The organism is Streptomyces sp. NPDC001493 (assembly GCF_053597235.1).
This window is the reverse complement of sequence record NZ_JBSFHV010000001.1, coordinates 461,122-576,464: the sequence shown is the minus strand read 5'-3', so window position 1 is coordinate 576,464 and position 115,343 is coordinate 461,122. Positions and strand designations below refer to the sequence as shown.

Below are 115,343 nucleotides of genomic sequence, written 5' to 3'. Positions count from 1 at the left end.
CGACGTGCAGTCCGCTGTCGGGCCCGGCCTCGGCCAGCAGATCGGCCACCAGCGGGAGTCGTGCCCACTCCGCTCCGGGCCGGAACCCGTCGAGGACCACCACCAGACGGCGCGTCGCCCGGGTCCAACGACGCGGGCCCAGGGAAGTGCCGCGTTCCGCGCGTTCCTCGCGTGCGCGGTCCACGTGCGCCTGGAGCAGGTCGGCGAGGCCTGCCATGCTCGCGGCCACCATGGGGGCCAGCTCCTCCCCGCCCGGCCGTCGGACGTGGGGCAGCCATTTCACCCAGGACCAGGTGTGGTCCTCGCCGGGGGTGAGTGCCGCGATCCTGACGTCGTCGGGGGCGTGCAGGACGGCCAGCTGTGCGAGGAGCGATCCGGCGAGTTCGGCGGTGCGTTCCGGCGGGCCGAGCAGGCTCAGGACGCCGGTGTTCGCCAGGTCCACCCAGGCGGGCTGGAGGCTGACCGACTCGAAGTCGTGGGCGAGCTTCCGCGCGCGGCGGTGCGCCTCGGGGTCGTGCTCCGTCGTGGGGTCGCCGTGTCCGGCCGGCACGATGTGCAGGGCCGGCGCGCCACGGCCGATGCCCAGCCGGAGCTTCATGAAGTCCGCGTCCGAGGGCCGGCGTTCCCACACCCGGCGGGGGCCGGTGGTGGCGATGGCCCACAAGCGGTGCGGGCCGGGATGCGTGAAGGCGCCGGCCGCGCGCTGCGCGGCGGCCGATGCGCGGGCCTGGCGGCGGATGTCGGCGAGGTATTCGAGGTAGCGGTCACGTTGGCGGTGCTGGGTGCGCCGGTTCGCGTTCCGGGTCTGGGTCCTCACCAGAAAGGTGACCCCGACGGAGACGACCACGAAGCCGACGCCGAGCATCATCAGCCACGGCCGCCCGAAGGTGAACATGTAGGCGGCCATGCTGATGCTGCTGAGCAGCGGCAGCAGCATGTAGAGGAGGCTCTGGGCCTGGTTCGGCGCGGCCTTCTGCGGCGGGGCGGCCAGCGCGACGCGGGTCTCCGGCACGGACGGCGGGAATGTCCTGGCCGGGCGGTGGAAATCTGTCCTGGTCATTTAGTTCGGGTAGTCCTGAGTGATGGGGAAATCGGGTCCGGTGTGGTCGGACGGCTGACCGCCGTCACTGCTGGTGTCGGCCAGTCCGCTGGAGAATTTGAGAAAGGCCGATTCCAATTCCTTTTCCAGGTGGCTGTACGCGATTCCCGTTCCGAGAATTCCGCCGGCCATGGCGGGGAGCACTCCCGTGTCACCGTCCTTTTCGCCGAACATCTGCTTCATCACGCTGTTCCAGCGGTCGTTGAACGCCTGGGCCTCGTCGGCGCTTTTGGAGACCCATCCCAGTTTCAGGTCGGCGGCCGTGTCGCTGATCCTCTTGATCGAATCGCCGACCTGGCCGGCGAGGGCCAGCAGCCTGTCGCTGTCCGAGGCGAGCGCCTGCGGGTCGATCCGTATCGGGCTGATGTCGTAGTCGGCGTTGTCCGGCATGGTCGGCCTCCGGAGTCGTGGGTGTCGGTGGGCACGGTCGGCCTCCGGAGTCGTGGATGGTGCCGGGCATGGTCAGCCTCCGGAGTTGTGGGTGTTGGCGGTCTCGGCGGCGGCGTAGTTGTCGTAGGCGGTCTGCATGCGCCGGGCCATGTCCTGGAGCAGGTCCGCCAGCCCGTGCGAGGCATCCGTGAACCACGTCGACATCGTCTCGAAGCTGACGGCGGAAGGGCTCTGCCAGGAGCTCTGGGCCGATTCGAAGCAGCTGCGGATCTGACCGAGCAGGTCGGCGATGTGCCCGCCCTCCGCTCGCACGACCCCGATCGCACCGCTGAGCCGGGCCAGGGCGACCCGGAACTCCTCGGCGGACATGGTTCCGTGGGAGCCGCCGGAGGATCCGTGCCCGGTCTCGGTCTTGGTCTCCGTCTTGCTCCCGGTCTTGCTCTGCGTCCCGGCCCCGTTCGGGCCGGTCGCGTGACGGTCGTTCAGGGAGGCGTGTGCTCCGTCCGGGTGGCCGGTCCCCGACGCGTCCGCCCCGCGTACGCGATCGGTCGCCGAGACGGCTTCCGACGGGTCCGCGGCGGGCGCCTGTCCGGTCGCCCGCACCCGGTCGAGTGCGGGCACGGCCCCGTCGGTGAACGGTTCGCGGGGTGTCGCGATCATGTCGGGATTTCCCGTGGACGGTGTCGTCATGGGGTGGGTCTGCTCCTTTCTTCCGTCAAGCGGGATGTGATTCTCGATCGGGCATCCAGAATTCCGGATCGACCTTTCGCCACCGGACCCGCATATGCCAGACTGACGCCGGCCGAATTCATCCGGCCAAAACTTCCGGACGGCCCTGCCGTCAATGAAGCGCATGGGAGAAAATCATGGCCGAGGGCCAGCAGAACGACGACCCGGATGCCGGAAAGGATTTCAGTAATCTCGTCCCGCACATGGCTGTCGGCTGGGACGCACCGCCCAGCTTCAACACCGACCCGGGCGGACAGTCGAGCGGGCAGTCGTCGAACGAGGTGGCCGACAGCGGCCGGATCGCCTTCGACGCCGCCGCGGTGCGGGCGACCGAGAACACCCTGCTGGCCCAGGGGCGCAGCGCGGTCTCCGGTTACGAGACGCTGCGCGGGCACGTCGACGCCGCCGTGCACGGCCAGTTCTGGGGCCCCTCCCACACCAGCCAGCCGGTCTCCGCGACGCCCGGGCTGAACCCGAACCCGTCCGCCGGCTACACCCCGCCCCTGGACACCATGGACAAGGAGGACCAGAACACCCTCGCCGAGATCGGCGAGAACTTCGCGCAGCACATCAACCCGGCGATGCAGAAGGCCCTGGCGCTGCAGAGCAACGCGCTCGAACTGCTCGGCAACTACGTCGCCATGATCAACAGCGCCGGCCAGTCGTACGCCCACGTCGACCGGGCCGCGCGGTTCCCGGACCCTCCGGGCCCGGTCACCGCGCAGGCGTAGGGCCTGGTGACCGCGGAGGCGCAGGACCCCGTACGCGCGGGTGGCGTCGGCGCGGCGGACGTGCTCGGGGCGGGGCATCAGGCCACCGCCGCGGGCACGTCGGCCGGTGTCAGCACGGTCAGGTCCTCGTCGCGGGGGTCGGCCAGGTCGGCGACGCGCACGGCGTGCTGTTCGGTCATCCGCTGGAAGGACTGCCGGGCGGTGCGTCCGTTGCCGAAGCGTCCGGTCCGTTCGATGGAGTCGAAGTGGGCCAGCAGCGCCGCCGACGTGTCCTGGAGGATGCGGTAGTCGTGCTGGGAGGCCTGGTACTCGACGATCCGTACGAGGTCCGCCGACGAGTAGTCGTCGAAGCGGAGGGTGCGGGTGAACCGCGACGCCAGGCCGGGGTTGGAGTCGATGAGGCGCTCCATGTCCTGCGGATAGCCCGCCGCGATCACCACGACCTCGTCCCGGTGGTCCTCCATCAGCTTGACCAGGGTGGAGACGGCCTCCTGCCCGAAGTCGTTGCCCTGCCCCTCGGGGACCAGGGCGTACGCCTCGTCGATGAAGAGCACGCCGCCCAGCGCCTGCCGGAAGACCGCGGTGGTCCTCGGCGCGGTGTGGCCCACGTACTCGCCCACCAGGGCGCTCCGGTCGGCCTCCACCAGGTGACCCCGGGCCAGCAGCCCGAGGGCGGCGAGGAGCCGGCCGTACAGCCGGGCCACCGTGGTCTTGCCGGTCCCCGGGTTGCCCGCGAAGATCAGGTGGCGGCTCAGCGGCGGGGGCTGCAGTCCGGCCTCCTGACGCCGCTTCACCATCCGCATCAGCTTCGCCATGGCGGCCACTTCGCGCTTGACGCCGTCCAGGCCCACCAGCCGCTCCAGTTCGGCCAGCAGCTCGGGCAGCTGGTCCTCGCCGACCTCCTCCCGCCCGTCCGGCGCGGTGCCTGCCCCGTTTACGGATGCGCCGGCCGGAACGCCCGCGGCGGTGAGCCCGGCGGCCACCGCCGGGCTCTCGGCCTCCGTCGGCAGGGTGGCCGCCTTGACGTCGTGGCTGCGGCACTGTTCGAAGCAGGCCGCGGCGCCGTCGGCCTGCGACAGGTCCTCGTCCACGTCGTGCACCAGACAGCGCCGCAGCACCGGGGACGCCTCCGCGCCCACGTACACGGCCGGATAGCCGGTCGCGGAGACGGTGCAGTCCTCCAGCAGCCCTCGGGCGCCGTCGCCGATGTACAGACCGTTCTTCGCGGCGCCGGTGACGGTCACCGACCGCACCCGGGGGTCGGCCCCGGACCAGATCACGAGCCCGCTTCCCCCGGCGTCCGAGATGGTCAGGTCCTCGATCCAGGCCTCGCTGCGCTCGTCGAGGAAGACACCCGCCGATCCCGGCGCCTCGATCCGCCCGCCGCGCACCACCGCACCGGTGGCCGCGGCGATCTCGATGCCGGTTCCGGTCGGCCGCAGCACCTCGCAGTGGTCGAGCAGGGGTCGGTGGCCGGTGTCGAGCCGGACGCCGGTGCCGGTCCCGCTGATCACGCAGCGGCGGAGCACCACGTCCGCCCCCTGGACGTCGACGCCCGTCATGCGGGCCCGCTCCACCCGGCTGTCCTCGGCGACGAGGACCGCCGCGCCCTCCACCCGTATCGCGTGCTGTGCGCTGTCCCGCACGGTGCAGTCGCGCAGGACGGCCCGGGCGCCGTCGGCGATGTTCAGCGCCGTGTACGTGGTGGTGGAGATCTCGCAGTCGGTGAGCCGGACGGTGCAACGGTCCGAGGCGTGCACGCCGTTGGCGCCGGTACGGGCCACGGTGGTGGCGTGCGCGTGCAGTTCGGCGTCGTCCAGGGCGGCGAGGCCGGTCCCGGGCACGTCGACCACCCGGGTGCGCTCCAGCTCCACGCGGCCCGTGCCCGAGGCGATCACTCCCGCCCCGCCCGTCTCGCGGACGTGGCAGTCCCGCAGCCGCAGGCCTGCCGCCGCCGCCAGGACGCCTTCCTTCCCGGTGCGGAAGATCTCGCACTTCTCCAGCCGGATGCCCAGCCCTTCCCGTCCTGCCTCGGCGGCGTCGGCGTCCGCCGGGAGCGGGGCCGCGGTGGCGGTCGTGGCCGCCGCAGTGGCGGGGTCGGCGACCCGCAGCCCCTGGGCCGTGGTGTCGTGCAGCCGGGAGCCGCGCAGCAGGGGGCGGGCGAGGGGATGCACCAGGACCGCCGCGTCGCCGGTGTGCCGGACGGTGCAGTCGTCGAAGGTGCCCGCCGACTCTCCGGCCATCACGATGCCCGCCCCGGTCACCCGTTCCACGGTGAGCCGGCGGACGTCCGCCCGGGCGGCGTCGCTCAGTGTCAGTCCGTGTCCCCGAGTCGCCCTGATCACGCAGTCCTCGACGACCGCCCGGGCCGTGCCGGTCACATGGACGCCGGTGCCGGTGGCGTCCTCGACGGTGCACCGACGCAGCTCGGCGACGGCGGTCCGGACGACTTCGATCCGGCCCCCGGCCACCGCGCACCGGTCCAGGAGCGGGCCGCCGCCGGAAAGGACGACCGCGGGTCCGCGGTCCGGGGCGCCCTCGACCGTCATATCCCGCAGTACGGGCGAGCCGCCGTTCACGCGGACCGCCGGTCCGTGCACGGCCGCGATCCGCACGGTTCCCGGCCCCTTCTCCGCGACCACGGTGATGTCCTGGTCCAGGACCAGCGACTCCCGGTACTCCCCCGGCTGGACACGGATCTCCGCGCCCTCGTCGGCCGCCCTGAGCGCGGCGGTGACGGTGCGGTAGGTGCCCCAGCCCCGGTCGGCGACCCGCAGTACATGGCGTTTCACGGGCGGCCCGCCCCGTCCGGTGAGCCGGTCACGAGGTCCGTCCCGAGTCCATCAGGGTGCTGTAGACACCGAAGACGCCCACGGCGAGCGGTACGCAGGTCACCATCAGGAACCCGGCGAGCGGATCGATCCAGGAGGGACGCTCGTCGGCTCCGTCGACACGGAAGGCCCGGCCCAGTCCGACGGCGAGGGCGAGTACCGCGACGAACAGCAGCGCGGCCGGGCCCGTCCAGCCGGGCGCGCCGAAGGTGGCCGGGGCCCGGACGAGTGTGACCCCCAGACCGGCCGTCCCCGCGGCCACCACCGGTACGACCGCCGGCGCCATCGTCAGCCGTCCCGCCCGCAGGACGAGTGCCAGTCCGAGGCAGCCGGCCAGCGCGACCGCGAACGGCCGGCTCGACGAGCCCAGCACGACCATGCAGCCGGCCGCGACCGCGGAGGCCAGCAGGTTGATGCCGGTCAGCAGCCGCCGACCGCGCTCGACCAAGTTCAGCACGGCGGCCTCGTCGTCGGCGTCCGCTCCGGTCTCCGGTCCCGCGACGTCCGGTCCGGCGAGCACGGCGAAGTGGCCCGAGAGCCTGGGCGCCGCGCCCAGTACCGCCGGCACGACCACTCCCACCACGGCGGACGCCTCCAGCGACGTGGCCCCTCCGGCGGTGAGACACACCGTCAGCAGCAGGGCGAGTCCGGTGATCGCCACCGCCGCCAGGGTCGTCGCGTGGCGGACGGCGAACAGTCCGGCGAGCGCTCCGAGCACGGCGCCCGCGCTGAGGGCGACCAGTACCGAACCCGTGCTCGACGTCGAGGGCAGTGTCGCCCCGGCCACGGCCAGCAGCGGAACGGCGGAGAGCGCCATGATCAGCCGCAACCCGGCGGGCAGGGACCATCCCTGACGGGTGGCCTGCCGTACCAGCGCGACCAGACCGAGGGCGACGAGGACCGCGGCCGCTCCGGTGACCGGCGCGGCCCCGCCCCGGCCCCCCGGCCACGCCAGCGTGAAGAAGCCCGCGATCAGAGCCAGGACGCCGAGGACCAGGGTGGTGTACGCCCGCGAGCGGCGGTCCCACGCGCTGCTGTCCCTGCCCGCCTGCTCGACGGTCTCCTCCAGGTCGGTGACGACGGGCTCGTCGGACTCCCCGGCGGCCGCGTCCCGCAGGTACAGCGTCGTCCCGTCGACGACACCGCATTCCCTGAGCGAGGTCTCCGGTGCGAACGGCGCCGCACCGGGCAGCGCGAGCGACCAGACCGGAGGGAAGGTCTCGTCGAACTCCACCTGTCCCACGAGCCCGAGCAGGGCCGGGGTGTATTCGGCGATGGCCGACTCCGCGGGCACCGCGAGGTCGACCCGTCGCCGCGCTCCCACCACCGTCACATGGCAGCGTTCATTCTCCACTGGGTGTTGTCCTTGTCGCCTTGTCGGCCGGAGGCCGGTTCTGTCGTGCCGGGGTCGGTCGCGCGGGGGTCGGTTGCGCGGGAGTCGGTTGTGCCGGGTCCGTCGCCCGGGAGCCGGTTGCGCCGGGTCCGTCGCCCGGGAGCCGGTTACGCCGGGGTCGGTCGCCCGGGGTCGGACGCGCGGGATCCGGTTGTGCCGGGTCGGTCGCCGGGGCTCGATCGCGCGGGATGCGGTCGCCCGCGAGTCAGTGCGTGGAGGCCCAGGTCTTGATGTTCGCTTCCTCGGCTCCTACGTAGTTGCCCCAGTTCACGTGCATCGCGGCAGCGATCTCGCCGAGCACTCCGCCCTCGCCCTCGCTGCCGAAGAGACCGACGGCGGCCAGGTCCCACTCGTGCATGCGTTCCTGGTACTCCGTCGCGGACTGGGCGTTCCACGTGTCGATCAGCGACTGGATGCGGCCCCTCAGCGCGTGCAGTTCGTCCATGATGTGGGACGCCTGTCCGTTGAGGTGGTCACGGGCCCCCTCCAGTTCCTTGCCGACGATGATGGGTGTGCTCTCGATGTCGGGCATCTCGACTCCTCAGACGGGGAAGTGTGCGTTCGATGTGTGGGTGTGCCCGTCGCCGTCAGCCGAGGCGCGCGGGCGGGAGGTTCACCTTGTTGAGGTTGGTGACATTCGCCTGCTCGCCCTGGAGGTAGTTGTGGGCGGTGTTGGAGAGGCCGTTGGCGATGCCGAGCAGGGCGTTCTGCATCCGCCCCGCGTACGCGTCCCATTCGGCCATGAGTTCCTGGAACGTGGCGGAGGCGATGCCTCCCCATACGGCCTCCAGACTCCGGACGTAGCCCTTCAGTGCGTCGAGTTCACCCTGCACGGTGTGCTGGGTGGTGCTGATGTCGCCGGACTTCTCCAGCAGTTCCGAGGGTGTCGTGTGGTAGAGCACCCCGTCCGAGCCCGTGAACCCGGTATTCCCGCCGTCCGTCGCCGCCATGTCGGCCGCCTTCCTGAACTGGTCACCGAGGCCGGCGCAACGGAGCACCGACCACCCCGGAGAAACTTGATGACGATCACCACTCGCCCGCCGGCACAGGGCCGGACGGACCGTCCGCACGCGCTCACACCTTCCGGCGGGCACGGGCCACAACATACACACGTATCTTAACGTGTGTCGGGCCAGGCTCTGACGCAGAGAAACATGTGTGCACGGCGAACCCGGAAGCCCACCCCACCCGCACCCCGACCCGCCCCTCGCCTCCGGCCGCCCCGCACGGTCCCACCGAACCCCGCGTCGCGCGGGAGCGGGCAGGGCACGCACCCTGTGACGCAGGCCACATGACGGAGGTGCATAGCGAGGCGGGCACCAGTGTCTTTGTCAGTGGTGGAGGACGTGTCCGCGGTCGTGCGGTGGTGTACGGGTCGTCGACGTGTGCCGCCCGCTGCCGACTGACGTCGTGGCGGAGCCGGTGAGCCGGCGTGGAGGTGAGGGGGGCGGGACCGATGGGGCGATCGAGGGCCGAGGAGTTCGACCGGTTCGTCACGGCTCGCTGGCCTGCCCTGCTCCATCTGGCGCGGCTGCTCACCGGCGGGGACCGGCACCGGGCGGAGGACCTGCTCCAGGAGGCGCTGGTCAAGCTCTGGTTCGCCTGGCCGAGGGTGGCCGACGAGGCGCCCGAGGCGTACGTGCGCCGGATTCTCGTCCGTGCCGCGGCCCGTTCGGCGCGGCGGCGGTGGTGGGGCGAGCAGCCCGTGGACACGCTGCCCGATCCGCCCGGGGCTCGGGACGAGACGGCAACCGTGGACGAACGGACCAGGTTGGAGGCCGTGTTGGCGTTGCTCCCCGCACGACAGCGGGCCGCCGTGGTGCTGCGCTACTACCAGGACCTGCCCGAGGGCTCCGTCGCCCAGGCCCTGGGATGTCCGGTGGGGACCGCCCGTTCGCTGACAGCACGCGGCGTCGCACGGCTGCGGCGACTTCTGGCGGAAGCGGCCGGAGCAGCCGAAGCCGCGGAAACGGTCCAACCATCCGGACCGGTCGGACCGGTCCGATCGCTCGGACCGGTCGAGTGAAGGAGGAGGAAAAATGGACCACTTCGAGCAGGAACTGGCGCGGATGATGCGTGACGGCCGGGAGGACGCGCCCTTCGAGGACCGTCATCGGCACCGGCTCCGGGTTGCCGTGCGCGCCCGGCAGCGGACCCGGACCGCCTGGATGGCCACCGGGTCGGTGCTGACCGTCGCCGGACTCGGAGTCGCGCTGACGGTCCTGTCGAACTCCCTGGCGGGCGGCGGCCCGACCGGTCCCCTGCCCCGCCCGGTCACGTCCGCCGAGTCGGTCCCCGCACCGTCGACGGCCCGCCTCGCTCCCACGGCACCCACGGAGACCTCGACCGCCCGGGCGGCACCCTTCGGGCTCCGGGCTCCCGGCAGCGGCGGCGTGCAGTGAGCGCCGGGCCCGCGGACGTGCGCCCGGCCGGAGTACGAGCGGTGGATTCCGTCTCCTGGGAGCAGCGGCTGCGGCGGTTCGGGTACGTCGCGCGCCCGGCGCCGTCCGTGCGCGACCGCCTGGTCGTGCCGTTTCCCGAGCCCGCGTCGTGGCCGTGGCGCGCGCTCGGACTGTCCGGGGTGGCGTCGCGCCGTCCCGGCTGGAGCGGGCCGCTGCTCGTGGCGCTCCTTGCCGGGCTGACGCGTTTCTGGCATCTGGGCAGCCCGCGGGCGGTCGTGTTCGACGAGACGTACTACGCCAAGGACGCCTGGTCCCTGCTGCGGCACGGCTACGAGAGCGGCTGGCCGGACCGTACGGTCTCCGACCCCCAGATCCTGGGCCACCCCCAGGTGATCCCCCTCTCCGACACCGGGGTCTTCGTCGCGCATCCGCCGGCGGGAAAGTGGGTGATCGCCCTCGGCGAGTGGATGTTCGGGCTGAACCCGTTCGGCTGGCGCTTCATGATGGCGGTCCTCGGCACTCTGTCGGTGCTGATGCTCTGCCGGATCGGCCGCCGCCTGCTCCGTTCGACGTGGCTGGGCTGCCTGGCCGGAGCGCTGCTGGCCGTGGACGGGCTGCACTTCGTGATGAGCCGCAACGCCCTGCTGGACCTCGTCGTCATGTTCTTCGTGCTGGCGGCGTTCGGGTGCCTGCTCGTCGACCGGGACCGTGCGCGGGCCCGGCTCGCGGCAGCCCTGCCGGTCGACGCGGAGGGCCGGACGCGCCCCGACGGGCCGACCGGCGAACGGGCCGGGACGGGTGTGCGTCCCTGGCGGGTCGCGGCCGGCGTCTTCCTGGGGCTCGCGGCGTCGGCCAAGTGGAACGGCCTGTACTTCCTCGCCTTCTTCGTGGTCCTCACCCTGCTGTGGGACGTCGGCGCCCGCCGTGTCGCAGGCGCGTACCGCCCCTGGCGCGCGGTGCTGCGCAAGGATCTCGGCCGGTCGGTGCTCTCCCTCGTGCCGGTCGCCCTCGTGACGTATCTGGTGACCTGGACGGGCTGGTTCGTGTCCGACGACGGTTACGGACGCCATTGGGCGGACGGCCGCGGCGGCACCTGGTCGTGGATTCCGGCCCCGCTCCGCAGCCTGTGGCACTACGAGTACGGGGTGTACCGGTTCAACGTGGGACTGCACGCCCCTCACCCCTACGAGTCGAATCCGTGGAGCTGGCTGGTCCTCGGCCGTCCCGTGCTGTTCTCCTACGTGTCGCCGGAGGCCGGGACGAACGGCTGTCCCCCGGCGGGGAGTTGCTCACAGGTGGTCCTCGCCCTGGGGACGCCGCTCCTGTGGTGGTCGGCGTGCTGCGCGCTCGGGTACCTGCTGTACCGGTGGGCGCTGCGGCGGGACTGGCGCTGCGGAGCCGTGCTGTGTGCGGTGGGTGCCGGGTACCTGCCCTGGTTCCTGTACCAGGACCGGACGGTCTTCTCCTTCTACGCGGTCGTCTTCGTGCCGTACCTGTGCCTGGCCGTGACGGTGATGCTGGCAGCTCTGGCGGGTCCGCCGGGAGCGGCTCGCGGGCGGCGGCTGCGGGGAACGGTGGCCGCCGGTCTGGTGGTCCTGCTCGTCGTCTGGAACTTCGTCTACTTCTTCCCGGTGTACACGGGGCAGACGATCCCGTACGACGGCTGGCGGGCCAGGATGTGGCTCGACACCTGGATATGAACGTGGCCCGGACCCGAAGGGCCGGGCTCGGAGGTGGGACGCCGTCGGCCGTGGTGTGGCCGCCACCGTCCAGCCGCCCGAGGGCTGTCCCGTAATTCCTGGTGGATCAGCCCCGATCGGACCGCGGCCTCAGCCCGTCCATCACCAAGCGGAAGAGGTGTTCCCGGCGCTCCGTGAGCGTCGGGGCCTGGTCAGCGATCCAGCTGAGGGCGTTGGCCAGCGCGAACAGGTCGATGGGTGCCACGTCCGGCCTGACCCTCCCTGATTCCTGAGCGGCCTCCAGCAACCGGCCGCCGGCCTGACGCATGGACAGGCAGCACGCGTGCAGCGGTGACTGCGGATCGTTCAGAGTGGCCATCAGGGTTGCGGGCAAGCCCTGGTAGGCGCCCGCGCCGAGGGTGAACTCGTAGAGCCATTCAGTCAGCGCGCGCTCGGGCGGGGCTGTGGCGGCAAGTTCGTCCGCCCGTTCCGCGAGGTGGGTGAAGCGCTGGCTCAGCAGGGCCTCCAGCAGGGCGTCCCGGTTCGGGAAGTGCCGGTACAGCGTGCCGAGGCCGACGCCGGCGCGTCGGGCGATGTCCCGCAGGGAGGCCGGGGTTCCCTGTTCCGCGACGGCCAGCGCGGCTGTTTCCAGGATCCGTTCACGGTTGCGCTGCGCGTCGGTGCGCGCTGCGCGCGGTTTGTCGGGGTGTGACTCGATGGACATGACGGACCTGCCTTTGACAAGCGGAGCACTGCTCCGGTTACCTGTTCCGGAGCACTGCTCCGGACTCTATCCGGGGTGCCCGCAGTGGAACTTGGGGAGGGACCCAATGGGTACGGCATCGATGCGAGCTGTCAGACTGCACGCCTTCGGCGAGCCCGAGGAACTGGTCTACGAGGAGGTGGCCCGGCCCGAGCCCGGGCCGGGTGAGGTGCTTGTGCGGGTCCACGCGGCGGGTGTCAACCCGCCGGACTGGTACGCACGGCGCGGGTTCGAGAACTTCCCGGTCGAGGTGCGGCCGAACTGGACGCCGCCGTTCATCCTGGGCAGTGACATTTCCGGCGTGGTCACAGCTCTCGGTGCCGGTGTCACCGAGTGGCAGCCCGGCGACGAGGTCTTCGGCCTCGTCAACTTCCCTGGCCGCCCGTCCGGGTACGCGGAGTACGCGATTTCACCCGCCGCCCACCTGGCCCCCAAGCCGGCCGCCCTCAGTCATACCGAGGCCGCCGCCGTGCCGATGGCCGGGCTGACGGCCTACCAGTACACCTTCACCCACCTGCACGGCCGCGTCGGCTCCACCGTCCTGGTCAACGGAGCGGCGGGCGGAGTCGGTCACGTCGCCGCGCAACTCGTCCGGATTGCCGGCGCGAAGGAGGTGATCGGCGTGGCCTCCGGGCGACACGAGGCTTTTCTGCTGGGCCTGGGCGTGGACCGGTTCGTCGACTACACCCGGGCGCCCGCCGAGGAGGTTGTCCGCGATGTGGACCTGCTGATCGACACGGTCGGCGGCTCCGACGCGCACCGCCTGCTTCCCACGGTCCGGCGCGGCGGCCGGATCGCACCCGTCTTCCTGGGCGACTACCACCGTGAGCGCGCGGCCGGACTCGGGGTCGTCGTCGAGACCATGTGGCAGGTGCGCTCCAGCGGTTCGGATCTCGCCGAGCTGGCCACTCTCATCGACGCCGGGCAGGTGCGCGTCGCCATCGACAGCGTCTTCCCCCTGCGCGACGCGGCCGCCGCCCACACACGCGCCGAGCGCGGACACCTCCAAGGCAAGATCGTCCTGAACGTCGAGGAATAGGGTTCTCTCCAAGCCGCCGCCGAGATGCCACCACCGAGGATCCGGGGAACGACGTGTCCGTTCACAGAACTGAACGAGCAGCTCAACACCTCGAATCGGCGGGCGGCTTGGACGACCTGGACGTCGGATTCCGCGCGATCGTGGACGCTCCGGCCGAACGCGCGGAATCCCGGCAGGCGGATCCGCTCGACGCCGTCGTGCTCTCGCCTCGGCGCACACCTTGGACGGCGGGCCGACCGTCCGTCCGGACATCGGTGACCCGGGGCGGAACGGCCGGGGCAGGAACGGCCGTGCCGACCCCGGCCGACCGGACGTGATCGCACAGGTCCGCGGCGTCCGCCACGAGCACGCGGACACAGGGCTCCTCCGAAGGGTCGTAGCGGCCCTCGCACGCCCACCAGGCGTCCCGGGAGAGCCCGTAGAATGATCCGGCACCGATGGAGGAACGCCGATGGTCCGCTTCGCGAGGACACGCACCACGTCCGCGCCGAGCCCGCGTCACTCCCCCGTGCCGGTGGCCACGGACGCGGAGCCCGTTCCCGGGGCACGGGCCGCCGGGTCCCCCTGGTGTTGTCCGGCGGTGGCGGCCGGTCTCGGAGGGAAGGTGGCCCGTGGGGTCGGCTGAGTCACCGCACGGCTCCTCGGCCGGCCCGTTGGTGGGCCGCGAGCACGATCTGGACCGTATCGCCGCGGCGCTGGACGGACGCGCGAGCGGCGCCCTGCTGCTGTCGGGGGACCCCGGCGTCGGCAAGTCCGCGGTGCTGGACGCCGTGGTCCGGGAGGCTCTCCGGGACGGGACCCGCGTGCTGCGGGCGGCCGGCGCGGAGTTCGAGGCGAACGTCGGCTACTCGGCGTTGAACCAGGTCCTGATGCCTTTGCACGGCCTGTTCGAGCGGCTCGACGCCACCGGCGAAGAGGCGCTGAGTGTCGCACTCGGGTTCGGGTCCGGTCCGGCTCCCGAGCGGCTGGTCGTCTGCAACGCGGCGCTGGCCCTGCTGCGGGAAGCGGCGGAGGACGCGCCGGTGCTGCTGGCCGTGGACGACCTGCCCTGGGTGGACCGGGCGAGCGCCGCGGTCTTCGGTTTCGTGGCGCGGCGGCTGACCGGGGGTCGCGTCCGGTTCCTCGCCGCGTCGCGCACGGGTGTGGACAGCTTCTTCGACGGCAGCGGTCTGCCCGCGTACGAGCTGTCCGCCCTGGACGCCGACTCGTCCGCCCGCCTCGTCGACCTGCGCTTCCCCGACCTGGCCCTTCCGGTGCGTCGACGTCTGCTGGATGCCGCGCAGGGCAATCCGCTGGCCCTGCTCGAACTCCCCGGCGCGCTCCGCGCGGACCAGCGCGGGGCCCGGGAGGTGCTGCCCGCGGTCCTGCCGCTCGGCGAGCGCCTCCGGTCCCTGTTCGCCTCCCGTGTCCGGTCCCTGCCCGCCGCCACCCGTGACCTGCTGCTGCTCGCCACCCTCGACGGCACCGGCGACCTCGGGGTGCTGTCCTCGGCCACGCGGGAGGCGGGCGGCGAGGCGGATCTGCGGGACCTGGACGCCGCCGAGGAGGACGGGCTCGTACGGGTGGAGGAGTCGCCGCGCCGTCTGGTGTTCCGGCACCCGCTGATCATGTCGGCGGTCGTCGGCGCGGCCACCAGCAGCGGACGGCGTGCGGCGCACCGGACGCTGGCACGGGTTCTGGGCGACAAGCCGGAGCAGCTGGCCTGGCACTTGGGCGAGGCGACCCTCCAGCCCGACGAGGAGGTCGCGCTCCTGCTGGAGCGGGCCGCGCGCCGCATCCTGAGCCGCGGTGACGCGGTGGCCGCGATCGCGGCGCTCGCCCGTGCGGCCGACCTCAGCCCGCTCGACGCCGATCGCGCGCGCCGGCTGTCGGAGGCGGCCTACGTGGGCGCGGAGGCGATCGGCGCGCTGCACAGCGCGTCGGCCCTGCTGGAGGACGCGTCGCGGGCGGATCCCGGGCACGGGGCGTCCCTGCGTTCGGCGACCGCCGCGGTACAGCTCGTGCTGAACAGCGACGGGGACCTGGCGACGGCCCACCGGTTGCTGGTCGGCGCCATCGAGGGCGGCGACCACGGCTACGACGCCGACGACCCGGCCCTCGTCGACGCGCTGCACTTCCTGATCCTGCTGTGCAACTACGGTGCCCGCGAGGAACTCTGGAAGCCCTTCCACGCGGCCGTCCAGCGGCTGCGGCCGGCTCCCCCGCCGCTGCTGCTGGTGGCCGCGCAGACCTGGGGGAACCCGGCCCACACCGACGGGGCGACCCTGCGTCTGCTGGACGAGATCATCGACGGCACGACGAAGGAGACCGACCCCGCCCGGGTCGTCCGGGTGGGTACGGCCGCGGTGTACACCGACCGCTTGTCGGTGGTGCGCGAGGCGGCCTGGCGGCTGGTACGGCAGGGGCGTGAGGGCGGCCCGGTACGGCGGCACATCGGCGCCCTGCTGCACCTGTGCCTGGACGACTACCAGCGGGGCGGGTGGGCCGAGGTGCTGGAACTGTCGGAGGAGGGGCTGACCCTCTGCGCGAGGTCCGGGTACACCGTCTGCACCTGGTTCTTCCAGTACACCAAGGGCCTCGTCACCGCGTCCCGGGGCGACACCGGGACCGCGCACGCGCTCGCCGACGCGATGACGCGCTGGGCGGCGCCCCGGGGTATCCGGGAGGCCGTGCACTGCGCGCAGGAGGTGCACGCCCTCGCGGACATCGCCGACGGCGACTTCGACGCGGCGTTCGGCCGCGTGGACGCCATCAGCCCCGCGGGCGGCTTCACCCCGTACGTCGCCCACGCGGCGTGGGTCTTCTTCGATCTGGTGGAGTCCGCAGTACGCACCGGCCGGCGGGCGCAGGCGGTCGCGCACGTGGCCGCGCTGCGGGAGACGAACGTCGCCGGGCTCTCGCCGAGGCTGGGCATGCTGGCCGCCGGCGCCGAGGCGCTCGTGGCGGCGGACGACGCGGAGGCGGCCCGCCTGTTCGCGCGGGCGCTGGCCACGCCGGACGCGGACCGGTGGCCGTTCGCCCTGGCCCGGGTGCGCCTGGCCCAGGGCGAACGGCTGCGCCGGTCCCGGGCCCTGTCCGAGTCCAAGGCTCCCCTGACGGCAGCCCTGCACGCCTTCGAGCGGCTGGGGTCCACGGCCTGGGCCGAGCGGGCCCGCAAGGAACTCCGGGCGGCCGGGCGGGTCGTGGCGCATCCGGACGATCCGGGCGGGCCGGGGCTGACCGCGCAGGAGCGCGAGATCGCGGAACTGGCGGCGGGCGGCCTGACGAACAAGCAGATCGCCGAGCGCCTGTTCATCTCGCACCGCACGGTGGGCGCGCACCTGTACCAGATCTACCCGAAGCTCGGCATCGCTTCCCGGGTGGCGCTGCGGGACGCCCTGGGGCGGACGAGGTTTCCGGGAGTCTGACGCCTCGGATCGCGTCTCGGGGCCCAGTCGTGTCCGGCAAGCGGACGTGGCGTACCAACGCCCGGCAACAGGAGCCGAAAGGGCGTCACTTGGCCCGGAGGGGCTTCGCGAAGGACTTGCGCAGGGACGCGGGGGCAGCCAGGGGGAGCAGGGACGCGAGGACCTTTCCCTTGAACGTGCCCGGTTCCCGGGTCAGTTCGACGTCGACGCGGGTGCCGTCGGCCTCGGGGGTCATCCGGAAGACCCAGCCACCACCGGCCCCGAAGAGCTTGGAGTCGAGCGTGGTGATGGTGACCGTGTCGCCGTCCGGCTGCCACTCGTAGCGGGCACGCTCCCAGGCGGCGGCGGTGCCCTCGGTGACCTCGGCCCAGGTGTCGCCGAGGCCGTGGACCTCGAAGTGTTCGGCGTCGATGGTGGGCCACGCCTCGGCGCGGGAGGGGCCGAAGTCGGTCAGAACCCCCAGCACGTCCTCGGGGCTGAGCGTGGAAACGAGGTGGAACCGTACGACTGCCATGGATTTCCTCACCGAGAAGTAACCGTCTTGACCAGTGACGAAAGATTCCCACGCACCACCGTCACCCGTCAAGGCGGTTATTTCTGCGGCGGGTTCGGACTCCGGAGATGTCCTGCCGAACGGCCGGGTGAAGCTGAACGTGGAGAAGCTCGGCGCGCTCGGCGAGCCGACCTTGGCGGCTCCCCGGGAGCCGGATTGCCGCCCGGCGCGAGAGGTCGGCGGGCGAGGATCTCGCCGGAGCGAAACTGAGGCCTCGGGGGTCGCTGGTAAGGGTGCCTTTCGGGCCCTCGACGGGGCTGCGGCCGCACTTCGGGTCCGGTTCGCGACCGCGGGGCCGACCGCCTTCGGACAGCCGCTCACGCGTCCGCCGGCGGTATCGGAGAAACGCCTCTGACCTGGCGTTTTCCTGGGATCTATCTAACCTGGGAGGTACTGTTCGACACCATCGGAGGGGACATCGTGAGCGAGGAAGACACCAGGTACGACGCCGACCACATCCAGGTGTTGCAGGGGTGGGAAGCGGTTCGGAAGTGGCCCGGGGTGTATGTCGGCTCGACGAGTGAACGGGGCCTGCGTCAGACGGTGTTCGAAGTCGCGGACCGGGCGGTGAACGAGGTGCTGGCCGGCCGTGCCGCCTCCGTGGACATCACTCTGATGCCCGACGGCGGCGTGTGTGTCGCCGACGACGGGCCGGGCATCCCCCTCGACGAGACGGAGGGCACCAGCGGTCCCGGGCTCGAAGCCCTGCTCACCCGTGTGCAGGCCGGGGTGGGTGCCGGAGACCGCCACAACGTGACGATCGGCCTCTGTGGCGTGGGTCCCGCCGTCGTCAATGCCCTGTCGAGCCGGATGAGGGCCGAGGTGCGGCGCGATGGAGTTCGATGGGTCCAGGAGTACGCGCGCGGCGTGGCCACCACCCCGCTCACCGAGGTGGGAACGGCGACCGGAAGCGGGACCACCATTGTCTTCTGGCCCGACGCCGACATCTTTGGAGCCACGGAGTTCTCGTTCGACGAACTGGAGGAGCGGTTCAGGGAACTGGCCTTCCTGAACCAGGGCCTGGAGATCTCACTCACCGACCTGCGCCGCCCGGACGAGTCCCGTTCGGTGCGGCTCCGCTTCCCGGGCGGGACGCGGGACTTCGTCGACTTTCTCAGCGGCCACACAGCGGCGTCCACCCCCGTGGACACCATCGCCTTCGAGTACGAGGACCCTCGCATGGGAGGCGTGCTGGAGGTGGCCTTCCGCTGGGGCGGCTGCCCTGACGAGCGGGTGCGGAGCTTCGCCAACAGCCGGCCCACCGTCGGCGGTACGCACGCGGTGGGCTTCCGCGACGGGATGACGACCGCGGCCACCGCGTACGCCCGGGAGCAGGGACTGCTGACACCTACGGACCCCGACTTCAGCCCCGATCAGATCGGCGAGTGCCTGACCGCGGTCGTGTCGGTGAAGCTCGACCGTCCCGAGTTCGAGGGCTCCACGCTCGGCGTCCTGGGCAACCCCGAAGTGCGCGACTGTGTCGGTCAGGCCGTCCAGGACCACCTCGGCAGGTGGCTGAAGGAAGACCCGGCGCGGGCCGTAGCCGTCATCGACCGGATCGTCCAAAACGCCCGCCGGGACTGACCGACAACGAACCGCCCTGCTGGTCCGAGACAGCTAGGCCGTGTGCCGGCAGGATGCGGACGCTCGATCGGAGTTCAGGACGGCCGTCCAACCGCGCGTGCGGACTTGGGACCCCTCTCACACATGTTCATCGGTGAGAGTTCCGCGAGAGCCCCCGCAGTGATCGCGTGTCCGCGGGTCGCCGATTGCAATGCGAGACCGTACGAAGGGCTCCGGCGGTCGGTTTCGCCGGAGCCCTTCACATCAAGACCGTACCGTTGTCGCCGACAACCGCTGTACCGATGTTCCTCGAAAAAACCGGAATCAGACCGGCCTTCGGTTCCACCGCTGTACCGCCGCCCCAAGGCCGCTGTAGTACAACCCCCGCGCGCGCTCAGAGAGTGCGGGCGAAGAGCTCGTGCAGCGCCGACCAGTGCCGCTCGGTGGCCGCGGGGTCGTAAGCCGACGTGTCGGACTGCGTGTAGCCGTGGTGCGCGTCCGCGTAGACCTCGCACTGGTGCTTGACGCCCGCGTCCGTGAACGCCCGCTCCAGCCGGGCGGCCTGCTCCTCGGGCATCGAGGGGTCGTCGTCGGCGTGCGCGAAGTACAGCTCGGCGGTGATCCGGTCGGCGAGCAGGTGGGGGCTGTCGGGCGCGTCGGTCGCCAGCGAGCCTCCGTGGAAACCCGCGGCGGCCGCGACCCGGTCGGGATGGGTGGCGGCCGTGAGCAGCGCGAGCCGGGCCCCCATGCAGTAGCCGGTGATGCCCACCGGTCCGTCCGTGGTCAGCGGTGAGTCGGCGAGCCATCCCAGGTAGGCGCCGGAGTCGCGTTCCGTCAGTTCGGGGGTGAGCGCCTCCATCAGCGGCACGATCGCCCCGATGATGTCCGGGCGGGCCCGGGTGTCGATGAACTCGGGCAGCTCCACGACCGGGGCGCGCCCGTGCCGGTAGAAGACGTTCGGGACGAGCACCGTGTAGCCGCGGGCGGCGAGCCGGTCGGCCATCGCCTTCAGGTGCGGCCTCACGCCGAAGGCGTCCTGGTACATGAGCACGGCCGGGTGGGCCCGTCCGTCGTCCGGGTGGACGAGGTAGGCGTCGGCGATGCCGTCGGCGGTGACGATGTCCACGAGCGTTCCGGTCACTGCGGTCATGGCGGGGGTACCTCTCTGCGAAGGGGGTCCTGAGCGAGCGTGCCGATGCGGCCCACGCTCGCACGGGGTGAACGACCCTCCCGTGCGTCGGATTCCCGGACCGGCCGTCAAACGCGCGTACGTGTGAACTTCCCGTCACCCCGGGCGGGTGTCGGCGCGGGCCCGGGGCAGTCGCTTCGCCGACGAGCCGGCGGCCCCGTCACGTCACCGGATGTGGCGCGAAGTCGGTGTGCGTGCGCGGGCGTTCCTCAGCATCCGGCTCCGACGGGTTCCAGGAGGATCCGGCAGCCGACCGGCTGACTTACGTCACGCCTTCCGGGCCCGTACGAAACGTCCTCTCCGCCACCGCTCTTCCTCCCGGAAGGTCCGACCGCCCGCCGCCGGACGGTGCTCAGCGGCCCGGGGCCTCCGTCAACCGCGCGGCCCTGGACTGCGCTTCGACCGTCAAGTGACCGATGCGCGGTTGTCGCCACGGCAGGAGGCTTGCGCTGCAGACTTCGTCCCACGGAGGAGAACCCCTGTCATGCACCGTGACCAGTCATCACTGCGGGCACACCCGGCACCCGATCAGGTGCCTTCGCTGTCGCTCGGCCTCGACCAGATGCTCGACGAGTTCACCCGGCTTCCGATGCGGGCGGAGTTCCGTTTCGACCCGGACACCCCCGCGGTGATCACGGTCGAGTTCCTGGCCGAACGGGGCCCGAACCTCGTGTGGCGTTTCGGCCGCGAGCTGCTCCACCGCGGGCTGACGTCGATGAGCGGCTGCGGCGACGTGCGGATGTGGCCCACGCTGGCCGGCGAACCGTCCTCGTCGTGGCTGCTCCTCGAATCGCAGGAGATGGAGGCTCTGTTCGAGGTACCCACGGGGCCGCTGTCGGAGTGGCTCGACGCCACCTACCTGATCACCTCGGCCGAGGCGGAGTGGGACGGCCTGGACTGGGACGGGTTCCTCCTGGAGCTGGCCGGCGGCCCCGGGATGCCGCCGGAGTGACCGGAGTCGGGCGGGTGGGACGGTCGACGAGGATCGCTTGCCTCCCCACGCGTCACCTGTCAGAGTGGTGACGAACAAGGTTGCCGCTGACGCCCGGCAGTTGCCCGACGTCACACGTATGCCCGATGACGGGCTCGGGGATGCGGCCCCTTCCCGCAGGCCGCACAGGTGCGGCGGACGAGGAGAACTGACGTGAAGACCAGCAACCCGATCCTCTCCCGCTGGGATGCCCACCGGGACGCCGGTCAGGTGGACGCCGCCGTGCGCCACCCGGTGGGTGTCACGAGCCGGGACCGGCCGGCGGACGACCTCACGACCGATCCCTTTGCCAGCGGCCCCGCCACCACCGGCCCCGGGGCCGACCCGGGCGCGTGGGCCGGGCGGCCCGCTCTGACCATCGACGACGTCGTCGTGCGGACCGCGACGACGCTCGGCGCCGTGGCCCTGACGGCCGTGCTGTCGTGGCTCGTGGTACCCGTCGACGAGGCGAACATCGGCCGCTCCTACGGGCTCGCCGTGGGAGCGGCCCTCGTCGCCTTCGTCCTCGCGATGGTCCAGACGTTCAAGCGGACACCCGTTCCGGCGCTGATCCTCGGATACGCGGCGTTCGAGGGCTTCTTCCTCGGAGTGCTCTCCAGCGCGACCTCCACCTACCTCGCGCCCGGCGTGGTCGTCCAGGCGGTGCTCGGTACGTTCGCGGTGTTCGCCGGTGTGCTCGTCGCGTACCGGATGCGCTGGATCCGTGTCACCCGGAGGTTCACCGGTTTCGTCGCCGCCGCCGCGACCGGTTTCGTCCTGCTGCTCTTCGCCGACCTCCTGTTCTCCGCCTTCGGGGCGGGCAACGGTCTCGGCTTCGCCGGCGGCGCCCCCGGCATCGCCTTCGGCGTCCTCGGCATCCTGCTCGGCGCCGCCTTCCTCGCGCTGGACTTCAAGCAGGTCGAGGACGCCGTCGCCCACGGCGCACCGCGCGAGGATGCCTGGCTGTCCGCCTTCGGCCTCACCATGACGCTGGTGTGGATCTATCTGGAGGCGCTGCGCGTACTGACCATCTTCACCAGCGACGACTGAGTTCCCCGGCACCGGAGGGGGCATGCACGATACGCATGCCCCCTCCGGCATGTCCGCGGTGCGGCCGGCCCGGCCCTCCACGCGAGCGGGCTCGTTCCCAGGAGGGCGACCGGGCCCTGCCGTCCGCCGACGTCCAGGAGTTGCCCGGACTCCGTACGACGACTCCGCACGATCACCAGGAGAGACATATGAGTTCGCGCGAGCAGTGCCCGTACCACGACGACGGCAGGGTGGTCATCGGTCCCGAGTTCAAGGCGGACGCCCCGGCCCGGTACGCCCGGCTGCGGCCCTCGGACCCATCCACCCGGCCGAGTTCCACCGGGGCCTCAAGGGCTGGGTGGTCGTCGGGCACGACCTGGCCCGGCAGGCGCTGAACCACCCGGCCCTGCTGAAGGACGCCACGCCGGCCGCCGATGCCCTGGCCGCCGCCGGTTACGTACTCCATCAGCCCTCGGTCGGACTCGGCGCGCAGATGATGGAGGCCGATCCGCCCGAGCACGGCCGCCTGCGCCGGCTGGCCTCGGCCGCGTTCACTCCCCGGCGTACGGCCGAACTGGCGCCGCGTATCGAGCGGATCGCCCACGACCTGATCGACGCGATGCCGCCGTCGGGCGAGTTCGACCTCGTGGAGGCGTTCAACAACCCGCTGCCCGCCGCGGTCATCGCCGAACTCCTCGGTATTCCGGCGGAGCACCACGCGGATTTCCGCCGTTGGTCGGGGCTGGCGCTCCAGGTGGCCTCGCCCGGGCACCGGCCGGCGCTGGCCGGACTGCACGGGCTGCTGGCCGGGCTGGTCGCGGAGAAGCGACGCGCCCCCGGGGACGACCTGCTGTCCGCGCTGGTCGCCGTCCGCGACGAGGAGGACGGCCGGCTGTCGGAGGAGGAACTCGTGGGCACGGCCATGATGCTGGTCGTCGCGGGCCACGAGAGCACCGTGAATCTGCTGGGCAACGCCGTCCTGGCGTTGATGCGGCACCCGGAACAGCTCCGGTTGTTGCGCGAGAACCCTGGGCTCATTCCGGGTGCGGTGGAGGAGTTCCTGCGGTACGACACCTCCGTCGAGCGGTCCACCAGCCGCTACGCCTCCGAGGATCTCGAACTGGGCGGGGTCAGGATCCCCCGGGGCGGCATGATCACCGTCGCGCTCGGGTCCGCCGGGCACGACCTCCCGCAGGCCGGGGGCGGCGACCCCACCGTTCTCGACGTGACCCGGCCCGCCGCACGCCATCTGGCCTTCGGCCACGGCATCCACTACTGCCTGGGCGCCCCGCTCGCCCGGCTGGAGGCGGGCGTGGCCCTGCGCGTCCTGCTCTCCCGCGTCCCCGGCCTGGAGCTCGCCGCCCCCCTGGAATCGCTCGACTGGATCGGCTCCGGCATCATCCGCGGCGTGCTGTCCCTGCCGGTACGCCGTCGCGCCTGCTGACTGCCGCATGCCCGCCGTCCCACAGCCGTCCAGGCGTGGGGCGGCGGGCATCACGCGTTCCAGGGGCCGGCCGTGGTGGGCGAGCCGGGCGGCGGCAGCGGCGGGGCAGGAGGTGACCGCCCATCACCGTCCGGCCCGCGGCCGCCCGGCGTATGCCCGCTACCCCGAGACGGAGCCTGTCTCCGCCTCGCGGCGCAGGTGGCGGCTGACATCGCCGACCAGATGGATCCGGACCCGGCGCTCCGTGAACCGCCAGCGCCCGTTCCTGCGCTCGAAGCGGTCGTCGTAGCGTCCTGCCGCCACCGGCTGGAGCGGGAAGCCGGGCAGCGACTGGAACACGGTGACGTAGGAGCGCGCGGTCGCGGTTCCCGCCTCCGCGTCGACTTCGACGGCGATGTTGGTCGTGGCGTGGTGCGTCCGGGGTGTCCCGTCCTCGTAGAGGATGACGCTGCTCCGGAGCATCCTCTCCACTCCCCCGTCGCGGCCGTCGACCGGGGCACCACTGCCGATGAACACGGCGTCGGCGAACAGTTCGCCGACGCCCTCGAAGTTCCCGGTGTCGACCAGCTCCGCGTACTCGGCGATCAGGTTCGTCACGGCGGTCGTGTCCGCGAGGGTACTCATACGGCCGAGCATACATATCGGCTACGGAGACACGTGTGACACCCGCGCGGCCCCCGGGACATCTGCCGGCTCCGGAACGGACGACTCGACCCGCGGCCACGAGGGCCGCGGGTCGAGAGCTGGTTCTGCCGAGGTCGGGTCAGTGACCGGCGGGAGAGACGCACCGGAAGCTCGATGCCTCGGCCGGGTCGCCCTGACCGGTGGAGCGGGCCACCTGGGGGTAGCCGCACAGGTTGCGGGAGACCTCCGCACCGGAGGCGTTGATCAGCGTGGCGGGCAGCGTCCGGGGGGCCTTGCCGTGCTCGACCCAGGCGGTCAGCGCGCCCAGGGCGTCGGTCGTACCGTCACCCTGGTTGAGACCGCAGTGGACGGTGCCGGGGGCGAGGAAGAGGCGGTAGAAGTCGTCGACCCGCCGGGAGCCGCCCATCTTCTGCTCGACCTGCTTGCGGTAGTCCACGGTTCCCCCGGCGGGGATGAACTGGTCGGCCTGTCCGTGCCAGGTCAGGAGCTTGCCGCCGGACTCGCGGAAGGCGGACAGGTCCGAATCGTCGGTGCCGATGATCTTGTCGTACTCGGCCTGGGACTGCTGGAAGAGCTGGGTGAACTGGCCGTAGGTGATGGTCGAGACGTCGAAGGACGGCTGCTTCTTCAGCCAGACCTTGACCCACGCCTCGGGCACCGGGAAGGGCGCTCCCGCGACGTTGCCGTCGGCGTCGGGCTCGGTGGTGCCCGCCAGACCGGAGAGGTCGGCTCCCACGGGGACGCCGGACCAGAGCTTCTTGCCGGAGGCGGTACGCGGCCCGTCCCAGATCTTGCGCACCACGGCCGCGTCGGCCGCCGTGATGGTCAGCTCCCTGCCCTCGCACAGGACCTTGGTGCCGACGAGCCGGCGGGGGTCGAAATCGCACCGGTCCGGGTCGTCGACCAGACCGTCCGCGACGCCGTCGAGCGTGTCGCACGCCGTGACCGCCGCTGCGGTGAAGGCGCCGAACTCGCACTTCGAGGGGAAGGTCTTCTCGTTGTTCATGACGACCTGGGGCCACAGGGTGGCGACCTCGAACTCGTCCCAGTTGATGGCGGGTGCGTCGGCGAGGATGCCGTCGTAGTCGTCGGGGTAGCGCTGGGCCTCCATGTAGCCCTGACGCCCGCCGGTGGAACAGCCGGTGAAGTACGCGTAGGAGGCGGCCTTGCCGTAGACGGAGTCCACGACCTCCTTGCCGACGACCGCCGTCTCGTGCTGGGAGCGGGAGGCGAAGTTCTTCAGCAGCGCGGTGTTGGTCCGCCCCTCGCCGTCCAGGGCCCAGCCGACGTCGAGGGCGTCGCCGACGCCGGCGTCGGTGGTGCTCGCCGCGTAACCGCTCTTCACCGCGTTGGCCAGACCGACACCGTTGTCCCCGGCGAGGAAGGCGCTGCCGCCGAGCGCCTGGAAGCGGCCGTTCCAGCCCTCCTCGGGCAGCCAGGTCCGCACCTTGGCGTGGTCGCCGTCGCCGGGGTGGGTGAGGGTGACCGTCACGTCGCAGTAGGCCGGTACGCCGGAGACCGTACCGCCGAGGATCCCGGTGCCGTTCACGGTCCCTCCCTCCTCGCGGACCGAGGTCACGGACTCCACCCTGGTGCCGGCCGGTGCCTTCACCGAGACGGCCGAGCAGGCGAAGGGCGTGGAGGTGGAGACCCTCGCGTCGGCCGCCGACGCGCCCGTCGGCAGGTACACGGCCGCGGCCAGCGGCACGCCGGCCGCGAGGACGGTCAGAAGTCGTCTCATTGCTTTCCCATCCAAGAAGTAGGTGCGCGCCCGGAAGTGGCGACACACATGCAGATCACATGAGCAGGGTGATCGCGGAGCCCACGGACTCACCGCGGAAGAAGTTCATACGTGTGATGCCATGGCCTCGGATACGCCCCGGGGCCGGCCCGGGGTCGCCGAAGTCTGATCGAGACAGTATCACCGGTTAAAGCGGTGACGAAAGGGGGGTGGGGTGCGTACGGGCGACCAAGTCCCTTTCGCAGGGCCTGAGTAGACCCTGACAGGCACCGTGGACCGCGGCATCAGTCGATTGACGGCCGGCAGGCCTCTGGGACGGGTCCAGGCTGCCCGGCCGGACGGCCGTCCGGCGAGAGCGGGACACACCTCACACCGTGTCCGCCCTCCCGGCCGTCTCCCCCGAGGCCTTCTCCTCGCCCAGCCACCGGGGATGGCGCCGGTCCGCCCAGGACCGGCCGACGAAGCCGGTGCGCATGCCCAGCCTCGCTTCCGGGTCCTCGAACGCCCTGCGCATGTGGCCGATCAGCACGGCGGCGACAGCCCAGGCCAGAAGGTCGTGGACGAAGATCGCGCTGGTGCGGGAGATGAAGGGCAGCAGCCCGGTGAACCACATCAGCAGCCCGGTGAACATCATCACCAGCACGGCGCCGGCGATCCACCCCGCGTAGATCTTCTGTCCCGCGTTGAACTTGCCGGCCGGGCGTGCGGTCGACGACGTCCGGCGCCTGCGGACGTCACGCAGCCACTGGCGGTCGTACGCCGCGAAGCGGTTCAGCCTGCGCAGGTCGGCCCTGAACTCGGCGGAGCACAGCCCCAGCAGGAAGGGCAGCGGCAGCGAGACGCCGGACCACTCGTGGACCGTGACCATCAGATGACGCCGGCCGACCAACTGGGCGATCGGCCCGAGATACAGGCACGCGGCGGTGGCCAGGCACGTCAGCATGAGCCAGCCGGTGGCCCGGTGGACCCAGCGCTCGGCGGCGGTGAACCGGCGGACACCGCCGGAGGGATCAGGCCGCGTCACGGTTCCGGTCCGCGTCGTCGAGCCAGCCGTCGATCGCGTAACCGCGCTCCTCCCAGTAGCCGGGGACGACCGTTTCGGTGACCGAGATACCGGACAGCCACTTGGCCGACTTGTAGAAGTACATGGGTGCCACGTAGAGGCGGACCGGACCGCCGTGTTCGTGTGTGACGGGCTTGTCCTGCATGTTCAGCGCCACCAGGACGTCCGGGCGGCGCGCCTGTTCGAGGGTGAGGCTCTCGCTGTACGCCCCGTCGAAACAGGTGAAGCGGACCGCCGCCCCCGGGGAACGCACACCGGCGGCGTCGAGCAGGTCGGCCAGCCTCACCCCGTCGAAGGGGGTTCGCTCCACCCGCCATCCGTCGGTGCACAGCACGTCGTGGACGACCCGGGTCTGCGGCATCGCGCGCAGGTCGGCGAGCGTGTAGGTCTTCGGCCGCTCGACCAGCCCGCCGACCCGCAGTTCGTAGTCCGTCTCGTCCTTGCGTGGCACCGAGCCGACGACGCTGTAGTACCGGAAGCCGCCGGGGTTCGGCAGCAGTCCGGTCAGGCCCGTCGCGTCGGCCTGGGAAACCGCACCGAGGGCCCCCTCCCAACCGCGTTGCAGCGAGGGTGCGACCGCGAGTCCGGCGGCACCTGCGGCGAGCACGCCCAGCATCGCCCGCCGCCCCACCGGCGCCCCGTCCACCTTCCGCTTCGGCTTTTTCACCATGACAAGCGCCCTCCTTCGAGGTGGCGACGACCCCGGCGGTACACGGCCCCACAGGGGCGGCACGGCCGGGCATGCCCACACGTGTGAACACTGTCGGAATCAGCACGATATCGTCACCGGTTCAATAGGTGACGATGCTGTCAGTCTGTTTCCGGAGCTGTCAACAACACGCGACAACGGACCGCCTCGCACCACACGCTCCGTCGGCACACCTGCGCGCGAACGGGACGCACTCCACGGCCGGAACGCCGGAGCGTGGAAGTCGCAGGCGCGGCGCATGACGGCGACGCCCCCGAAGAGAGGCTCCTGGGCGCGGCCGGCCACCGGACGGCACCCAGGAGCACCGATCCTTGCGCTCCCTTGCCGTCACCTGTCAAAATGGTGATGTGAATCTTGACCATGTCTTCGTATGCGAGCACCCTGCCCTCGACTTCGCGGCCACCCTCCGTGTCCGGCGCTCGACCCGCTTCGAGATGTTCGTGACGCCGGAGCGGCTCGACGCCTGGTTCGTGGAGTCCGGGCTGGTGGATACGGTCACACCCGCCGGGGAGGACGACGTCCGGGCGGCGATCACCCTGCGCGAGGCCATCTACCAGCTCGTCACCGACCGGCGCCTCGGTGAGGAGTTCGACCGCGAAGCGCTCGACGTGGTCAACGCCGCCGCGCTCAGGACCCCGGTGACGCCCCAGCTCACGATGGCCGGGCGGCACATCGAAGCGACCGCCCCGCAGGCCCTGGCGACCGTCGCCCGGCAGGCCGTCGAGCTGCTGAGCGGTCCGGACGTCCCGCTGATGAAGGAGTGCGGCAATCCCGAGTGCACCCGGGTCTACATCGACCGCTCCCGGGGCATGCGCCGCCAGTGGTGCGGCATGGAGTCCTGCGGCAACAAGATCAAGGCCGCCGCCTACCGGGCGCGCAAGAAGGCCGCGCCCGCGGCGCACTGACCCGCCCCCGGAGCCCTGCGTACGGAGCGCTGCGGCCGCGGGGCAGGATCTCCGCGGCGCGCCGGAACACCCCGGTGAGGCCGCCCCCCTTTCCGGCTCGCCGGCATACCCTCGACGCACACCTGCCCCGCCACGGGCGCGCGAGGCCGGACCGGCCGCCGCGACAGGTCGTGCGGACGGCCGGGCGGAGGCACCTACCGGGCAGTACGTTCCGGGGAAGTCCTGCGCGGGTGACGTCTCCGCGTACCGGACCGTCCGGGAAATCGGGCACTTCCCACATGCGCGGGCATGTCGACGTTTATCGTGAGGGGTGAACATGCCCGGCCGGGCATCTGGCGTCGACGACACACCTCCGCGCGAGTCCCTCGGCATGGGTACCATGCGCAACGTCATCCACAACGAGGGAGTGAACGGTTGTGAGCAGCCAGTCAGCCGCCACGCTCCGGTCGCGGTACGTAGAACAAGCCGCGTCGGACCTGGAGCAGAATCGTCGGCGGCAGCAGGAGCTGACGGAGAAGATCGCGATGCTGAAGCAGGAGGAATCCCTCCTGGTGGACATCCTGAACCTCGCCGAACGGTACGAGGGTTTCGCCGACGCGTCCCGCCTGCCCGAGCAGGCGCAGGACGAGCCCGCCGCCGCCAGGACGAAGCGGGCATCCACCGCCTCCCGGCGCTCGGCTTCGGGCAGCACCGCTCCTGCGCGCACCACTCCCGCAGGCACCACGGCGAAGGCCGACGCGAAGGGGAAGTCGCGCCGGCCGCTGCTCGGTGAACTCCTGACGGAGCTGCTCGGCGCCTACGAGGAGCCCCGGCATGCGAAGGAGCTGCGGGACGAGCTCCTGGAGAAGTACCCGGACCGGAACCCCACACCCCAGGTCGTGCGGAACACCCTGGAGTCCCTGGTCGCCAAGGGGCACATCCAGCGCCACAAGCAACAGCGCTCCGTCATGTACACCCTGGTGAAGCCGGGTGGGGCGGGCTGACACGCGGGTGTGTCCGGCGGGCCGCGGCCCGATGGGCGGACTCCGGTGTGCGCGTGGCACGCCGCCCGCCCGCCCGAAGCTCCGCGCGGCAACGGATGCGGCGCGGCCGTGCGTGCCACTTCGTCGAGGCCTCGACGGCCGGGTGAGGGCCGCCCGCCGTCGCCGTTTCTCCGAGGTCTCCGACGGCCGGCCGTACGTCATCGATTCCCCCCGGCCGACCGCGTCCGTGCCGCCTTCGGTCTGACGCACGCGGCCGGGACGTCGCACCGAATCGGGGCATCCCTCCTCCGGCGATCTCCGCTCACGCGCACTTCCACGCCCTGCTGGAGCGACGTCCGGGGCGGCTGTGGCGTACATACGTGTGATGCCATCGGTGCGGCGGTTCCTACGTGAACGGCTCGTCGCACACCCGCCACGAGGTGCGGGACAGCCTTTAGGTGGTGTCCGGTCGGTCGTCCTCGCGCGGCCGCACCGCGCGCGGGCCGTTCGGCCGGCCGTCAGAGGAAGTGCGAGACGGTCGGGCCGTACCCCATGAGCACGGCGCTCTCCGCCCAGTTCCGCACCTGCGTGTCGGTGACGGGCCGCCCGGGCCCTTCGGAACCTGCCGTGCCCGGGGGCCGTCCGGTGGAGGCGGCAGAGAGGCGGCCGGGTACCGAGCGACGGTTTCCGACGGCCCGTACGTGTGTGCGCGTCAAGGAGGCCATGTCCGTCCTCGTTCTTCCTTCGGAGTGTGGGTGATGACAACGAGCGGGAAGAAAGCGGGTCCCGTGCGTGGGGCGTGGAAGGGAGCACGGGACCCGCGGTCGGGGGGTGTCAGGCGGCGACACCGGCGTTGAGGACGACGGGGATGTTGTCACGTGTGGCCTTGGAGTACGGGCAGATCTGGTGAGCGGCGTGGGCCAGCTCTTCGGCGGTGGCCTGGTCCACGCCGCCGAGAACGGGGCTGAGGACGGCGGAGAGGGAGAACTCTCCGTCGTCGCCGTGGGTGAGGGTGATCTCCGCGGTGATGGTGGTACTGGTCAGCCGGACCTTGCGCTGGGCCGCGGCGCGGCGGAGGGCACCGAGGAAGCAGGCAGCCCAGCCCGCGGCCAGCAGCTGCTCGGGGTTGGTGGCGGTGCCCGCGCCCCCGAGCGCCTTGGGAAGGGCGAGGCCGGTTTCCAGCAGACCGTCGGAGGAGCGGACGTGACCGCCGTTGCGGCCCTCCCCGTCGACGTCGACAACGGCCGTGTAGCTGACTGCCATGACTGTGCTCCCGATCTGGGTCGAAAGGACGCGCGCGGCTCCCCGAGAACAGGACACCCGTTGCGTCACCGGTTGAAGTGGTGACGCAATCATGGCAGCCGCATTCGTCACCAGTCAAGGTAGTGACGTGCTGTTCGGGGGGCGCTCACACCTGACCGCGGGTGTGCTCCGGGCCCGGGCCCCTTCGGTGCACCGGCTCAGCGCGCGGAGTCGGCCGGAAGGCCGGTCAGTCGGCTTCCGGTGCGGGGGCCTTGAGCATGTCCGCGGTGGCGGTGTCCCAGTCGATGTCGAACAGTTCGTGACCGGCGGGAACCATGTCGTAGGTGCTCCGCAGCCAATGCGCGAGCGGTGGTGCGGGCAGTTCGAACAGAGCCGCCATGTCTCCGGAGGTCAGCTGGAGCCACGCGGTCTCCCGCCCTCCCGGGCTGGACGGCCATACCCGGATGTCACCGAGTCCGCTCATCGAGTGCAGCCCCTGCTGGAGCAGGTCACGTCCGATGCGCCACAGCACGTGCGGCCCGCCTTCGACGAGGAGCTCCACGGACACGACCAGGGGGGACTCGGGGTCGAACCGGAAGCCGGCCCTGATCGCCTGGCGGGCGGAGACGTCCAGCACGCGCTCGATGTCCAGGGTCAGTTCGCGACGGTCGTGCGACGCCGTTCGGCGGGCCTGTACCCCTGCTCGCTTGCCGCTCATGTCGGGTGGGTCCTTTTCTGTGGCTGAAGGCTTTCCCGGCCCACTCTGGTCGCCGCGAGGGCGTCGTACATAAGTAACTTGACCGTCCGCCATCACCTGCGTCGACGGGGAGGGCCGGGGCGGGCGCCCCGTCACGTGGACCGTTGTCCGTTTTGGTACGCCCTGCCCGGGGGCCTTTCCCCGGGACCGCCCGGCCCGTACGCGGACCGCCCCGAACATTGAGTCATTCGACTGTCGCCGCCGACTTCTGCCTGAACGATCCTGGGACAGTCGCCCGTGTGCCGGTGCCGGGTGGCCGCCCTGCTCGGAGGAACCAGCCGTGAACCGAACTCCCGTCGTCTTCATCCACGGCGCGTGGCTGCACGCGCTCTCCTGGCAGTCCTGGGCCGAACGCTTCGGCGGCCGGGGATTCCTCACCCTCACGCCCCCATGGCCGGGAGAGGCTCCGACCGTCGGGGACGTACGTGCGTCTCCCGGGGCGCTCCGCGACATCGGTCTGGACGCGCTGACGGACCATTACATCGGAATCGTGCGCTCGCTCGATGTCCCGCCGGTGATCGTCGGCCACTCCGTCGGCGGGCTGATCGCGCAGCATCTCATCGGCGCCAATGTCGGCCGGGCCGCGGTGGCCATCGCCTCCGCTCCGATCAACGGCATCCCGCTCGCCCCGTCGCGGGCCCCGCTGTGGACTCCCTGCAGGGCCGGCTCCACCGACCGGCTGCTGTCGCTGTCCCCGGAGCAGTTTCACGACGTCTTCGCGAACACCGTGGAGGCCGAGGAGTCCGACCAGCTCTTCGAGAGCTACGCCGTACCGGCGCCGAGAAGACTCCTCGCCGACCTCGGACGCGAGGGTGAGGTACGCAGCCCGCGCACCGTGGCGGACGTCGGCAACCCGGGCCGCGGCCCGCTCCTGCTGATCTCCGGGCAGGAGGACAGGCTGGTACCCGACTCCGTCACACGCGCGATGTACAAGCAGTACGGCGATTCCACAGCGGTCACCGACTTGAAACAGTTCGCGGACCGCGCCCACTCGCTGGTCGTCGACAGCGGATGGCGCTTCGTCGCCGACCATGTGCTCGGCTGGCTGGAGCAACGCGGCATCCGGCCCCATCCCCTCGGAGGATGAAGGCCCTGCACCGGAGGCGACTGCCCGACACCTCGGTCACGCGGGACACCTGCGCGAGGGCGGACCGCAGGTCACACATCCCGGTCGCCGGACACCTTGCCCAGCGCGTCGCGGAGTGCGGCGCGCGAGGTGATGCCCAGCTTGGGGAAGACCCGGTAGAGGTGGGAGCTGACGGTGCGCGGCGACAGGTGCATCCGCTCGCCGATCTCCTTGTTCGTCAGGCCGCCCGCCGCGAGATCGGCGATCCGGCGCTCCTGCCAGGTCAGCGCGGCGAGGTGGGCCGAGGAGGTGACGGTGGCCGTGCCGGTGGCACGGAGTTCGGCCCGGGCCCGCTCGGCCCAGGTGGGCGCCCCGAGCCGCTCGAACGTCTCCGCCGCCAGAGTCAGCGCGGGCCGCGCCGCCTTCCTTCCCTGGGTGTGGCGCAGGCGGATGCCGTGGGCGAGGTGGATGCGGGCGAGTTCGAAGGGGTGGTTGGCGGCGTGGGGATGGTTTTCGGCTTGTTCGTAGAGGTGGTGGGCTTCGGTGGGGTCAGTGGTGGTCATGGCGAGGGCGCCGTGCGTGAGGAGGGCGAGACGGGGGGAGATGTGCTGGAGCCCGGCGTGGTGGGCGGCGAGGGCGTGGCGGCGGGCTTGTTCGGAACGGCCGGTGTGGACGGCCGCTTCGACCAGGTCGAGGAGGGTGCGGGAGGCCTGGTGGGCGTAGGGCTCGAAGGAACCGGGAGGTGTGATGCCGATGGCGTGGAGATAGGCGGCCTCGTAGTCGCCCTCGGCGAGGGCCGCGGTGGTGCCGACTGCGTCCGCGATCTGGGTGAGGAAACCGACCCCACGCGGACGGGACCAGGATTCGACCACCGCCTGCAGCTCCCGGGCCCGCTCCACCCGGCCGCGCAACGCGGCCAGCTGCGCCAGGTACCCACGGGTCTGGTGAGCGAAGAGCGCGTGCCGGTGACGCGTCGCCAGGTCGAGGCAGCGCTGTCCGGTGCGCTCGGCCTCGTCCCACTCACCGACCGTCATCTGGTCGAGCATGACCAGGTGGAGCATCGTCATGCCGGGGAGCACGGCCCCGGTCTCCAGTTCGCGGTCCACGACGCGCTGGAGGTGCGGCCGGTACTGGCTGAGCGTGTCCACGTGGTAGGCGGCGACCCCCAGCCGGCTGATGTCCCAGGGTTCGAGTTCACGGAGGTCGGCGAAGGCCGCTTCCACCCGTCCGTGCACACCCGCGCCACGCCGTACGACGTCGCCCCACGCGTCCTGGTAGATACGCGAATGCGCGGGGACCAGGTCGCCCAGGGAGCCGAGCAGTTCGTGGGTGCGCTCCCACGAGAGCTCGTCACTCGCGTACTGGTCGATGGCCAGCAGCAGGTTGACGAGCCGTGTGAGCACCTCGTCGGGCCCACGCCCCGCCTCGTCACTCCTGTCCCCGATGCCGGCACGTATGTTCTCGATCGCCGCGACGACCTGGCGCCGCGAGGACCGCACATCGCCGTCCTCGTACAGCGCGACGTACGCGGCGGTGACCACCGGGACAGGAGAGTCGTTCCTTCCGGACGGCGCGCCGGAGTCGACCAGCCTCTGAGCCTGGTCCAGCAGGCCCGCGTGGCCCGCGATGAACGCCGCGTCGCCCAGCCGCCGGGACCGCTGCCCGTGACTCTCGCTCAGTTCCGCGGCACGCGTCAGCCAGGCGACGGCGGCGCGCGCTCCGCCGCGCCGGGTGGCGGATTCCGCCGCCGTCTCCAGCGCGGCCGCGACCTCCTCGTCCGGGTCGACCGTCGCGGCCCCCAGGTGGGTGGCACGCCGTTCCACGTCCTCACGGTGTACGCGGGCGAGAACGGCGTGTGCGGCGCGCCGCTCGTTGGGGGTCGCCGTCTGGACGACGGTCGAGCGCACCAGGGGATGCCGGAAGACGAAGTCGCCGCTGAGCGGGTCGATGTCCAGCAGGCCGCAGGCCGTGGCCTCGTCGGCGTTCACCATGCGATAGCGCGTGCCTCGCGCCGGCCCGGCGGCCGTTCCCGCCACGACGCCGTCGAGGGCGCCGCGCAGCAACTCCACGCGCACGTCGTCGCCGAGGGCCTCGATACGGCTGCCGTACACGTGCTGGAGGCGCAGCGGCAGCGGGACGCCGGTGTAACCGAACAGTTCCTCGGCGTTGCGTCCCGCCCGGTCGCCGCGTACGTACGGCGGCAGCTCCAGCAGGGCCAGCGGGTTCCCCTGTGCCTCGTCCAGGACGAGGCGGCGGATCCGGGGATCGAGCCCGGGGTGCCGCATGTCCAGAAGCTCTTCGGAGGCCTTCTCCGACAGCGTCGTCACCGCCATTTCGGGCAGCGCGGCCGTGTCGAAACCGGAGGACACCTCCGAGCGCAGGCCGACGACGAGCTTCACCGAACTCCCGGTCAGCCGGCGCCCCACGAACCCGCACACCTCGGTGCTGGCGGCGTCGAGCCACTGGCCGTCGTCGAGCACCAGCAGGAGGGGCTGCGGCGAGGCCGCCAGGGAGAGCAGGTCGAGGACGGCGATACCGAGGGTCATGACGGAGGGAGGTGTGCCCTCGTTCCTGCCGAAGACGACGTCGAAGACGCTTCGGTGGCTGTCGTCGAGCCGGTCGATGGAGGAGAGCAGCGGATACAGGAACTGGTGCAGTCCGGCGAACGGCAGTTCCGACTCGGCCTCGACTCCGGCCGCCCGGATCACCCTGTGTTTCTCGCAGGTCGCGAGTACGGCGGCGTGGTCCAGCAGGGCGCTCTTGCCCACACCCGTATCGCCCCGCAGCAGGAGCGCCCGGCCTCCGGACGCCCCCACGAACGCCGACAGAGCCGCCCGCTCGTCCTCGCGGCCGACCATGGTCCCGACGATCGATTCCACCGTCCCCCACCCCCTTCACCGCGGAACCGGCCCACGGCCGCGGCTGCTCGTACGTATGCGTCGCACCGTGCGACAGGGCGAGGTCACGTCGTCGTCCCTCATCACATGTCGACGGGCACCTCCGCGGCCCGTCGCCGGACTGCGGGGAGCGAAGGGTCTTCCGTTCGGATCGTGCTGGGCTCGCCCGATCGTCCCCATGGGAGGCACCGAGTGCCGGGAGAGCTGTCTGCGTGCTCGCGGTCGTGCCTCGTCCGGCCTCGACCGGTGTTCACGGCGGACACGTCCGCCCCGAACAGTGGCAACACCGACGAGGCCGACCGGCGGTCACACTTCTCCCCGGACAGAAGGGTATGTGTCTCCAGGGGCTCCCGTCACCCGTTGTGGCCAAAAGGTTTCTCGTGCGACCCCGCAGAGAGGTGCACCCCGACGTACAAGGTGTGTCTTCTTCCGTACGACATGTGTCACCGCCTCGCACGCAACGACCCGGGAGAACCACCGCGAACCCGCCCGTAGTCGGCGCTGCCGACTCCGAACGGGGCGACCGGGAAGCCGCGTTCGGAGCAGGCCGGGTCGCGGGTCCGACTTGGTGAGAACGACGGACCCCCGGCCCCGTCCGGTGATCTCCTGGAGTCGTGACGAACTCATCGACCGGCGCCGAGCGCGCCGCACTCGCCGATCCGACGGGCGGGCTCCTCGCGGCAGCCCGCGACATCGCGCCCGTACTGAGCCGCGCCGCGGAGGCGGCCGAACGCGACAGCCGGCTGGCGCCGGAGGCGGTACGGGCCCTGCGGGAGTCGGGGCAGTTCGCGCTCGGTGTGCCGCAGCGCTTCGGTGGCCCCGAACTCATGCCCGCCGACAGCCTGGAGGTGACCGCCGAACTCGCACTCGCCTGCCCGTCGAGCGCCTGGGTGGTGATGGTCTCGTACGTCGCGCAGCAGATCGCGGCGTCCTTCGGGGAGAGGGCCTGCCAGGACCTGTGGGGCGAGGGCCCCGATGTCGCCCTGTGCGGGGTGTTCAGCGACGTGGGAGCCGTCTCCCGGCCGGCCGGCGGCGGGGTGCTCGTCACCGGCTCCTGGTCCTGGGCCTCGGGCTGCCACCACGCCGACTGGGCCCTGCTCGGCGTCCCGCTGCCCCAGGAGCCCGGTGACGCGCCGTCGCGTGGGCTGGCCCTGATTCCGGCCTCCGACCTCGCCGTCAGGAAGACCTGGGACATGGCGGGGATGCGCGGAACCGGCAGTGACACCCTGGTCGCCGACGAGGTGCTCGTACCCCACCACCGGCTCCGGCGGTTCGCCGACGTCGTCCGGGGAGACGGGCCTCCCCAGGAGCCGCTCTACCGGATTCCGCCGGGCTCCATGACGCTGGTGTCGATGGGCCCCCTGCTGGGCGCCGCCCGGTCGGTTCTCCGGCTCACCCTGGACGCCGCCGGGAGCGGGAAACCGATGGCCATGTCCCTGTACGCCCGCCTCGCCGACTCACCGAGCGTGCAGGCGGCACTCGCCGAGGCGGCCAGCCTGATCGACTCCGCGCACCTGCATCTGAGGCGCTCGGCCGAGTTCGTCGGCGCGGCGGCGGTCTCGGGGACCTCGCCGTCACCGATCGAGCGCGCGCGGGTCCGGATGGACGCGGGACACGCCTCCACCTGCCTGCTCCAGGCGGTACAGGCGCTGCTCACCGTCGGCGGGGCGGGCAGCTTCGCGGCGTCGAAGACCGTACAGCGCCACTGGCGCGACCTGGAGACGGCCGCCCGGCATCCCACGCTCAACCCCGGCCTCGCCAAGGAGATGTACGGGCGGGCACTGGTGGGGGACGAACGGCCGGTCAGTCCCATGGTCTGAGTCCCGCCGAACGCTTCTCCCCCGAAGCCGGGCCGCACGGACGGCAACCGCCGTCCCCGGCCCGCGCGAGGCTCTCCTGTCCGCCGACTTTTCACACATGTGAGGAACCATCGACACACCCTGCCGAGAAACAACAGCCGGCCACCTTCTAAGGTGTGAGTATGACTCAGCAGCGCAAGGGCCTTGTCCTCGACTTCGGCGGTGTGCTGACCACACCGCTGCTGCCAGCCGTACTCGCCTTCGAGCGACGGGAGGAGCTGGCCGAGGGGACTCTGCTCACCGGCATGTACCTGAATCCCGAGGGGATCAGGCTCACCGAGGAGCTGGAGCGCGGCACACTCACCCAGACGCAGTGGAACGAGGCGGCCGGCCGGCTCCTCGGTATCCCGGCGGACAACCTGATGGGCCGCATCTTCGCCGATCTGCGCCCCGAGAAGCCGGTGATCGCGGCGGCCGCCGCCGCGCGCCGGGCCGGAGTGAAGGTCGGGATCCTCTCGAACTCCGTCGGCCTGACCCCGTGGAACCTGTACGACGGATTCCAGCTGGAGGAGCTCTACGACGCCACGGTGGTGTCCGAGGTCCACGGAACGCGCAAGCCCGAACCGGAGATCTTCCGCATCGCGCTGGCGGAACTCGGTCTGACGGCCGAGGAGTGCGTGTTCGTGGACGACACCGAACGGTATCTGCGGACCGCGGCGGACATGGGCTTCGCCACCGTCCACGCCGTGGAGCCCGCACGGACGGTCGCCACCCTGGAAACCCTGCTCGGCATTCCCCTGACCGACACGGTCCCCGACCGTACGAACCCCTGAGGAGAAGCACATGCGACTGGGTCTGGCCCTTCCCACGTTCGGTCCCGACGCCCGCCCGGACGGCATGCTCAGTGTCTGCCGTACCGCGGAGGAGCTCGGATACGACTCCCTGTGGACGGGTGACCGCGTCCTGGCTCCTCCGGTGCCGAGCGTGCCCTACCCTAGCGCCGACGGCAGGATGCCGCGGGATTACGAGAACCACATGGACCCCCTGGTGGCCCTGACGTTCGCCGCGTCCCACACGACCCGTGTCGAGCTGGGCACCAGCACGCTGAACGGGCTGTGGCATCCGCCGCTCATGCTGGCCCGGTCGCTGACCACCCTCGACCTCCTCAGCGGGGGACGTCTGGTCGTGGGTCTCGGCCTGGGGTGGATGCCCGAGGAGTACACCGCGGTCTCCGTCCCCTGGAAGGGCCGGGGCGCGCGACTGGAAGAGACGATGGACGTCCTGGAGAAGTACTGGGCCGACGACGTCTTCTCGCACGAGGGACCGCTGTTCTCCGTCCCGGAGACCGTCGTGGGGCTGAAGCCGCACCGGCGGCCCGGACCCCCCGTGCTCCTCGCGGCGTTCACCCCACGTGGCCTGCGGAGGATCGGCCGCCGGTTCGGCGGCTGGCTGCCCGTGGCGATGCCGCTCCCGCACCTCATGGGCATGTGGGACGTCATCGTCGGGGAGGCCGTGGAGGCGGGCCGGGACCCGTCCACCCTCCGTATGGCTCTGCGTGTCAACCCCCAGCTCACCGACGTGCGGACCGACGACGGGCAGATGCCGCGGGCCGGCACTCTCGGCCAGTTCGTCGACTACGCGCGAGCCGCCGCCGACGCGGGCGTGCACGAACTGTTCGTGGACTTCGGACAGTCGCCCGCCACGCTCGACGAACGCGTCGACCTGGCCGGCCGCTTCCTCGAAGGAGTCCGCCGGGGCTGACGGACCCGGGGTCCGCTCGGGGTGCCGTGGAGACCCTCGCGGGGCCGGGCGGGCCGGGACAAGGCCCGCTCGCCCCGGGAGGCGACAGCCGCTCCGTCGGCTCAGGACGTTCCGAGTCCGTGCAGCAGCGTGTCGACGACCACGTCCGCCGCCTGCGCGGGGCTCAGGTCGGGCAGCGTCCGGGACACCAGGTGCATGAGCTGCGGCAGCAGCGCGCTCGCCCAGCCCTCCGGCCGGCCGGGGCGGAGGAGGCCTTCGGCGGTGGCGCGCCGGAGGAAGGCGTCGACTTCCGCGACGCACGCGTCGCGGCGGGCGCGGACGGTGTCGTCGGCGAGCATCCGGTTGAGGTCGACGGGCCAGGTCCGGTTGACGGCGATGACGTTCTCGACGTAGCGGTGCAGCGCGACCCCGACGGGCGCCTCACGCAACCGGGCATCCTCGATGGCCCGCTCGACGGCCGTGAGACGGGCGTCGTAGATCGCCGCGAGGAGATCCTCACGAGCGGCGAAGCGCCGGTAGACGGTCCGCCGGTCCACACCCGCCTCCGCCGCGATACTCGCGACACTCACACCCGGATCGGCGGCGAGCATCCGCGCCCCCGTCGTCAGGACGGCTTCCAGATTCCGCGCGGCATCGGCTCTCACACCTCCGATCCTAACGGTCGCGGGTCCCGCGGCCCTCGGCGCGCCCGTTCAGCCGTTCCTGCCGATGCCCAGCTCCGAGAGGGCGTCCCTCAGCGCGGCCCGTGAGGTGATGCCCAGCTTGGGATAGATCTGGTAGAGGTGCGCGCCGATGGTCCGGTGCGACAGGAACAGCTGTTCAGCGATCTGCTTGTTCGTCAGCCCGGTCGCGGCGAGCGTGGCGATCTGCTGTTCCTGCGCGGTCAGCGTCACCGGCACGGGCCCGTCCGCGGTCGGTGCGGACTGGCCGCTCGCCCGCAGTTCGGCCGCCGCCCGCGTCGCCCAGGGCCCGGCACCCAGCCGCTGGAAGGATTCCAGTGCCAGGGTCAGTTGTTCGCGGGCCTCCGCCGTGGCCCGCAGGCGCCGCAGCCGTTCGCCGTAGAAGAGCCGCACCCGCGCGGCGTCGAAGGGCCGGCGCTCCGGTCCCGGTACGGACAGCGCCTTCTCGTACAGGGCGAGGGCCGCCTCGCCGGGTGTGGTCAGCGCCTCGCAGGCCAGGACCAGCACCTCCAGCCGGGGCGACAGCGCGGCCATCGCGGACGCGCGCATGGCCGCCGCGTGGGCGGCGGCCTCCTCGTCACGGCCGGTCCGCACGGCTGCCTCGACCAGGTCCATCGTGCCCCACATGGCGATCGGGACGTACGGGGCCACGGTTCCGGGCGGGCTGAGCGTGCGGGCGTGCTGGTACGCGCTCTCGAAGTCGTCGCTGCCGAGCGCGGCCAGCACCCTGGCGTGGCAGGCGAAGTACCGCGCACCGTGCGCGCCGCGCGGCATCGCCCATCGGACGATCTCCTCGGTCAGGGCGGCGCTCGTGGCCGCGTCGCCCCGCGCCGCGGCCACGACGGCCTGCACGTACTGGAAGTACCAGGCGAAGAACCGGTAGTCGTGCTCGGCGCACAGGGCGAGTCCCTCGGCGGCCGACCGCGCGGCGTCGTCCCACCGGCCCGCGTGGTAGTAGTCCAGGCCCAGGTGCATCAGCGCGCCCAGATGCCGGCGGACGGGCGCGGTGCCGGCGCGGCCCTGCTCGACCAGCCGTCGCGACGCCCAGCGGAGTTCCCCGAGCCGGTCGGGGTAGACCGACGCGGTGCCGACGCGTACCACCCGGGTGGGATCGTCGCCCACGGTGGAGATCAGCCCGGCCAGCCGGGCCAGCGCCGCGGGGCCGGTGCGCGCCGGGTCGGCGAAGGTCTGGGTGACCACCCACAGCAGCTCGGGCGGGCGTGGGGTCAGCCGGTCCACGAACCCCCGGAGCGGTTCCCACAGCTTGGGGTCGCCTCCGTACCAGCACAGCAGCACCAGCAGGTGCAGGGCTTCCACGAGGGCTTCGTCCGAGGCGTCGTAGCCGTGGCCGCCCGCCTCGATCGCACCGACCAGCAGCCGGTACGCGGTGTCGATGTCGCCGTCCTTGTTGATCAGCAGGAACGCGGACGCCGCCGCCGCGTGCAGCGATTCCGGCCCGACGGGGTGGACGCGCCGCGCCCCCGCGAGCAGCCGCGAGGCGTCCTCCAGCTCACCGCCGGAGTCGACGCCGACGTAGGCGGCCTCCGCGAGCCGGCGGCTCTGGTCGGCCACCGCGGGGCTGATTCCGGCGGCCCGGGTCAGCGCCGTCACCGCCCCGAGCGCGTCGCCGCGCCGCAGCCGGCGGCGCGCGGCGTGCTCCAGCAGGGCCGCGACCTCCTCGTCGGGGCCCACCGCAGCCTCCCCCAAGTGCCAGGCGCGGCGCTCGGGTTGGTCTCCGAGTACCGCGGCGAGCGCCTGATGTGCCTTTCTGCGCTCCGACGCGGTCGCCAGCTCCACGACCGCGGAGCCGATCAGTGGATGCCGGAAGGAGAGCCGGCGGTTGTCGGCCGACACCGTCACCAGGCGGTTCCGCTCCGTCGGGGTGAGGTCGTCCGCACAGGCCCGGCCGGCCGCGGCCGCCTCGATCGCGGCCAGGTCGCCGGTTCCGTCGAGGGCGGCGAGCAGCAGCAGTTCCCTGCTGCGGTCGGGCAGCCCGGCCACCCGCGAGGCGAACAGTGCCTGCAGGCGTTCGCTCAGGGGCAGTACGCCCGGCACCGCGGTCAGCGTCGTGCGCTGCTCGGCGGAGAGTGCTGCCGGAAGCTCCACCAGCGCGAGCGGGTTGCCGCGCGCCTCGGTCACGATGCGGCGCCGTACGGCGGCGGAGACGTCGGGGTGCGTGAGGGTGAGCAGTTCGGCCGACGAAGTGTCGTCCAGCGGCCCGAGCCGGTGCTCGGTCAGCCCGCTCGACTCGAAGAAGCTGTCGGAGTCCTCGCGGGAGGCGGCGAGGAAGCCGATACGACTGCCGACGAGCCGTCTGGCGACGAAGCCGAGTACGGAGTTGGTCGCGCGGTCCAGCCAGGGCAGATCGTCGACGACGAGCAGCAGCGGTGTCCTGACGGATATCGTCCGCAGCAGCAACAGCACGGCGGTGGAGGTCAGCAGGCGGTCGGGAGCCGGTCCGCCGCCGATGCCGACCGCGACCCGCAGGGCGTCACGGTGGACGGCCCCGAGGATCTCGAAGTCGTCGAAGAACGGTACGAGAAGCTGGTTGAGACCGGCATAACCGATGTCCGCCTCGAACTGCACGCCTGCCGCGCGCAGTACCCGTATCCCCTTGCGCTCGGCGTCGGCCGCCACCGCGTCGAGCACCGCCGTCTTGCCCACCCCGGCCTCGCCCGAGAGCAGCAGGGCGGCCCCGTGGATCTGGGAGTCGCTGAGGAAGGAGTGGATGAACGCGAGGTCGTCGCCGCGTCCGACCAGCCGGGTCGTGGCCGGACAGGAAGTCGGGTCCAGGTCGGTCATCGGGCTGCCTCCAACGGCCGGAATTCGGAGGCCCTGTACTCTGCGCCGACCTGGCCCGGCTGCGCCCAACCCGGCTCCGTGCGGCCCGTGCGATCACCAGCAGTCTAAGCGACGTGACGACACCGCCTCCGGCCCTCCCGGAGCCGGGTTCCGGAGGCTCTCGGGCGAGGCGGCCACTCGCCCGACGGCTGGGCCGTACACACGGCCCAAGGGCCGGCGGCCCCCTCGGCGTGACGCGGGTGATTCATACGTATCCCGGAGCGGCTGGCAAGCTGGTCCCATGACCGAGTCGAAGACACACCTGCCTCTGGCCGACCGCATCAAGGAACTCCTGGCGACCGGTGGCCCGCTGCCCATCGTCGCTGCGGGAGATCCCGTCCTGCGCGGCGTCGCGGAGCCGTACGACGGGCAGCTCGACGACGCTCTGCTCCACCGGTTCACGGACGCGTTGCGCGTGACGATGCACGCGGCCCCGGGCGTGGGGCTGGCCGCGCCGCAGGTCGGCATCCCGCTCCGCATCGCGGTGCTGGAGGACCAAGCGGTCGGGGCTCAGGACGTCCTGGAGGCGCGCGGACGCACCCCCTTGCCCTTCCGGGTGCTGGTCAACCCTCGTTACGAGCCCGAGGGCGGTGCACGGGCGGCGTTCTTCGAGGGCTGCCTGAGCGTGCCCGGCTGGCAGGCGGTGGTGGCCCGCCACGCGCGGGTGCGGCTGCGCGGGCAGGACGGGACCGGTCGCACGATCGACGAGGTGGTCACCGGCTGGCCGGCACGCATCGTGCAGCACGAGACCGACCACCTCGACGGCACCCTCTACCTCGACATGGCCGTGTCGCGGTCGCTGTCCACCAACGAGGCGGTGGCGGAGCGCTGGTCGGGGCCCACCCCCGAGGAAGCCGCGCGGCAACTGGGCTTCGAGCTGCCGTAATGCCCGCGCCCCGGGCTGTCGTCATGTCCGCCCTGCCGAAACAGTCCTGCCCTGCCGAGGGAGCGTCCCGGAGGCCGGCCGCGCCCGGTCCGTCGCGGGTCACGCGAGCTTGACGAGGACCGTGGCCAGCAGACCCACGGTGTACGCGACCCCGTAGTAGCGGAGGATCGGCTGCCGGGGCGACTTCCTCAGCAGGACCAGCGCGAAGGCGGCCGTCAGGCCGATCACGATCGGGTCGAAGCCCGCGTTCTCGAAAGCGAGGTTGGCCGTGATGCCCGCCCCGATGAACAGGGCGTTCAGGGCGGTCAGCACGTCGTCCCAGCGGCGCGGGGCGCGGTCGGTCGGGAAGAGGAACTGGGTCAGCATGAGCATGGTGTTGAGCAGCGTGAACCCGGTGAGGAAGACCACGTCGGAGAACACGTCGTCGTTGTAGGCGATCACACGGCAGATCGCGGGAAGGCTCTCGGAACAGAACCGTCCGTGCAGGTAGTTGGTGATCTCGTGGTCGCCGAGGCTGAGCGCGTACACGTAGGCCCCCGCCGTGAACAGGGCGCCGAGCGCGATCGCGACGCGGGGCCGTCGGTGCCGCGAGTCGGCCACCAGGTGGGCGGCGACCAGGTAGTACAGCAGCACGGTGCACAGGCCGAGCACCATGTTGTCGATCTCGACCAGGCGCAGGAACCCGTTGTCGGCGACGAACGCCAGGGTGCTGCCCGACTTGCGGTTGACCGAGATCAGCACGACGACCAGCGAGTTGAGCGTGAGCAGCAGGTGCAGCCTGCCGTGCGCGAGGCGCCGTGGGCGGGGCACGGCCCGGCAGGCGACTGCCACGTCGGGGTTGTCGGTGGCGCGGCCATCGGGAAGGCCGGACCGATCGTGCCCGTCGAGACGTTCCGGGCTCGCGGGAAGTGTCATCCCGGGCTCCCGGTCAACGGAGAAAGCCCGCGCATGAGAACTCCGACGAGCCGCTCGCTCCCGGCACGGTCGTCGACCCGCAGGTCGGGGCGCTTCCGCGGGTCGGGGCGCTTGCGCGGGCAGCGGGGTACTGCGGTCACCAGCTCGTCCGCCTCTTCTGCCCCTGGAACACCAGGGGTTCACGGTTCGGGAAATGACGGTAGAGGGTACCCCGGGCCGCTTCTTCGGACCGAGCCGACGGGGGTGCCGACCCGATCCGGACGAAGGGCCCGGGCCACCGGCCGGCCGCGGACGGTGGCGAGGGAGCGGACTCGGCCGGCCGACGTGCTGCCCGGTGCGGGCTCGGGCCTCAGAGGTGGTCGACGTCGACGACGGCTCGGGCGAAGACGGACGGCGCTTCCTGCGGCAGGTTGTGGCCGATGTCCACGATGGTGCGATGGTCGTAGGGTCCGGTGAAGTGGCTCCGGTAGGAGGAGCCGTCGCCGGGCGGGGTGAAGGGGTCGAGTGCCGGGTCGAGGGTGATGGTGGGAACGGCGATCGGCGGCTGGGCGGCGAGCTGCTTCTCGTACCGCTCGTAGCGTCGCTCGCCCTCGATGAGGCCGATCCGCCAGCGGTAGTTGTAGAGGACGATGGCGGCGTAGTCGGGGTTCTTGAAGGCCTCCGCGGTGCGCGCGAAGGTCGCGTCGTCGAAGTTCCAGTTGGGCGACACGAGGGTCCACACGTATCGGCACAGCGCGATGCGCTGGTCCTCGTTCTCCATGGCCTTCTTGCCGCGGTCACTGGCGAAGTACCACTGGTACCACCAGTTGCGCTCGACGGCGGGGGCGGCGGGCTCCAGCTGCGCCTTGAGACTGGTGATGATGTAACCGGTGGTGGAGACCAGCGCCTTGACGCGCTCGGGCCACAGCGCGGCGATGATGTCGGCGGTGCGGGAGCCCCAGTCGAAGCCGGCGAGGACGGCCTTGTCGATCTTGAGGGCGTCCATCAGGGCGATGGTGTCGAGAGCGATGGCGGACTGCTCGGCGTTGCGAGGGGTGTTGCCGGACAGGAAGCTGGTGCTGCCGTGACCGCGGAGGTAGGGAACGATGACCCGATACCCCTGGTCGGCGAGGAGCGGTGCGACGTCGACGAAGCTGTGGATGTCGTACGGCCAGCCGTGCAGCAGGATCACGACGGGGCCGTGGGCAGGACCGGCCTCGGCGTAACCGACGTTCAGTACACCCGCCCTGACGTGCTTGATGGTGGCGAAGCCGGTGTGTGTGCCGGGGACGATGTCGGGCACGGTGGGCACCGGTGAGCCGCTCCCCCGGGCCGAGTCGTTCACCGCGGGCGCGGCGGTCGCCGTCGCCGTCAGGCCGGTCAGCGAGACCGCGGCCGCGCCGGTGCTCAGGCCGACAGCCTTGCTGAAGGTACGCCTGTTGATCATGTGAAAACCCTCCGTCGTGCGTTTCCGGTGACCGGTCCGAGCCCGGGAAGCCTTGTTCTCGCGTGAGCGGTGCGCGGGTCGCCGCGGCTCTCGACGCGACGACTCTCACATGCAGCTCGTCACCTGTCAAACAGGTGACGCGAGCGTGTTTCCCGCGGCCTGGACAGCGGACGAGGACTCTTTTCCTCCCGTGTCCCTACCGGCAACACACACTCTCGCCCTTGGGGAAACCGGACACATCCGTCACATGACGGTGCGCACCGCCGCCTCCGACTGCCAGTCGACACACCCACGGCAGGCCGCCGCCTGCCCTACGGGGTCACGGGTGACGGAAGGGCGAAAGGTTTTGCCACAGCGACGACGCACCGCCCCGCCACCGTTCCGGGCCCGCGGGGCGGGATCCCAGTCATTCGACTGAGCCGATATTCCCGCCGGTTCCCGCCTCGGGTCCGCCCCGCCCCGGCCAGACCTCGCCTCACACATCCAGACCTCGCTCACACCTCCATGCCTCGCATCGCGCTTCCCGTCCGCGCCCGCCTGTCCGCGCCCGCCCGTCCGCCGTCCGGCCCGGGACTCAGGGGGCTCCGACGCCGTGCAGCAGCGTGTCGACAACCACGTCCGCCGCCCGCGCGGGGGTGAGGTGCATCTGTCGATGCGCAGCCAGATTCACCAGCTGCGGCAGCAGCGCGCTCACCCAGCCCCCCGGCCGGCCGGGGCGGAGGAGGCCTTCGGCGGTGGCGCGCCGGAGGAAGGCGTCGACTTCCGCGACGCACGCGTCGCGGCGGGCGTGGACGGTGTCGTCGGCGAGCATCCGGGCGAGGTCGACGGGCCAGGTCCGGTTGACGGCGATGACGTTCTCGACGTAGCGGTGCAGCGCGACCCCGACGGGCGCCTCACGCAACCGGGCATCCTCGATGGCCCGCTCGACGGCCCTGAGACGGGCGTCGTAGATCGCCGCGAGGAGATCCTCACGAGCGGCGAAGCGCCGGTAGACGGTCCGCCGGTCCACACCCGCCTCGGCCGCGATACTCGCGACACTCACACCCGGATCGGCGGCGAGCATCCGCGCCCCCGTCGTCAGGACGGCTTCCAGATTCCGCGCGGCATCGGCTCTCATCCGCACAAGAGTAACGCCACCGTAGAGAATCACCCACACAACGCCACTCTTATGCGCAACTAACAAGTCGAAGTGCTACATTGAAGTGACAGTTAAGAGATCGACCCGAGAGAACCCGAAAGAGAGAAAGCACATGATCACTTACGACCGGCTTTTCGTCGGATGCTCTTGGGTGGCGCCGAGCGACGCCGGGCTGCTCGACATCGCCTCGCCGCACGACCGAACGGTGATCGGCCGGGCCGCGCAGGCGCAGCCGGCGGATGTGGACCGCGCACTGGCCGCGGCACGGCGGTCGTTCGAGGCGGGTGTGTGGCGGCTGACCCCGCCGGCCGAACGGATCGCGGTCCTGCGGAGGTTCAACGCGTTGCGGGAGGAGAACGCGGAGAAGGCGGCGCACCTCATTTCCCTGGAGAACGGTTCCGCGGGATGGTTCACCCGGGCCGGGCAGCCGGGTCTCACCCGGCAGGCGAACGCGTATCTCAAGGCTGCGGAGGAGTTCGGCTGGGAGGAGACCCTGGCGCCCTCCGACCCGGCCTCCGCGGCACGCAGCGTGGTGCGGCGGGAGGCGATCGGCGTCGTGGCCGCGGTGATCCCGTGGAACTCACCGTTCTCGTCGGCCACTTCAAAGATCCTCCCGGCGCTGCTCGCCGGTAACTCCGTCGTCCTCAAGGTGTCCCCGGAGAACTCGCTGAGCATGGGATTCCTGGCGGAACTGCTGGAGCGTACGGGCCTTCCCGAAGGTGTGATCAGCGTCCTGCCCGCGGACCGGGAGACAAGTGAGTACCTGGTGTCGCATCCGGAGGTCGACAAGATCGCGTTCACGGGCTCGACGCGGGCCGGCCGCCGGATCGCGTCCATCGCGGGTGAGCAGCTCAAGCGGGTCAGCCTTGAGCTGGGTGGCAAATCCGCCGCCGTGATCCTCCCGGACGCCGACATCGCCGCGGCGGTCGCGGGGCTGAAGTTCGGTTCCCTGCTCAACAACGGCGAATCCTGCATCGCCCAGACCAGGATTCTGGCTCCTCGCGCCCGGTACGAGGAGGTCGTCGGTGCGCTGAAGGAGCTCGTGGAGTCGCTCAAGGTCGGCGACCCCGGCGATCCGGACACCTTCATCGGTCCGATGATCCGTCCGGACCAGCAGGAGCGGGTGCGTGCTTACATCCGGCTCGGCCTGGAGGAGGGCGCCCGTCTGGTCACCGGCGGTCCGCAGATCCCGGACGGGCTGGAGAAGGGCAACTACGTCACCCCGACCGTCTTCGCCGACGTCGACAACTCCATGCGCATCGCACAGGAAGAGATCTTCGGCCCGGTCCTGGTCGTCATCGCCTACGAGGACGAGGACGACGCCGTCCGCATCGCCAACGACTCCGAGTACGGCCTCAGCGGCGGCGTCTGGTCGGCCGACGAGGAACACGCCCTCGCCGTCGCCCGCCGCATCCGAACCGGCACCGTCACGGTCAACGGCGCCTCCGTCGCTTTCGACGGACCGTTCGGCGGCTTCAAGAACAGCGGCATCGGCCGCGAGTACGGCGCCGTCGGCCTCGGTACCTACACCGAGTACAAGACCATCACCATCTGACCGCGGCCGTACCGCGGCCCGAGTGGTCACGTGACGCGCGGGTGAAGCCGTCCGCCGACCCGGCCCCACGGCGCTCCGCGAAGGGGCGGCAGATGAAAACGCCGTCTGCCGCCCGCGTCTCGGAATCTCCGCTACTCGGAATCTCCGCGCCTCCGCAGATCCTCCAGGGCACGATGTACCGACCGCCGACCGCCACGGTGCCGTCAGGGGGTGACGACCCGGTAGCTCAGCATCGCCCGGGGAAGGCCGGTCTGGGCCAACGATCCGCTGCGCCACGGGGTGGCCCCGGCACAGTCGGCCCCGGGATAGAGCTCCAGGGAACCGGAGCCGGAGGCGATCTGGACCGAGAGGACCGGTTCGGACAGCGTGTGGCACGTGCCGAAGTCGTCGAGATCCACGGTCGTCACCGTTCCGGTCCCATTGGCGCCCGCATAGAGGTAGCCGCCCGCCTGCAACGGGGGCCACCCGGCGGCGTTCGCCGCGCCGGCGCCGAGACCGATGAGTGCCGCGGCCATGGTCACGGCAGCGGCCGCGCCACGGATCTTCACTCTGGGTGTGAACATGCGGTCCACCTCTTCTGTGTGTGACGACAGCCGAGGGTTGCCGTCACTCCTGGTTCGGTCGGTGTGTTCGGCCGGCACACTCGGCCAACGCACTCGGCCGGTGCACTCGGCAGCAGCAAACTTTTCATGTCCGGCCATGTGTGGGGAGTGCAATTCCGGCCACACACGTATGTAGAACGGTCCTTCAAGCCACACCGGGCGCCCACTACGGACCCATTCCGTCACCGCCTTGACTGGTGACGAATGAGGGTGCAGGCTGGAGACGTCCGGAATCGAGCCGGACGCGATCCACGATCGACGAAGTGGAGAACGGCCGTGAACGAGGAACTCACCACGGACGCCGCGGCAGCGGCACGGCACGCGAAGTACGGCAGGCTTCCCGAGCGCATCCGGTTCGAGGACATGTCCGAAGCGGCGGAGGCCGTGCCGGGCGGCGGGACGAACGCCTCGTACGACCCCGAGGGTTCGTGGAAGCACTACTCGTGCCTCGCTCTCGACCTGGGGCTCTGAGGCACCGGCCAGGTCGAAAGCTGGACCGTACACCGAGACGGGTGATTCCATACGCTGCGGAGCCGGAGCGCCGACACGACTCGGTACGACGTACAGCACCCGGTTCCGGTTCATCTCAGCCCTTGGAGACAGCAGCACCATGAACGACCTGGACCGCCCGGCCGGTCCTGCCGCAGCGCGACTGATCGGGCGGGACGAGGACCTGGAGTTCATTCGGTCCCACTTCAAGGATTCCGCCATCCACGGAGCGGCCCTGCTGTTGTCGGGCGATGCCGGCATAGGCAAGACCGCGTTGCTGAACGCGGTGGCGGCGGGAGCGCGGGCCGACGGCACCCGTGTCCTCAGAGCGAGCGGGGTGCAGTTCGAGGCGGACATCAGCTACGCCGGACTCAATCAGTTGCTCGTCCCGCTCTTCGACTCCTTCGACCGGCTCGACACCGTCCACCGCGACGCCCTGCGGGTCGCCGTGGGCATCGGCAGTGGTCCCCCTCCCAACCGGCTTCTGGCGTCCACCGCGGCCCTGTTGCTCCTGCGCCGGACGGCCGCCGACACCCCGTTGCTGATCGTGGTCGACGACCTGCCGTGGCTGGACCGTGCCACCACGTCGGTACTGGGGTTCGTGGCGAGGCGGCTCATCGGCAGCCGTATCAGCTTCCTCGCGGCCTCCCGCGTCACCTCCGACGGCTTCTTCGAAGCGAGCGGCATCACCGAACGCCGGCTGCGGCCGCTGGACGGGAGGTCCTCGTCCGAACTCCTCGCACAGACCCACCCGGGAATGTCCCGTGCCGTACGGCGGCGCATCGCGGCGGAGGCACACGGCAACCCGCTCGCGCTCGCGGAGCTGCCAGCCGCCCTGAGCAGCGAGCAGCGGACGGCGTGGGCCGCGGCTCCGTCGGTGCTCCCTCTCGGCGAGCGTCTCCAGCAGATCTTCGTCTCGCGGGTGGCCGATCTGCCCGTACCGAGCCGGGAGCTGCTGCTCGTCGCGGCGCTGGAGGGCACCGGAGACCTCGGCGTCCTGGAGGCGGCCGCGTCCGGAGGCCCGGTCGTCGACCTTCTCGAAGCCGCGGAGCGCGACCGCCTGATCACGATCTCGGCCATGTCCGGGCAGCTGTCCTTCCGGCACCCGCTGATCGGTTCGGCGGTGGTGGCGACGGCGACGGCGGCCGACCGCCGCAAGGCGCACCGAGCTCTCGCCGCCGCGCTCACCGACCAGCCGGAGCGGCGCGCCTGGCACCTCGGCGAAGCGGCCCTCGGCCCGGACGGGACGGTCGCCGAGCTCCTCGAACAGACCGCCCGGCTGCGTCTGAGGCGCGGGGACGCCCTGGGCGCGGTGGCGGCGCTCACCCGCGCCGCGGAACTCAGCCCGGTGCCCGCCGACCAGAGCCGTCTGCTGGCGGAGGCCGCCTACATCGGCACGGATGCCAGCGGCGAACTGGCGGACGCCACACGCCTGCTGGCCGGGGCCCGGCGGGCCGACCCCACCGCTCAGGAGTCACTGCACGCGGCGGCGGCCTCGGCCCTTCTCCTGATCAACAAGGACGGCGACGTCGACACCGCGCACCGGCTGCTGGTCGGCGCGATCGAGTCGGGAGACCACCGTTACGAGGCGTCCGACGACGCCCTAATCGAGGCCTTGTTCACCCTGATCACCCTCTGCTGGTACTCCGGTGATCCTGAGATGTGGTCGCCGCTGTTCCGGGCGATGGAGCGGCTGACCCCTCAGGCACCCGAGCTGCTGTGGACCTGCGCACAGACGTTCGGCGACCCGGCCAGGACCGGGGGTCGGGCACTGCCCCTCCTCGACGCGCTGCTGGCCGACATGGGCGAGGATCCCACCCGCGTGATCCGCATCGGCATCTGTTCGGTGTACACGGAGCGGCTGGCGGAGTCGCGGGAGGCGTCCCGTCGCCTGATCGACCAGGGCCGCGCGGGCAGCGCGCCCGTCCGCAGGCACCTGGCCGCCCTGATGCACCTGAGCCTGGACTACTTCAACGCGGGCCGCTGGGACGAGTCGGTGGAGCTGGCCGGAGAAGGGCTGGTCCTGTGCGAGGAGTACGGCTACGGCTTCTTCGCCTGCAAGCTCCAGTTCGTGCAGGCGCTCGTGGCCGGGGCACGGGGAGACTCGGAGACGAACGCGGCGCTGTGCGAGGAGATCGTCCGCTGGTCCGTCCCCCGCGGCGCCCACGGCGCCCGGGTACTGGCCTCGCAGGCGGGCGCGCCGGCCGCGCTCGGCAGCGGTGACTTCGAGACCGCCTACCGGCACGCCGTCGCACTCAGCCCCGCGGGAACCCTCGCGCCGTACCTTCCGCAAGCCATGGCGGGAGCGCTGGACCTGGTGGAGGCGGCTGTCAGGACCGGTCGGGCCGCCGAAGCCGCCGCGCACGCGGCGGCCGTACGGGAGTCCGCGATGGCCGATCTCTCACCGCGACTGCGCATGCTCGTCCTGGCCTGCCAGGCCCTGACCACGCCCGGAGACGATGTCTTCGCCTTCTTCGACCGGGCCCTCGCGTCGGCGGCGCCCGGGGACTGGCCCTTCGACGTGGCACGGATCCGCCTCCTCCACGGTGAACGTCTGCGCCGCCGACGGATGACCAGGGAGGCCAGGGAGCAACTGGTGCGGGCGTCCGAGACGTTCGAAAAGCTCGGGGCGACACCGTGGGTGGCGCGCACCGCGGCCGAACTCCGGGCGGCCGGCCACGGGACAGCCGCTCCCGCTCCGCCGGGAAAGGGTGCGTTGACCCCTCAGGAGCGGGAGATCGCGACGCTGGCGGCGACCGGGCTGACCAACAAACAGATCGCCGAACGGCTGTTCCTGTCCCACCGGACCATCGGCACGCACCTCTACCAGATCTACCCCAAGCTCGGCATTAACTCCAGAGCCGCGCTGCGTGACGCCCTGACCGCGCTCGGCCCGGAGGGCGCAGACTGAGAAGCCCGCCGGCGGCCTGGAGGTCGCAGGCTGAGAGACCCGCCGGCGGCCTGGAGGTCGCCGGCTGAGAAGCCGTCGGCAACGCAGTCATTTGACTTATGCACGTGTGTGCGTCCCGCCCGCACACTGGAAGGCGGAACACCCATGGGCTGTCGTGCCACCGACACCGTCGGCAGCCGTACTTGAAGTCGAGCAGCAGCGCGAAAGAGAACTCGAATGCACGACCCCTCCGACAGCCACCCGGAGATCCACTGGCCCTCCGGTTTCTCACCGGAGAACGCCCACAGCTTCCACCGCGCACAGGCAGTGGTGGACAGTCCGCCGGAACGCATCTTCCACCTGATCACCGACGTCGCGAGCTGGACCGGCTGGGTTCCGGGCTGCGAGGAGGTGAGTACGGACACCTTCGACCAGACCTTCGAGGTGCATTGGGCCGGACACCGGTTCGAGGTCTACGTGGGAGAGCATCTGCCGCCCCGTCGGCTCGGCTGGCTGGGCATCGGCGCCGGCGTGCAGCTGTACCAGGCGTGGCTGCTCACCGAGGTCGAGGGCGGCACTCAGGTGGTGGTGGAGAACGCGGTCCGTACGAACGCCCCCAAGGCGGTCGACACGCTGTCCCGTGCGTGGGGGGAACGCCTGAACGAGTTGTGGCTGGCCCAGCACGCCAAGATGGTGCAGGCCCTTCCCGCTCCCGCCGCGGAGCCGGAAGTCCCGTAAGCCCCCCTCTCCACGCCTGCCGACCGGAGCCGAACCGCTTCGGCCGCCCGGTCGCGCCCTCGATCCCCTGCCCCCCTTCGGGACGGACGTCGTGACGGAGAACGGGCGGTCGGAGGCAACGGTGGGCCTGTCCAGGGGCTTGGTCGCTCCGGGCTGCTCGATCGAGTGCGCGAGGGAGCGGCCGGTCGCGTCGGTGCGGGCAGGATTCATTACTCTCGTCCCACGGGGAGTACCGATGGGGAGGACCGAGTCCATGAGCGACGTCGTTTTCGCGCGCAGCGGCTGGATCCCGAGGGTGATCCGCGAGAACGGTGAGCTGAAGCTGACGCTCGGTGCCGGGGCGGACGCCAACCATGAGCCCCGCACGTTCACGTTCCCGATCGGGGAAGCCCATCTCGCGGTGATCCGGGAGGACTTGGCGAGGCACCTGCTGCTGTGGAGTGCGGTCCTTCCGCTGTGCGACGCCGCCGGAACCCGGGGCCGGCTGGACGAGGACGCCGCCGTCGCGCTCCTGGACCCGGTCCTTCTCTCCGCGCCCGCCGACGTCAACGCGCTCTTCCAGCACGTCCCGTGGGACAGGAGCCGGCTCATCGCCCACGGGGCCGACATCGGGCTCCTGGAGCGCGGTCGGGTCTGCGCGGCGATGCGCGCGGCGACGGAGACGTCCGACGGAAAACGGGCTCAGGAGCACCGCGCCGACCGCCGTCGCGCCGAGCGCGGAACGGTACTCGGTCCGCTCGACGCCGCGCTTCTGAAGTACACGGGCCAGTACGTGCACGGCGCGACGGTTCCGAGGCGGATGCCCGACGCCGTCGACCCGGCGCTGCTGCCCCAGGTCATGCGCGTGATCGCCACCGCGGAACAGGCGTGCGCCGGAATTCGGATCGGCCGCGATCCGCGACGCGGAAGGCGTGCCACGGACAAGGGCGACTGGGACCGGATGGCGGCGACGGTCGACGCGGCCGTACGCCGCGCGCACCCCACGCTCGTCGACGACGCGGTGCGTACCGTGAGTTTCCTGATGTGCTCGGAGGCCGCGGACCGCTCCAGGAGCACGCCCATGGAGGACGACGAGGAGGCCCCCGGCGACCGCGCCGCATTCGGCGGGGGTACGGGGAAGACGATCCTGTCGTTCACCGACGACAAGGGCGTCGAGAAGAAGTGGCGCGCGGACAACCGCCGTTCGGCCTCGGCGGAGTTCTGGGAGTTCGTGGGTGACCGATCCGCGTCCGACAACGAGGTGTTCACCATCGAGGACGAGGAGATGGGCGAAGGGATCCAGCTCCACTTCTACGCGGACTCCTTGGCCCGGGTCACCACGGTGCGCCGAGGTGGAGGCGGGTCGGAACCGGAGTACTTGGTCGAGTACAGCCTGGTCGACGGGATCCGCGGATACCGGCTTCTGGTGAGCGCTTTCGCCCGCGGCGGCTGCGCCGCGCTCGATCAGCACGGCCCCTGGATGACGAACGCCGAGTTCGAGAGCGCGCGCCGGAGGCGCGGCGCCTGACTGATAGTTGCAGAATGAGGTCGCGAGGCGGCAAAGTTTCATGGGACGCCGTCGGTGGGGGCGAGGACCCATCGGGCCTTTCCCACGCAGTTCCGTCTCGTGGTCCGACCCACGACGACGGCCAGGCAGCCGTACAGGTTTGCCCGGCCGGCCTACGCACCGGGGAGTGTGCTCATGCATCGATTCGTGGGTCAGGGCCGCCTCGAATGGTGGGCCAATCAATCGACTTGCCTTGAGATGTACCGCATCGACGTCACCGTCGCTGTCGATGCGGTCGGCCAGTGGCGGGCAACCGGTCGGCATGCCCACGCCCTTGACACGACCCGACGCGAGGGATGGGACTTCCTGATGGAGATGGATCCCCACTTCTCCCTTGCGTTTCCCGGTGAGGACCGCGGAGGGATCATGGTGCGAGTCGTCGAGGCAGGGGATGGAACCCTCACGCTCACGGAGGCACCGGACTGGGACGGCTCCGTGAACCTCACCTTCGACCTCACCTGAGTGCGGTCCGCAGGGCCAGGAGTTTGATTCACGGCGCCGAGGTGTCCGCCAGGAGCGGGTCCACCGGCGCGTGTTCGACGATGTGTCCGTCGCGGAGTTCCAGCACCCGGTCGGCGAATCCGAGCAGGTGGGGGTCGTGGGTGGCCACCAGCACGGTGACGCCCTCGCTGCGCACCAGGGCGCGCAGCAGCCGCATGACCGCGAGGCCGGTCTCCGCGTCCAGTTGGCCGGTGGGCTCGTCCGCGATCAGCAGGGCGGGGCGGTTGGCGAGCGCCCGGGCGATGGCCACGCGCTGCTGCTGGCCGCCGGAGAGTTCGCCGGGGCGCTGTGCGGCGTGGTCGCCGAGTCCCACGAGGGACAGCAGGAGCGCGGCCCGTTCCTCGCGTTCGGCGGGGTCGGTCCCGCGCAGCCGCATGGGTACGCCGACGTTCTCCGCCGCGGTCAGGATGGGGAGCAGCCCGAAGGACTGGAAGATGAAGCCGATGCGGTCCCGGCGGAGTTCCAGGAGCCCGTCCTCGCCGAGTCCCGAGAGGTCGGTGCCGGCGACGGTGACCCGGCCGCCGTCAGGGGTGTCGAGGCCTCCGACGAGGTTGAGCAGGGTGGTCTTGCCGGAGCCCGAGCGGCCCTTGAGGGCGACGAGTTCCCCGCGGGGGATCTCGAAGGTGACTCCGCGCAGCGCGTGCACCGCCGCGGCGCCGGTTCCGTACGAGCGGCGCAGGTCCTCCACCCGAACCATGGGGCCGTCGGCCGGGCTCGCGGCCGGGGCCGTACCGTTCCGCGCGCCGGTCCTTCGTCTCATCGCTGGTCCCCCCTGCGTACGTTGCCGCTCCTCGGCGGTCGCCAGTATGTGTGTGGGGCGCCAGGAGAAGCAATGCGCGTCGGAGCACCGCCCGTGCCTGCCGGGAGGCGGTGGCGCAGGGGGTCCGACCGGTCACCGAGCGTTCGGAAATCGGTTCCGTGCGTCCGCACAGCGCTCACGATCTCATCTCGATGTTCCGGCCGGTGGTTCCTGGAGCCGGTGTGCTCTGACAGCATCCGACGTGCGCCGGGGGGTGCGGGTGATGAGGTTTCGGGGGATCAGGTGACGGAGTTCGTGCTGCTGCGGGTGCGCGCGCACCGGCTCCTGCTCTCCGCGGCACTGCTGGCGGTTCTGCTGACCACGTGCGTGCTGACCGCGCTCGCCGCGTTCTCCGGGTCCATGGGCGATGCCGCCCTGCGGTACACGCTCACCCGTCGTTCCGCCGAACAGTCCTCCCTCGTCGTCTCGGCCGACGTGGGCCTGGAGCGGCGCGAGGACGCCGACGCGCTGGTGCGCCGAGCGGCCGGCGAGACCTTCGACGGACTTCCGGTGACGGTGCGGAAGATGGAGAGCTCGGGCCCGTACGCCCTGCCGCGGAGCCTGCAGCCGGCGGCGGAGCGGCGGGGCAACCCCGACCTGACGCACTTCGCCTCGCTGGACCCGAAGCGTGTGCGTCTGGTCGCGGGCCGCATGCCCGCCTCCGGTGCGGGGGACGCCCAGGGGCCGGTGCAGGTGGCACTGCCGGGTGCGGCCGCCACGGCGCTGGGGCTGGAGCCGGGCGCCCGGCTCACCGTCACGGACCGGCTGAGCGACGCGCCCGTGCCGGTCGAGATCACCGGCGTGTACGAGGCGGCCGACCCGGCCGACCCGTACTGGCGGTTGGACCCGCTCGGCGGCCGGGGGGCCGGCGAGGTCGTCTTCACCACGTACGGCCCGCTGCTGACGGACCCGGCCGTGGTCGACTCGGGCCGGCTCAGTGCGGGACGGGTGTCCTGGCTGGCCGCCGCCGATTTCCGCACGGTGACCACCGGCCGGACCGGCGCCCTGCGACGCGCCTCGACGGACGTGCCCGAGTCCCTGGCCGCCTCCGCGGTGTTCGCGAAGGGCGCGACGGTCCGTACCTCGCTCCCGGCCGTCATCGACCAGGTCGAGCGGGCGCTGCTGGTGGCGCGCTCCACGGTCATGATCGTGGCGGTTCAGCTCGTCCTGCTCGCCGGATACGCGCTGCTGCTCGTCTCCGGCCTGCTGAGCAGTGAGCGGGCCGGTGAGACGGAACTCCTGCGGGCCAGGGGCGGTTCACGGGGAAGGATCGCTTCTTCGGCCGCGATCGAGGCGCTGCTGCTCGCGGTCCCCGCCGCGGTCGTCGCACCCTTGCTCGCCGGGCCCCTGACCGGGTTGCTCGCGAGGCTGGGCGAGCTCGGCCGGATCGGGCTGAGGCTCGACGACGGGGTCGCGGGCACGGTCTGGCCGGTCGCCTCCGGGGTGGCGCTGCTGTGCGCGCTCGCGGTGCTCGCACCGGCGCTCGCGGCGGGCGGGCGCCGGGCGGGCCGTGCCTCCGCGCTGCCCGCCCCGGTGCGGGCGGGCGCCGACATCGGGCTGCTGCTCGTCGCGGGAATGGCGTACTGGCAGTTGGACCGCCGGACCGGCGCGTCCGGCGGTGGTGCGCTGAGCGGCGACCGTGACGGCGCGCTGGGCATCGACCCGCTGCTGGTCGCCGCTCCCGCTCTGGCTCTGCTCGCGGGCACCGTCCTGACGCTGCGGCTGCTCCCGCCGGCGGCCAGACTCGCGGAGCGCGGCGCGGCCGGCGGCCGGGGTCTGTCCGCCGCACTGGCCGGCTGGCAGTTCAGCCGTCGGCCGCTGCGGGGTGCGGGACCCGTGCTGCTGTTGGTGCTGGCGGTGGCGATGGGCATGCTGGCCATCGGTCAGAGCTCCTCCTGGGACCGCTCGCAGGACGACCAGGCCGACTTCAGGTCCGGTGCGTCGGTGCGCAGGGTGGGCGGGCTGTCCAACGACCCGGCCGGGGCGGCCCCGTACACCGGACTGCCGGGTGTACGGAACGCGGCACCCGTGTTCCGCGCGACGTCACCCCTGTCCGGTGGGCGGACGGCCGAGGTGCTGGCGCTCGACACCGCGCACGCGGACGAGCGGATGCTGATGCGCGAAGACCTCGCCGGGGCGTCGCCGCAGGCGCTGTTCGACGCGATCGCGCCGCCGACGGCCGGACGGACCGGTGTGGTGCTTCCCGGCGACAGCACACGGGTCCTCTTCGATCTGCGGATCGGTGACACCTCGGCCTCCGACGGAACGTCGCCCACCGGCTCGGCTCCACGGGTCGGCGTGGTCCTGGAGGACCGCTACGGAATCCGCTACCGGGTGTCCGCGGGCACCGTTCCCGTCGACGGGCGGGCCCACGCGCTGTCGTTCCCCGTGTCCCCGTCGGGCGGGCTGGCCGTGACCGGATTCCAACTGGACAGCGCCGTGCCCCAGGGACGCGCGGAGCAGCGCCTCGTCTCCGTCGCACGGTTGCGGACGCTCACCGCGGACGGCGACGAGCGACCGGTCCCGTCCTCGGACGGGGTGCGCTGGCGAGCCACGTCGACCGTGACCGGGGCGGACGCGGACAGCCCGGGCGGAACGGTCGGGACGGTGACGGGTACGGGCGCGGCACCGGCGTTCCGTTACGGCACCGGATCGGGCCTCGCGGACCACGGCTCCCGGGGCGCCGAGCAGGTCGACACCCTGCTGCTCCGTGCGGACCGTCCGGCGGCTCCGGCACTGAAGGCGGTGGCCACCGACGCGTATCTGGCCGCTTCCGGGGCGCGGTTGGGCCAGCGGGTCGATCTCGCGCTGGGAGGCGAAACGGTCCGGGTGACGCTGGTGAAGTCGGTGCGGGAGCTCCCGACCACCGGTCCCGGCGGGGCCACGGGTTCCGCGGACGGAGCCGCCGCGGACGTGACCGCGAAGCCGGGCGGGGCGCTGCTGCTGGACCTGAGGGCGATGTCCGAAGCGCTGGACCAGGGGGCGGGGGCCACGCCGGCGCCCACCGAGTGGTGGCTGAGCACCGCGCCGGGTGACGGTCCGGCGGTGGCGGCGGAGCTGCGCGCGCTGCCCGGTACGGACCCGTCCCAGGTGCGGGTGAGGGACGAGGTGGCGCGGGAGCTGGCGGACGATCCGCTGGGGGCCGGGCCGCAGTCCGCGCTCCGTGCGGCCGCCGCCGCGGCCGCCGCCCTGGCCTCGGTCGGCTTCGCGGTCGGGCTGGTGGGCTCCCAGGGCGAACGGTCCGCCGAATTCGCCGTGCTGCGCGCCCTGGGCGCTTCCCGCCGACGGCTGGCCCGGGCGTTGGCCGTCGAGCAAGGAGTCCTGATCGCCCTCGCGCTGCTGATCGGGCTGGGCCTGGGGACCGTGCTGACCAGGGCGGTCGTACCCCTCGTCGTCCTGACCGGGCAGGCGGCCCGGCCCGTGCCCGACGTCACGGTGCTGCTGCCGGCCGGGCAGGTGGCTGCACTTCTGGCATCGGTGGCCGCACTGCCGCTGCTCTTCGTCGCGGCGATCGCGCTGCGCCGCTCCGATCCTGCGGTGTCGCTCCGCCACCAGGGAGACAACTGACATGAACACTGCCCGGACACCGGCCGCCTGCGCTCCCTGGGTGCGCACCCGGCTGCGTACCGCCCCCGGTGTCTCCGTCGCCCTCGCGGCCCTCGTCCTTCTGACGGCGTTCCTCGCCGCCGTGTTCCCGCGCGCGGTCGACGCGTACGGGACGGATGCGCTGCGGCACGACATCACGGGCGCCGCTCCGAGGCGGAGCGTGCTCGAAGTGACCGCGCCACCGCCCTCTCTCTCGCAGGCGCCCCCGGTCAGGGAGCGGGCGATGCGTCAGAAAGCGCTGGCCGAGGCGTACGAGGCGCTGGCGGACACGTTCCCCGCCCCGCTGCGGGCCGACGTGCCGCACTCCTCGTACGGTGTGCACACGACGGAGCCGCTGGTCGCCCAGGAGCCCTGGCTCCCGCGTCCCGACGGGTTGCCGCCCCGGTTCACCTACGCGGCCCCGTCGGGGCTCGCCGAACACAGCACGCTGCGCGCGGGGCACTGGCCGGTGGTGCACGGCGAGGTGACGGAGGCCTCCCGCGAGGTGGAAGCGGCCGTCACCGAGGACACCGCCGCCGAGCTGAAGATGAGGCCCGGCTCCACGATCGCGGTGGTGACCCACGGCCGGGCGGTGCTCACCGTCCGGATCACCGGCATCGTCGCACCGCTGCGGCCGGAGAGCGGCTACTGGTCGGCCGAGCCGTTGTTCCGCTCCCCGTCCCTGGCGAAGGACCCGGGTTCCCCGACCCCGGTCTACTTCTGGACGGCCGCGCTGCTGCTGCCGCCGGACGCGGCGCCGGCTCTCCTCGCGACCACGGGCGAGCCCGAACTCTTCTGGCGCATCGCCCCGGACACCTCCCGTCTCACCGCCGCCGACGCCTCCCCCGCGAGCACAGCCGTCGCCTCGGTGGAGCACGGCCCCGGCCTGCTGAAGCTCCGGGACGTCACCGGGCCGACCACCACGCTCACCACCGAACTCGACGCGATCCTCGACGCCCACCTGGCGATGCGCGCCGCGATCGACCCGGTGGTCACCGTCGCGGCCGTGGGCATCGCCGCGGTCGCCGCCGTCGTCCTCCTGATGACCGGCGGGCTGATCGGCGCCCGCCGCCACCACGAACTCGCGTTGCTGCGCTCGCGCGGCGGCTCGCTGCGGGGCATCGGGGTGCGGCTGCTCGCCGAGACCGCCGTGTCCGTGCTGCCCGCGGCGGCGCTCGGACTGCTCCTGGCCGTCCTGCTCGTCCCGGACGCCCGGTTCGCGCCCGCCGCGGTGGGCGCCGCGGCCGTCGCCGTACCGGTCTGCGTGGTGCTGCCCCTGCACACGGCCCTGCGCCATCGCCGCCCCGTGCTGCCCGGGGCCCGGGAGGACATGGTGGACGCCCGGCCCAGCCGCCGGCGCACGGTCGCCGAACTGACGCTCCTCGTCCTGGCGGCCGGAGCGGTCACCGCGCTGCGCCGCCGCGGTACGACGACGGGCGCGGGTACCGACCTGCTGGTCAGCGCCGCCCCGGTCCTGGTGGGGCTGATCGCCGCGCTCGTCCTCGCACGGCTGTATCCCCTCCCGCTGCGCCTGGCGTCCCGTCCCGCGGCGAGACTGCGCGGCGCGGTCGGCTTCCTCTCACTGGCCCGGGCGGGCCGGGCCCCTTCGAGCGGCACGCTGCTCCTGCTGGCCCTGCTGACCGCGCTGACCACGGCGGCGTTCGGTGGCTCCGTACTCGCGGGCGTCGCGGACGCGCGTGCCGACGCGGCGCTGCGCGCGGTGGGCGCGGACGCCCGCATCAGCGGCGAGGGCGCGCGCTCCACGGTCCCCGGGGACGTCCTCGGCCGGCTCCGGGCCGCGCCCGGCGTCGAGGACGTCGCGCCCGTACACATCGAGTACGGGACGCGGTTGGCCGCGTCGCAGGGAACCGGGCCGGACACGGAACGCGCCGCCGTGGTGGGGGTCGAGCCCGCCTCCTACGCGCGGCTGGCCCGCGCCACGGGGCTGGCCGCCTTCCCGGCGGGTGCGCTGCAGCGCGGTCCGGACCGGGCCGGGGCCGTGCCCGTGATCGTCTCGCCCGCTCTCGCCGAGCGGTTCGGCGAGAGGCCCCGCACCGTCCGGACACAGGACGGGGGCCTCACGGTACGGGTCGCCGGAGTGCTGCCCCGTACCTCCGCGGTGAGCGACGGAGAATTCCTGATCGTCGACGCGGACGCGCTCGCCGCACCGGACCCCACCACCCTGCTGGTGACCGGAGACTCCCTCGACGAAAAACTCCTGCGCGCGACGGCGCGCGAGGCGGGCCCGGAGTACGTGGTGCGACTGCGGTCGGCGGAACGCGGGAAGCTGGTGAACTCCCCGATGCAGGCGGGCGCCGAACGGATCTACGAGGCGGCCGTCGCCGCCGGGGCGGGGTACGCGCTGCTCGCCGTGGTCCTCTCGCTGCTGCGGACGGCGCCGGAGCGCACCACGCTCCTTGCGCGGCTGCGCACCATGGGGCTCACCACCCGTCAGGGGCGGCGACTGCTCGCCCTGGAGGCGCTGCCGCAGGCATTGCCGGCGGCGGTGGGCGGGCTCCTCGTCGGCTGGGCGACCATCGCCCTGCTGGCACCCGGTGTCGACCTGTCCGCGCTGGCGCTGACCGATGTCGCACCGGGGAACCCGCACACCGCGTCGCTGCGCGCCGACGTCCGGTCGCTGACGCTCCCGGCGCTGGGAGTGGTCGTACTCACCGCCGCCGTGGCCGGTGTGCAGGCGTGGTGGTCGGGCCGCCGTGGATCGATCAAGGAACTCAGGGCAGGAGACACCCGGTGACAGCATCGACGGAGACCACACTGGCGGAGCTCGAACGGCGGGCGGCGGCACGCCGCGACCGGCCCGCCTACGGGCACGACGCCCTGATCGTCTGCGACCGGCTGGTACGCGTCTTCTCCGCGGACGGCGTGGAGGTGCAGGCCCTGCAGGGACTCGATCTCCTCGTCGCCGAAGGCGAGTTGATGGCGCTGGTCGGTGCGTCGGGGAGCGGGAAGTCCACCCTGATGAACATCCTGGCGGGACTCGACGTCCCCACGGCCGGTTCGGCGAAGGCGGCCGGCTGCGACCTGCTGGCCATGGGGCCGAAGGAGCGGCTGCGCTACCGCCGTGACGTGGTCGGCTTCGTCTGGCAGCAGACCTCCCGCAACCTGCTCCCGTACCTCACCGCCGCACAGAACATCACGCTTCCGATGCAGCTGCGCGGGCGCGGGAAGAACCGCGAACGGGCCGCGCGCGCCGAGCTGTTGCTGGAGATGCTGGAGGTCACGGAGTGCCGCGACCGCCGCCCCGCGCAGATGTCCGGCGGACAGCAGCAGCGGGTGGCGATCGCGGTCGCACTGGCCAACAACCCCTCGGTGCTGCTGGCCGACGAGCCGACCGGCGAACTGGACTCCGCGACGGGCGAGCAGGTGTTCGCCGCGTTCCGCCGCGCCAACGAGGAGTTGGGCACGACGATCGTGATCGTCACCCACGACCAGGCGGTGGCGGACGAAGTACGCCGCACCGTCGCGATCCGGGACGGCCGTACCTCCTCCGAGGTGCTCCGGCACACCGAGGTCGACGCGGCGACGGGCCAGGAGTCCCTGGTGGCCCGCGAGTACGCGATGCTCGACCGGGCGGGCCGGCTGCAGCTCCCGGCGGACTACACCGAGGCGCTGGGGATGGAGCACCGGGTCATGCTGGAGCTCGAACGGGACCACATCGGGGTGTGGCCGGACGCGGCCGGGCAGTGACCCGGGGGGCCCGGCAGGGGCGGACCGGGCGAGGGCGGGCCGACGCCCGGGCGCCACTCCCGGTCTCCCGGTCTCTCCCGGGGGACGCCCGGGAGGAACACCGGGGGCCTTGCCCGGGGCGTCTCCACCGGCCCGCCGGGAACGAGGTCGAGCCCTCCGGGTCGGCCGGCCTCGCACGGAGGCGCCGCGGTACCTCAGACGTACTTCTGCGGGTTCTTGCGGGCGGTCCGGGGTGTCACGTAGATGGCCGGACCAGGGCAGGTCGGAATATGCAAATTCATACGTAAATAGGGCAAACCTTCGCACCGTCGGTCTCGAATGCTGGGTAGAGAGCGTCCGCGTCCGGCTCACCCCGAGTCGCATACGACGTGGCACGCGTCCTATCGAGGGAGTCCCTCATGACCGGAACGCAGGTTGCCACTTCGTCGCCGCCTTCGGAGGGCGCCCCTGCCCGGCACGGGCACCCCACCGAACCGGCCGCCTGCGTCGAAGCGGGGTTCGCGGAGGTGCTGGCCGAGGTCATGCGGCTCGATCACGTGTCGGCCGACAGCCACTTCTTCGAGGACCTGGGTGCCGACTCCCTGGTGATGGCCCATTTCTGCGCGCGGGTCAGAAAGCGCGCGGACCTGCCGCCGGTCTCCATCCGCGACGTCTACGAGCACGGCACCGTCCGGGATCTGGCCCTGGCCCTGACGGCCACCGCTCCCCCCGCACCCGTGGAACCGTCGCCCCCCGTCCTCGCACCGTCCGTCCCGGCACCCGCGGCTGCCCCGGGCAGGTCGAGGTACGCCCTGTGCGGAGCGATGCAGTTGCTGGCCTTCCTCGTCTACTCGTTCCTCGTCGCGTTCGTCGGTGTCCACGGCTACGCGTGGATATCCGCCGGAACCGGCGTGCTCGACGTGTATCTCCGCTCAGTCGTCTTCGGTGGCGCCGTGTTCCTCGGACTGTCGGTCGCGCCGGTACTCGTCAAGTGGATCCTCGTGGGGCGCTGGAAGCCGCAGCGGATCCGCATCTGGAGCCTGGCGTACTTCCGCCTCTGGGTCGTCAAGACACTCGTCCGTTCGGACCCGCTCGTCCTCTTCGTCGGCTCGCCGCTCTACACGCTCTATCTCAGGGCGCTGGGCGCGCGGATCGGCCCGGGCGTCACGGTCTTCTCCCGCCACGTGCCCCTCTGTACCGACCTGCTGTCCGTCGGTGACTCCACGGTCATCCGCAAGGACTGCTTCTTCACCGGCTATCGCGCCTGCGGAGATCTCATCGAGACCGGCACCGTGGCGCTCGGAAAGGACGTGGTCGTCGCCGAGGCCTCGGTGCTCGACATCGGTACGTCGCTCGGCGACGGCGCCCGGCTGGCCCACGCGTCCGCCCTCCACAGCGGGCAGACGGTACCCGCCGGCGAATCCTGGCACGGCTCACCGGCACGGCGAGCCGACTTGGAGTACCCGGTGGTGGAACCCGCGTCGTGCGGCGCCGTACGCAGGTCGCTCCACAGCGTCACGCAGCTGCTGGCCGCGCTGCTGGTGTACCTGCCGCTGGCCGTCGGAGGCCTCGGCATGCTGCTCGCCGAGGCCCCGCAGCTCTCCGCCGTGCTGGAACCGGGCCCCTCGGTCCTCACGACGTGGGTGTTCTACCGCGACGCCCTGGCCATCTCCTTCGTGCTGCTCTTCGTGATCATGCCGCTCGGCTTCCTCGTTCTCGCCGCCGTCCCCCGGCTGCTCGCCCGCACCATCGCACCGGACAGGGTCTACCCCCTCTACGGCTTCCACTACGGGATGCTCCGCGCGATCACCCTGCTGACCAACCGGCCTTTCCTCACACGCCTGTTCGGCGACAGTTCCGCCGTGGTCCCCTACCTCCGCCTGCTCGGTTACGACCTCTCCCGGGTGGAGCAGACGGGATCGAACTTCGGGACCGAGGTGAAGCACGAGACGCCGTACCTGAGCGCGGTCGGGGCGGGGACGATGGTTGCCGACGGGCTGTCGATCAACAACACCGAGTTCTCCAGCACGTCCTTCCGCGTCTCCCGCACCGCCATCGGACCGCGGAACTTCCTCGGCAACAGGATCGCCTACCCTTCCCGGGGCCGGACGGGGGCCAACTGCCTGCTGGCGACCAAGGTCATGGTCCCTGTGGACGGAAGGATCCGGGAAGATGTCGGCCTGCTGGGCTCGCCCAGTTTCGAGATACCCAGGTCGGTCGAGCGGGACAGCGGCTTCGGCCTCATGAAGACCGGCTCCGAACTACGCGCCGGCCTGGCCGCCAAGAACAGGCACAACGCGGGCACCATGGGGCTGTACCTGCTGGTCAGGTGGGTCTACGCGTTCCTGGTCACCCTGGTCGTCTCGGGTTCGGCCGAGCTCTACACGTCGGTCGGCGCCGCGGCTGTCGCGCTGGGCAACATCCTGGTGCTGCTCGTCAGTGCCGCGTACTTCGTCCTCGTGGAGCGCGCGGTCACCTCGTCCCACCCGCCGGGCCCGCTCTTCTGCTCGATCTACGACCGCCGCTTCTGGCGGCGTGAACGCTTCTGGAAGGTGCCGTCGGAACTGTTCCTCAAGACGTTCGACGGGACTCCCTTCAAGGGGCTGATCTGGCGGCTGCTGGGGGTGCGGATCGGGCGCGGGGTCTTCGACGACGGCTGCTTCCTGACGGAGCGGACGATGGTCACCATCGGGGACGGCTCCGCGCTCAACACCGGCAGTGTCGTCCAGTGCCACTCGCAGGAGGACGGCGCCTTCAAGTCCGACCGCTCCGCCATCGGTTCCCGCTGCACGCTCGGGGTCGGAGCCTTCGTGCACTACGGCGTCACGATCGGCGACGGAGCGGAGCTCGCTCCGGACTCCTTCCTGATGAAGGGGGAGTCGGTGCCCGAGAACGCCCGGTGGGGTGGGAATCCGGCCACCCGGATCGACCCGGCACACGCCCGGGGCGAGGAGGCGACACGATGAACACGCGAACACGCACCCCTTCCGACTACTGGCGCGATGCGCTCACCGCCGGAGGAGCCACCTCACTGGCCCGGTGGACCCGCGATCCGGTGCCCGGCACCGCGGTGGTCGAGACTGCCGTACCGGCGGCGCTCATGACCGAACTGGACCGGCTGACGGCGTCGATGGGGGTCAGCCCCACCTCTCCGGTCCTGGCCGCCCATGCCAAGGTACTGGCCGCGTTGACCGGGGAACCCGACGTCACGACCGGCTTCGTGGCAGCCGCGGCCGCCGATCCGCTGCCGTGCCGCCTGTCGACCGGCTGTGTCACGTGGCGGGCGCTGGTGCTGCACGCCGACCGTACGGAGTCGGAGCTCCATGCCCACCAGGACTTTCCGGTCGGCGCTCTCCGCTCGGAGCTGGGCCTCCCGGCCGGCCCGCCCGAGGTGGTGTTCGACCCGACGGGCAGCGGTCGGCCTGTGCGGAAGGCCGTGCTGCAGGTGGCGGCGGTCCGTCGCGACGACGCGTACGTGCTCCGGCTGCTGTACAGCACAGAGGTTCTCGACGAGGCGTGCGCGCGAAGGATCGCCGGCTATCACCTCACCGCGCTCAGGCTGATCGCGGCGGATCCCGACGCGGCGCACGGGCGGCAGAGCCTGTTGTCGTCCGAGGAGTTCCGTCATCAGGTCGACGGGCTCGCGGGGCCGCACCGGGAACTCCCCGGCCTGCGCTTCCACGAACTCTTCGCACAGCGGGCGCGCACCCACCCGGACCGGGTCGCGGCCGTTCAGGGTGACAGGTCCTGCACCTACCGGGAGCTCGACCACCGCGCCAACCGGCTCGCTCACGCCCTGCTGGACTCGGGGCTGGGCCGGCAGGACGTCGTCGCCGTGGTGACCGGGCGGAACCTGAACTGGCTGACCTCGGTCCTCGCGGTTCTCAAGGCCGGCGGCGTCTACCTGCCCGTCGAGCCGGGCTTCCCCGCCGACCGCATCGCCGCCATGCTGACTCGCGCCGGCTGCGGCCGGGTGCTCACCGACCCCGGCAGCAGCACCACTCTCGATGCCGCCGTCACGTCCCTGGCAGGGGTACGCACGTCGTTCATCGACACACTCTGCGAGGAGAGCCACGAGGACTCCGATCCCCGCGTACCGGTCGGACCGGACGATCTCGCATACACCATCTTCACTTCGGGCTCCACCGGGGAGCCCAAGGGGGCGATGGTGGAGCACGCGGGAATGCTCAACCACCTCCTCGCGAAGATCGAGGACCTGGAGATCGGGGAGGGCGACGTGGTCGCCCAGACGGCACCCCAGTGCTTCGACATCTCCGTGTGGCAGCTCCTGTCGGCCCTGCTGACGGGCGGACGCACCCTGCTGGTGGGGCAGGAGGCGATCCTGGACGTCCGCCGGTTCGTCGACACCCTGGCGGACCGCCGGGTCAACGTTCTGCAGCTGGTCCCGTCCTACCTCGACGCCGTCCTGGCCTTCCTGGAACAGCACGCGCGCGATCTGCCCGGTCTGCGGTGCGTGTCGGTCACCGGCGAAGCCCTGAAGAAGGACCTCGTTCGGCGCTGGTTCACCACGGTGCCCGGAACAGTGCTGGTCAACGCCTACGGTCTGACCGAAACGTCCGACGACACCAACCACGCGGTCATGGACCGGGTGCCGGACACGGCACGTGTGCCGCTCGGCCGTCCGGTCGGCAACGTACGCGTCTATCTCCTGGACGAGCACCTCTCCCCCGTACCACTGGGGGCACCGGGTGCCATAGCCTTCGCCGGGATCTGTGTCGGCCGGGGTTACGTCAACGACCCGGACCGGACGAACGCCGTCTTCCTGCCGGACCCGTTCCACGCGGGCGAGCGGCTCCATCTGGGCGGGGACTACGGCCGCTGGCTCCCCGACGGACAGCTGGAGTTTCTCGGCCGCAGGGACTCACAGGTCAAGATCCGGGGGTTCCGGATCGAGACCGGTGAGATCGAGAACGCTCTGCTGCGGACACCCGGCGTGCGCGACGGCGCCGTCGTGGTCGCCGAACGGCCCGGTCAGGAGCGGCATCTGACCGCCTTCTACAGCGGTGCGCAACCCCTGCGGGCCGATGAACTGCGGAACCGGCTCGGCGCCACTCTGCCCGCGTACATGCTTCCGTCGGCGTTCCACTGGCAGGAGACGCTGCCGCTGACCGCCAACGGGAAGATAGACCGCCGGGAACTGGCCGAACGGGCAGCGGAATCGGACGGGACCGTCGTGGACGAGAACGACGACCTGCCCCGCACGCCCACCGAGCGACGTCTGGCAGCGGTCTGGGCGGAGGTGCTCGGCGTCCCCCGGACGCTCGTGGGCAGGCAGGACAACTTCTTCGACCGCGGGGGCACTTCACTGTCCGCGGTCAGGGTGGCGGTCTCCCTGGACCGGGAGGTATCGCTGCGGGACCTGGTCCGTCACCCCGTACTCACCGATCTCGCCTCATGCATCGACGCACGTTCCACCTCGTGAACCGATCACTACCCCGAGGAGATCACGATGACTTCCATGGAAACGGCCACCGCCCCCGCCGATCAGGAGCGGGGACCGGGCCGGCCCGCGATGCTGAGGGTCCGGGCCGGCGACGACCCGGCGGGCTGGGCGGCCGGGGCCCGGGACGGGCTCCACGCCGCACTCGCCGAACACGGTGCCGTCCTGGTCCGCGGCCTGGGTCTGCACGACACGGACGGCGTCGCCGCGGTCCTCGGCGGGCTGGCCGCGGAACCGGTGACGGAACGGGAGACCTTCGCCGCCAGGCGAACGTACTCGCCCGGCGTCCACTCGTCCTCCCCCTGGCCGCCGAACCAGCCGATGTGCATGCATCACGAACTGAGCTACACCGTCGGCTTCCCCGGCCTGCTGCTCTTCGCCTGTCTTTCGGAGCCCACCACGGGCGGGGCCACCGGCCTGGCCGACGCGTCGGACGTGCTCGGCGCCCTGCCCCGCGGTCTGACCGAGCGGTTCGAACGGGAGGGCTGGCTCCTGACCCGCAACTACACCGGCGAGGTCGGAGCCACCGTGACCGAGGCGTTCGGCACCGACGACCACGAGGCGGTGGAGCGCTACTGCCACGACCATGCCATCGCCTGCGCCTGGCAGCCCGACGGAGGGCTGCGCACCACGCAGAGGCGCAGCGCCGTGGTGCGCCACCCGGCCGACGGCCGGTACTGCTGGTCCAACCAGATCGCCTTCCTCAACGAGTGGACGCTCGCACCCGAGGTACGCGAGTACCTCGTCGACGAGTACGGACCCGACGGCCTGCCGTTCAACACGCGGTACGGCGACGGCGAGCCCGTCGGGGAGGACGTCGTCCGTCTCATCAATTCGGTCTACGAGGAGCACACCGTGCGCCGGCCGTGGGAGGCCGGTGACCTGCTCCTCGTGGACAACATCCGTACCGCGCACAGCAGGGAGGCCTACGAAGGCCCGCGCGAGGTCGTCGTCGCGATGGCCTCCCCGACCCGGCCGGACTCCTTCTCACGGACGATCGAGGTGGGACCGCGATGAACAGGGACCGCACCGGCTCCCCCGCATCCACGGCGGCCGAGGACGTCACCGTGCCCTCGTTCGCGGTGATCCCCGGCAGCCAGGTCCGACGTGCCCTCGACGGCCGCGAGAAGGAGATCGTGGAGGTGGTCGAGGCCGCCTACCGGCTGCACGGTGCGGGACGGACGGTGAACCCGCCCTCCTCGTTCCTCCGCTTCCCGGACCGCGCGACGTCCCGGATGATCGCGCTGCCCGCTTCCCTCGGGGGCGAGTCACCGGTGGACGGACTGAAGTGGATCTCCAGCTTCCCGGACAATGTGAGGTCCGGCGTTCCCCGTGCCTCGGCCGTGCTGATCCTCAACGATCCCGTTACGGGTTACCCGTTCGCCTGTCTGGAAAGCTCGATCATCAGCGCCACGAGGACAGCCGCGTCCGCGGTCTCGGCGGCCGACCGGCTCAGCCGCGACCGGACACGCCCCACCCGCGTCGGGTTCTTCGGCTCCGGCCTGATCGCCCGGTACATCCACATGTTCCTGGAAGGCTCGGGCTGGTCGTTCGACGACATCGGGGTGTACGACGTCTCCGCGGAGAGCGCGGCCGGATTCCGGCTGTACGTGGAACAGTCCGGCAGCGCCGCGCCCGTCACGGTGCACCGCTCCCCGGAGGATCTGATCCGCACCAGCGATCTCGTGGTATTCGCGACCGTCGCCGGCGAACCCCATGTCGACGACCCTTCGTGGTTCGGCCACAACCCCGTGGTCCTGCACGTGTCGCTGCGCGATCTCGCCCCGAGGGTCCTTCTGGCCTCGACCAACATCGTCGACGACATCGGGCACTGCCTCAGGGCGGACACCTCTCCCCATCTGACCGAACAGCTCACCGGGAACCGGGACTTCGTGCACGGCACGCTGGACGACGTGATGGCGGGGCGGGTGACCGTCCCCGGGGACCGTCCGGCGGTCTTCTCGCCCTTCGGCCTCGGGGTGCTCGATCTCGCGGTCGGCGGCTTCGTCTACGACCGCGTCGCCCGTTCCGGCCAACTGCGGGTCGTCGACGACTTCTTCCACGAACGACGCCGTTACGGGTGAAGGCGGCTGCCCCGTACCGGATCCGGCCCGTCCCAGCACAGCACAGCCCACAGGAAACGCCCGGAAGAGGAGTTCACCGTGTCGGTCATCACTGTCCCTCAGGCCTTCGACGAGGAGGCGCTCTACGTGGACGTCGAGCGCGTCTTCGGGGAGGCGTTGCTCCTCAAGTGCGAGGGCTTCAACTTCGCCGGCTCGATCAAGCTGAAGGCCGCCGCCGAGATGGTGGCGTCGGCGGAACGCGACGGCACCCTGACGGCTGATTCCGTGCTCGTCGAGTCCTCCTCGGGCAACCTCGGCGTGGCACTGAGCATGATCGCGGCCAGCAAGGGCTACCGGTTCGTCTGTGTGACGGACTCGCGCTGCAACCTCACCACCCGGCTGATGATGGAGGCTCTGGGCGGCGAGGTTCAGCTGGTGGCCGGCCAGGAGACCGGCGGCGGCTTCCTCGCCGCGCGGCTGGACCATGTCCGGCGCCTGTGCGCCTCCGACGACCGGTACGTGTGGCTGAGCCAGTACACCAACCCGGCCAACTGGAGGGCGCACTACCGCACCACGGCTCCGGAGATCGCCCGCTCCTTCCCGCGCCTGGACGTCCTGTTCGTGGGAGCGGGGACCACGGGGACGCTGATGGGCTGCGCACGGTACTTCCGGGACCGGCACCGCCCCGTACGGATCGTCGCGGTGGACACCGTCGGCTCGGTGGCGTTCGGGGGCGACCCGGGCCGCCGGATGATCCCGGGGCTGGGCATGAGCATGCGTCCGCCGCTCCTGGACGAGTCGTACGTGGACGAGGTGGTGCGGGTCGAGGAGGCGGACACCGTCCGCGCCTGCCGACGCCTGGCCCGGAGCGGCTTCCTCTTCGGCGGGTCCACCGGCACCGTGGTGAGCGGCGCGATCGACTGGCTGGCCCGGCACCGGACGCCGGACCTCACCGCGGTGGCGATCGCACCCGACCTGGGCGAGCGGTATCTCGACACCGTGTACCAGGACAACTGGGTCCAGGACCTCTACGGCGAGGGTCCGCTCTACACCACTCGCCCGCCCCCGACGGTCGCGCGACGACGTGCGCACCCCGACGACCACGAGCCGGCCGGCAGCGCACGTACGACGTCGCCGTACGGAGCGCCCCGGCAGACGATGAATTCACCGCGTTGACGCACCCGCATGGCCCCTGGAGCCCCGGGGTGCTTGTATCGCCCGGACGGTCTCCGTACCGGTGTCGACAGGTCAGCGAGGTATCCAGGTGCAATCCGCCGATCGCGGAGGAGAAGCCGGGCAGCAGACGGACGAGCCCGATCTGGACCAGCTGATGCTCTGGACGGCCGAAGGGGACCGGGATGCCTTCACCGGTGTCTACGACCGTGCCGCCGGGCCGGTGATGGGGCTGGTCCACCGGGTTCTGAGGGACCCGGCGCAGTCGGAGGAGGTGGTCCAGGACGTGCTGCTGGAGGTGTGGCGTACGTCCGGCCGGTTCGAGCCCGACCGCGGCAGCGCGATGACCTGGATCATGACCCTGGCGCATCACCGCGCGGTGGACCGCGTGCGGTCGTCGCAGGCCGGTGCGGACCGCGAGCGCAGAGCGGCACTGCTGGACACCGGCCCGCCCTTCGACGACGTGTCCGAACAGGTGGAAACCCATCTGGAGTGGCAGCGGGTGCGCCGCTGCGTACACGCGCTCACCGACATCCAACGCGAGACGGTGGCCCTCGCCTACTACGGAGGACTCACCTACAAGGAAGTGGCGCAGTCGCTGTCCGTACCTCTCGGCACGGTCAAGACCCGCTTGCGGGACGGGCTGATCCGGCTGCGCGCCTGCCTGGGAGGGACGCCGTGAACGCTGCGGACCCGGACGGTGCGGATCCGCACGACGCGAGCGGCGCCTATGCCCTGCACGCTCTCCCCGAGGACGAGCGCCTGGCCTTCGAACGGCATCTGGAGGAGTGCGAGTCCTGCCGCGAAGAGGTCGCCGAGCTCCAGGCCACGGCCGCGCTGCTGGGAGTGTCCGCAGCGGTGACTCCGCCGGCCGCCCTGCGTGAGGAGATCCTCCGCAAGGTGGCGACCACGCCGCAGGAGACACGGGTCCGCCCCCGCAGGGCGCGCGCGGCTCCGCGGCGGGCTCCCGCCGCGTGGCAGCCGGTCCCGGACGCTCCGACGGCCGACGGCCGGGCCCACGCCCCCTCACGACAGCTGCCCCGCCTCGCGCTGGCGGCCTGTGTGGCGGCCGTCCTGGCCCTCGGCGTCGCCACGTGGCAGTACCGGGAGGCGCAGGACGCCAGAACCGGGGCCCGGCAGGCGCGGGAGCGGCAGGACGAGGTGGCGCGGGTGCTGACAGCGCCCGACGTCCAGCTCGAAACCCAGAGTCTGCGCGGCGGCGGCACGGCCACGGTCGCGGTTTCCCGCAGCGAGAACGCGGCCACGCTCGCCGTCCACGACCTGCCGCGGCTTCCTACTGGCAAGGTGTACGAGGCCTGGTTCATCGAGAGCGGGAAACCCGTACCGGCCGGGCTGCTCAGCCGCGACCCCGGGCGCCGGCTGACCTACCTGGAGGGGCCGGTGGACGATGCCACGGCCGTGGCTCTTTCCGTCGAACCCACCGGGGGCTCCGAACAGCCCACCACCGACCCCCTCGGCGCGGTCCCACTCCCCGCCTGACAAGGCCGGGGAACCCGACTGCCGCGGCAAGCCGCTCTCTCCCGGGTGGGCGGCGCGGCTGAGCGGTGCGGGTGGGCACTGCGGCTGAGCTGTGCGGGTGGGCACTGCGGGTGGGGACTGCTGGTGGGCACTTCTGGTGGGCACTTCTGGTGATCGTCACTTTCTCCCGCACATTCTCTTCGGTCCACCCCAAACAATCCTGCCGATGCCTACGAATCCTTTGTGGAAAGCCGCTCACGACCCGAGTGCCGAGTCCGCCAGGACGGGGACCCGCTCCCGGCGTCGGCCCCGGCACCACACCCACCGGCGTCCGCAAGGCCGTCGCCCCCTCGTCGGGACAATGTCATGACCACTGCAATCTCACCTCCCGCCGTCCGGCCTCCCGCCGTCACGCCGGACACTGTCACGCCGGGCCTGCCCGGCACACGGACCGTCCCGCTGCCCTCCGGGCCGGAAGCCGCCTCGCACGCCCGTCGGGCGACGGCTGCCTTCCTCCGCCGGACCAGACCCGCGCTCACGCCGGACCGCCATGCCGATGTCCTGCTCATCGTGTCCGAACTGGTCACCAACGCGGTCCGGCACGCCCCCGGCCCCAGCGCCCTGACCCTGACCACCACCGCAGGCGCTCTGGACATCGCGGTGACCGACTGTTCGTGCGCCGTACCAGCCACACGTGCCCCCGATCTGACCGACGGCACAGGTGGCATGGGCCTGCACATCGCCGAGGACCTGGGCGCCCGGGTCTTCACCGAGCCACTTCCTGACGGCAAGTGCGTGCACGCCGCCCTGACGACGGCTGACAGCGCCCGGTGAACCGGCCACGGAGCCGCTGCCACCACCGGAACCCGAGTACCGGCATCGATGTCAGTGGTGCGGCTTACGATCCGGGGATGCGAGCCTCAGGAACGTTCAAAGTTGACGCCTTCACCCCGGCACCGGTGCCCGGCCCCGCGATCGAGACCGCCCTGCCCGTCGGTGTGGCCACGATGGAGAAGCAGTACGAAGGCGAGGTCGTCGGGCGCTCCGCCACGTTGTTCACCGCCGCGTTCGACCAGACCACCGGTACGGGGACGTATGTCGCGATGGAGTCCTTCGAAGGGACGCTCGACGACCGGGCGGGCGCCTTCAACTTCGCGCACTCCGCGACGACCCTGGGCGAAGGGAGGGAGGGCGAGTTCTTCGTCATCGTGCCGGCCAGCGGGACGGGCGCGCTGGCCGGGATCACGGGGACCGGCGGCGTCGCGGTCGACGCGGACGGCACCCACCGGATCTGGTTCGACTACGAGCTCGGCCAATAGGGCGCCGCGTCGGGAACGGAGCCGGAGCCGGATCTCGACGACAGGGGGCGGGGCCGTTGCTTGCAACCACCCTGCTCCCTGGGGCAGTTCGACCGGGTTCACATCCCCGACCCGCCAAGTGACCCGGCCGCCACGCACACAACAGCCGGAAGGCTACCCGGCCAGGAACCCTGTTCGCCCCCACATGGTCCATCACCGGTGGGGATGCGGCGGTTCAGCTCTGGGCGAGCACACGCGCCCGGCCGGCGCGATCAATCCGCAACTCCCAGCCCTGACAATGATGTCGGCCATAAGATGATCTCGCTCGCACCTGCGGCGCACGCACCGATCCGACCTCCCGGGGAGACCAAGGCATGAGCGTGGCCGGCAGCACGTCCGACGCGAGCGCGAACGATGACCGTGAAGTCTTCGTCGGGCGGCGGCCCGAGTCCGAGCGGCTCGCGGCGTGTGTGGACAAGGTGCGCGGCGGCGAGGCGTGGCTGGCGGTCGTCGAGGGTGAGGCGGGGATCGGCAAGAGCGCCCTGATACGCCGGGTGGTCTCCTCGCTGGAGGATTTCACGGTGCTGTGGGCGGTGGGCGATCCGTCGGAGACCGATCTGCCCGGTGGCGTGCTGAGCCAGCTGGTGAGGCGGGTGGACAGGGATCTGGCGGCCCGGTTCCCGCTGCTGGCGCGCCCCGACGCGGCGGGTGTGTCGCCGCACGCCCTGGGCGGGCAGTTGTTGCTGCTGCTCGGCGCGCTGCAGGAGTCCGGGGGCGGGGTCGCCGTCGTCGTCGACGACGCGCACTGGGCCGATCCGCTCTCCTCGCAGGTGCTGGGGTTCGTGGTGCGCCGCCTCTGGGCCGACCGGGTGCTGGTGCTGATGGCGACCCGTACGGGCAGCGAGCAGAGCGTGGAGGCGCTGGAACGGCTGGTGCGGTCCGTCGACCGGGCGGCGCGGATCGAGGTCGGCGGGCTCGGACAGGACGAGGTCGACCAGTTGGCCCGGCGGCTGTTGGCGGTGCGGGTGACACCGGAGCTGGTGAAACGGCTGCACGGCTACACGAAGGGCCATCCTCTCTACGTGCGCACGGTCCTGGCGGAGGTACCGCTCCAGGTGCTGGGGGACGAGTCGGCACGGCGGTGGCCGGTCCACCAGTCGCTGCGGGCGGGGATCGGGGCCGTACTGGGGCGTCTTCCCGCCGATTCGGTGGCCCTGGTGGAGGCGCTGGCGGTGCTGGACGGCCGGTTCCCCCTGGTGGGTGTGGCGCGGGTGGCCGGGGTGGACGACGCCGTGCGGGCGCTCGAACCGGCGCTGGCGGCGGGTCTGCTGCAGTGGTGGCCGGCGGACTCCCTGGGGCCGGTGGCCCTGGTGCACGGGTTGCAGCGGGACGCGGTCTACGCGGGGATCGGGCCCGAGCGACGGCGCGCGCTGCACACCGCGGCGGCCGAGGTGGTGGGTTCGGGGGCGGGCTGGGCTCACCGGGTGGCCGCGGCCACGTCCGACGACCCTGTTCTGGCGGCCGACCTGGAGCGCTCGGCGAACGCCGAGGCCCTCGCGGGCCACAACGCCCTGGCCGCCACCCGGTTGCTGTGGGCATCGTCGTTGTCGGACGACCGCCTGGACCGGGAGCGGCGTCTGCTCACCGCCTGCGCGCAGTGGCTGCTGACCCTGCAGCCCTGGGCCGCCGTCCGGTTGAGGGCGCAGGTGGAGGAGTGCGCGGAGGGAACGCTGCGCAGTTGCGTACTGGGGGTCATGGACCTCCTGGAGGGCCGTCTGGCCGTGGCCGAGGCCCGGTTGACCGAGGCCTGGCAGGAGGCGCTCGCCGATCCGGAGGCGAGCTGGGTGGCGCTCCTGGCCGGTACGTTTCTGACCGTCATCACGATCCGGCAGTGCCGGGGTGCGCGGACGGCGGACATCGCGGGCAAGACACTGGCGATCGGTGACCTCGACGCGGGCACGTCCGATCTCATCCGCGCGGTGCTGGCCACGGGCCGGATGTGGGACCAGGGGCCCGCTGCGGCTCTGCTGGACCTGGCGCACCTTCCCGCCGAGGCCGCGGAGGCGTCGAACGACCAGCTCGCGACGCTGGCCACCCGTGGTGTGATGCACCTGTTCCTGGGCCGGCTGGCCGCGGCGCGGGCCGATCTGGTCACCGTGGCGCACCGAGACCGGCTGGGCGCGGCGTCCAAGCTGAGCCATCTGTCGTCGTCGCTGCTGGCCGTGGTGGAGTACCTCGCGGGTGACTGGAGTGCCAGTGAGAGCGCGGCGGACCGGGCGCTCGCGATCGCCACGGCCCACGACCACGTCCTCGGCGACGCGGCCACGTGGTTCGCGGCCGTGTGCGTGCAGGCGGGACGCGGGCACTGGGAGGCGGCCCAGGAGTCCGTCGAGGCCATGGAGCGGATGAACCGGGTGCTGGGAGATCCCCCGGCGGAGCGCGTGTACGCCGGACTGGCGGGAGCGGTGGTGGCGCAGGCCCGGGGCGACCACGCCGCCATGATGGCGTCGTTGGCTCCTCTGGTCGAGCCGGTGCCCGGGGCCGGGAGCGGGGTCAGGGACGGGGCCGGCTCCGAGGACGATCGGGTACGCCTGCGGTTCAAGCCCCTGTGGTTGTGGCAGCAGTCCCTGCTGGTCGAAGCGCTCACCGGAACGGGCCGGCTGGCGGCCGCCGCCGGGGCCCTCGACGACTTCTGGCACGGTTACGACGGCAGTGGATATCTGCGGGTCGTGGGAGCCAGGATCAGCGGCCAACTCGCCGAAGCCCAGGGGCGGCCGCGTGAGGCGCTGGCGATCTACGCCCAGGCTCTGGGCGGGACGGCGGACGCCGCCGCGGGGCCCGGACCCGTCCGGACCGGCGGGGCCGGTGACGTCGGCGAGGACGCCCCGCTGTTCCGCGCGATGCTGGAACACGCTTACGGCAGGCTCCTGGTGGCGACCAGGACCGGCTCCCGGCGGGAGGCCGCACGGTGGTTCAAGTCGGCCCACGACCGATTCGACGCCCTGCGGGCGGAACCGTTCCTGCAGCGCTGCGAGACGGATCTCGCCGCCATGGGACTCGCCGCTCCCGCCCACGCCCGGCAGCACGTACTCGCGCTGACCGAGCGGGAGTTGTCGGTCGCTCACCTCATCGCCGGCGGAAAGACGAACCAGGAGGCCGCGACGGAGCTCTACGTCACCCAGAAGACCGTCGAATACCACTTGTCGAACATCTACGCCAAGCTCGGCATCACCTCGCGCCGTCACCTCGCACAGGCGCTCCGCCCGCCGCAGCCCTGACGGCACCGTAGCGGGCGGAGACACGTCGGGACACGGTGTCCGTGCTCGCACCGGCCGGAATACCCACTCACGGCCGCCGGTTGCAGCAGAACGTGCACCGTCCTCAGGAGCCGCCCAGCGGCATACACCCGCTGCTTGCCGGGCGCTTCAGCCCCTACCGGTTCGATCCGTCAGCGGTGGTCGACGACCATGCCCTCGGACTGCTGCTGGAAGCCGCGCGGTGGGCACCATCGGCAGGCAACTCCCAGCCGTGGGGCTTCTTCATCGGCAGGCCCGGTGAGCCGGAGCATGACCGGGTGCTCCCTCACCTCGCACCGAGCTCGGCCCGCTGGGCGACGGACGCGAGCCTGCTCGTCGTCGCGCTGACGCGTCGGCACGTTGATGAGACGCAGTTGCTCTACTCCGAATTCGCGGACTACGACCTCGGCCAGGCCGTCGCCCACATGTCTGTTCAGGCCCAGGCCATGGGACTCGCCGCGCACCAGTTCCGGGCCTTCGACCTGGAAGGGCTCACCAAGGAGCTGGCCCCCAACCCGGGCTGGGTGATCGTCTCCATGGTCGCGGTGGGCAGAGCGGCTGACGGACCTTCGGAACTCCGTGACCGGCGTAGCGTCGCGCACGTGCGCTCGGCTCCCTGGTCGCCGGCGGAGTAGGCGACGGGGCGGGCCCGGGTCGCGACGTCCGTGGGCTGGGTCGAGTTCGTCGGTCAGGGACTCGGCCGGCCATGACCCGCCGGACACCACCTAGGGTCGCCCCCCAGGGACCCGGGGCCCCCGGGGTGGTCTCCTGAGGGCATGACTGGACACTCCCGGGCCGGAGCCCGCCCCCGCCGGGTCCCGCTCACCGGTCGGCACGAGGAACTGCGCGTCCTGTCCGACCTGGTCGCGGGCGTGCGCGACGGTATGAGCGCGGCGCTCGTCGTCGTCGGTGAGGCGGGTATCGGCAAGACCACACTGCTGGACCACCTCGCCGAGACCTCGGACGACCTGCGGGTCGTACGCACCGCCGGGACGGAATCCGAGGCGCGGCTCGGCTTCGCGGGTCTGCACCGTCTGCTGCGGCCTTTCCTGGACGGTCTCGACTCGCTGCCGGCCCCTCAGCACGAGGCGCTGGCCTCCGCGTTCGGGATGCTGGCCGCGCCTCGGGCCGATCGCTACCTGGTGGGTATGGCGGCCCTGACGCTGCTGGCCGACGCCACCTCCGCGCAGCCGCTGCTGTGCCTGGTCGACGACGTGCAGTGGCTGGACCGGGAGTCCCGCGACGCGCTGGCGTTCGTGGCCCGGCGGCTGGGTGCGGAGGCTCTGGGCCTGGTGGTCGCGGGCCGCGAGGAACCGGACGGGCCAGGCGCGTTCGAGGGGGTGGAGACCCTGACGGTCGGCCCACTGGCCGGCGCCCAGGCGCACGAGCTGCTCGGACACAGCGCGGAGGGGTGGGTGGACGCGGCGGTGGCCGCGCGCATCGTGGCCGACGCCGGCGGCAATCCTCTGGCGCTGATGGAGAGCGCCCAGGCGCTGAGCCCCGCGCACCTGGCCGGAACGGCTCCGCTGCTCGAACCGCTGCCGGTGGGAGCCCGGTTGGAGAACCACTTCGGACGTCTGGTGCGGGGCCTCCCGCCGGAGACCCGGACCTTCCTGGTACTGCTGTCGGCCGCGCCGCCCGAGGACGCGCTGCTGCTGTGGCGGGCGGCGGCGGAACTGGGCGTCCTGGCGCAGGCCGCGGACGCGGCGGTATCCGCGGGCGTACTCACCGGCGGGCGGCCGCTGGAGTTCCGCCACCCGCTGATCCGCTCGGCCGTCTACCGCAGCGCCCCGGCGGACGAGCGCAGGCGCGTCCACGCCGCGCTCGCCGCCGTCAGCGATGCGTCGCGCACCCCCGAGCGGGCCTGGCACCGGGCCGAGGCGACCGTCGGGCTCGACGACGAGGTGGCCGACGAACTGGTCGCGGCGGCGGAACAGGCCCGCGGGCGCGGAGGCTACGCCGAACGGGCGGCCCTCCTGGCCCGAGCGGCACAGCTCTCCCGGGCCGACCGGGCGGTGCGGCTCGTCGAGGCCGCCCGAGCCCATCTCGTGCTGGGCGATCCCGCTGCCGCCCAGTCCCTCCTCGCGCAGGCCCAGCCGCTCCTGGCCGGCGGCGACACCGTCCTGCGCGCCCGCGCCCTGCACACCCGGGCCACCACCGACATCTACTTCGGGCGGCTCGCGGGCCTGGGATCGCCGCTGCTGGCCGCGGCCGGCGTAGTCGCGGAGACGGACCGCGCTCTGGCCCGGTCCATCCTGATGGAAGGTCTCCTGGCCGTGCTGTGCGGTGAACACGACGCGACGACCCGCGAAGAACTCGGCGTGACGATTCTGACCTCCCCCGCCCTGACTCCACTGGCCCTGACCCCACCGGCCCTGACCCCACTGGCCCCGAGCCCGTCGGCGCCGACCGAGCCGCCCGGGTCCGTCCCGGCCATGCTGTCGGCCCCACCGGGCGCGGTCGTACCTCCACCACCCGAGCCGTCCGCCCTCCCCAGCAGCGCCGACCTCCTCCTCCAGGGCTTCGCCCTGCGGATGTACGGCGGCTACCGGGCCGCCCTGCCGCTCCTCCAGGCCGCACTCGCCGCCCTGGAGCGGGACACCGACGTGGTCGGGCACGGCCTGCGCGCGGCGACCCTGGCTCTGTACGCGGCCGAGGAGGTCTGGGACGAGACCGGCGGCGCGGAGGCGGCCCGGCTCGTGGAGGCGCACGAGCGCGCCATCGGCGCGCTGGGAGCCCTGCGCTCCACCCTGGTGGTCCGGTCCACATGGGAGCTCCGGGCCGGCCGGTTCGCCACGGCCACGGCGTGCCTGGACGAGGCACAGGACCTCGCGGCCGTCATCGGCCAGCCCTCCCCCGGCCTCGCCTACCGTGTGGAGCTGCTGGCCTGGAGCGGCCAGGAATCGGCGGCCCGCACGGCCGCGGACCTCCTCGTACGCGATCTGGCCAGCCGGCACGCGAACGGCGGCCTGGCCGACTGGGCCCGTAACAGCCTGACTGTCCTCGAACTCAGCCTGGGGCACTACGTCCAGGCCGCCGCCCTCGCGCGTGTCAGCTTCGACGCCGACAACCCCGGAGGCGCCCCCCGCGCCCTGCCCGATCTCATCGAGGCCGCCACCCGCTGCGGCGACTGGGCCACGGCCCGGCAGGCCCTCACCCGCCTCGAAGAACGCGCGCTGCCGGCCGGTACGCCCTGGGCCCTGGGGCTGCTGGAACGCTGCCGGGCCCTGGTCTCGGCCGGACACGACCGGGCCGAACCCCACTTCGCCCAGTCCCTGGCACTCCTCGACCGCACCCAGGTACGCACCGACCTGGCCCGCACCCACCTGCTCTACGGCGAATGGCTCCGCAGACGCAGACGCCGCACCGACGCGCGTACCCAACTGGGCCACGCGTACCGGATGTTCACCGACATGGGGGCAGCGGCCTTCGCCGAGCGGGCCCGGGCCGAGCTCCTCGCCACCGGCGCGCACCCCCGCAAGCGCACCGGCCGCTCCCCGCACGACCTCACCGAGCACGACCTCACTCCGCAGGAACGGCGCATCGCCACCCTCGCCGCGCACGGAACCACCAACACCGAGATCGCGACTCGGCTCTTCATCACACAGTCGACCGTCGAGTACCACCTCAACAAGATCTTCCGGAAACTCGACATCACGTCGCGGCGACAGCTCAACTCCCTGCTGAGCAGCGAGAACTGATTCCGTCCCGCCCCCCACCGACGCTCGGCACCCCAGCCCGGCCGGGAGCCGGGCGCGCGGCGGGACTGGGGGCTCTCCCCGGTACGAACCAGGAGAGGCGGGTGGTGTCCTGTGGTCGCCGCACCCACCGCCGACGACTCCGCCGGCCCCCTGGAAGGCCCTGGCCCATGACACCGGAATCCCGTCCTCCCACGACCGCGGACCGCCGCGCGTTCCTCAGGACCGCGACGGCCGCGCTGGCGGTCCCCACCGCGGCCGTCCTCGTCGGCGAGGCACTGTCCGGCACGGCACACGCCGCCACCGCCACCGCCACCGCCACCGCCACCGCCACCGCCACCGCCACCGCCACCGCCACCGCCACCGCCACCGCTTCGACGGATCTCCCCGACTTCGCCCCGGTTCCCACCACCGCGACCGGTCCCGCGCTCAACGAGCAGGGCTACTTCGTCGGCCGCATCAAGGGCAACCTGTACTGGGTGACCGACGCCTACTACCAGGCGATGTTCCTGAGCACCCGCGAAGGGGTGGTGCTCGTCGACGCGCCGCCGACCATCGGGAACAACCTGCTACGCGCCATCGCCGAGGTCACCCGGGCCAACGGCCGGCCGCGGAAGGTCACCCACCTGGTGTACAGCCACAGCCATGCCGACCACATCGGCTCCGCCGGCCTCTTCGGCAAGGACGTCGTGCGCATCGCGCACAGCGAGACCCGCCGGCTGCTCCGGCTGGATGCCGACCCCGACCGGCCGCTCCCGACCGTGACCTTCGACGACCACTTCGACCTGCGCGTCGGTGGGGAACGCCTGGAACTCGCCCACCACGGCCCCAACCACTCCCCGGACAACATCTTCGTCCACGCGCCCGACCACGCGACGCTGATGGTGGTGGACGTCCTCTACCCCGGCTGGGTGCCGTTCAAGAACCTGGCCGTCTCGCAGTCCATCCCCGCCTGGGTGAAGGCCCAGGACACGGCGATGAGCTACCCGTGGACGACCCTGGTCGGCGGGCACCTCGGCCGGCTCGGGGTGCGCGCCGACGGCGACGTGCAGAAGCGGTACATCGCCGACCTCACCGACAGCGTGAAGGCGGCGATGTCCCTGGACCCGACGCCGTTCTTCCAGAAGTACGGCCCGTCCGGGAACTCCTGGGCGATCTTCAAGACCTACCTGGACGCCGTCGCCCAGCAGGCGGCCGGTCCGGTGATCGCCAAGTACACCGGCGTCCTCGCCGCGGCCGACGTCTTCACCCTCGACAACGCGGCCACCATGCTCGAATCGCTGCGGATCGACGCCGGGATCCTGGGCCCCTTCAGCACTCATCCGTAGCCGGACTCCCGCGAGAGCGACGGCAGCGGGACCGGAAACGGGTGCGCGGGCAGACGCGTCACCCCGGCCCCGGTCCGGAGTCCGCCCCGACGCGGGCACGGACGCACTGGGGTCTTCCCCCGGTACGAACGTCTTCGCCCCCGTGGTGTGCTGGCCCGGCTCCGGACACCTGGCCGTACCTGCCGCACCGCCGCATCGATCACAACGCCGTACCCACCGAACCGCCCGAACCGAGAGGCCGCCATGTCGTCACCGACGCCCGTCCCCGTCGTCTTCATCCACGGACTGTGGCTGCACGCCACCTCGTGGGCCCCCTGGGTCGACCTGTTCCAACGGGAGGGTTACGCCCCGGTCGCACCGGGCTGGCCCGGCGACCCCGACACCGTCGAGGAGGCCCGCGCCAACCCCGAGAGCATCGCCGACCACGGTATCGACGAGGTGGTGAACCACTACGCGGCGGTCATCCGGGAGCTGCCGGCCCCGCCCATCGTGATCGGGCACTCGTTCGGCGGCATGATCGCGCAGAAGCTTCTCGGGCAGAACCTGGCGGCCGCCGCCGTCGCGATCGACGCCGCCCAGATCAAGGGAGTGCTCCCACTGCCGCTGTCCGCCCTGCGCGCGACACTGCCGGTGTTCAAGAACCCCGGAAACAAGCACCGCGCGGTCTCCCTCACGGCCGACCAGTTCCGCTTCGCCTTCGGCAACGCCGTGTCCGAGGAGGAGTCGGCGGAGCTGTTCGAGCGATGGGCGATCCCCGCCCCGGGCAAGCCCCTGTTCGAGGCCGCCGGCGCCAACTTCAACCCGCACTCGGCGGCCAAGGTCGACACCGCCAACGGCTCGCGCGGCCCCCTGCTGCTGATGACCGGCGGCAAGGACCACACGGTGCCGGAGGCCGTCGTCCGGGCCACCCTCAAGCAGTACCGGCACTCCGACGCGGTCACCGACATCACCGACTTCCCCGACCGCGGACACTCGCTGACGATCGACGGCGGCTGGCGCGAGGTCGCCGACACCGCACTGGACTGGCTGCGGCGGCACTCCCTTTGAACGATGCTTCCGTTGAACGAAGCCTCCGCGGAACAGCGCTTCCTCCGAACCTCACTCCACCGACAGCACAGGCACCGTCGAAGGGCCCTGGCATGGATCTGCATCTGACCGGCGGGACCGCGGTCGTCACCGGCGCGAGCCGCGGCATCGGACTCGCCGTGGCCGGGGCACTCGTACGTGAGGGTGCCCGGGTCGTGACCGGTTCCCGGGAGATCACTCCCGAACTGCGGGCGCTGGCGGCCGAAGGCGACGTCCTCACGGTCGCGGTGGACCTGACCGCGGCCGACGGGCCGGCCGAGCTGATCGCCGCCGCGGTCTTCGCCTACGGCGGCCTGGACATCCTGGTGAACAACGTGGGGGCCGTCCGGCCCCGTACCGACGGCTTCCTCGCGGTGACCGACGACGACTGGGCCGCGACGCTGTCCGTCAACCTCCTGGCCCCCGTGCGCACCACCCGGGCAGCGCTCCCCCACCTGCTGGAGCGCGGAGCGGGGAGCATCGTGACGGTCAGCTCCGTCAACGCGTTCCTGCCCGACCCGCTCGTGATCGACTACAGCGCGTCGAAGGCCGCACTGTCGAACTTCTGCAAATCCCTTTCCAAAGAGGTGGGCCCGCGGGGCGTCCGCGTCAACACCGTGAGCCCCGGCCCCGTCTCCACCGGTCTGTGGCTGTCGCGCGACGGGGTCGCCGCGACGGTCGCCGCCGCCACCGGCGGCTCCGCCGGCGGCGTGGCCGAACAGGCCGCCGCGGACGCCGCCACCGGCCGGTTCACCCGCCCCGACGAGGTCGCCGACCTCGTGGTGTTCCTGGCCGGCGACCGGGCCGCGAACATCACCGGGTCCGACTTCGTCATCGACGGCGGTCTCGTCAGCACCCTGTGACCCGACCCCGGAGCACCCCGTAACCCCGGCTCCGGCTCCGGCTCCGGCTCCGGCCGCACATCCCCCTCACCGCCACAGCCACGCGTTCCCCCTGACTGGAGCACCTGTGAAGCACCGTCATGCCTTCTTCCGGCCCCGCGTCCTCGCACCGCTCGCGATCGCCGCGGCGTTCGGCCTCACCACCACCCTCTCCGGCGCCACCGTCTCCGCCGCGTCCCCGCACACCGGGACCGCGACGACCGCGACCCGGTCAGCCGCTCCCCCGGTACCCGCCGGGTTCACCGAGCACAAGACCGCCGGCCTCGACTACGTGATCGGCGGCCACGGTCCGACCCTCGTCCTGCTCCACGGCTACCCGCAGACCTGGTACGAGTGGCGCGCCCTCCTGCCGGAGCTCTCCCGGCACTACACCGTCATCGCGCCCAGCCTGCCCGGCGCCGGCAAGAGCGACGCCCCGGCCGGCGGCTACGACAAGAAGTCGATGGCCGCAGCCGTCCACACACTGCTCCGGGAGATCGGGCACGCGGACGACATCCGGCTGGTCGGGCACGACATCGGCTCGATGGTCGCCTACTCCTACGCCGCCGCCCACCCCCGCGACGTGAGAAAACTCGTCCTCAGCGAGGCTCCGATCCCGGATTCGAGCCTCTACACGTTCCCCTCCCTGACCGCCGCCGGCCCGGGCTTCTGGAACTTCGGCTTCTTCTCCCTCGCCAACGGGCTTCCCGAAAAGGTCGTGTCCGGCCGCGAAAAGGAGTGGGTGGGCGGGTTCATGGACAGTCTCGAAGTCCGCAAGGGCTCCGTCACCGACGACGACACCGCCGTGTACGCGGAGGCTCTGGAGGACCCGGCCCACCTGTCGGCGAGCTTCAAGTGGTTCCGGGCCTTCCCCCAGGACGTGGAGGACGACGCCGTGTACCGGCGGACGAAGCTGACCATGCCGGTCCTGGCGGTCGGCGCCTCGGGCAGCCTCGGCGAGGCCGTACCCGACCAGGTCCGCCGGTACGCGAAGAACGTCACCGGTGTCGTCGTACCCGACTCCGGCCACTGGATCTACGAGGAGCAGCCCGCGAAGACGACCGCGCTCCTGCTCTCCTTCCTCGGGCGCACGTCGTAAGCACACCCTCTCCCGGCAACACCCTTTCCCGGCAACACCCTTTCCCGACAACACCTTGTGCCGGACGCCGCCCGGCGGACGGCACTGTGACGGTGACGCCCGATTCCGTACGCCGGGCACCTCCCCACACCGCCGCGCACCCCGGCAGGTCTGCCGCAGACCTGCCGGCGCGGCCCTACCAGGAGAAGGACTTCGCCATGCCCGAATCCCCGTCGGTCCCGTCGGTCCCGTCGCACGGAAACCGCTGGTTCCGCCGGCGCGTGGCGGTCCCGGCCGCACTGGCCGTCGCCGTCCTGACCGTGGCGACCGCCTCCCCTGCCTCCTCGGCACCGGCTCCGTCGGCGGTGGCCCTCCAGGCCCGGCACGCCGCCAAGCCCACCGTCGTCCTGGTCCACGGCGCCTTCGCCGACTCCTCCGGCTGGAGCGGGGTCGTCGCCCGCCTCCGGCACGACGGCTATCCGGTCATCGCCGCGGCCAATCCGCTGCGGGGCCTGGACTCCGACGCGGCCTATGTCGGCAGCCTCCTCGACTCCGTCCCCGGGCCGGTGGTCCTGGTCGGTCACTCGTACGGCGGTGAGGTGATCACCAACGCCGCGGTGGGGCACGCCAACGTCAAGGCCCTGGTGTACATCGCGGCGTTCGCCCCCGACCAGGGCGAGAGCGGTCTGTCGCTGGTCGGTCTCAACCCCGGAAGCCGGCTCGGCGAGGCGCTCGTCGTGCGGCCCTACACGGTCGCCGGCGGCGGTGGCGCGGACGGGTACGTCGACCCGGCGAAGTTCCGCACCGTCATGGCGGCCGACCTGCGAGGATCCGACGCCGAACTGCTGGCCGCCCAGCAGCGCCCGGTGGACCTGGCCGCCCTCCAGGCTCCGAGCGGCGTACCGGCCTGGAGGACGATCCCGTCGTGGTACCTGGTCGCCGGGGCCGACCAGGCGATCCCGGCCGTGACCGAGAGGTTCATGGCCCGGCGGGCCGGCGCCCACACCGTCGTGGTCGACGGAGCGTCCCACCTGGTCATGCTCTCCCACCCCGGCCGGGTCGAGAACCTGATCGTCCGGGCCGCCGAGGCGACCGGCTGACGGCCGTGTCCGGGCGGGGGTGATCACCCCGGGGGCCGGGAATCCCGACCCCCGGGGTGGAGACCTCGGGCAGTCCGCCCGACGGGAGCAGCGGTGCTACGGGACGAGGACGAGGCGCTCGCTGCTGCGGTCGTCCCATGCCCGCGCGATGTCGGCGAGGGGCACGGGGCGGGCCTGGACGTCGAGGCTGCCGTCGGTGACCGCTGTGGCCAGTTCCGGGAGTTCGGCGATGAACTCGCGGGGCGAGACGGAGCCGATGCCGCTGCCGACGATCTGCAACCGGGCCGCACGCAGCGCGGCGGACGGGATCGGCGCGGATTCTCCGGCGATCGACCCGATCTGGACCCAGGTCAGCGGGACGCTCCGGTCGGAGCGCGCCTTCAGGACGGGAAGCATCGCCCCGGCGGCGGGAGCGCCCCATACGAAGTCGAGGACGACGTCGACGTCGGCGGCGGCCTCGATCTCCTCGAAGGTGACTGCCCGGTCCGCGCCGAGACCCGGCAGCGCCGTGAGACGTGCGGTGTCGCGGCCCACCGCGATGACCTGACCGGCACCGAACCGCTTGGCGATCTGGATCGCCATCCGCCCCGCGCTTCCGGTGGCGCCGAGGACGGCGACCCGCCGGCCTTCGGGGAAGGAGATACGGCGGCGCAGCGCGCCCCAGGAGGACATGCCCGGGTTCATCGCGGCGGCGATGCGTACGGGGTCGGCACCGTCCGGCAGGAGCACGCTGCGGCGGACGTCGATGACGGTGCGCTCGGCGAACGTGCCGAAGGCGGTGTCCTCCAGGACCGCGTAGCGAAGGCGCCCCTGCGGATCGCGCACCACGCCGTCGGCCCCGGGCACGAGCGGGAAGGCGCCGGTGGCGGAGTAGTGCGTGCCGTTCGCCTTCGCCCTGGTCAAGTGGTGCAGTCCCGCGGCCAGGACTTCCACCACCATCTGGTCGTCGCCCTGGGCGACGGGCTCGGGGCTCTCGCCGTAGGCGGGCGGAGCGTCGTAGGCCGTGATGATCGCAGCACGCATGGTGGTCCCCCATCGATTTAGTTTGGATTACCAATCGAGTTCAGAGTGATTGGGATTACAAACAATGTCAAGTAGTCTGGTCCCATGGCCATCGACGAATCCGAGGACGTCCTGGTGGACGGCCTGGTCCGCAGCGCGTTCCAGATCATGGGGGTGCTCACCCGCATCAGCGCCGAGCACGACCTGTCCCTCACTCAGCTGCGCGTGCTCGGCATCCTGCGCGATCGACGCCCCCGCATGAGCGACCTTGCCGCTTTCCTGGGCCTGGACAAGTCGACGCTGTCCGGCCTCGTCGACCGCGCCGCACGCCGCGGGCTGATGACACGCGCGCCCAACCCCACGGACAAGCGCGCCGTCGACGTCCTCATCACGGACGCGGGCCGCGAACTCACCGAGCTGATGTACCAGGAGGCTCGAACCGCGCTGGCGCCGGCGACCGGCCGGCTCGACGAACAGCAGCGCCGGCAGCTCGCCCAACTGCTCCAGCCCGTCCTCACTCCTCCTCTGCCGCCCAGATGAAGGCTGTCCCGTGGGACGTGAGTGGATCGGTGTGCGGCACCGGATACGGCGCTGCGCAAGGCTGAGGGACGTTCACGGACCGGATGCGCAGGGGCTTTCCGACAACGCGGCGAGGCGCCGTCGCTGTCGTCGCACACCCACCAGAAGTTGCGGGACAGCCTTTCGCACCGGGGCGGCCCGCAGGGCCGGGGTGGTCGGGTAGCCGGAAACCCGTCCGGGCGACTCACCCCGACGTCACACTGCGGCGGTCGCACGACCGTGTGAGGCTGTGCCGTGGCGGTACGTACGGCCTGCTGAGCGTCAGCGTCACCCGTCGTGTGCCGTCCCACCCGATGCGAAGCTTCCCACCAGCCACCTGAGGACGGCCCGATGACCGAAGCGAAGGACTCGCGGCCGGCCGCCGGTGAGAGGCGTGGGGCGACGGCGAGCGACGCACGTCCTTCCGGACACTGGCTGGTCCTCGGCGTGGTCGGCCTGGCCCAGTTGATGATCGTGCTCGACGTGAGCATCGTGAACATCGCGCTGCCCCAGGCGCAGGAAGACCTCGGATTCTCCAACGGCTCCCGGCAGTGGATCATCACGGCCTACTCCCTCGCCTTCGGCAGTCTCCTCCTGCTCTCCGGACGGATCTCCGACCTGATCGGGCAGCGCAAGACCTTCCTGACGGGGCTGGCCGCGTTCGCCGCGGCCTCGCTCCTCGGCGGCGTGTCGCCCTCCTTCGCCGTCCTCGTGCTCGCCCGCGCGCTGCAGGGCGCGGCCGGGGCGATCCTGGCACCGGCCGCGCTGTCGCTGCTGACCACGACCTACACCAGGCCCAAGGAACGGGCCACCGCGTTCGCCGTCTTCGGCGGCATCGCCGGCTCCGGCGCGGCGATCGGCCTCCTGCTCGGCGGCGTACTGACCGAATACCTCAGCTGGCGCTGGACCCTGCTGGTGAACGTCGCCTTCAGCGTCGTCGCCATCACCGGCGCGCTCATGCTGATCCCCCACAAGGAACCGTCCTCGCAACGGCCCCGACTGGATCTTGTCGGTGCCGCCGTCATCTCCGCAGGCCTGTTCTGCGTGGTCTACGGCTTCTCCAACGCCGAATCGCACCCCTGGGCCGCGCCGAGCACCTGGGGCTTCCTCGCGGCAGGCGCGGTACTGATCGCAGGATTCTTCTGGTGGCAGACCCGCGCCACCAGCCCGCTGCTGCCCCTACGGGTCCTGCGCGACCGGAACCGGGCCGGCTCCTTCATCGGCGTCTTCATCGTGGGCGTCGGCATGTTCGGCGTCTTTCTCTTCCTGACCTACTACCTGCAGCAGATCCTGCGCTACTCACCGGTCAAGACCGGGCTGGTGTTCCTCCCCATGGTGGCCGCGCTGATGTGCGCCTCCACGGCCTCCAACATCAAGCTGCTCCCGAAGTTCGGCCCACGCGTCCTGGCCGTCTTCGGGATGCTCATCGCCAGTGGCGGCATGTTCTGGCTGACCGACATCACCCTGCACAGCACCTACGCCGCCGACATCCTCGGCCCGTTGCTGCTCGTGGGCTTCGGCATCGGTTCCGTCATGGCCCCCTCGATGAACACCGCCACGTCCGGCGTACGGCCGGTCGACGCCGGGGTCGCCTCCGCCACCGTGCAGACGATGCAGCAGGTCGGCGGCTCGATCGGCACGTCCCTGCTCAACACACTGGCGGCCTCCGCGCTGACCTCCTACCTGGTCGGGCGGGCCCCGACCCCGGTCAACGAGGCGAACGCGGCGATCCACAGCTATACCGTGGCCTTCACCTGGGCCGGGGCGATCTTCGCCGCCGGAGCGGTCATCTGCGGACTCGTGCTCCGCTCGGGGCCCCCCTCCCCCGCGGGCCCGGACAGCGCCCCTGCCACGCCCGCGTAGCCGGGGCCAGTCGTCGCCGTACCGCCCCGCGTCGAGTGCTTCGACGCGGGGCGGCGGGGTCGGGACTCCGGTACGGAAGAGGCCACCGAAGCAGCGCGCTCCTTTCGGCCTCCACGGTCCGGACGTGTCAGAGGCCGGACCAGTGGTTGAGCGTCAGGCGGGGTTCCGCGTTGCGGGCGAGTTCGTGCGCCTGCTCGGGCCACCAGACTCCGGCGGCCGGGTCGACGACGCCGTACTCGGGGTCGATCGTGCCGCCGGTGTTGCGGGTGCAGCTGCCGTCGGACTCCCCGACGGTCTTCACGTACAGGTACGCGTCGACGAGGGGGACGCCGGTGTCGGCGGTCGGGCGGGGCCCGATGCCCCGCCCGGGCGGGTTGCACCAGGTCTCCGGGTCGCCGCTGTACTTGCCCGGCTGCGGGGTCCACGGGCCCTTTCCGTTGCGGCTGGTGTCGACCATGAAGTGCGCCAGATCCTCGTCGGCGGGGCTGCCCACGTTCTGGTCGTACCAGGCGTCGGTCCAGTGCCACGTCGAGGGGTCGGTGGAGGAGACGGCGTTGCCCGGAGTTCCGTCGTTGGGGGCGGCCGGGGAGTAGTACTGGCTCGCGCACCAGTCGGCGTGGCCACGGGACCACTCGGGCCCCTTGGTGGCGAACCACATGCACTGGGATATCCAGGTCCCGTAGTGCGAGGTCTCATCGGTGGGCTGGTAGTTGGATATGTTCAGGACGAAGCCGTCGCTCCGCTCGGCACCCGCGTCCAGGAGGCGTTGCGCGATGTCGCCAACGGACCGCCACTGGCTGTTGCCCGCGTCCAGGTAGACCGAGGTGTTCGCGCCGTTCTTCAGGGTGCGGACCGCGTAGTCGAGGTCGGACACGCGGCGGGTGCTGAGTTCTCCGGTCGGGTCGATGTCCCCGGCACAGTCCTTGGGAAGGGAGGACAGGCCGTCGGGCTCCAGGATGACCACGGCCTTCTTGCCGCCGATGCCCTGGGCGAACGCGTCGATCCACTGGCGGTAGGCGGCGGAGGAGTCGGCCCCGCCGCTGGAGTAGAGGCTGCAGTCCCGGCCGGGGATGTTGTACGCCACCAGGACCGGGACCCGGTGGGTGACCGCGGCGGCGCGGACGAGCTTCGTCACGTCGGTACGGGTTTCGGCGGGCGTGCCGCCGGTGAACCACGCGGCCTGCGGGTAGCTCGCCAGCTTCGCCATGTTCAGGCCGTCTTCGATCTTTCTGCCCTTCAGATCGTCGATGGCCTGCCGGGCCGCCTTGCTGTTCGGGTCGACGTAGAACTTCGTGGCGGAGGTGACGGTGTCCTGCGCGGGGGCGGGGGCGGGTGCGGCCTGGGCGGCCGTGGCGGCGAATGCCGCGCAGGCGGTGAGCGCCGCGGTGACGACGGCTGTGCGGCGCCGGAAGGTACGGGAACGCATGGGGACTCCTGGTCCGAGAGCGAACGACTGCGGAACGTTCGGCCGCCACCGGCGGAGCACGCCGGCTTCGCGACCGGCGGGCTCCGCCGTCGGGCGGGGGAACGGGAACGGGGATCGGCTGGAACCGGGGGCCCGGGTCAACAGGCCTCCGGGGAGCGGGAGATCAGTAGCCGTAGATCATCTTGTAGGCGACCTCGGGGAGGAACTGACCGGCCGCGGACCCGGCTCCGACGCCACAGTTGCCGTCGGACTCGCCGGGAGTCTTGATCCACAGGAGCATCTCCGCGCCGCCGCCCTTCTGGGTGGGGGTTCCGGTCCTGCGGCCCGCGGAGTTGCACCACTCGCCGTTGCTGGAGCCGTTGCCGTTGCGGCTGGTGTCCACGACGAACGGCTTGGTGTATCCGCTGGACGAGCTCAGCGCGGCGTTGACCGCGTTGGCGTAGGTGATGTTCTCCGCGGTGGTGTAGTGGTTGGAGACGTTCAGCGAGAAGCCCCGGGTGCGGCTGAGGCCCGCCGCGTTCAGGCTCGCGGCCATCGAAGTGGCGCTGCGCCAGCCCGGGTTGCCCGCGTCGAGGTAGACCCAGGCGTTGGGGGCCTTCTGACTGAACTGGGTGATCGCGTTGTTGAGCAGGGAGTTGCGCTCGGCGGTCTGGGCGGCCGTCATACAGCTGGTGTCGCCGAGCGAGTCCGGCTCCAGGATGACGACGGCGGGCCTGGAGCCGATCCCGCTGGCGAACGCGGCGATCCACTCGTTGTAGGCGGCGACCGACCCTGCCCCGCCGCCGGACTGCCCGCCGCAGATGTCACGGTTGGGGATGTTGTAGGCCACCAGGACAGGCAGTTTGTCCGCGGCGTCGGCCGCGCCGACATAGGCCCCGGTGGCGGTTCCTATGGTGCCGCTCCAGTTGCCGAACCAGCGGGCCATGGGCTTCGTGGCGATGCTGTCGCGGATCGCGGGCGCCCGTCCGTCACCGGGATTGGCGGCGGCCCACAGGGCCGGGCTGGAGCTGGGATCGACGTAGAAGCCGTTGGTGAGGGTGGTCGGATCGGCCGCCTGGGCGGGCGGAGAGACCACGAGGGCCAGCGGCAGGGCCATCAGCGCTGCGGCCATCGTGCGGAAGAGGTGACGCATGGGAGTACCTCGGTTCCTGACGGGGGCGACGCCGCACGCTCTCGACCTGAGCGTGCGGCGCGGAGGGAAGACGGTGGACGACGTCCCGGGAGAACTGCGGCTCGGGACGCCATCCACCGTGTACGGGGATGCAGATTGCTTTGGGAGCGCTCCCACTGGAAGCGCTCCCAGTTCCGTTCGAAGTGCCTTGGGGTACGGCCGGTATCGTCTTGGCTGCAATTCAGGGTGTCAAGAGACCTTGCACGATTCCTTCTTCGCCCCCATGCGCAGGAACTCGCAAACAGACTGGAAGCGCTACCACTTTTCTGGTGCCACAGCCTGAGGAACGGTCCTCCTACGGGTCCCGGCGTGGGCGTTCCGTGCGCACCAGGGCCTGGACGCGGCCGAAACCCGTGCTCGGCGCGTGGGATCATCTCCGTAACAACCCGGCAAAGACCCCCGAGGAGCACGTCTTCCGATGCAGCCGACGCCCAGGCGCATGCCGACTCTCGACGAGGTGGCCGCCAGAGCGGGCGTGTCGCGCACCGTGGCTTCCCGGGCGGTCAACAACGTCCCGAATGTGAGCCGGGCCAAGCGGGAAGCCGTCGAACGGGCCGTCCGTGAGCTGGGCTACGTGCCGAACCCCACCGCGCGGGCGCTGGCCGGCAACAGGGTCGGGGCCGTGGTGCTGGCGGCTTCCAGTGACGAGGCCGGCCTGTTCGCGGATCCGTTCTTCGCCGAGGTCGTCGTCGGGGTGAGCACGGCCCTGGACGAGACCGACCTGGAACTCATCCTGGTACTCGCCAACTCACCGCGTGGCCGCAGCCGCCTGCAGCAGATGGTCCGCACCCGCCGTGCCGACGGCATCATGCTGATGGCGCTCCGGGGTGACGACCCGCTGGGACGGCTGGCCGAGGACGCCGGTATGCCGGTCGTCTTCGGCGGCCTGCCCCTGACCGGGGAGCCACGCTGGTACGTGGACGCCGACAACAGGGGCGGCGCCAGGCTGGCCGCCGATCACCTCGTGCGCACCGGGCGGACCGGACCCGTCATGATCACCGGTCAGGTGGACAGCCTGGTCTCGGTGACCCGGGAACAGGGCTTCACCGAAGGGCTGAAGCTGGCCGGTGTCCCGCTGCTGGGCGTTTCCTCCGGAGGGTTCCTCGTCGAGGGCGGGGCGGAGGCGATGGACCGCCTGCTGGACGCCCATCCGCGGTTGGACGCGGTCTTCGCGGCATCGGACGGAATGGCGATCGGCGCACTCCAAGTGCTCCGCCGACGGGGTCGGCGGGTGCCCGAGGACGTCTCGGTGATCGGCTTCGACGACCTGGCCGGAGCCCGGCACGCCAACCCGCCGTTGACCACCGTGCGCCAGCCGGTCAGGGCGCTGGGACACGAGATGGCACGGATGCTGGTCAACGCGATCGACGGGCACGACCCCAACCCGCTGATCCTTCCGACCCGGCTGACGGTCCGGGAGTCCGCCCCGGCAACGCCCCCGCCGCGCTGACCGCGGCCCGTCCACCGCGGACGCCGTGAACTCGACGGCGCCGCCCCGTCAAGTCCTCGTCGTCCGCACGCGCGACGACGTGACCGCCCGCAGCCTCGACTGCGGCGAGCACGCCTTCACGCGGGCGCGGGTGCCCTCGGCTACCAACGGCGGCGCTGCTGGACCGGGCTGAACTTGGCGGTGAGCGCCGAGAGGAACACCGGGAGCTTGTCGACCATGGCCTTGGGGACCGGGGTGGTCTGGACGGTTCCCGTTCGCACGTCCTGGACGACGAGAGCGTAGGTGCCGTTCTCCTCGACGAGTTCGGCGGCGAAGAGCAGTTTCTGCGTGGCGGTTTCCGTGGCGGTTTCCATCAGGACTCCTGGGCCGGGGTGTCGTTGAGCCAGACGTTCCACGCCTTGGCGGCCTGCTGCTCGTCGGTGTGCTCGGCGAACAGGTGGTGGCCGAGCCAGATCGGCACGTTCCAGGTGCTGCCGTTGAAGAACCGGTACAGGGCGTCCGGGCCCCGCAGTCCGACGAAGTCGGGGCTGAGCCAGTCGACGACCACCTCGACGGGATCGTGGTCCGGGCCGGGGGCATGGAGGGTGAACCGGTCGCCGACGGCCGCGTCCTCGGCGAGGCCGAGGCGTCGGCGCAGGGCGGCGAAGTCGGACGGATCAGCGGTGGGTTCGGGGTGCTGGGACCTGACGTAGACGGCGGGGCGGTCGGCGAAGTGCCGGAGGTACTCGGCGAGTGCGTGCTGGTGGAAGTCGACGTACTTCTCGGCCACGTCCGTCTTGGCGTCCCAGTTCCAGGCGTCGTCGACGACGCCCGTGTGCACCCAGTGGATTCCCATCCGCAGGTGGCTCGTGCCGTCGTCGGCCGGTTCGACGCGGTAACTGAGGGTGTTGGAGAACCCGCCGTCCTGGGTCGCCCGGACGGCGAGGTGGTGCGGCGGCTCCCACGCGACGACCGTGGCGTCTCCCCGGGTCGCCTTTCCGCCCACGCGGGGCTCGATCTCCATCGGGTAGAGCCAGCCGAGGTTGCCGGCGCCGGTGGCCACCGCGTCCCAGACCTGCTCTGGCGCTACGGGCAGGTCCTGCTCTCGGCGGACCTCGAACTCTCGGGCCATGGTCGGTACTGCTCCTTCGTCGTCGTTCACGGTCGGTGGATGACCGGGAGGGTGGTCAGCCGCCGCTGCAATGGGTTGTCCCGCCACTCCAGCGCCGCCCCGTCGGCCAGGCGGAGTCCGGGCAGCCGGCGGGCCAGCGTGCCGATGGCCACCTCCGCCTGGAGCTTGGCCAGCGGGCCGCCGAGGCAGAAGTGCGGGCCGTGGCCGAAGCTCAGGTGGCGGTTGCCGGGGCGGGACAGGTCGAGCCGGTCGGGGTCCTCGAAGCGTTCGGGGTCGCGGTTGGTCGCGCCGAGGAAGAGGTACACCAGCTCGCCTTCCCGCAGCGTCCGTCCGCCGATCTCCAGGTCCTCCGCCACCACTCTGACGATCGCCTGGGTCACGGTGTCGTAGCGGGCCAGTTCGTCGACCGCTCCGCGGATCAGGCCCGGGTCCGCACGCAGCCTGGCCAGTTGGTCCGGGTTGCGCAGCAGGGCGAGCATGCCGTTGCCGATCAGGTGGGTGGTGGTCTCGTCCCCGGCGGTGATCAGGACGAAGCAGGTGGAGAGCAGCTCGGAGTCGGTGAGCCGGTCGTCCTTGTTCTGGGTGGCGACCAGGGCGCTGATCAGGTCGTCGCCCGGTTCGCGTCGGCGCCGGCGGATGAGCCCGGAGAGGTACTCCTCGTAACCGTCGATCGCCTCCTCGGACTTGTCGATGTCCTCGCTGAGCCGGCCGAAGCGGCTGAACCAGCTCTTGACCTGCGGCCGGTCCTCGTCCGGGATGCCGAAGAGTTCGCAGACGACGGACATCGGCAGGGGCGAGGCGACCGCCTCGATGAGCTCCATGGCCGGGCCGGCCGCGACCGCCTCGTCGATGAGCCGGTCGACGATCCGTTGTACGCCGTCGCGCAGGGCTTCGACGCGGCGGGCGGTGAACGCCTTGTTGGCCAGTTTGCGCAGCCGGGCGTGGTCCGGCGGGTCGGTGTTGCTCATCACCCGGCCGAGTCGCTCGGTGAGCCGGCTGAGGGCTTTGAGGTCGCCGCCGAGCGAGCTGTAGGCGCGGGTCATCCTGTCCCGGTCGTTGGACAGGCGCAGGTCGCCCAGTGCCGTCTCGACGTCGGCGTGACGGGTGAGGTACCAGATGCCCTGGGGGCTGCGGTGGACCGGGTCGTCGCGCCGCATGCGCGCGTACACCGGATACGGGTCCTGCCGGGCCTCCGGGGTGAGCAGGGCCGCGGCGAGGCCGTCGGGCGGGGCGGGCGCCGCGACGGAGCCGCGGGGCTGGACAGGACATACGGCGAGGCCGTCGGGCCGGGCGGGGCCCGCGTTGTCGCGGGCCCCGTCCAGGGTGTCGGTGGAGGTCATGTCGTCCGCGCTACCGCTGGGTGTCCATGGCGTCGGCGAGGCTCTTGGGCCGCATGTCGGTCCAGGCCTCCTCGACGTGGGCCAGGCAGGCGGCGTGGGTGTCGGGGCCGTGGGTGACGGTCCAGCCCTCGGGCACGTCCGCGAACTGCGGCCACAGCGAGTGCTGGTTCTCGTCGTTGACGAGGACGAGGAAGGTTCCGTCCTGGTCGTCGAAGGGGTTGGTCATGTGTCGGTCCTCCTGCGGGCCTTGGGAAGGGGTGGTGCCACCGGCGTATCCGGTGGTTCAGGTTCCGGTGGTTCAGGTTCCGGTGGTTCCGGCACCCGTGGCGGTTCCGGTGTCTCCGGCGGTTCCGGTATCTCCGGCGTCTCCGGAATCCGGCGTATCTCCGGAATCCCCGGCGAGGGCGGTGTCCCGGGTGGCCTCGGCGATCCTGGCGGCCAGGACCGGTCCGATCTGGGCCAGGGACCCCGCCTGGGTCATCTGGTCGTGCCGGGTGGTGACCTCGTGCGATTCGATCCGGCCCCCGATGTACGGGCGCCAGACCTCCGGGCCGGCGTCGTCGTCGCCCCGGCCGATGGTGGAGTTGAAGAGCAGCAGGTCCCCGTCGTACCTGCCGGGGACGAAGTCGACCGCCAGCTTCGCGTTGTTGATCATGATCTGGACGATCACCTCGACCTGCCGCTCGTTCAGCCCGGCGAGCGCGCTGCCCCGCCTGTTCAGCACCTCGGCGACCTCGGTGTAGGTGATCTCCCGGTCGCCCAGCTCGTCCGGGTCGACGTCGAGCACGCCGACGAGCACGTCGCGCACGGTGGGCACCGGCTCCTCCTCGAAGCGCACGTCCTTCACCGGGTACGCGTCGAGAACGGCCAGCAGCGCGGTCCGCTCACCGCGCGCCTGCAGTTCGCAGGCGAGTGCGTGGGCGATCAGACCGCCCGCCGACCAGCCGAGCAGCAGGTACGGCCCCTCCGGCTGGATCTTCTGGACGTGGTCGGCGTAGTCGGACGCCATCTCCTCGTAGGACGTGGGCAGCGGCTCGGGCCGACCGAGGCCGCGCGCCTGGAGCGCGTAGACCGGGTGCTGCGGGCCGAGGTGGTTGAGCAGTCCGCTGTACGACCAGCTGATGCCGCCGCCGGGGTGGACGCAGAACAGCGGTGTCTCCGTCCCGGTCGAACGCAGCGGCAGCAGCACGTCCAGCGCGTCTGCCGGATTGTTCATGGCCAGGCGTTCGGTCAGCCCGGCCACGGTCGGCGCCTCGAACAGCAGGCGCAGGCCCAGCTCCAGGCCGAGCGTCTCGCGGGCCCGGGAGGCCAGCCGTGCGGCCAGCAGCGAGTGGCCGCCCAGGTCGAAGAAGCCGTCGTCGATGCCGACCTGCTCCCGGCCGAGGACCTCGGCGAAGAGCCCGCACAGCAGCTGTTCCTGCGGCGTCCGCGGGCCGCGGCCGCCGTCCGACGCCCCGTAGTCGGGGGCGGGCAGCGCGGCCCGGTCGAGCTTGCCGTTGGCGGTCAGCGGCAGCGCCTCCACGGTGACGAACGCCGCCGGCACCATGTAGTCGGGGAGTTCGCGGCGCACCCGGCCGGACAGCTCGGCCTGCTCGGGCGCGCCCTCCGGCGCGGGCACCAGATAGGCGACCAGCCGCTTGTCCCCCGGCCTGTCCTCACGGGCGACCACGGCCGCCTGGGCGACGCCGGGGCAGCCCGCGAGGACGGCCTCGATCTCTCCGGGCTCGATCCGCAGACCGCGCAGCTTGACCTGGTGGTCGACGCGTCCGGCGAATTCCAGCGTGCCCTCGGGAAGCCACCAGGCGAGGTCGCCGGTGCGGTACATACGGCTCCCGGCCGGGCCGTACGGGTCGGCGGTGAAGCGCTCCGACGTGAGGCCGGGCCGGCCGAAGTAGCCGCGGGCCACGCCCGTTCCCGCGAGGTACAGCTCACCGACCATGCCCGTCGGTACCGGTCGCAGCCGGTCGTCGAGCACGTAGGCGCGCATGTTCGCCATCGGCGCGCCGATCGGCACGGTCGCGGCGTTCTCGGAGAGCTCGCGCACCGGGTGGCAGGTGGCCAGGGTGGTGGCCTCGGTGGGCCCGTAACCGTTGACCACCTGGATGGCGGGGCAGGCCGCCCGGACGCGGGCGGCGGCGGCCGGGGAGACCACGTCGCCGCCGGTCCACACCTCGCGCACCCCGGCGAGCAGGCCGGGGCGCTCCTCGGCGACCAGCCGGAACAGTCCGGCGGTCAGCCACAGCCCGGTCACCCCGTGGGTGGCGATCGTGTGCTGCAGCAGGTCGAGGTCGAGCCGCTCGGGCGGTGCGACCACGACCCGGCCGCCGTTGAGCAGCGGGACCCACAGTTCGTACGTCGACAGGTCGAAGGCGGTCGGGGAGTGCATCAGCACCCGCTCGTGGCCGCCGCCCCGCCACTCGGGGGTCAGCGCGAGACCCGCCACGTCCCGGTGGGTGACGGCCACGCCCTTCGGGCGTCCGGTCGAACCGGAGGTGTACATGATGTACGCCAACTGGTCCTCGCGGCAGGCCACTTCGACCCCGCCGGTGCCGGCGTCCTCGGACTGGACCAGGGCGGTGAGCACCTCGTCGGTGAGCACGAGGGCGGCTCCGCTCTCCCGGAGGATCAGATCGATCCGGGAGGAGGGGAAGCGCGAGTCGAGCGGTACGTAGGCGCCGCCCGCCTTGATGATCGCCAGGATCGCCACGACCAGCTCCGCCGAGCGGTCCATCAGGACCGCGACCGGCGTCTCGGGCCGCACGCCCTGGCGGATCAGCGCCCTCGCCAAGTGGTCGGCCCGCAGGTCGAGTTCCGCGTAGGTCAGCTCGGTGCCTCCCGCCACGACCGCGACCGCGTCCGGGGTGGCCCGCACCTGGCGGGCGAAGAGCGCCGGCAACGGGGCCGACGGCAGCTCCGCGGCCGTGTCGTTCACCTCGTACAGCAGCCGGTGGCGTTCCTCGCCGGACATGAGGTCGATCCGGCTGATCGGGAGGTCCGGGTCGGTGACGGCCGCGCGCAGCAGGCGGACCCAGCGTTCGAACAGCGACTCCACGGTGGACGCGTCGAAGAGGTCGGTGGCGTACTCCACGGCGCCGGCCAGACCGTCGGCGCCGCCGTCCGGGCGGAACTGTTCGGCCAGGCTGAACGTCAGGTCGACCCGCGAGGTCCCGGTCGGGGCCGCCACGTGGCCGGTCTCCAGCCCCGGCAGGGCGAAGGCGCCGACCGGAGCGTTCTGCAGGGCCAGCATGATCTGGAACAGCGGGTGGTGGGCGAGCGACCGCACCGGGTTGGCCACCTCGACGAGGTACTCGAACGGCACGTCCTGGTGGTCGTACGCGGTGAGCGCCTTCTGTCGCACCCGGCCGAGGAGGTCGGCGAATCCGGGGTCGCCCCCGGTGTCGGTGCGCAGGACCAGGGTGTTGACGAAGAAGCCGACGAGATCGTCCAGTGCCTGGTCGGTACGGCTGGCGATCGGGCTGCCGATGGGGATGTCCGTGCCGGCGCCGAGCCGGGTGAGCAGGGCCGCGAGACCCGCCTGGAGCACCATGAACATGCTGGCGCCGCGCGCGGTGGCCAGGTCGCGCAGGGCCTGGTGCAGTTCGGGGTCCAGCCGGACCACGACCCGGTCGCCCCGCTGGGAGGCCACCGGCGGCCGGGGCCGGTCGGAGGGCAGCTGCACCTGCTGCGGGATTCCCGCCAGCTCGCCCTTCCAGTAGGTGAGCTGCCGGGCGAACAGGCTCTCCGGGTCGTCGGCGTCGCCGAGCAGGTCGCGCTGCCAGCGGGTGTAGTCGGCGTACTGCACCGGCAGCGGGGACCACTGGGGTTCCTCGCCCCGGCAGCGCGCCGCGTAGGCCCTCGCGAGGTCGCCGGAGAGAGGCCCCATCGACCAGCCGTCGGCGGCGATGTGGTGCACCACGACGAGGAGTACGTGCCGGTCGGGGGCGAGCGCGTACAGCTCGGCCCGGACCGGCGGCTGCGCGGCCAGGTCGAACCCGCGCCCGGCCGTGTCCGCCAGCCGCCCGGCCAGCCCCGCCTCGTCGAGCTCGACCACCGGAAGCGCCGGGTGCGCCTGCTCGGTGTCCAGGACGACCTGGTAGGGGACGCCGTCGGTCTCGCGGAAGACGGTCCGCAGGCTCTCGTGCCGGCCGATGACGTCCGCGAGCGCGGTGTGCAGGGCCGAGCGGTCGAGGTCGCCGGTGAGGCTGAGCGCGAGCGGCATGTTGTAGGTGGCGCTCGGCCCGTCCATCCGGTGCAGGAACCAGAGGCGGCGCTGGGCGAAGGACAGCTCGACCCGCTCGGGGCGGGGGCGGGCGGTCAGTGCGGGCCGCGCCGCGCCGGAACCGTCCAGGCGGGCCGCCAGTGCGGCCACGGTCGGGGTTTCGAACAGGGTACGGACCTCCAGCTCCGCGCCGAGGGTCGCCCGGACCCTGGAGGCCAGGCGGGTCGCCAGCAGCGAGTGTCCGCCGAGGTCGAAGAAGCTGTCCTCGACCCCGACCTGTGCCAGCCCGAGCACCTCGGCGAACAGTTCGGCGAGGAGCTGTTCCTGCGGGGTGCGCGGGGCCCGCCCGGTCACGGCGGCGCCGAGGTCGGGGGCGGGCAGTGCGCGGCGGTCGAGCTTGCCGCTGGCCGTCAGCGGCAGCGCGTCCAGCGCCACGAACGCCGACGGGACCAGGTAGTCGGGCAGCCGTCCGCGCAGCCAGTCGCGGAGTTCGCCGAGGAGGGCGCCGGTCCCCCGGCTGCCGGTCGGACGGTTGGTCAGCGACGACAGCGCCCTGCCGGTGGTCCCGGCGGGCCGGTACGGCTCGACCGGGGAGCCTTCGAGGGTCCGCGGGTCGGCGAAGACGACGTCGACGGCGTCGGTGCGGGTCGCCGACCAGGTGACGGCCACCGTGCGGCCGAACTCCCGCCCGAGGGAGTGGAACTCCTCCGGGTCGGGGAGACCGCTCTCCTCGGAGGTGTCTTCGGGGGCGCGCAGCCGCTCCAGCAGCTGTGCGAGCGGCACGTCCCCGTCCTGCACCGCCCTGGCCAGGGCGGCCTCCCGCACCACGCGGCGGTTCGGCACCCCGGTGATCCGCAGCACCTCGGCGGGCTGCTGGGCGAGCAGTTCGCGCAGCTCGGCCGGCCCGGTGATCTGCCGTCCCCATGCGAGTTCGGCGGACCGGCCATGGGCGTTCGGGGCGACCGGGGACTTGTGCAGCGTCACGTCGTAGCGGTAGCGGGACAGTTCGTTGTGGTGGTGGCCCCGCTTGACCTCCACGGCCACCGCGCCGATGTCCGTGCCGTGGTTCCGCAGTTCGGCGAAGAAGTCCGGGTCGACCAGGAGTTCCTTCTCCACTCTGACGGCCTGCTCCACCGCGCGGCGCACGGCCGCGGGGTCGGTGCCGTCGTCGGTCCGGTGCAGCTGGACGGCGGTGGCCATCGGGCGCAGCAGCCTCAGGTTGCGTACGTCGCCGATGAAGAGCGCGCCGCCGGGGGCGAGCAGCCCCATCAGCTTTCCGATCACGTCGGCGAGGTAGTCGGCGGACGGGAAGTACTGCACCACCGAGTTGATCACGATGGTGTCGAACTCCCCGGCCGGCAGCCCGTCGGTGTCGTGCGCCGGACGGGTCTGCAGCACCACGCGGCCGGTGAGCCGGCCCTCCCCCGCGACCTGGGCGGTCAGGGCGTCGATCGCGGTGGCGGAGAAGTCGGTCGCCCAGTAGCTCTCGCAGTGGGGTGCGACCTGCGAGAGCAGCAGGCCGGTACCGACGCCGACTTCCAGCACCCGGCGCGGGCGCAGGGCCAGAATGCGGGCCACGGTGGCGTCCCGCCACTCCCGCATCTGCTCGACCGGAATCGGGCTGGCGTCGTAACTGCTGTTCCAGCCGACGAAGTTGTGGCCGAACGCCGCTTCGTCGGGGGCGATGGGCAGGGCGTCGTAGATGTCCTGCCACTCGCCCACGTGGTCCGCTTCCAGCCCGCTGTCGCGGGCCTCGTCCTGGCGCGGGACGACGTAGCCGACGAGCCGGTCGTCCTGCGCGAGGACCACGGCCCGGGCGACGGCGGGGTGTTCGGCCAGCGCGGCCTCGACCTCGCCGGGCTCGACGCGGAAGCCGCGGACCTTCACCTGGTCGTCGGCGCGGCCGGCGTACTCCAACTGGCCGTCGCCGCGACGACGCACCAGGTCGCCGGTGCGGTACATGCGCTCGCCCGGTACGAACGGGCAGGCGACGAACCGTCCGGCCGTCAGGCCGGGGCGGTTCAGGTATCCCCGCGCGAGGCCCGCGCCGGCGACGTACAGCTCCCCGATGACACCGGTCGGCACCGGCATCAGCCGGTCGTCCAGCACGTACACCCGGGCGTTGGGGATCGGCCGGCCGATCGGCGGCACGCCGTCCGCGGCCGGGGAGAGCGGGTCGCTCATGGTCGCGCACACGGTCGTCTCGGTCGGGCCGTACGCGTTGATCATCCGGCGTCCGGGGGCCCAGCGTGCCACCAGTTCCGGCGGGCACGCCTCGCCCGCCACCACCAGCGTCGATGCGGTGACCTCACCGTCCGGGACGGCGGCGAGGACCGAGGGGGGCACCGTCACGTGGGTGATGCCGAGGCCCGGATCGGTCAGTGCGGCGAGTGGCTCGGCCGCGGGGGGCAGCACCAGGGCCGCGCCGCACAGCAGGGCGGTGAAGATCTCCGAAACCGACGCGTCGAAGCTGGGCGAGGCGAACTGGAGTACTCGGCGGCCGGGTTCGATCGCGAAGCGCTCGATCTGTCCGGCGACCAGGCTCGCCACACCGCCGTGGCCGACCACGACGCCCTTGGGGCGGCCGGTCGAGCCGGAGGTGTAGATCACGTAGGCCGGGTGCCGCACGTCGAGCGCGACCTCCGGGTCGGAGTCCGGCCAGTCCCCCTCGTCCACCATGGCCGGGTCGTCGACGACCACCGCCGGACGGGAGTCCGCCAGCATGAACGAGATCCGCGACTCCGGATACCCGGGGTCCACCGGCAGATACGCCGCCCCGGCCTTCAACACACCCAGCACCGCCACCACCGACTCCACCGACCTCGGCAGAGCCACCGCCACCACCTGCTCGGGACCGACCCCCCGAGCGATCAACGCATGCGCGAACCGGTTCGCCCGCACATCGAGCTGACGGTACGTCAACTCATCCGCACCACCGACCAGCGCGACCGCGTCCGGCGTCAGGGCCACCTGAGCCGCGAGAGCCCGCGGCAGCGGGACGGTGTCCACGTCCCGGGCGGTCTCGTTGTCCTGTTCCACCAGCCGGTGGAGCTCGCCGGTGTCGAGGAGGTCGATGCCTCCGACGGCCTGCTCCGGATCGGCGGTGACGGCCTCCAGCAGGAGCGTCCAGCGCCGGACCAGTGAGACGACCGTCGAGTGGTCGAACAGGTCGGTGGCGTACTCGACCGCGCCGACGATTCCGGCCGGACTCCCGTCCGGGCCGAACCGCTCGACCATGCTCACACCGAGGTCGAACTTGGCGGTCCTGGTCGCGACCGCGTAGGTGTCGACGTCCAGGCCGGGCAGGTCGAACCGGCCCATGGGGGCGTTCTGCACGGCCAGAATGGTCTGGAAGAGCGGGTGGTGGGAGAGGGAACGGGACGGGTTCAGCGCCTCCACCAGATGCTCGAACGGCACGTCCTGGTGCGCATAACCCGACAACGCCGTCTCCCGCACCCGCCCCAGCAGCTCGACGAAGCTCGGATCACCACTCGTATCGGTCCGCAACACCAGCGTATTGACGAAGAACCCCACCAGATCGTCCAGCGCCTCATCCGTACGCCCCGCGATCGGACTCCCGATCGCGATATCCGTACCCGCACCCAACCGCGTGTACAACGCCGCCAACGCGGCCTGCAACACCATGAACAGGCTCGTCCCGGTCTTCTGCGCCAACTTCACCAGAGAGGTGTGAAGTTCGGCGTCGAGCTCCAGGCCGACGTGGTCGCCGTGCCGGCCGGCGACGGCGGGGCGCGGCCGGTCGGTGGGCAGCTGGAGCAGCTCCGGCAGGCCGGACAGCTGGCGCTTCCAGTAGGCGAGTTGCTCGGCGAAGCGGCTCTCCGGGTCGGCGGCGTCGCCGAGCAGTTCGCGCTGCCACAGCGTGTAGTCGACGTAACTCACCGGCAGGGCGCGGCGGCTCGCCGTGCGCCCTTCGCAGCGGGCCGCGTACGCCTCGGCGAGGTCGCGGGCGAGTGGTCCGGTGGACCAGCCGTCGGCGGCGATGTGGTGCATGACCAGCAGCAGCACGTGCTCGTCCGGCGCGACGGCGAACAGCTCCGCCCGCAGCGGCGGCTCGGTCGCCAGGTCGAAGGGCTGCCGGGCGGACTCGGCGAGGCGCTCGGGCAGTTCGGCCCGGGTGACCTCGACGGGCCGGGCCGGGAGGCGGACCGCGGCGGTGTCCAGTACGTGCTGGCACGGTACGCCGCCGACTTCGGGGAACACCGTCCGCAGGCTCTCGTGCCGGGCCACCACGTCGTCGAGCGCCTGGTCCAGCGCGGCACGGTCGAGTGTTCCGGTCAGCCGCAGGGCCAGCGGGATGTGGTAGGTCGCGGCGGCGGCGTCCATGCGGTGCAGGAACCAGAGCCGGCGCTGGGCGAAGGAGAGCGGCACGGTCCCGGGCCGCTCGTACGCGGTCAGGGCGGGTCGCGCCCGGCCGGCCCCGGTCAGCGCCTCGGCCAGACCGGCCACGGTGGGCGCCTGGAAGAGGGCGCGCAGCCCGAGCTCCACGCCGAGCACCGAGCGCACCCTGGCGACCAGCCGGGTGGCGAGCAGGGAGTGCCCGCCCAGGGCGAAGAAGTCGTCGTCGACGGAGACCTTCGGCACATCCAGCACCTCGGCGAACAGACCGGCGAGGATCTGCTCCTGCGGGGTGCGCGGCATCCGCCCGCCGCCCTCGGGAGCGGATGCGGGCGCGGGCAGCGCCGCCCGGTCCAGCTTCCCGTTCGGCGTCGACGGCAGCACGTCCCTCACCACGAAGACGGACGGCACCAAGTAGTCCGGCAGGCGCTCGCGCAGGTGCGCCGCCAGTTCCGCGGGACGGACGGCCAGGTGGGGACGGGTCGCCACGTAGCCGACGAGCCGGTCGTCCCGGGCCACGACGGCGGCCTGGGCGACGGCGGGGTGTTCGGCCAGCGCGGCCTCGACCTCGCCGGGCTCGACGCGGAATCCGCGTACCTTCACCTGCTGATCGGCGCGGCCGACGTACTCCAGCGCGCCGTCGGCCCGGCGCCGCGCCAGGTCGCCGGTGCGGTACATCCGCGCGCCGGGCGGTCCGAACGGGCAGGCGGTGAACCGCCCCGCCGTCAGGCCGGGCCGGTTCAGGTAGCCGCGTGCCAGACCGGGCCCGGCGACGTACAGCTCCCCTTCCACGCCCGGCGGTACGAGGCGCAGCCGCTCGTCCAGCACGTACACCCGGAAGCCCGCGACCGGTCGCCCGATCGGCGGCACGCCGTCCGCGGCCGGGGAGAGCGGGTCGCTCATGGTCGCGCACACGGTGGTCTCGGTCGGACCGTACGCGTTGATCATCCGGCGTCCGGGGGCCCAGCGTGCCACCAGTTCCGGCGGGCACGCCTCGCCCGCCACCACGAGGGTGGTGGCCGTGAGCGCGGCGGTGTCCAGCGTGGCCAGCGCCGAGGGCGGCAGCGTCACGTGGGTGACGGCGAGCCGGCGGTCCGTCAGGGCTTCCAGTGGAGCCTCGGCCGGGGCCAGGACGAGGGCGGCGCCGCTGAGCAGGGCGCAGCAGAGGTCCCAGAAGGAGGCGTCGAAGCTCGGCGAGGCGAACTGGAGCACCCTGCTGCCGGGCTTCACGCCGAGCCGGTCCGCCTGCGCGGCCACCAGGCCCGGGACACCGGCGTGGCTCACCGCGACGCCCTTGGGGCGGCCGGTCGAGCCGGAGGTGTAGATCACGTAGGCCGGGTGCCGCACGTCGAGCGCGACCTCCGGGTCGGAGTCCGGCCAGTCCCCCTCGTCCACCATGGCCGGGTCGTCGACAACCACCACCGGACGGGAGTCCGCCAGCATGAACGAGATCCGCGACTCCGGATACCCGGGGTCCACCGGCAGATACGCCGCCCCCGCCTTCAGCACACCCAGCACCGCCACCACCGACTCCACCGACCTCGGCAGAGCCACCGCCACCACCTGCTCGGGACCAACCCCCCGAGCGATCAACGCATGCGCGAATCGGTTCGCCCGCACATCGAGCTGACGGTACGTCAGCTCATCCGCACCACGAACCAGCGCGACCGCGTCCGGCGTCAGGGCCACCTGCGCCGCGAAGAGCGCGGGCAGGCTCGCTCCGGGGGCCGGGTCCTGGGCGGCGGGCAGCAGTTCGCCGCGTTCGCCGGCGGAGAGCAGGTCGATCCCGCCGATCGGCCGGTCGGGCGCGGCGGCGACCGCGGCCAGCAGCCTGGTCAGCCTGGTAGTCAGGAGCTCGACCGTCGGGCGGTCGAACAGGTCGGTGCTGTACTCGACGGCACCACCGAGTCCGGCCGGCGCGCCGTCGGGGCCGTATTCCTCCGCGAACCCGAAGGTCAGGTCGAGCCGCGCCGTGCCGGTGAGCACGGCCATCCCGGTGACCTGGAGGCCCGGCAGTTCGAAGTCTCCGCCCGGCGCGTTCTGCACGACCAGCCCGGTCTGGAAGAGCGGGTGGTGGGAGAGGGAACGGGACGGGTTCAGCGCCCCCACCAGATGCTCGAACGGCACGTCCTGGTGGGCGTAACCCGACAACGCCGTCTCCCGCACCCGCCCCAGCAGCTCGACGAAGCTCGGATCACCACTCGTGTCCGTCCGCAACACCAGCGTATTGACGAAGAACCCCACCAGATCGTCCAGCGCCTCGTCCGTACGCCCCGCGATCGGAGAGCCGATCGCGATGTCCGTACCCGCACCCAAGCGCGTGTACAACGCCGCCAACGCCGCCTGCAGCACCATGAACAGGGTCGCCCCCGATCGTCGCGCCAACTCAAGGAGCCGGCCGTGCAGTTCGGCGTCGATCCTGAGCTCCGTCAGGTCTCCTCCGTACGACATGACGGCCGGGCGCGGCCGGTCGGCGGGGAGTCGGAGCTGCTCGGGCAGCCCGGCCAGCGACCGCTTCCAGTACGCGACCTGACGGGTGAACAGACTGTCGGCGTCGTGCTCGTCGCCCAGGATCTCGTGCTGCCACAGGGTGTAGTCGCCGTACGTCACCGGCAATGGCGGCCAGGCCGGCGCCTCGCCGGCCTGCCTGGTGGTGTAGGCGGCGGCCAGGTCGCGGGCGAGCGGGCCCATGGACCAGCCGTCCCCGACGATGTGGTGCATGACCAGCAGCAGTACGTGCTCGTCCGGCGCGACGGCGAACAGCTCGGCCCGCAGCGGCACTTCCGAGGTCAGGTCGAAGCCGCGCACCGCCGACTCCCGGAGCAGGGACCGTACTTCCTTCTCCCCGGTGGGGCGCACGGTCAGCGGGAGAGCGACCTCGGCGGTGTCGAGGACCCGCTGGTGCGGGATTCCGCCCGTGTGCGGGAAGACCGTGCGCAGGGTCTCGTGCCGGGTCATCACGTCCACCAGCGCGGCGTTCAGCGCGGCCCGGTCGAGGTCGCCGGTCAGCCGCAGGGCCAGCGGCATGTGGTAGGTGGCGCTGGGCGCCCCGAACTGCTGGAGGAACCAGAGCCGCCGCTGTGCGAAGGAGAGCGGCATCGGTTCACGGCGGGGCCTGGGCACCAGGGCCCGCCGCGCGGTCTTGGCGTCGTGCAGCCCGGCGGCCATCCCGGCGGGGGTCGGGCTCCGGAACAGGGCTCGCAGCTCGACCTCGACCCCGAGGGTCGCCCGGACCCGCGAGACCAGCCGGGTGGCGAGCAGGGAGTGCCCGCCCAGCGCGAAGAAGTCCTCGTCGACCCCTACCCGGGCGAGGCCCAGCACCTCGGCGAACAGCTCGCACAGGATCTGCTCCTGGGGCGTGCGCGGAGCACGGCCGCCCGCGGGCGTGGCGGGCTCCGGGGCGGGCAGGGCCGCCCGGTCCAGCTTGCCGTTCGGTGTCAGCGGCAACGCGTCGAGCAGCACGAACGCGGACGGCACCATGTACTCGGGCAACCGGTCGCGCAGGTGCGCCGCGAGCGCCCCCGCGGTCGTCCCGGCCCCGTCCGGGGCGACGACCCAGGCGACGAGCCGGTCCTCCCGGGCCAGCACCGCGACCTGGGCGACGCCCGGGTGTTCGGTGAGCTGGGCCTCGATCTCGCCCGGCTCGATCCGGAACCCGCGCACCTTGACCTGGTGGTCGACCCGGCCGGCGAATTCCAGCTCGCCGTCGGCGCGCCAGCGCACCAGGTCGCCGGTGCGGTACATCCGCGTGCCCGCCGGACCGTACGGGTCCGCGACGAAGCGTCCGGCGCTCGGGCCGGGACGGTTCAGATAGCCGCGGGCCAGTCCGGCGCCCGCGAGATAGAGCTCTCCCGTCACGCCGGGAGCGACCGGCCGCAGGGCCTGATCGAGCACGTACGCACGGCAGTTGGCGATCGGGCGGCCGATCGGTACCGGCTGCGGGCAGTCGGCGGCGTCGGCCGGTAGCGGATAGGCGGTGATCACATGGGTCTCGGCGGGCCCGTAGTGGTTGTGCAGCACCCGGCCCGGCCTGCGGGCCTGGAAGCGGCGCACGGCACTCCCCAGCCGCATCGCCTCTCCGGCCTGCGCGACCAGCCGCAGGTGCGGCAGGTCGAGCGCCGCCTCCTCGGCGGCCTCGGCCAACGCCTCGATCACCAGGTTCGGCGCGAACAGCTCCTCGACCCGGTGCCGGTCCAGCCAGTGGGCGAACAGTTCGGCGCTGCGGCGCTGCTCCTCGGTCGGCACCACCAGGGTCTTGCCGTACAGCAGCGCGGAGAGCATCTCCTGCACCGAGACGTCGAAGCTGATCGCGGTGAACTGCGCGGTACGCGTGCCGGGTTCGCCGCCGACGGCGCGGTGGTGCCAGGCCAGCAGGTTGAGCAGTCCGCCTGCGGGCATCACCACGGCCTTGGGCAGGCCGGTGGAGCCGGAGGTGTAGATGACGTAGGCCGGGTGCCGGTCGTCCACCGGGACGGCCGGATCGTGCTCCGGCAGCGGGCCCGGGGGTGTGACGGCCGCGAGGTCGTCGAGCACCACGGCAGGCCTGGCGTCCCGCAGCATGTAGTCGATGCGGACGTCCGGGTAGCCCGGGTCGACGGGCAGGTACGCCGCGCCCGTCTTGAGCACCGCGAGGACGGCGATCACCAGCTCGGCCGAACGCGGCAGCCGCAGGGCGACCACCTGCTCCGGGCCCACACCGCGCCCGATCAGCGCGTGGGCCAGGCGGTTCGCCCGGCGGTTCAGCTCGCGGTAGGTCAGCACGACGTCCTCGAACAGCACCGCCGGGGCGTCCGGGGTCTCCCGGACCCGTGCCTCGAAGAGCGCGGGCAGGGTGGTGTCGGGCAGCCGGCAGGCGGTGTCGTTGCGGCCGACCAGCAGCTCACGGCGCTCCTCGGCGGTGAGGACGTCGATCCGGCTCAGCGGACGCTCCGGCTCGGCGACCACCGCCGCGAGCAGCCGCAGCCACCGGGCGACCAGTGCCTCGACCGTGGCGGGGTCGAAGAGGTCGGTGCTGTACTCGACGCGGCCGACGATGCCCTCGGCGGCGCCCGTACCGCCGCGTTCCAGCAGGTGGAAGCCGAGGTCGAACATGGCCGTCGGCGTCCGTACCAGAACGATCTCCGTGTCCAGACCGCTCAGCGCGAACTCGGTACGGGGCACGTTCTGCAGCGCGAGCAGCACCTGGAACAACGGCTGGCGGGCGAGCGAACGGGCCGGGTTGAGAGCCTCGACGACGTGGTCGAACGGCAGGTCCTGGTGCGCGTAGGCGCCGAGCGCGCCCTCACGGACCCGTTCCAGCAGCTCGGCGAAGGACGGGTCGCCGCTGATGTCCGTACGGAGGACCAGCGTGTTGACGAAGAACCCGACGAGGTCGTCCAGCGCCTGGTCGGTCCGGCCGGCGATGAGGCTGCCGACCGGGATGTCCGTGCCCGCGCCGAGCTTCTCCAGCAGCGAGGCCAGGGCGGCCTGCAGCACCATGTACACGCTGGCGCCGTGCCGCCGACCCAGCCGGATCAGCCCGTCGTGGAGTTCGGCGTCCAGTTCGATCGCCAGGTGGCCGCCGGAGTAGGAGGGCGTGGCGGGGCGGTGGCGGTCGGCGGGGAGCCGGATCTGCTCGGGCAGGTCCGCGAGCGTCCGGGTCCAGTAGTCCGTCTGACGCGCCAACAGGCTGTCTTGGTCGGCCGGTTCGCCGAGCAGCCGCTGCTGCCAGAGGGTGTAGTCGGCGTACTGCACGGGCAGCGGCGCCCACGAGGGCGCCTCGCCGCGGCGGCGTGCCGCGTACGCGGTGGCGAGGTCGGCGGCGAGCGGGCCCAGCGACCAGCCGTCGCCGGCGATGTGGTGCATCACCAGGAGCAGCACGTGCTCGTCGGCCGAGATCTCGAACACCTGGGCACGCAGGGGCGGTTCGGCCGCGATGTCGAATCCGCGCGCCACCGCCCCGGCCAGCAGTCCGGGCAGGTCCGAATCGTCGGCCCGGGTGACCGATACCTTCGGGCGGGCCTCCCCCGCGGCGAACACCTGCTGGTGGGGCACGCCGTCCACGCTCGGGAAGACCGTGCGCAGGGTCTCGTGGCGGTCGGCGAGGTCACCCAGCGCCGCTTCCAGGGCCGCCAGGTCCAGCGTTCCCGAAAGCCGCCAGGCGAGCGGCATGTTGTAGACCGAGTCCGCGCCCTCCAGCTGGCGCAGGAACCAGAGCCTCCGCTGAGCGGAGGACAGCGGTACCCGCTCGGGCCGCTCACCCTGCTCCAGGGCGAGCCGGGCCCGGTCCGCGCCGCCCAGCCCGGCGGCCAGTCCTGCCACGGTCGGGGTACGGAAGAGGGTGCGCAGGGGCAGCTCCACGCCCAGCGTGGTTCGGACCCGGGCCACCAGCCGGGTGGCGAGCAGGGAGTGCCCGCCGAGGTCGAAGAAGTCGTCGTCGGCACCGACCCCGGGCAGGCCCAGCACCTCGGCGAACAGCCCGGCCAGCACCTGCTCCTGCGGGGTGTGCGGCGCCCGTCCGGCCGGCGTCGCGGTGGTCGCGGGCTCGGGCAGGGCACGCCGGTCCACCTTGCCGCTGGTGTTCAGCGGCAGGGCGTCGAGGGAGACGAACGCGGTCGGCACCATGTAGTCCGGCAGCCGCTCGCGCAGGTACGCCCGCAGGTCCTCCGGCCGGAGCTCCGCGCCGGTGACGGGCACCGGATAGGCGACCAGCCGGGAGTCCTGTGCCCGGTCCTGGCGGACGATCACGGCGGCGCGGGCGACCTGGGGGTGGCCGGCGAGAACCGCCTCGATCTCCCCGAGTTCGATCCGGTACCCGCGGATCTTGACCTGGTCGTCGGTGCGGCCGAGGAATTCCAGGTTCCCGTCCGGGTTCCAGCGCACCAGGTCGCCCGTGCGGTACATCCGCGAGCCACCGGGACCGGACGGGTCCGCCACGAACCGCCCCGAGGTCAGGCCCGGCCGGTTCAGGTAACCGCGTGCCAGCCCCGCACCCGCGATGTACAGCTCACCCGCCACCCCGGCCGGGACCGGCCGCAACGCGGCGTCGAGCACGTACAGCCGGACACCGTCGAGAGGCCGGCCGATCACCTGGTGCGGGCTGGATCCCAGTGGTGCGACGACCGAGTCCACCGTGCACTCGGACGGCCCGTAGTAGTTCAGGGAGGTCACTCCGTCGGCCCCCCGCAGCCGCTCCCACAGCTGCTCGGGTACGGTCTCGCCGCCCAGGCCGATCAGCGTGGGGCGCCACCGGGGGTTGTCCAGCAGGCCGTTCTCGACGAGGAGTTGCAGATAGGACGGGGTGCCGCCGACGGTGTCCAGTCCGGCCCGGGCGGCGTAGTCGAGGTAGGCCCGCGGATCGGACCTGGTCGCCTCGTCCAGGACGTGCAGTTCGTGGCCCGCGAAGAGGGCGATCAGCTGATCGAGGGAGGCGTCGAAGGACACGGACGTGGTCAGCCCGATCCGCATCCGCTTCTTCGCGCGGAAGACCAGGGGCAACTGGTTGGCGAACAGGTTGCGGAGGCCGCCGTGGGTCGCGACGACGCCCTTGGGCGTGCCCGTGGAACCCGAGGTGTAGATGACGTACGCCGGATGCTCCGGCCCCACCGACACCATCGGGTCCGCCACCGGGCAACCCGCCAACAACTCAGCGGTCCCCGGCCCGTCCACCACCAGCCGACCGACCGGAACCTCCGGCAACCGGCCCTCGGTACCCACATCCGTCACCAACAGAACCGGACGGGCATCATCCAGCAGATACGCGATCCGCGCCGCCGGATACTCCGGATCCACCGGAACATACGCCCCACCCGACTTCAGCACCGCCAGAATCGCCACCACCAACTCGGCCGACCTCGGCAACGCCACCGCCACCATCCGCTCAGGCCCCACACCCCGAGCGATCAACGCATGCGCCAGACGATTCGCCCGCACATCCAACTCAGCGAACGACAACGACACGTCCCCGGCCACCACCGCGCACTCGTCCGAGGCCGCGGACACCCGGGCCCGGAACAACTCCAGCAGATCCTCACCGGGTACGCCGGCGGTCGGTCCGGTCCCCAGGGCCACCAGCTCGCGGTGCTCGTCCGCCGTGAGCAGATCGATCCCGCTCAGCCTGCGTCGCGGATCGGCGACCGCCGCCCGGAGCAGCCGCTCCAGCCGTCCGATCATCGTCTCGACGGCAGCCGGGTCGTACAGGTCGGTGGTGTACTCGACCGACCCGTCGATTCCGTCCGGGGAGCCGTCCTCCGCGAGCCGCTCGGACAGGGTGAAGATCAGGTCGAGCTTGGCCGTGGTCGACGCCGACGGCATGTCGTCGACGCGCAGTCCGGCCGGGGCGAAGTCGGCCCGGGGCGCGTTCTGCAGCACCAGCATGACCTGGAACAGCGGGTGGTGCGCCAGCGACCGGGACGGGTTGAGGACCTCGACCAGGTACTCGAACGGCAGGTCCTGGTGCGCGTACCCGGCCAGTGCCGTGTCCCGGACCCGGTCCAGCAGTTCGGCGAAGGTCGGATCGCCCGACGTGTCGGTACGGAACACCAGGGTGTTGACGAAGTAGCCGACCAGCTCGTCCTGCGCCTGGTCGGTCCGTCCGGCGACAGGGCTGCCGACCGGAATGTCGTCACCCGCGCCGAGCTTGCTCAGCAGCGCCGCGAGCGCCGCCTGGAGGACCATGAACAGACTGGTCCCGTGCGCGCGGGCGAGTTCGCGGAGACCGCGGTGCAGCTCGGCGTCCAGCCCGGCGCTCACGGAAGAGCCCCGGTGGGTGGCGATCGCCGGGCGGGGGCGGTCGGTGGGCAGCTGGACGCACTCCGGCAGACCAGCCAGCTGCCGGGCCCAGTAGTCCGCGTGTCCCGCGAACAGACTGTCCCGGTCCGCGGCGTCGCCGAGCAGCTCGTGCTGCCACAGGGTGTAGTCCGCGTACTGCACCGGCAGGGGCGCCCACCGCGGCTCCTCGCCGCGCCGGCGCGCCGCGTAGGCGGCGGTGAGTCCCTGTGTGAGGGGCCCCAGCGACCAGCCGTCGCCGGCGATGTGGTGGAGCACCACCTGGAACACGTGCTCGTCCGGGGCGAGTTCGAACAGCGAGACCCGCAGCGGCACGTCGGCCGCCAGATCGAACGGACGGTCCTTCGCCTCTGCCATCAGGGCGGGCAGTCCGGCCTCCGCGGTCCGGCTCACCAGCAGCCGCGGACGGGCCGCCGCCGCGTCCAGCACCTTCTGGTGCGGCGCACCGTCCACCGCGGGGAAGACCGTACGCAGGCTTTCGTGCCGGGCCACCACGTCCGCCACGGCGGCTTCCAGTGCCTGCCGGTCCAGGTGCCCGGTCAGCCGCCAGGCCAGGGAGATGTGGTAGTTCGCGGCTGCTCCCTCCAACTGGTGCAGGAACCACAGCCGCCGCTGCGCGAACGACAGCGGGACCACCGCGGGTCGCTCGCGCCGCACCAGGGCGGTCTGCGCCGGTCCGGCGGCCACCAGGGCGGCGGCGAGGCCTGCCGGGGTCGGCGCCTCGAACAGGGTGCGCAGCGGCATCTCCACGCCGAGCGTCGCGCGGATGCGGGCGGCCAGGCGGGTGGCCAGCAGGGAGTGCCCGCCCAGGTCGAAGAATCCGTCCTCCACACCGGCGGACTCCACCCCCAGTACCTCCGCGAACAGCTCGCAGAGGATCTGCTCCTGCGGGGTGCGCGGGGCGCGGGAGGTGGCCGCCGGGGCGGTGTCCGGGGCGGGCAGGGCCCGGTGGTCCAGCTTGCCGTTGGCGGTCAGCGGCAGCGTGTCCAGCATGACGAACGCCGACGGCACCATGTACTCCGGCAGCCGCTCGCGCAGGTGTCCGCGCAGCTCGGAGGCTTCGGGCGCGGCGCCCCGGACGGGTACCACGTACGCGGCCAGCCGGATGTCGTCGGCCCGGTCCTG

The 115,343-nt window shown here is 72.0% G+C and carries 78 protein-coding genes (2 of these 78 only partly in view); 46 read left to right on the top strand and 32 right to left on the bottom strand.

Annotated elements, in window-relative coordinates; genetic code table 11:
• The 3 genes from eccCa to ACWCWD_RS02235 all read right to left on the bottom strand — a co-directional run.
• Positions 1-1,060 carry the start of a type VII secretion protein EccCa gene (gene eccCa / locus ACWCWD_RS02245; protein WP_450769545.1) on the bottom strand. 3,002 nt of this gene lie to the left of the window's left edge, so 1,060 of the gene's 4,062 nt are visible here — the first part of the coding sequence; the start codon lies at positions 1,058-1,060; its stop codon lies beyond the left edge, outside the window.
• The gene (locus tag ACWCWD_RS02240; RefSeq protein WP_450769543.1) at positions 1,061-1,489 is read right to left on the bottom strand and encodes a WXG100 family type VII secretion target; all 429 of its coding nucleotides are present in this window, start codon (positions 1,487-1,489) and stop codon (positions 1,061-1,063) included.
• 72 nt (positions 1,490-1,561) lie between these two features.
• Entirely contained in the window at positions 1,562-2,179 is a 618-nt protein-coding gene (locus ACWCWD_RS02235; protein ID WP_450769541.1) for a WXG100 family type VII secretion target, read from the bottom strand.
• A gap of 176 nt (positions 2,180-2,355) precedes the next feature.
• Here ACWCWD_RS02235 and ACWCWD_RS02230 point away from each other — a divergent pair, with 176 nt between their 5' ends.
• Complete coding sequence (locus ACWCWD_RS02230; RefSeq protein ID WP_450769540.1) at positions 2,356-2,949, top strand: hypothetical protein; 594 nt, start codon at positions 2,356-2,358, stop codon at positions 2,947-2,949.
• 77 nt (positions 2,950-3,026) lie between these two features.
• Here the strand turns inward: ACWCWD_RS02230 and ACWCWD_RS02225 are convergent, their stop codons facing one another.
• The 4 genes from ACWCWD_RS02225 to ACWCWD_RS02210 all read right to left on the bottom strand — a co-directional run bounded on the left by ACWCWD_RS02225 (position 3,027) and on the right by ACWCWD_RS02210 (position 8,123).
• On the bottom strand, positions 3,027-5,741 hold the full coding sequence (locus ACWCWD_RS02225; protein ID WP_450769538.1) for a right-handed parallel beta-helix repeat-containing protein: 2,715 nt from the start codon (positions 5,739-5,741) through the stop codon (positions 3,027-3,029).
• Positions 5,742-5,769: 28 nt separating this feature from the next.
• Positions 5,770-7,134 (bottom strand): type VII secretion integral membrane protein EccD, encoded by a 1,365-nt coding sequence (gene eccD, locus ACWCWD_RS02220; protein WP_450769536.1) that lies wholly within the window; start codon positions 7,132-7,134, stop codon positions 5,770-5,772.
• A 244-nt stretch (positions 7,135-7,378) separates the two neighbouring features.
• Positions 7,379-7,705, bottom strand: a complete 327-nt coding sequence (locus ACWCWD_RS02215) for a WXG100 family type VII secretion target (protein ID WP_450769535.1) — start codon at positions 7,703-7,705, stop codon at positions 7,379-7,381.
• A gap of 55 nt (positions 7,706-7,760) precedes the next feature.
• The gene (locus ACWCWD_RS02210; RefSeq protein ID WP_450769533.1) at positions 7,761-8,123 is read right to left on the bottom strand and encodes a WXG100 family type VII secretion target; all 363 of its coding nucleotides are present in this window, start codon (positions 8,121-8,123) and stop codon (positions 7,761-7,763) included.
• A 506-nt stretch (positions 8,124-8,629) separates the two neighbouring features.
• Here ACWCWD_RS02210 and ACWCWD_RS02205 point away from each other — a divergent pair.
• From ACWCWD_RS02205 to ACWCWD_RS02195, 3 genes are read left to right on the top strand one after another with little or no spacing between them, the layout of a single operon-like run.
• Entirely contained in the window at positions 8,630-9,199 is a 570-nt protein-coding gene (locus ACWCWD_RS02205) for a SigE family RNA polymerase sigma factor (protein WP_450769532.1), read from the top strand.
• Between the two features lie 13 nt (positions 9,200-9,212).
• Positions 9,213-9,575: a hypothetical protein gene (locus ACWCWD_RS02200; protein WP_450769530.1), complete on the top strand. Its 363-nt coding sequence runs from the start codon at positions 9,213-9,215 to the stop codon at positions 9,573-9,575.
• 41 nt (positions 9,576-9,616) lie between these two features.
• On the top strand, positions 9,617-11,275 hold the full coding sequence (locus ACWCWD_RS02195; protein ID WP_450769528.1) for a dolichyl-phosphate-mannose--protein mannosyltransferase: 1,659 nt from the start codon (positions 9,617-9,619) through the stop codon (positions 11,273-11,275).
• 106 nt (positions 11,276-11,381) lie between these two features.
• On the opposite strand, the gene ACWCWD_RS02190 is transcribed toward ACWCWD_RS02195, so the two are convergent.
• The gene (locus tag ACWCWD_RS02190; RefSeq protein ID WP_450769526.1) at positions 11,382-11,978 is read right to left on the bottom strand and encodes a TetR/AcrR family transcriptional regulator; all 597 of its coding nucleotides are present in this window, start codon (positions 11,976-11,978) and stop codon (positions 11,382-11,384) included.
• A gap of 106 nt (positions 11,979-12,084) precedes the next feature.
• Between ACWCWD_RS02190 and ACWCWD_RS02185 the strand changes: the two genes are divergently transcribed.
• Positions 12,085-13,056 (top strand): NADP-dependent oxidoreductase, encoded by a 972-nt coding sequence (locus ACWCWD_RS02185; RefSeq protein ID WP_450769525.1) that lies wholly within the window; start codon positions 12,085-12,087, stop codon positions 13,054-13,056.
• 611 nt (positions 13,057-13,667) lie between these two features.
• Positions 13,668-16,463, top strand: a complete 2,796-nt coding sequence (locus tag ACWCWD_RS02180) for an ATP-binding protein (protein ID WP_450769523.1) — start codon at positions 13,668-13,670, stop codon at positions 16,461-16,463.
• Positions 16,464-16,548: 85 nt separating this feature from the next.
• Here ACWCWD_RS02180 and ACWCWD_RS02175 read toward each other — a convergent pair whose 3' ends face one another.
• Positions 16,549-16,977, bottom strand: coding sequence for a hypothetical protein (locus ACWCWD_RS02175; RefSeq protein ID WP_450769522.1), 429 nt, complete (start codon positions 16,975-16,977; stop codon positions 16,549-16,551).
• A 459-nt stretch (positions 16,978-17,436) separates the two neighbouring features.
• On the opposite strand from ACWCWD_RS02175, the gene ACWCWD_RS02170 reads away from it, so the two are divergent.
• On the top strand, positions 17,437-18,600 hold the full coding sequence (locus ACWCWD_RS02170) for an ATP-binding protein (protein WP_450769520.1): 1,164 nt from the start codon (positions 17,437-17,439) through the stop codon (positions 18,598-18,600).
• 373 nt (positions 18,601-18,973) lie between these two features.
• On the opposite strand, the gene ACWCWD_RS02165 is transcribed toward ACWCWD_RS02170, so the two are convergent.
• Positions 18,974-19,729 (bottom strand): dienelactone hydrolase family protein, encoded by a 756-nt coding sequence (locus ACWCWD_RS02165; RefSeq protein WP_450769518.1) that lies wholly within the window; start codon positions 19,727-19,729, stop codon positions 18,974-18,976.
• Between the two features lie 523 nt (positions 19,730-20,252).
• Between ACWCWD_RS02165 and ACWCWD_RS02160 the strand changes: the two genes are divergently transcribed.
• The 3 genes from ACWCWD_RS02160 to ACWCWD_RS02150 all read left to right on the top strand — a co-directional run bounded on the left by ACWCWD_RS02160 (position 20,253) and on the right by ACWCWD_RS02150 (position 23,211).
• A complete protein-coding gene (locus ACWCWD_RS02160; protein ID WP_450769516.1) occupies positions 20,253-20,720 on the top strand; it encodes an SsgA family sporulation/cell division regulator in 468 nt (155 codons plus the stop codon).
• A gap of 192 nt (positions 20,721-20,912) precedes the next feature.
• Entirely contained in the window at positions 20,913-21,788 is an 876-nt protein-coding gene (locus tag ACWCWD_RS02155) for a Bax inhibitor-1/YccA family protein (protein ID WP_450769514.1), read from the top strand.
• A gap of 337 nt (positions 21,789-22,125) precedes the next feature.
• Entirely contained in the window at positions 22,126-23,211 is a 1,086-nt protein-coding gene (locus ACWCWD_RS02150) for a cytochrome P450 family protein (protein WP_450769512.1), read from the top strand.
• A 159-nt stretch (positions 23,212-23,370) separates the two neighbouring features.
• Here ACWCWD_RS02150 and ACWCWD_RS02145 read toward each other — a convergent pair whose 3' ends face one another.
• The 4 genes from ACWCWD_RS02145 to ACWCWD_RS02130 all read right to left on the bottom strand — a co-directional run bounded on the left by ACWCWD_RS02145 (position 23,371) and on the right by ACWCWD_RS02130 (position 27,276).
• Positions 23,371-23,835 (bottom strand): nuclear transport factor 2 family protein, encoded by a 465-nt coding sequence (locus ACWCWD_RS02145; protein ID WP_450769510.1) that lies wholly within the window; start codon positions 23,833-23,835, stop codon positions 23,371-23,373.
• Positions 23,836-23,974: 139 nt separating this feature from the next.
• The gene (locus tag ACWCWD_RS02140) at positions 23,975-25,597 is read right to left on the bottom strand and encodes a DUF6351 family protein (protein ID WP_450769509.1); all 1,623 of its coding nucleotides are present in this window, start codon (positions 25,595-25,597) and stop codon (positions 23,975-23,977) included.
• Between the two features lie 367 nt (positions 25,598-25,964).
• Complete coding sequence (locus ACWCWD_RS02135; protein WP_450769507.1) at positions 25,965-26,621, bottom strand: cytochrome b/b6 domain-containing protein; 657 nt, start codon at positions 26,619-26,621, stop codon at positions 25,965-25,967.
• Entirely contained in the window at positions 26,608-27,276 is a 669-nt protein-coding gene (locus ACWCWD_RS02130) for a molybdopterin-dependent oxidoreductase (protein ID WP_450769677.1), read from the bottom strand. Before ACWCWD_RS02130 ends, ACWCWD_RS02135 begins: the two co-directional genes overlap by 14 nt.
• A 440-nt stretch (positions 27,277-27,716) precedes the next feature.
• Between ACWCWD_RS02130 and ACWCWD_RS02125 the strand changes: the two genes are divergently transcribed.
• Positions 27,717-28,274, top strand: a complete 558-nt coding sequence (locus ACWCWD_RS02125) for a CGNR zinc finger domain-containing protein (RefSeq protein ID WP_450769505.1) — start codon at positions 27,717-27,719, stop codon at positions 28,272-28,274.
• A 416-nt stretch (positions 28,275-28,690) separates the two neighbouring features.
• Positions 28,691-29,257: a hypothetical protein gene (locus tag ACWCWD_RS02120; protein WP_450769503.1), complete on the top strand. Its 567-nt coding sequence runs from the start codon at positions 28,691-28,693 to the stop codon at positions 29,255-29,257.
• Between the two features lie 813 nt (positions 29,258-30,070).
• On the opposite strand, the gene ACWCWD_RS02115 is transcribed toward ACWCWD_RS02120, so the two are convergent.
• Both ACWCWD_RS02115 and ACWCWD_RS02110 read right to left on the bottom strand, forming a co-directional pair.
• A complete protein-coding gene (locus tag ACWCWD_RS02115) occupies positions 30,071-30,499 on the bottom strand; it encodes an organic hydroperoxide resistance protein (RefSeq protein WP_450769501.1) in 429 nt (142 codons plus the stop codon).
• 226 nt (positions 30,500-30,725) lie between these two features.
• A complete protein-coding gene (locus tag ACWCWD_RS02110) occupies positions 30,726-31,196 on the bottom strand; it encodes an SsgA family sporulation/cell division regulator (protein WP_450769500.1) in 471 nt (156 codons plus the stop codon).
• 319 nt (positions 31,197-31,515) lie between these two features.
• Between ACWCWD_RS02110 and ACWCWD_RS02105 the strand changes: the two genes are divergently transcribed.
• Positions 31,516-32,322 carry an alpha/beta hydrolase gene (locus ACWCWD_RS02105; RefSeq protein WP_450769498.1) on the top strand — a complete coding sequence of 269 codons (807 nt, stop codon included), beginning with the start codon at positions 31,516-31,518 and terminating at the stop codon, positions 32,320-32,322.
• A gap of 71 nt (positions 32,323-32,393) precedes the next feature.
• On the opposite strand, the gene ACWCWD_RS02100 is transcribed toward ACWCWD_RS02105, so the two are convergent.
• A complete protein-coding gene (locus ACWCWD_RS02100; protein ID WP_450769675.1) occupies positions 32,394-35,159 on the bottom strand; it encodes a helix-turn-helix transcriptional regulator in 2,766 nt (921 codons plus the stop codon).
• 653 nt (positions 35,160-35,812) lie between these two features.
• Here ACWCWD_RS02100 and ACWCWD_RS02095 point away from each other — a divergent pair.
• The 3 genes from ACWCWD_RS02095 (at position 35,813) to ACWCWD_RS02085 (ending at position 38,758) form a co-directional block, all read left to right on the top strand.
• A complete protein-coding gene (locus ACWCWD_RS02095; RefSeq protein ID WP_450769496.1) occupies positions 35,813-37,018 on the top strand; it encodes an acyl-CoA dehydrogenase family protein in 1,206 nt (401 codons plus the stop codon).
• A gap of 161 nt (positions 37,019-37,179) precedes the next feature.
• Entirely contained in the window at positions 37,180-37,830 is a 651-nt protein-coding gene (locus tag ACWCWD_RS02090; RefSeq protein ID WP_450769495.1) for an HAD-IA family hydrolase, read from the top strand.
• Positions 37,831-37,840: 10 nt separating this feature from the next.
• Positions 37,841-38,758: a TIGR03619 family F420-dependent LLM class oxidoreductase gene (locus tag ACWCWD_RS02085; RefSeq protein WP_450769493.1), complete on the top strand. Its 918-nt coding sequence runs from the start codon at positions 37,841-37,843 to the stop codon at positions 38,756-38,758.
• Between the two features lie 101 nt (positions 38,759-38,859).
• On the opposite strand, the gene ACWCWD_RS02080 is transcribed toward ACWCWD_RS02085, so the two are convergent.
• A complete protein-coding gene (locus tag ACWCWD_RS02080) occupies positions 38,860-39,348 on the bottom strand; it encodes a TetR/AcrR family transcriptional regulator (RefSeq protein WP_450769674.1) in 489 nt (162 codons plus the stop codon).
• Positions 39,349-39,450: 102 nt separating this feature from the next.
• Positions 39,451-42,240 (bottom strand): ATP-binding protein, encoded by a 2,790-nt coding sequence (locus ACWCWD_RS02075; protein WP_450769491.1) that lies wholly within the window; start codon positions 42,238-42,240, stop codon positions 39,451-39,453.
• Between the two features lie 280 nt (positions 42,241-42,520).
• Between ACWCWD_RS02075 and ACWCWD_RS02070 the strand changes: the two genes are divergently transcribed.
• Entirely contained in the window at positions 42,521-43,165 is a 645-nt protein-coding gene (locus tag ACWCWD_RS02070) for a peptide deformylase (RefSeq protein ID WP_450769489.1), read from the top strand.
• A 99-nt stretch (positions 43,166-43,264) separates the two neighbouring features.
• On the opposite strand, the gene ACWCWD_RS02065 is transcribed toward ACWCWD_RS02070, so the two are convergent.
• The 3 genes from ACWCWD_RS02065 to ACWCWD_RS02055 all read right to left on the bottom strand — a co-directional run bounded on the left by ACWCWD_RS02065 (position 43,265) and on the right by ACWCWD_RS02055 (position 46,569).
• Entirely contained in the window at positions 43,265-44,080 is an 816-nt protein-coding gene (locus ACWCWD_RS02065; RefSeq protein WP_450769487.1) for a hypothetical protein, read from the bottom strand.
• Between the two features lie 349 nt (positions 44,081-44,429).
• Positions 44,430-45,506, bottom strand: a complete 1,077-nt coding sequence (locus ACWCWD_RS02060; RefSeq protein WP_450769485.1) for an alpha/beta fold hydrolase — start codon at positions 45,504-45,506, stop codon at positions 44,430-44,432.
• Positions 45,507-46,080: 574 nt separating this feature from the next.
• Entirely contained in the window at positions 46,081-46,569 is a 489-nt protein-coding gene (locus ACWCWD_RS02055; RefSeq protein ID WP_450769672.1) for a TetR/AcrR family transcriptional regulator, read from the bottom strand.
• A gap of 187 nt (positions 46,570-46,756) precedes the next feature.
• On the opposite strand from ACWCWD_RS02055, the gene ACWCWD_RS02050 reads away from it, so the two are divergent.
• Entirely contained in the window at positions 46,757-48,199 is a 1,443-nt protein-coding gene (locus tag ACWCWD_RS02050; protein ID WP_450769483.1) for an aldehyde dehydrogenase, read from the top strand.
• A 203-nt stretch (positions 48,200-48,402) separates the two neighbouring features.
• Here the strand turns inward: ACWCWD_RS02050 and ACWCWD_RS02045 are convergent, their stop codons facing one another.
• The gene (locus tag ACWCWD_RS02045; RefSeq protein ID WP_450769482.1) at positions 48,403-48,762 is read right to left on the bottom strand and encodes a hypothetical protein; all 360 of its coding nucleotides are present in this window, start codon (positions 48,760-48,762) and stop codon (positions 48,403-48,405) included.
• 315 nt (positions 48,763-49,077) lie between these two features.
• On the opposite strand from ACWCWD_RS02045, the gene ACWCWD_RS02040 reads away from it, so the two are divergent.
• The 5 genes from ACWCWD_RS02040 to ACWCWD_RS02020 all read left to right on the top strand — a co-directional run bounded on the left by ACWCWD_RS02040 (position 49,078) and on the right by ACWCWD_RS02020 (position 54,926).
• On the top strand, positions 49,078-49,272 hold the full coding sequence (locus ACWCWD_RS02040) for a hypothetical protein (protein WP_450769481.1): 195 nt from the start codon (positions 49,078-49,080) through the stop codon (positions 49,270-49,272).
• Between the two features lie 139 nt (positions 49,273-49,411).
• On the top strand, positions 49,412-52,201 hold the full coding sequence (locus tag ACWCWD_RS02035) for an AAA family ATPase (protein ID WP_450769479.1): 2,790 nt from the start codon (positions 49,412-49,414) through the stop codon (positions 52,199-52,201).
• A 216-nt stretch (positions 52,202-52,417) separates the two neighbouring features.
• Positions 52,418-52,918 (top strand): SRPBCC family protein, encoded by a 501-nt coding sequence (locus tag ACWCWD_RS02030; RefSeq protein WP_450769478.1) that lies wholly within the window; start codon positions 52,418-52,420, stop codon positions 52,916-52,918.
• A 253-nt stretch (positions 52,919-53,171) separates the two neighbouring features.
• The gene (locus tag ACWCWD_RS02025) at positions 53,172-54,425 is read left to right on the top strand and encodes a DUF6357 family protein (RefSeq protein ID WP_450769477.1); all 1,254 of its coding nucleotides are present in this window, start codon (positions 53,172-53,174) and stop codon (positions 54,423-54,425) included.
• Positions 54,426-54,662: 237 nt separating this feature from the next.
• Positions 54,663-54,926 carry a hypothetical protein gene (locus ACWCWD_RS02020; protein WP_450769476.1) on the top strand — a complete coding sequence of 88 codons (264 nt, stop codon included), beginning with the start codon at positions 54,663-54,665 and terminating at the stop codon, positions 54,924-54,926.
• A 28-nt stretch (positions 54,927-54,954) separates the two neighbouring features.
• Here the strand turns inward: ACWCWD_RS02020 and ACWCWD_RS02015 are convergent, their stop codons facing one another.
• The gene (locus ACWCWD_RS02015; RefSeq protein ID WP_450769474.1) at positions 54,955-55,725 is read right to left on the bottom strand and encodes an ABC transporter ATP-binding protein; all 771 of its coding nucleotides are present in this window, start codon (positions 55,723-55,725) and stop codon (positions 54,955-54,957) included.
• Between the two features lie 282 nt (positions 55,726-56,007).
• On the opposite strand from ACWCWD_RS02015, the gene ACWCWD_RS02010 reads away from it, so the two are divergent.
• From ACWCWD_RS02010 to ACWCWD_RS01915, 20 genes are all read left to right on the top strand, one after another.
• Positions 56,008-59,331, top strand: coding sequence for an FtsX-like permease family protein (locus tag ACWCWD_RS02010; protein ID WP_450769472.1), 3,324 nt, complete (start codon positions 56,008-56,010; stop codon positions 59,329-59,331).
• A 1-nt stretch (position 59,332) separates the two neighbouring features.
• A complete protein-coding gene (locus tag ACWCWD_RS02005) occupies positions 59,333-62,104 on the top strand; it encodes an ABC transporter permease (protein WP_450769470.1) in 2,772 nt (923 codons plus the stop codon).
• The gene (locus tag ACWCWD_RS02000; protein ID WP_450769468.1) at positions 62,101-63,057 is read left to right on the top strand and encodes an ABC transporter ATP-binding protein; all 957 of its coding nucleotides are present in this window, start codon (positions 62,101-62,103) and stop codon (positions 63,055-63,057) included. The genes ACWCWD_RS02005 and ACWCWD_RS02000 overlap by 4 nt, the downstream gene beginning before the upstream one ends.
• Positions 63,058-63,455: 398 nt before the next feature.
• Positions 63,456-66,002 (top strand): Pls/PosA family non-ribosomal peptide synthetase, encoded by a 2,547-nt coding sequence (locus ACWCWD_RS01995; RefSeq protein ID WP_450769467.1) that lies wholly within the window; start codon positions 63,456-63,458, stop codon positions 66,000-66,002.
• Positions 65,999-68,479, top strand: coding sequence for a non-ribosomal peptide synthetase (locus ACWCWD_RS01990; RefSeq protein WP_450769465.1), 2,481 nt, complete (start codon positions 65,999-66,001; stop codon positions 68,477-68,479). The genes ACWCWD_RS01995 and ACWCWD_RS01990 overlap by 4 nt, the downstream gene beginning before the upstream one ends.
• Before the next feature lie 27 nt (positions 68,480-68,506).
• Positions 68,507-69,514: a TauD/TfdA family dioxygenase gene (locus ACWCWD_RS01985; protein ID WP_450769463.1), complete on the top strand. Its 1,008-nt coding sequence runs from the start codon at positions 68,507-68,509 to the stop codon at positions 69,512-69,514.
• On the top strand, positions 69,511-70,581 hold the full coding sequence (gene sbnB / locus ACWCWD_RS01980) for a 2,3-diaminopropionate biosynthesis protein SbnB (protein ID WP_450769462.1): 1,071 nt from the start codon (positions 69,511-69,513) through the stop codon (positions 70,579-70,581). The genes ACWCWD_RS01985 and sbnB overlap by 4 nt, the downstream gene beginning before the upstream one ends.
• 78 nt (positions 70,582-70,659) lie before the next feature.
• Complete coding sequence (gene sbnA, locus ACWCWD_RS01975) at positions 70,660-71,736, top strand: 2,3-diaminopropionate biosynthesis protein SbnA (protein ID WP_450769460.1); 1,077 nt, start codon at positions 70,660-70,662, stop codon at positions 71,734-71,736.
• Between the two features lie 88 nt (positions 71,737-71,824).
• The gene (locus ACWCWD_RS01970) at positions 71,825-72,415 is read left to right on the top strand and encodes a sigma-70 family RNA polymerase sigma factor (RefSeq protein WP_450769459.1); all 591 of its coding nucleotides are present in this window, start codon (positions 71,825-71,827) and stop codon (positions 72,413-72,415) included.
• Positions 72,412-73,233 (top strand): anti-sigma factor, encoded by an 822-nt coding sequence (locus tag ACWCWD_RS01965; protein ID WP_450769457.1) that lies wholly within the window; start codon positions 72,412-72,414, stop codon positions 73,231-73,233. Before ACWCWD_RS01970 ends, ACWCWD_RS01965 begins: the two co-directional genes overlap by 4 nt.
• A gap of 345 nt (positions 73,234-73,578) precedes the next feature.
• Complete coding sequence (locus ACWCWD_RS01960; protein ID WP_450769455.1) at positions 73,579-74,046, top strand: ATP-binding protein; 468 nt, start codon at positions 73,579-73,581, stop codon at positions 74,044-74,046.
• 77 nt (positions 74,047-74,123) lie between these two features.
• Entirely contained in the window at positions 74,124-74,531 is a 408-nt protein-coding gene (locus tag ACWCWD_RS01955; protein WP_450769453.1) for a DUF3224 domain-containing protein, read from the top strand.
• 353 nt (positions 74,532-74,884) lie between these two features.
• Complete coding sequence (locus tag ACWCWD_RS01950) at positions 74,885-77,788, top strand: helix-turn-helix transcriptional regulator (RefSeq protein ID WP_450769452.1); 2,904 nt, start codon at positions 74,885-74,887, stop codon at positions 77,786-77,788.
• A 92-nt stretch (positions 77,789-77,880) separates the two neighbouring features.
• The gene (locus ACWCWD_RS01945; protein ID WP_450769450.1) at positions 77,881-78,441 is read left to right on the top strand and encodes a nitroreductase family protein; all 561 of its coding nucleotides are present in this window, start codon (positions 77,881-77,883) and stop codon (positions 78,439-78,441) included.
• A gap of 141 nt (positions 78,442-78,582) precedes the next feature.
• On the top strand, positions 78,583-81,507 hold the full coding sequence (locus ACWCWD_RS01940; RefSeq protein WP_450769449.1) for a helix-turn-helix transcriptional regulator: 2,925 nt from the start codon (positions 78,583-78,585) through the stop codon (positions 81,505-81,507).
• 167 nt (positions 81,508-81,674) lie between these two features.
• Positions 81,675-82,832 (top strand): MBL fold metallo-hydrolase, encoded by a 1,158-nt coding sequence (locus ACWCWD_RS01935; RefSeq protein ID WP_450769448.1) that lies wholly within the window; start codon positions 81,675-81,677, stop codon positions 82,830-82,832.
• 243 nt (positions 82,833-83,075) lie between these two features.
• Positions 83,076-83,879 (top strand): alpha/beta hydrolase, encoded by an 804-nt coding sequence (locus tag ACWCWD_RS01930; protein ID WP_450769446.1) that lies wholly within the window; start codon positions 83,076-83,078, stop codon positions 83,877-83,879.
• A 92-nt stretch (positions 83,880-83,971) separates the two neighbouring features.
• Positions 83,972-84,760, top strand: a complete 789-nt coding sequence (locus ACWCWD_RS01925; RefSeq protein WP_450769445.1) for an SDR family NAD(P)-dependent oxidoreductase — start codon at positions 83,972-83,974, stop codon at positions 84,758-84,760.
• Positions 84,761-84,866: 106 nt separating this feature from the next.
• Complete coding sequence (locus ACWCWD_RS01920; protein WP_450769443.1) at positions 84,867-85,877, top strand: alpha/beta fold hydrolase; 1,011 nt, start codon at positions 84,867-84,869, stop codon at positions 85,875-85,877.
• 197 nt (positions 85,878-86,074) lie between these two features.
• Positions 86,075-86,956 carry an alpha/beta fold hydrolase gene (locus ACWCWD_RS01915; protein ID WP_450769442.1) on the top strand — a complete coding sequence of 294 codons (882 nt, stop codon included), beginning with the start codon at positions 86,075-86,077 and terminating at the stop codon, positions 86,954-86,956.
• Between the two features lie 96 nt (positions 86,957-87,052).
• Here ACWCWD_RS01915 and ACWCWD_RS01910 read toward each other — a convergent pair whose 3' ends face one another.
• On the bottom strand, positions 87,053-87,979 hold the full coding sequence (locus tag ACWCWD_RS01910; RefSeq protein WP_450769440.1) for a quinone oxidoreductase family protein: 927 nt from the start codon (positions 87,977-87,979) through the stop codon (positions 87,053-87,055).
• A gap of 84 nt (positions 87,980-88,063) precedes the next feature.
• Between ACWCWD_RS01910 and ACWCWD_RS01905 the strand changes: the two genes are divergently transcribed.
• Together ACWCWD_RS01905 and ACWCWD_RS01900 are read left to right on the top strand one after the other, a co-directional pair.
• Complete coding sequence (locus ACWCWD_RS01905; protein WP_450769439.1) at positions 88,064-88,498, top strand: MarR family winged helix-turn-helix transcriptional regulator; 435 nt, start codon at positions 88,064-88,066, stop codon at positions 88,496-88,498.
• A 369-nt stretch (positions 88,499-88,867) separates the two neighbouring features.
• Positions 88,868-90,379 (top strand): MFS transporter, encoded by a 1,512-nt coding sequence (locus ACWCWD_RS01900; RefSeq protein ID WP_450769438.1) that lies wholly within the window; start codon positions 88,868-88,870, stop codon positions 90,377-90,379.
• A 127-nt stretch (positions 90,380-90,506) separates the two neighbouring features.
• Here ACWCWD_RS01900 and ACWCWD_RS01895 read toward each other — a convergent pair whose 3' ends face one another.
• Together ACWCWD_RS01895 and ACWCWD_RS01890 are read right to left on the bottom strand one after the other, a co-directional pair.
• Positions 90,507-91,805, bottom strand: coding sequence for a glycoside hydrolase family 6 protein (locus ACWCWD_RS01895; protein WP_450769436.1), 1,299 nt, complete (start codon positions 91,803-91,805; stop codon positions 90,507-90,509).
• 163 nt (positions 91,806-91,968) lie between these two features.
• The gene (locus ACWCWD_RS01890) at positions 91,969-92,937 is read right to left on the bottom strand and encodes a glycoside hydrolase family 6 protein (RefSeq protein ID WP_450769435.1); all 969 of its coding nucleotides are present in this window, start codon (positions 92,935-92,937) and stop codon (positions 91,969-91,971) included.
• A 457-nt stretch (positions 92,938-93,394) separates the two neighbouring features.
• Between ACWCWD_RS01890 and ACWCWD_RS01885 the strand changes: the two genes are divergently transcribed.
• Positions 93,395-94,426, top strand: coding sequence for a LacI family DNA-binding transcriptional regulator (locus ACWCWD_RS01885; RefSeq protein WP_450769433.1), 1,032 nt, complete (start codon positions 93,395-93,397; stop codon positions 94,424-94,426).
• A gap of 140 nt (positions 94,427-94,566) precedes the next feature.
• On the opposite strand, the gene ACWCWD_RS01880 is transcribed toward ACWCWD_RS01885, so the two are convergent.
• From ACWCWD_RS01880 to ACWCWD_RS01860, 5 genes are all read right to left on the bottom strand, one after another.
• The gene (locus ACWCWD_RS01880; RefSeq protein ID WP_450769431.1) at positions 94,567-94,779 is read right to left on the bottom strand and encodes a hypothetical protein; all 213 of its coding nucleotides are present in this window, start codon (positions 94,777-94,779) and stop codon (positions 94,567-94,569) included.
• The gene (locus ACWCWD_RS01875) at positions 94,779-95,537 is read right to left on the bottom strand and encodes an SRPBCC domain-containing protein (RefSeq protein ID WP_450769429.1); all 759 of its coding nucleotides are present in this window, start codon (positions 95,535-95,537) and stop codon (positions 94,779-94,781) included. Before ACWCWD_RS01875 ends, ACWCWD_RS01880 begins: the two co-directional genes overlap by 1 nt.
• 26 nt (positions 95,538-95,563) lie before the next feature.
• Entirely contained in the window at positions 95,564-96,877 is a 1,314-nt protein-coding gene (locus ACWCWD_RS01870) for a cytochrome P450 (protein WP_450769427.1), read from the bottom strand.
• Between the two features lie 10 nt (positions 96,878-96,887).
• Positions 96,888-97,103 (bottom strand): MbtH family protein, encoded by a 216-nt coding sequence (locus ACWCWD_RS01865; protein WP_390966491.1) that lies wholly within the window; start codon positions 97,101-97,103, stop codon positions 96,888-96,890.
• Between the two features lie 72 nt (positions 97,104-97,175).
• A protein-coding gene (locus tag ACWCWD_RS01860) for a non-ribosomal peptide synthase/polyketide synthase (RefSeq protein ID WP_450769426.1) crosses the window boundary here: on the bottom strand, positions 97,176-115,343 show its 3' portion. Its footprint extends 5,859 nt past the window's final position; only the last 18,168 of its 24,027 coding nucleotides appear in the window; its start codon lies off the right edge, out of view; its stop codon occupies positions 97,176-97,178.

Coding starts and splice junctions, on each gene's coding strand:
- ACWCWD_RS02240 (WP_450769543.1), bottom strand. CDS start 1,489: ATGCCGGACAACGCCGACTACGACATCAGCCCGATACGGATCGACCCG.
- ACWCWD_RS02235 (WP_450769541.1), bottom strand. CDS start 2,179: ATGACGACACCGTCCACGGGAAATCCCGACATGATCGCGACACCCCGC.
- ACWCWD_RS02230 (WP_450769540.1), top strand. CDS start 2,356: ATGGCCGAGGGCCAGCAGAACGACGACCCGGATGCCGGAAAGGATTTC.
- ACWCWD_RS02215 (WP_450769535.1), bottom strand. CDS start 7,705: ATGCCCGACATCGAGAGCACACCCATCATCGTCGGCAAGGAACTGGAG.
- ACWCWD_RS02210 (WP_450769533.1), bottom strand. CDS start 8,123: ATGGCGGCGACGGACGGCGGGAATACCGGGTTCACGGGCTCGGACGGG.
- ACWCWD_RS02205 (WP_450769532.1), top strand. CDS start 8,630: ATGGGGCGATCGAGGGCCGAGGAGTTCGACCGGTTCGTCACGGCTCGC.
- ACWCWD_RS02200 (WP_450769530.1), top strand. CDS start 9,213: ATGGACCACTTCGAGCAGGAACTGGCGCGGATGATGCGTGACGGCCGG.
- ACWCWD_RS02190 (WP_450769526.1), bottom strand. CDS start 11,978: ATGTCCATCGAGTCACACCCCGACAAACCGCGCGCAGCGCGCACCGAC.
- ACWCWD_RS02185 (WP_450769525.1), top strand. CDS start 12,085: ATGGGTACGGCATCGATGCGAGCTGTCAGACTGCACGCCTTCGGCGAG.
- ACWCWD_RS02175 (WP_450769522.1), bottom strand. CDS start 16,977: ATGGCAGTCGTACGGTTCCACCTCGTTTCCACGCTCAGCCCCGAGGAC.
- ACWCWD_RS02165 (WP_450769518.1), bottom strand. CDS start 19,729: ATGACCGCAGTGACCGGAACGCTCGTGGACATCGTCACCGCCGACGGC.
- ACWCWD_RS02160 (WP_450769516.1), top strand. CDS start 20,253: ATGCACCGTGACCAGTCATCACTGCGGGCACACCCGGCACCCGATCAG.
- ACWCWD_RS02145 (WP_450769510.1), bottom strand. CDS start 23,835: ATGAGTACCCTCGCGGACACGACCGCCGTGACGAACCTGATCGCCGAG.
- ACWCWD_RS02140 (WP_450769509.1), bottom strand. CDS start 25,597: ATGAGACGACTTCTGACCGTCCTCGCGGCCGGCGTGCCGCTGGCCGCG.
- ACWCWD_RS02130 (WP_450769677.1), bottom strand. CDS start 27,276: ATGCTGGGCGTGCTCGCCGCAGGTGCCGCCGGACTCGCGGTCGCACCC.
- ACWCWD_RS02115 (WP_450769501.1), bottom strand. CDS start 30,499: ATGGCAGTCAGCTACACGGCCGTTGTCGACGTCGACGGGGAGGGCCGC.
- ACWCWD_RS02110 (WP_450769500.1), bottom strand. CDS start 31,196: ATGAGCGGCAAGCGAGCAGGGGTACAGGCCCGCCGAACGGCGTCGCAC.
- ACWCWD_RS02100 (WP_450769675.1), bottom strand. CDS start 35,159: ATGGTCGGCCGCGAGGACGAGCGGGCGGCTCTGTCGGCGTTCGTGGGG.
- ACWCWD_RS02090 (WP_450769495.1), top strand. CDS start 37,180: ATGACTCAGCAGCGCAAGGGCCTTGTCCTCGACTTCGGCGGTGTGCTG.
- ACWCWD_RS02085 (WP_450769493.1), top strand. CDS start 37,841: ATGCGACTGGGTCTGGCCCTTCCCACGTTCGGTCCCGACGCCCGCCCG.
- ACWCWD_RS02080 (WP_450769674.1), bottom strand. CDS start 39,348: ATGCTCGCCGCCGATCCGGGTGTGAGTGTCGCGAGTATCGCGGCGGAG.
- ACWCWD_RS02075 (WP_450769491.1), bottom strand. CDS start 42,240: ATGACCGACCTGGACCCGACTTCCTGTCCGGCCACGACCCGGCTGGTC.
- ACWCWD_RS02070 (WP_450769489.1), top strand. CDS start 42,521: ATGACCGAGTCGAAGACACACCTGCCTCTGGCCGACCGCATCAAGGAA.
- ACWCWD_RS02065 (WP_450769487.1), bottom strand. CDS start 44,080: ATGACACTTCCCGCGAGCCCGGAACGTCTCGACGGGCACGATCGGTCC.
- ACWCWD_RS02060 (WP_450769485.1), bottom strand. CDS start 45,506: ATGATCAACAGGCGTACCTTCAGCAAGGCTGTCGGCCTGAGCACCGGC.
- ACWCWD_RS02055 (WP_450769672.1), bottom strand. CDS start 46,569: ATGCTCGCCGCCGATCCGGGTGTGAGTGTCGCGAGTATCGCGGCCGAG.
- ACWCWD_RS02050 (WP_450769483.1), top strand. CDS start 46,757: ATGATCACTTACGACCGGCTTTTCGTCGGATGCTCTTGGGTGGCGCCG.
- ACWCWD_RS02045 (WP_450769482.1), bottom strand. CDS start 48,762: ATGTTCACACCCAGAGTGAAGATCCGTGGCGCGGCCGCTGCCGTGACC.
- ACWCWD_RS02035 (WP_450769479.1), top strand. CDS start 49,412: ATGAACGACCTGGACCGCCCGGCCGGTCCTGCCGCAGCGCGACTGATC.
- ACWCWD_RS02030 (WP_450769478.1), top strand. CDS start 52,418: ATGCACGACCCCTCCGACAGCCACCCGGAGATCCACTGGCCCTCCGGT.
- ACWCWD_RS02025 (WP_450769477.1), top strand. CDS start 53,172: ATGAGCGACGTCGTTTTCGCGCGCAGCGGCTGGATCCCGAGGGTGATC.
- ACWCWD_RS02020 (WP_450769476.1), top strand. CDS start 54,663: ATGTACCGCATCGACGTCACCGTCGCTGTCGATGCGGTCGGCCAGTGG.
- ACWCWD_RS02015 (WP_450769474.1), bottom strand. CDS start 55,725: ATGAGACGAAGGACCGGCGCGCGGAACGGTACGGCCCCGGCCGCGAGC.
- ACWCWD_RS02005 (WP_450769470.1), top strand. CDS start 59,333: ATGAACACTGCCCGGACACCGGCCGCCTGCGCTCCCTGGGTGCGCACC.
- ACWCWD_RS01995 (WP_450769467.1), top strand. CDS start 63,456: ATGACCGGAACGCAGGTTGCCACTTCGTCGCCGCCTTCGGAGGGCGCC.
- ACWCWD_RS01990 (WP_450769465.1), top strand. CDS start 65,999: ATGAACACGCGAACACGCACCCCTTCCGACTACTGGCGCGATGCGCTC.
- ACWCWD_RS01985 (WP_450769463.1), top strand. CDS start 68,507: ATGACTTCCATGGAAACGGCCACCGCCCCCGCCGATCAGGAGCGGGGA.
- sbnB (WP_450769462.1), top strand. CDS start 69,511: ATGAACAGGGACCGCACCGGCTCCCCCGCATCCACGGCGGCCGAGGAC.
- ACWCWD_RS01960 (WP_450769455.1), top strand. CDS start 73,579: ATGACCACTGCAATCTCACCTCCCGCCGTCCGGCCTCCCGCCGTCACG.
- ACWCWD_RS01955 (WP_450769453.1), top strand. CDS start 74,124: ATGCGAGCCTCAGGAACGTTCAAAGTTGACGCCTTCACCCCGGCACCG.
- ACWCWD_RS01950 (WP_450769452.1), top strand. CDS start 74,885: ATGAGCGTGGCCGGCAGCACGTCCGACGCGAGCGCGAACGATGACCGT.
- ACWCWD_RS01940 (WP_450769449.1), top strand. CDS start 78,583: ATGACTGGACACTCCCGGGCCGGAGCCCGCCCCCGCCGGGTCCCGCTC.
- ACWCWD_RS01935 (WP_450769448.1), top strand. CDS start 81,675: ATGACACCGGAATCCCGTCCTCCCACGACCGCGGACCGCCGCGCGTTC.
- ACWCWD_RS01930 (WP_450769446.1), top strand. CDS start 83,076: ATGTCGTCACCGACGCCCGTCCCCGTCGTCTTCATCCACGGACTGTGG.
- ACWCWD_RS01925 (WP_450769445.1), top strand. CDS start 83,972: ATGGATCTGCATCTGACCGGCGGGACCGCGGTCGTCACCGGCGCGAGC.
- ACWCWD_RS01915 (WP_450769442.1), top strand. CDS start 86,075: ATGCCCGAATCCCCGTCGGTCCCGTCGGTCCCGTCGCACGGAAACCGC.
- ACWCWD_RS01910 (WP_450769440.1), bottom strand. CDS start 87,979: ATGCGTGCTGCGATCATCACGGCCTACGACGCTCCGCCCGCCTACGGC.
- ACWCWD_RS01905 (WP_450769439.1), top strand. CDS start 88,064: ATGGCCATCGACGAATCCGAGGACGTCCTGGTGGACGGCCTGGTCCGC.
- ACWCWD_RS01900 (WP_450769438.1), top strand. CDS start 88,868: ATGACCGAAGCGAAGGACTCGCGGCCGGCCGCCGGTGAGAGGCGTGGG.
- ACWCWD_RS01895 (WP_450769436.1), bottom strand. CDS start 91,805: ATGCGTTCCCGTACCTTCCGGCGCCGCACAGCCGTCGTCACCGCGGCG.
- ACWCWD_RS01890 (WP_450769435.1), bottom strand. CDS start 92,937: ATGCGTCACCTCTTCCGCACGATGGCCGCAGCGCTGATGGCCCTGCCG.
- ACWCWD_RS01885 (WP_450769433.1), top strand. CDS start 93,395: ATGCAGCCGACGCCCAGGCGCATGCCGACTCTCGACGAGGTGGCCGCC.
- ACWCWD_RS01880 (WP_450769431.1), bottom strand. CDS start 94,779: ATGGAAACCGCCACGGAAACCGCCACGCAGAAACTGCTCTTCGCCGCC.
- ACWCWD_RS01875 (WP_450769429.1), bottom strand. CDS start 95,537: ATGGCCCGAGAGTTCGAGGTCCGCCGAGAGCAGGACCTGCCCGTAGCG.
- ACWCWD_RS01870 (WP_450769427.1), bottom strand. CDS start 96,877: ATGACCTCCACCGACACCCTGGACGGGGCCCGCGACAACGCGGGCCCC.
- ACWCWD_RS01865 (WP_390966491.1), bottom strand. CDS start 97,103: ATGACCAACCCCTTCGACGACCAGGACGGAACCTTCCTCGTCCTCGTC.